This window comes from Bradyrhizobium sp. T-1 (assembly GCF_053592855.1).
This window is the reverse complement of the sequence record NZ_CM132115.1, coordinates 226,768-338,413: the sequence shown is the minus strand read 5'-3', so window position 1 is coordinate 338,413 and position 111,646 is coordinate 226,768. Positions and strand designations below refer to the sequence as shown.

At 64.6% G+C, this 111,646-nt stretch carries 104 protein-coding genes, 3 tRNA genes, 1 pseudogene and 1 riboswitch (2 of these 109 running past the window's edge); of the genes and pseudogenes, 52 read left to right on the top strand and 56 right to left on the bottom strand.

What is annotated here, in order from left to right; genetic code table 11:
- On the top strand, positions 1-489 hold the end of the coding sequence (locus ACWAT4_RS01620; RefSeq protein WP_449729657.1) for an OmpA family protein. 1,656 nt of this gene lie to the left of the window's left edge; the window shows 489 of its 2,145 coding nt (coding positions 1,657-2,145); its start codon lies beyond the left edge, outside the window; it ends in the stop codon at positions 487-489.
- A gap of 78 nt (positions 490-567) precedes the next feature.
- Here the strand turns inward: ACWAT4_RS01620 and argG are convergent, their stop codons facing one another.
- The 6 genes from argG to ACWAT4_RS01590 all read right to left on the bottom strand — a co-directional run bounded on the left by argG (position 568) and on the right by ACWAT4_RS01590 (position 6,409).
- Positions 568-1,905 carry an argininosuccinate synthase gene (gene argG, locus ACWAT4_RS01615; protein ID WP_449729656.1) on the bottom strand — a complete coding sequence of 446 codons (1,338 nt, stop codon included), beginning with the start codon at positions 1,903-1,905 and terminating at the stop codon, positions 568-570.
- 95 nt (positions 1,906-2,000) lie between these two features.
- Positions 2,001-2,777, bottom strand: a complete 777-nt coding sequence (locus ACWAT4_RS01610; RefSeq protein ID WP_449729655.1) for a phosphatase PAP2 family protein — start codon at positions 2,775-2,777, stop codon at positions 2,001-2,003.
- A gap of 135 nt (positions 2,778-2,912) precedes the next feature.
- Complete coding sequence (locus tag ACWAT4_RS01605; RefSeq protein WP_212303273.1) at positions 2,913-3,407, bottom strand: hypothetical protein; 495 nt, start codon at positions 3,405-3,407, stop codon at positions 2,913-2,915.
- 48 nt (positions 3,408-3,455) lie between these two features.
- A complete protein-coding gene (rlmN, locus tag ACWAT4_RS01600) occupies positions 3,456-4,658 on the bottom strand; it encodes a dual-specificity RNA methyltransferase RlmN (RefSeq protein WP_212303227.1) in 1,203 nt (400 codons plus the stop codon).
- Between the two features lie 169 nt (positions 4,659-4,827).
- A complete protein-coding gene (locus tag ACWAT4_RS01595; protein WP_212303228.1) occupies positions 4,828-5,457 on the bottom strand; it encodes an invasion associated locus B family protein in 630 nt (209 codons plus the stop codon).
- Positions 5,458-5,572: 115 nt separating this feature from the next.
- Positions 5,573-6,409, bottom strand: coding sequence for an SDR family oxidoreductase (locus ACWAT4_RS01590; RefSeq protein ID WP_449729654.1), 837 nt, complete (start codon positions 6,407-6,409; stop codon positions 5,573-5,575).
- A 311-nt stretch (positions 6,410-6,720) separates the two neighbouring features.
- On the opposite strand from ACWAT4_RS01590, the gene ACWAT4_RS01585 reads away from it, so the two are divergent.
- Positions 6,721-7,695, top strand: a complete 975-nt coding sequence (locus ACWAT4_RS01585) for an NADPH:quinone oxidoreductase family protein (protein WP_212303230.1) — start codon at positions 6,721-6,723, stop codon at positions 7,693-7,695.
- Between the two features lie 70 nt (positions 7,696-7,765).
- Here the strand turns inward: ACWAT4_RS01585 and ACWAT4_RS01580 are convergent, their stop codons facing one another.
- Positions 7,766-8,146, bottom strand: a complete 381-nt coding sequence (locus ACWAT4_RS01580; RefSeq protein ID WP_212303231.1) for a YkvA family protein — start codon at positions 8,144-8,146, stop codon at positions 7,766-7,768.
- A gap of 91 nt (positions 8,147-8,237) precedes the next feature.
- Positions 8,238-8,540, bottom strand: coding sequence for a 4a-hydroxytetrahydrobiopterin dehydratase (locus ACWAT4_RS01575; RefSeq protein ID WP_212303232.1), 303 nt, complete (start codon positions 8,538-8,540; stop codon positions 8,238-8,240).
- 153 nt (positions 8,541-8,693) lie between these two features.
- Here ACWAT4_RS01575 and ACWAT4_RS01570 point away from each other — a divergent pair, with 153 nt between their 5' ends.
- Together ACWAT4_RS01570 and ACWAT4_RS01565 are read left to right on the top strand one after the other, a co-directional pair.
- Positions 8,694-10,139: a TAXI family TRAP transporter solute-binding subunit gene (locus ACWAT4_RS01570; protein ID WP_212303233.1), complete on the top strand. Its 1,446-nt coding sequence runs from the start codon at positions 8,694-8,696 to the stop codon at positions 10,137-10,139.
- 187 nt (positions 10,140-10,326) lie between these two features.
- Positions 10,327-11,874 (top strand): alkaline phosphatase D family protein, encoded by a 1,548-nt coding sequence (locus ACWAT4_RS01565; RefSeq protein WP_449729653.1) that lies wholly within the window; start codon positions 10,327-10,329, stop codon positions 11,872-11,874.
- A 13-nt stretch (positions 11,875-11,887) separates the two neighbouring features.
- Here ACWAT4_RS01565 and ACWAT4_RS01560 read toward each other — a convergent pair whose 3' ends face one another.
- Entirely contained in the window at positions 11,888-12,271 is a 384-nt protein-coding gene (locus ACWAT4_RS01560; RefSeq protein WP_212303235.1) for a response regulator, read from the bottom strand.
- A 185-nt stretch (positions 12,272-12,456) separates the two neighbouring features.
- Between ACWAT4_RS01560 and ACWAT4_RS01555 the strand changes: the two genes are divergently transcribed.
- The 3 genes from ACWAT4_RS01555 (at position 12,457) to ACWAT4_RS01545 (ending at position 16,831) form a co-directional block, all read left to right on the top strand.
- The gene (locus ACWAT4_RS01555) at positions 12,457-13,236 is read left to right on the top strand and encodes a Crp/Fnr family transcriptional regulator (protein WP_449729652.1); all 780 of its coding nucleotides are present in this window, start codon (positions 12,457-12,459) and stop codon (positions 13,234-13,236) included.
- A gap of 288 nt (positions 13,237-13,524) precedes the next feature.
- The gene (gene typA / locus ACWAT4_RS01550) at positions 13,525-15,351 is read left to right on the top strand and encodes a translational GTPase TypA (RefSeq protein ID WP_212303237.1); all 1,827 of its coding nucleotides are present in this window, start codon (positions 13,525-13,527) and stop codon (positions 15,349-15,351) included.
- 235 nt (positions 15,352-15,586) lie between these two features.
- On the top strand, positions 15,587-16,831 hold the full coding sequence (locus tag ACWAT4_RS01545; RefSeq protein ID WP_449729651.1) for a flavin monoamine oxidase family protein: 1,245 nt from the start codon (positions 15,587-15,589) through the stop codon (positions 16,829-16,831).
- Between the two features lie 191 nt (positions 16,832-17,022).
- Here the strand turns inward: ACWAT4_RS01545 and ACWAT4_RS01540 are convergent, their stop codons facing one another.
- Genes ACWAT4_RS01540 through ACWAT4_RS01525 form a run of 4 tightly spaced genes read right to left on the bottom strand, consistent with a single transcriptional unit; the run spans position 17,023 to position 20,124 of the window.
- Positions 17,023-17,430, bottom strand: coding sequence for a thiol-disulfide oxidoreductase DCC family protein (locus ACWAT4_RS01540; RefSeq protein WP_449729650.1), 408 nt, complete (start codon positions 17,428-17,430; stop codon positions 17,023-17,025).
- On the bottom strand, positions 17,430-18,749 hold the full coding sequence (locus ACWAT4_RS01535; protein ID WP_449729649.1) for an SDR family oxidoreductase: 1,320 nt from the start codon (positions 18,747-18,749) through the stop codon (positions 17,430-17,432). The genes ACWAT4_RS01540 and ACWAT4_RS01535 overlap by 1 nt, the downstream gene beginning before the upstream one ends.
- A gap of 8 nt (positions 18,750-18,757) precedes the next feature.
- Positions 18,758-19,225, bottom strand: a complete 468-nt coding sequence (locus ACWAT4_RS01530) for a DUF2269 family protein (protein WP_212446886.1) — start codon at positions 19,223-19,225, stop codon at positions 18,758-18,760.
- Positions 19,222-20,124, bottom strand: a complete 903-nt coding sequence (locus tag ACWAT4_RS01525) for a dienelactone hydrolase family protein (protein ID WP_449729648.1) — start codon at positions 20,122-20,124, stop codon at positions 19,222-19,224. Before ACWAT4_RS01525 ends, ACWAT4_RS01530 begins: the two co-directional genes overlap by 4 nt.
- A 266-nt stretch (positions 20,125-20,390) precedes the next feature.
- Here ACWAT4_RS01525 and ACWAT4_RS01520 point away from each other — a divergent pair, with 266 nt between their 5' ends.
- Entirely contained in the window at positions 20,391-20,900 is a 510-nt protein-coding gene (locus tag ACWAT4_RS01520; RefSeq protein WP_027533231.1) for a GNAT family N-acetyltransferase, read from the top strand.
- A gap of 199 nt (positions 20,901-21,099) precedes the next feature.
- The gene (gene ppa, locus ACWAT4_RS01515) at positions 21,100-21,636 is read left to right on the top strand and encodes an inorganic diphosphatase (RefSeq protein ID WP_212303243.1); all 537 of its coding nucleotides are present in this window, start codon (positions 21,100-21,102) and stop codon (positions 21,634-21,636) included.
- A gap of 198 nt (positions 21,637-21,834) precedes the next feature.
- On the opposite strand, the gene folD is transcribed toward ppa, so the two are convergent.
- Genes folD through ACWAT4_RS01500 form a run of 3 tightly spaced genes read right to left on the bottom strand, consistent with a single transcriptional unit; the run spans position 21,835 to position 23,382 of the window.
- The gene (gene folD, locus ACWAT4_RS01510; protein ID WP_449729647.1) at positions 21,835-22,719 is read right to left on the bottom strand and encodes a bifunctional methylenetetrahydrofolate dehydrogenase/methenyltetrahydrofolate cyclohydrolase FolD; all 885 of its coding nucleotides are present in this window, start codon (positions 22,717-22,719) and stop codon (positions 21,835-21,837) included.
- Position 22,720: 1 nt separating this feature from the next.
- Positions 22,721-23,056: a DUF167 domain-containing protein gene (locus ACWAT4_RS01505; RefSeq protein ID WP_449729646.1), complete on the bottom strand. Its 336-nt coding sequence runs from the start codon at positions 23,054-23,056 to the stop codon at positions 22,721-22,723.
- 35 nt (positions 23,057-23,091) lie between these two features.
- Positions 23,092-23,382, bottom strand: a complete 291-nt coding sequence (locus ACWAT4_RS01500; RefSeq protein ID WP_188107316.1) for a YggT family protein — start codon at positions 23,380-23,382, stop codon at positions 23,092-23,094.
- 209 nt (positions 23,383-23,591) lie between these two features.
- On the opposite strand from ACWAT4_RS01500, the gene ACWAT4_RS01495 reads away from it, so the two are divergent.
- A tRNA-Ala gene (locus ACWAT4_RS01495) sits at positions 23,592-23,667 on the top strand.
- A 115-nt stretch (positions 23,668-23,782) separates the two neighbouring features.
- On the opposite strand, the gene ACWAT4_RS01490 is transcribed toward ACWAT4_RS01495, so the two are convergent.
- The 7 genes from ACWAT4_RS01490 to ACWAT4_RS01460 form a co-directional block, all read right to left on the bottom strand.
- Positions 23,783-24,595 carry an enoyl-CoA hydratase gene (locus ACWAT4_RS01490; RefSeq protein WP_449729645.1) on the bottom strand — a complete coding sequence of 271 codons (813 nt, stop codon included), beginning with the start codon at positions 24,593-24,595 and terminating at the stop codon, positions 23,783-23,785.
- A 125-nt stretch (positions 24,596-24,720) separates the two neighbouring features.
- Positions 24,721-25,515: a glutamine amidotransferase gene (locus ACWAT4_RS01485; protein WP_449729644.1), complete on the bottom strand. Its 795-nt coding sequence runs from the start codon at positions 25,513-25,515 to the stop codon at positions 24,721-24,723.
- Between the two features lie 136 nt (positions 25,516-25,651).
- Positions 25,652-26,431 carry an SDR family NAD(P)-dependent oxidoreductase gene (locus ACWAT4_RS01480; RefSeq protein ID WP_212303248.1) on the bottom strand — a complete coding sequence of 260 codons (780 nt, stop codon included), beginning with the start codon at positions 26,429-26,431 and terminating at the stop codon, positions 25,652-25,654.
- Positions 26,432-26,666: 235 nt separating this feature from the next.
- Positions 26,667-27,155: a tellurite resistance TerB family protein gene (locus tag ACWAT4_RS01475; protein ID WP_449729643.1), complete on the bottom strand. Its 489-nt coding sequence runs from the start codon at positions 27,153-27,155 to the stop codon at positions 26,667-26,669.
- A gap of 141 nt (positions 27,156-27,296) precedes the next feature.
- Entirely contained in the window at positions 27,297-28,706 is a 1,410-nt protein-coding gene (locus ACWAT4_RS01470; protein WP_212303250.1) for an adenylate/guanylate cyclase domain-containing protein, read from the bottom strand.
- Positions 28,707-28,757: 51 nt separating this feature from the next.
- A complete protein-coding gene (locus tag ACWAT4_RS01465; protein WP_449729642.1) occupies positions 28,758-30,125 on the bottom strand; it encodes a cytochrome P450 in 1,368 nt (455 codons plus the stop codon).
- A 50-nt stretch (positions 30,126-30,175) separates the two neighbouring features.
- Positions 30,176-31,546 carry a hydrolase gene (locus ACWAT4_RS01460; protein ID WP_449729641.1) on the bottom strand — a complete coding sequence of 457 codons (1,371 nt, stop codon included), beginning with the start codon at positions 31,544-31,546 and terminating at the stop codon, positions 30,176-30,178.
- A 138-nt stretch (positions 31,547-31,684) separates the two neighbouring features.
- On the opposite strand from ACWAT4_RS01460, the gene ACWAT4_RS01455 reads away from it, so the two are divergent.
- The gene (locus tag ACWAT4_RS01455) at positions 31,685-33,373 is read left to right on the top strand and encodes an MFS transporter (protein ID WP_212424133.1); all 1,689 of its coding nucleotides are present in this window, start codon (positions 31,685-31,687) and stop codon (positions 33,371-33,373) included.
- Between the two features lie 31 nt (positions 33,374-33,404).
- Here the strand turns inward: ACWAT4_RS01455 and ACWAT4_RS01450 are convergent, their stop codons facing one another.
- A complete protein-coding gene (locus ACWAT4_RS01450) occupies positions 33,405-33,620 on the bottom strand; it encodes a hypothetical protein (protein WP_212303254.1) in 216 nt (71 codons plus the stop codon).
- 150 nt (positions 33,621-33,770) lie between these two features.
- The gene (locus ACWAT4_RS01445) at positions 33,771-34,079 is read right to left on the bottom strand and encodes a hypothetical protein (protein ID WP_212303255.1); all 309 of its coding nucleotides are present in this window, start codon (positions 34,077-34,079) and stop codon (positions 33,771-33,773) included.
- Between the two features lie 253 nt (positions 34,080-34,332).
- Between ACWAT4_RS01445 and ACWAT4_RS01440 the strand changes: the two genes are divergently transcribed.
- Positions 34,333-35,403, top strand: coding sequence for a polysaccharide deacetylase family protein (locus tag ACWAT4_RS01440; protein WP_212303256.1), 1,071 nt, complete (start codon positions 34,333-34,335; stop codon positions 35,401-35,403).
- Between the two features lie 75 nt (positions 35,404-35,478).
- Here ACWAT4_RS01440 and ACWAT4_RS01435 read toward each other — a convergent pair whose 3' ends face one another.
- The 5 genes from ACWAT4_RS01435 to ACWAT4_RS01415 form a co-directional block, all read right to left on the bottom strand.
- On the bottom strand, positions 35,479-35,838 hold the full coding sequence (locus ACWAT4_RS01435) for a hypothetical protein (protein ID WP_212303257.1): 360 nt from the start codon (positions 35,836-35,838) through the stop codon (positions 35,479-35,481).
- 191 nt (positions 35,839-36,029) lie between these two features.
- Positions 36,030-36,105: transfer RNA gene (locus ACWAT4_RS01430), tRNA-Thr, on the bottom strand.
- 99 nt (positions 36,106-36,204) lie between these two features.
- A complete protein-coding gene (locus ACWAT4_RS01425) occupies positions 36,205-37,962 on the bottom strand; it encodes a heme biosynthesis protein HemY (protein ID WP_212424134.1) in 1,758 nt (585 codons plus the stop codon).
- Positions 37,963-38,010: 48 nt separating this feature from the next.
- Positions 38,011-39,231 carry a COG4223 family protein gene (locus tag ACWAT4_RS01420; protein WP_449729640.1) on the bottom strand — a complete coding sequence of 407 codons (1,221 nt, stop codon included), beginning with the start codon at positions 39,229-39,231 and terminating at the stop codon, positions 38,011-38,013.
- 65 nt (positions 39,232-39,296) lie between these two features.
- A complete protein-coding gene (locus tag ACWAT4_RS01415; protein ID WP_212303260.1) occupies positions 39,297-40,043 on the bottom strand; it encodes a uroporphyrinogen-III synthase in 747 nt (248 codons plus the stop codon).
- A gap of 150 nt (positions 40,044-40,193) precedes the next feature.
- Here ACWAT4_RS01415 and tsaD point away from each other — a divergent pair, with 150 nt between their 5' ends.
- From tsaD to ACWAT4_RS01400, 3 genes are read left to right on the top strand one after another with little or no spacing between them, the layout of a single operon-like run.
- Positions 40,194-41,267 (top strand): tRNA (adenosine(37)-N6)-threonylcarbamoyltransferase complex transferase subunit TsaD, encoded by a 1,074-nt coding sequence (tsaD, locus tag ACWAT4_RS01410; RefSeq protein WP_449729639.1) that lies wholly within the window; start codon positions 40,194-40,196, stop codon positions 41,265-41,267.
- A 2-nt stretch (positions 41,268-41,269) separates the two neighbouring features.
- Complete coding sequence (locus tag ACWAT4_RS01405) at positions 41,270-42,250, top strand: NAD(P)H-dependent glycerol-3-phosphate dehydrogenase (RefSeq protein ID WP_212303262.1); 981 nt, start codon at positions 41,270-41,272, stop codon at positions 42,248-42,250.
- Positions 42,251-42,253: 3 nt separating this feature from the next.
- The gene (locus ACWAT4_RS01400) at positions 42,254-42,667 is read left to right on the top strand and encodes an EVE domain-containing protein (protein ID WP_449729638.1); all 414 of its coding nucleotides are present in this window, start codon (positions 42,254-42,256) and stop codon (positions 42,665-42,667) included.
- Between the two features lie 3 nt (positions 42,668-42,670).
- Here the strand turns inward: ACWAT4_RS01400 and ACWAT4_RS01395 are convergent, their stop codons facing one another.
- The gene (locus tag ACWAT4_RS01395; RefSeq protein WP_449731324.1) at positions 42,671-43,765 is read right to left on the bottom strand and encodes an adenylate/guanylate cyclase domain-containing protein; all 1,095 of its coding nucleotides are present in this window, start codon (positions 43,763-43,765) and stop codon (positions 42,671-42,673) included.
- A gap of 101 nt (positions 43,766-43,866) precedes the next feature.
- On the opposite strand from ACWAT4_RS01395, the gene ACWAT4_RS01390 reads away from it, so the two are divergent.
- Entirely contained in the window at positions 43,867-44,322 is a 456-nt protein-coding gene (locus ACWAT4_RS01390) for an SRPBCC family protein (protein WP_449729637.1), read from the top strand.
- 33 nt (positions 44,323-44,355) lie between these two features.
- Here ACWAT4_RS01390 and ACWAT4_RS01385 read toward each other — a convergent pair whose 3' ends face one another.
- Positions 44,356-45,525, bottom strand: coding sequence for a DNA topoisomerase IB (locus ACWAT4_RS01385; protein WP_212424138.1), 1,170 nt, complete (start codon positions 45,523-45,525; stop codon positions 44,356-44,358).
- 423 nt (positions 45,526-45,948) lie between these two features.
- On the opposite strand from ACWAT4_RS01385, the gene acs reads away from it, so the two are divergent.
- Positions 45,949-47,895 (top strand): acetate--CoA ligase, encoded by a 1,947-nt coding sequence (gene acs, locus ACWAT4_RS01380; protein WP_212424139.1) that lies wholly within the window; start codon positions 45,949-45,951, stop codon positions 47,893-47,895.
- A 354-nt stretch (positions 47,896-48,249) separates the two neighbouring features.
- Positions 48,250-48,765 (top strand): L,D-transpeptidase, encoded by a 516-nt coding sequence (locus tag ACWAT4_RS01375; RefSeq protein ID WP_449729636.1) that lies wholly within the window; start codon positions 48,250-48,252, stop codon positions 48,763-48,765.
- 54 nt (positions 48,766-48,819) lie between these two features.
- Here the strand turns inward: ACWAT4_RS01375 and ACWAT4_RS01370 are convergent, their stop codons facing one another.
- Positions 48,820-49,410 carry a thermonuclease family protein gene (locus ACWAT4_RS01370; RefSeq protein ID WP_449729635.1) on the bottom strand — a complete coding sequence of 197 codons (591 nt, stop codon included), beginning with the start codon at positions 49,408-49,410 and terminating at the stop codon, positions 48,820-48,822.
- Between the two features lie 242 nt (positions 49,411-49,652).
- On the opposite strand from ACWAT4_RS01370, the gene ACWAT4_RS01365 reads away from it, so the two are divergent.
- Positions 49,653-51,680 carry a methyl-accepting chemotaxis protein gene (locus ACWAT4_RS01365; RefSeq protein ID WP_449729634.1) on the top strand — a complete coding sequence of 676 codons (2,028 nt, stop codon included), beginning with the start codon at positions 49,653-49,655 and terminating at the stop codon, positions 51,678-51,680.
- 143 nt (positions 51,681-51,823) lie between these two features.
- Positions 51,824-54,295, top strand: coding sequence for an FAD/NAD(P)-binding protein (locus tag ACWAT4_RS01360; RefSeq protein WP_449729633.1), 2,472 nt, complete (start codon positions 51,824-51,826; stop codon positions 54,293-54,295).
- An 85-nt stretch (positions 54,296-54,380) separates the two neighbouring features.
- Here ACWAT4_RS01360 and ACWAT4_RS01355 read toward each other — a convergent pair whose 3' ends face one another.
- Positions 54,381-54,590 (bottom strand): DUF1674 domain-containing protein, encoded by a 210-nt coding sequence (locus tag ACWAT4_RS01355; RefSeq protein WP_212301843.1) that lies wholly within the window; start codon positions 54,588-54,590, stop codon positions 54,381-54,383.
- Positions 54,591-54,778: 188 nt separating this feature from the next.
- On the opposite strand from ACWAT4_RS01355, the gene ACWAT4_RS01350 reads away from it, so the two are divergent.
- The 3 genes from ACWAT4_RS01350 (at position 54,779) to purH (ending at position 59,760) form a co-directional block, all read left to right on the top strand.
- A complete protein-coding gene (locus tag ACWAT4_RS01350; RefSeq protein ID WP_449729632.1) occupies positions 54,779-56,125 on the top strand; it encodes an RsmB/NOP family class I SAM-dependent RNA methyltransferase in 1,347 nt (448 codons plus the stop codon).
- Between the two features lie 158 nt (positions 56,126-56,283).
- Positions 56,284-58,002, top strand: coding sequence for a heparinase II/III family protein (locus tag ACWAT4_RS01345; protein WP_449731323.1), 1,719 nt, complete (start codon positions 56,284-56,286; stop codon positions 58,000-58,002).
- A 59-nt stretch (positions 58,003-58,061) separates the two neighbouring features.
- Positions 58,062-58,143: riboswitch (ZMP/ZTP riboswitch) on the top strand.
- Between the two features lie 24 nt (positions 58,144-58,167).
- A complete protein-coding gene (purH, locus tag ACWAT4_RS01340) occupies positions 58,168-59,760 on the top strand; it encodes a bifunctional phosphoribosylaminoimidazolecarboxamide formyltransferase/IMP cyclohydrolase (protein ID WP_449729631.1) in 1,593 nt (530 codons plus the stop codon).
- A gap of 153 nt (positions 59,761-59,913) precedes the next feature.
- Here the strand turns inward: purH and ACWAT4_RS01335 are convergent, their stop codons facing one another.
- Positions 59,914-61,299, bottom strand: coding sequence for an MFS transporter (locus tag ACWAT4_RS01335; protein ID WP_212424145.1), 1,386 nt, complete (start codon positions 61,297-61,299; stop codon positions 59,914-59,916).
- A 100-nt stretch (positions 61,300-61,399) separates the two neighbouring features.
- Here ACWAT4_RS01335 and ggt point away from each other — a divergent pair, with 100 nt between their 5' ends.
- Both ggt and ACWAT4_RS01325 read left to right on the top strand, forming a co-directional pair.
- Positions 61,400-63,151 carry a gamma-glutamyltransferase gene (gene ggt, locus ACWAT4_RS01330; RefSeq protein WP_449729630.1) on the top strand — a complete coding sequence of 584 codons (1,752 nt, stop codon included), beginning with the start codon at positions 61,400-61,402 and terminating at the stop codon, positions 63,149-63,151.
- Between the two features lie 5 nt (positions 63,152-63,156).
- Positions 63,157-63,294, top strand: a pseudogene (locus ACWAT4_RS01325) (MFS transporter); the annotation flags it as partial.
- 103 nt (positions 63,295-63,397) lie between these two features.
- Here the strand turns inward: ACWAT4_RS01325 and ACWAT4_RS01320 are convergent.
- A complete protein-coding gene (locus ACWAT4_RS01320) occupies positions 63,398-64,063 on the bottom strand; it encodes a glutathione S-transferase family protein (RefSeq protein ID WP_449729629.1) in 666 nt (221 codons plus the stop codon).
- Positions 64,064-64,225: 162 nt separating this feature from the next.
- Here ACWAT4_RS01320 and ACWAT4_RS01315 point away from each other — a divergent pair, with 162 nt between their 5' ends.
- The 4 genes from ACWAT4_RS01315 (at position 64,226) to panE (ending at position 67,961) form a co-directional block, all read left to right on the top strand.
- Positions 64,226-64,807 carry a DUF2239 family protein gene (locus ACWAT4_RS01315; RefSeq protein WP_212424147.1) on the top strand — a complete coding sequence of 194 codons (582 nt, stop codon included), beginning with the start codon at positions 64,226-64,228 and terminating at the stop codon, positions 64,805-64,807.
- A gap of 92 nt (positions 64,808-64,899) precedes the next feature.
- The gene (locus ACWAT4_RS01310) at positions 64,900-66,234 is read left to right on the top strand and encodes an MATE family efflux transporter (protein WP_449729628.1); all 1,335 of its coding nucleotides are present in this window, start codon (positions 64,900-64,902) and stop codon (positions 66,232-66,234) included.
- Between the two features lie 103 nt (positions 66,235-66,337).
- Positions 66,338-66,946 (top strand): 2-hydroxychromene-2-carboxylate isomerase, encoded by a 609-nt coding sequence (locus tag ACWAT4_RS01305; protein ID WP_212301851.1) that lies wholly within the window; start codon positions 66,338-66,340, stop codon positions 66,944-66,946.
- Between the two features lie 91 nt (positions 66,947-67,037).
- Positions 67,038-67,961 carry a 2-dehydropantoate 2-reductase gene (gene panE / locus ACWAT4_RS01300; RefSeq protein WP_212446909.1) on the top strand — a complete coding sequence of 308 codons (924 nt, stop codon included), beginning with the start codon at positions 67,038-67,040 and terminating at the stop codon, positions 67,959-67,961.
- Positions 67,962-68,025: 64 nt separating this feature from the next.
- On the opposite strand, the gene ACWAT4_RS01295 is transcribed toward panE, so the two are convergent.
- From ACWAT4_RS01295 to ACWAT4_RS01280, 4 genes are all read right to left on the bottom strand, one after another.
- A complete protein-coding gene (locus ACWAT4_RS01295) occupies positions 68,026-68,619 on the bottom strand; it encodes a c-type cytochrome (protein WP_212301853.1) in 594 nt (197 codons plus the stop codon).
- Positions 68,620-68,831: 212 nt separating this feature from the next.
- On the bottom strand, positions 68,832-70,100 hold the full coding sequence (locus ACWAT4_RS01290; protein WP_212424150.1) for a PQQ-dependent sugar dehydrogenase: 1,269 nt from the start codon (positions 70,098-70,100) through the stop codon (positions 68,832-68,834).
- Positions 70,101-70,485: 385 nt separating this feature from the next.
- A complete protein-coding gene (locus tag ACWAT4_RS01285; RefSeq protein ID WP_449729627.1) occupies positions 70,486-71,469 on the bottom strand; it encodes an NAD-dependent epimerase/dehydratase family protein in 984 nt (327 codons plus the stop codon).
- Between the two features lie 76 nt (positions 71,470-71,545).
- Positions 71,546-71,620, bottom strand: a tRNA-Gly gene (locus tag ACWAT4_RS01280).
- Between the two features lie 276 nt (positions 71,621-71,896).
- Here ACWAT4_RS01280 and trxA point away from each other — a divergent pair.
- Positions 71,897-72,817 (top strand): thioredoxin, encoded by a 921-nt coding sequence (gene trxA / locus ACWAT4_RS01275; protein ID WP_212301856.1) that lies wholly within the window; start codon positions 71,897-71,899, stop codon positions 72,815-72,817.
- Positions 72,818-72,847: 30 nt separating this feature from the next.
- Entirely contained in the window at positions 72,848-73,525 is a 678-nt protein-coding gene (locus ACWAT4_RS01270; protein ID WP_212301857.1) for an LON peptidase substrate-binding domain-containing protein, read from the top strand.
- 11 nt (positions 73,526-73,536) lie between these two features.
- Here ACWAT4_RS01270 and ACWAT4_RS01265 read toward each other — a convergent pair whose 3' ends face one another.
- The 6 genes from ACWAT4_RS01265 to ACWAT4_RS01240 form a co-directional block, all read right to left on the bottom strand.
- Positions 73,537-76,050: an EAL domain-containing protein gene (locus tag ACWAT4_RS01265; protein WP_449729626.1), complete on the bottom strand. Its 2,514-nt coding sequence runs from the start codon at positions 76,048-76,050 to the stop codon at positions 73,537-73,539.
- A 208-nt stretch (positions 76,051-76,258) separates the two neighbouring features.
- Positions 76,259-76,837 carry a cytochrome b/b6 domain-containing protein gene (locus ACWAT4_RS01260; protein ID WP_212301859.1) on the bottom strand — a complete coding sequence of 193 codons (579 nt, stop codon included), beginning with the start codon at positions 76,835-76,837 and terminating at the stop codon, positions 76,259-76,261.
- A 20-nt stretch (positions 76,838-76,857) separates the two neighbouring features.
- On the bottom strand, positions 76,858-77,136 hold the full coding sequence (locus ACWAT4_RS01255) for a PepSY domain-containing protein (protein WP_187435015.1): 279 nt from the start codon (positions 77,134-77,136) through the stop codon (positions 76,858-76,860).
- Positions 77,137-77,339: 203 nt separating this feature from the next.
- The gene (locus ACWAT4_RS01250; protein WP_212301860.1) at positions 77,340-78,152 is read right to left on the bottom strand and encodes an SDR family oxidoreductase; all 813 of its coding nucleotides are present in this window, start codon (positions 78,150-78,152) and stop codon (positions 77,340-77,342) included.
- A complete protein-coding gene (locus ACWAT4_RS01245) occupies positions 78,143-78,952 on the bottom strand; it encodes a crotonase/enoyl-CoA hydratase family protein (RefSeq protein ID WP_212301861.1) in 810 nt (269 codons plus the stop codon). The genes ACWAT4_RS01250 and ACWAT4_RS01245 overlap by 10 nt, the downstream gene beginning before the upstream one ends.
- Positions 78,953-78,983: 31 nt before the next feature.
- Complete coding sequence (locus tag ACWAT4_RS01240) at positions 78,984-79,334, bottom strand: hypothetical protein (protein ID WP_212301862.1); 351 nt, start codon at positions 79,332-79,334, stop codon at positions 78,984-78,986.
- Positions 79,335-79,424: 90 nt separating this feature from the next.
- Here ACWAT4_RS01240 and ACWAT4_RS01235 point away from each other — a divergent pair, with 90 nt between their 5' ends.
- The gene (locus ACWAT4_RS01235) at positions 79,425-79,955 is read left to right on the top strand and encodes a TetR/AcrR family transcriptional regulator (protein ID WP_212301863.1); all 531 of its coding nucleotides are present in this window, start codon (positions 79,425-79,427) and stop codon (positions 79,953-79,955) included.
- Between the two features lie 70 nt (positions 79,956-80,025).
- The gene (locus ACWAT4_RS01230; protein ID WP_028174977.1) at positions 80,026-80,223 is read left to right on the top strand and encodes a Trm112 family protein; all 198 of its coding nucleotides are present in this window, start codon (positions 80,026-80,028) and stop codon (positions 80,221-80,223) included.
- Positions 80,224-80,428: 205 nt separating this feature from the next.
- Here ACWAT4_RS01230 and ACWAT4_RS01225 read toward each other — a convergent pair whose 3' ends face one another.
- Complete coding sequence (locus tag ACWAT4_RS01225) at positions 80,429-81,649, bottom strand: ubiquinone biosynthesis hydroxylase (RefSeq protein WP_212424157.1); 1,221 nt, start codon at positions 81,647-81,649, stop codon at positions 80,429-80,431.
- A 218-nt stretch (positions 81,650-81,867) separates the two neighbouring features.
- Here ACWAT4_RS01225 and tesB point away from each other — a divergent pair, with 218 nt between their 5' ends.
- On the top strand, positions 81,868-82,731 hold the full coding sequence (tesB, locus tag ACWAT4_RS01220; RefSeq protein ID WP_212301865.1) for an acyl-CoA thioesterase II: 864 nt from the start codon (positions 81,868-81,870) through the stop codon (positions 82,729-82,731).
- A 54-nt stretch (positions 82,732-82,785) separates the two neighbouring features.
- Here the strand turns inward: tesB and ACWAT4_RS01215 are convergent, their stop codons facing one another.
- From ACWAT4_RS01215 to ACWAT4_RS01200, 4 genes are read right to left on the bottom strand one after another with little or no spacing between them, the layout of a single operon-like run.
- Positions 82,786-83,748: a Bug family tripartite tricarboxylate transporter substrate binding protein gene (locus ACWAT4_RS01215; RefSeq protein WP_212424158.1), complete on the bottom strand. Its 963-nt coding sequence runs from the start codon at positions 83,746-83,748 to the stop codon at positions 82,786-82,788.
- A 50-nt stretch (positions 83,749-83,798) separates the two neighbouring features.
- Positions 83,799-85,022, bottom strand: coding sequence for a CaiB/BaiF CoA transferase family protein (locus ACWAT4_RS01210; protein ID WP_449729625.1), 1,224 nt, complete (start codon positions 85,020-85,022; stop codon positions 83,799-83,801).
- A 24-nt stretch (positions 85,023-85,046) separates the two neighbouring features.
- Positions 85,047-86,186 carry an FAS1-like dehydratase domain-containing protein gene (locus ACWAT4_RS01205; RefSeq protein ID WP_449729624.1) on the bottom strand — a complete coding sequence of 380 codons (1,140 nt, stop codon included), beginning with the start codon at positions 86,184-86,186 and terminating at the stop codon, positions 85,047-85,049.
- A gap of 17 nt (positions 86,187-86,203) precedes the next feature.
- A complete protein-coding gene (locus tag ACWAT4_RS01200) occupies positions 86,204-87,766 on the bottom strand; it encodes an acyl-CoA synthetase (protein WP_449729623.1) in 1,563 nt (520 codons plus the stop codon).
- A 185-nt stretch (positions 87,767-87,951) separates the two neighbouring features.
- On the opposite strand from ACWAT4_RS01200, the gene ACWAT4_RS01195 reads away from it, so the two are divergent.
- Positions 87,952-88,728, top strand: coding sequence for an IclR family transcriptional regulator (locus ACWAT4_RS01195; protein WP_212301870.1), 777 nt, complete (start codon positions 87,952-87,954; stop codon positions 88,726-88,728).
- Positions 88,729-88,756: 28 nt separating this feature from the next.
- Here the strand turns inward: ACWAT4_RS01195 and ACWAT4_RS01190 are convergent, their stop codons facing one another.
- Entirely contained in the window at positions 88,757-89,656 is a 900-nt protein-coding gene (locus tag ACWAT4_RS01190; protein WP_212301871.1) for a DUF4339 domain-containing protein, read from the bottom strand.
- 245 nt (positions 89,657-89,901) lie between these two features.
- On the opposite strand from ACWAT4_RS01190, the gene ACWAT4_RS01185 reads away from it, so the two are divergent.
- From ACWAT4_RS01185 to ACWAT4_RS01150, 8 genes are all read left to right on the top strand, one after another.
- On the top strand, positions 89,902-90,240 hold the full coding sequence (locus ACWAT4_RS01185; RefSeq protein WP_008142802.1) for a P-II family nitrogen regulator: 339 nt from the start codon (positions 89,902-89,904) through the stop codon (positions 90,238-90,240).
- Between the two features lie 71 nt (positions 90,241-90,311).
- Positions 90,312-91,613 (top strand): ammonium transporter, encoded by a 1,302-nt coding sequence (locus ACWAT4_RS01180; RefSeq protein ID WP_449729622.1) that lies wholly within the window; start codon positions 90,312-90,314, stop codon positions 91,611-91,613.
- 54 nt (positions 91,614-91,667) lie between these two features.
- Positions 91,668-91,982, top strand: coding sequence for an ArsR/SmtB family transcription factor (locus tag ACWAT4_RS01175; protein WP_018646000.1), 315 nt, complete (start codon positions 91,668-91,670; stop codon positions 91,980-91,982).
- A gap of 11 nt (positions 91,983-91,993) precedes the next feature.
- Complete coding sequence (locus tag ACWAT4_RS01170; protein WP_449729621.1) at positions 91,994-92,344, top strand: SRPBCC family protein; 351 nt, start codon at positions 91,994-91,996, stop codon at positions 92,342-92,344.
- Positions 92,345-92,385: 41 nt separating this feature from the next.
- A complete protein-coding gene (locus ACWAT4_RS01165; RefSeq protein ID WP_212301874.1) occupies positions 92,386-92,988 on the top strand; it encodes an ATP-dependent Clp protease proteolytic subunit in 603 nt (200 codons plus the stop codon).
- A gap of 413 nt (positions 92,989-93,401) precedes the next feature.
- On the top strand, positions 93,402-93,740 hold the full coding sequence (locus tag ACWAT4_RS01160; RefSeq protein WP_027535364.1) for a P-II family nitrogen regulator: 339 nt from the start codon (positions 93,402-93,404) through the stop codon (positions 93,738-93,740).
- Positions 93,741-93,778: 38 nt separating this feature from the next.
- Positions 93,779-95,227: an ammonium transporter gene (locus ACWAT4_RS01155; protein WP_212301875.1), complete on the top strand. Its 1,449-nt coding sequence runs from the start codon at positions 93,779-93,781 to the stop codon at positions 95,225-95,227.
- 235 nt (positions 95,228-95,462) lie between these two features.
- Positions 95,463-95,867: a GFA family protein gene (locus ACWAT4_RS01150; RefSeq protein WP_212301876.1), complete on the top strand. Its 405-nt coding sequence runs from the start codon at positions 95,463-95,465 to the stop codon at positions 95,865-95,867.
- A gap of 42 nt (positions 95,868-95,909) precedes the next feature.
- Here the strand turns inward: ACWAT4_RS01150 and ACWAT4_RS01145 are convergent, their stop codons facing one another.
- Entirely contained in the window at positions 95,910-97,013 is a 1,104-nt protein-coding gene (locus ACWAT4_RS01145; RefSeq protein WP_212428606.1) for an ISAs1 family transposase, read from the bottom strand.
- Positions 97,014-97,374: 361 nt separating this feature from the next.
- On the opposite strand from ACWAT4_RS01145, the gene ACWAT4_RS01140 reads away from it, so the two are divergent.
- From ACWAT4_RS01140 to xth, 4 genes are all read left to right on the top strand, one after another.
- Positions 97,375-98,589: an aminotransferase class I/II-fold pyridoxal phosphate-dependent enzyme gene (locus ACWAT4_RS01140; protein WP_212301877.1), complete on the top strand. Its 1,215-nt coding sequence runs from the start codon at positions 97,375-97,377 to the stop codon at positions 98,587-98,589.
- Between the two features lie 8 nt (positions 98,590-98,597).
- Positions 98,598-101,084, top strand: coding sequence for a DNA translocase FtsK (locus tag ACWAT4_RS01135; protein ID WP_449729620.1), 2,487 nt, complete (start codon positions 98,598-98,600; stop codon positions 101,082-101,084).
- Positions 101,085-101,278: 194 nt separating this feature from the next.
- Entirely contained in the window at positions 101,279-102,010 is a 732-nt protein-coding gene (locus ACWAT4_RS01130; protein ID WP_249149672.1) for an outer membrane lipoprotein carrier protein LolA, read from the top strand.
- Between the two features lie 114 nt (positions 102,011-102,124).
- Positions 102,125-102,940 (top strand): exodeoxyribonuclease III, encoded by an 816-nt coding sequence (xth, locus tag ACWAT4_RS01125; protein WP_449729619.1) that lies wholly within the window; start codon positions 102,125-102,127, stop codon positions 102,938-102,940.
- A 5-nt stretch (positions 102,941-102,945) separates the two neighbouring features.
- Here xth and ACWAT4_RS01120 read toward each other — a convergent pair whose 3' ends face one another.
- Positions 102,946-103,389 (bottom strand): cyclic nucleotide-binding domain-containing protein, encoded by a 444-nt coding sequence (locus tag ACWAT4_RS01120; RefSeq protein ID WP_212301881.1) that lies wholly within the window; start codon positions 103,387-103,389, stop codon positions 102,946-102,948.
- A 60-nt stretch (positions 103,390-103,449) separates the two neighbouring features.
- Positions 103,450-104,136, bottom strand: coding sequence for a response regulator transcription factor (locus tag ACWAT4_RS01115; protein WP_007598630.1), 687 nt, complete (start codon positions 104,134-104,136; stop codon positions 103,450-103,452).
- Between the two features lie 202 nt (positions 104,137-104,338).
- Here ACWAT4_RS01115 and ACWAT4_RS01110 point away from each other — a divergent pair, with 202 nt between their 5' ends.
- Together ACWAT4_RS01110 and ACWAT4_RS01105 are read left to right on the top strand one after the other, a co-directional pair.
- Positions 104,339-104,908, top strand: a complete 570-nt coding sequence (locus tag ACWAT4_RS01110) for a L,D-transpeptidase family protein (protein WP_212424428.1) — start codon at positions 104,339-104,341, stop codon at positions 104,906-104,908.
- 6 nt (positions 104,909-104,914) lie between these two features.
- Positions 104,915-105,700, top strand: coding sequence for a 2-keto-4-pentenoate hydratase (locus ACWAT4_RS01105; protein WP_212301882.1), 786 nt, complete (start codon positions 104,915-104,917; stop codon positions 105,698-105,700).
- A gap of 58 nt (positions 105,701-105,758) precedes the next feature.
- Here ACWAT4_RS01105 and ACWAT4_RS01100 read toward each other — a convergent pair whose 3' ends face one another.
- A complete protein-coding gene (locus tag ACWAT4_RS01100; protein WP_212301883.1) occupies positions 105,759-106,448 on the bottom strand; it encodes a YggS family pyridoxal phosphate-dependent enzyme in 690 nt (229 codons plus the stop codon).
- Positions 106,449-106,557: 109 nt separating this feature from the next.
- Here ACWAT4_RS01100 and ACWAT4_RS01095 point away from each other — a divergent pair, with 109 nt between their 5' ends.
- The 3 genes from ACWAT4_RS01095 to ACWAT4_RS01085 form a co-directional block, all read left to right on the top strand.
- Positions 106,558-108,255 (top strand): sensor domain-containing diguanylate cyclase, encoded by a 1,698-nt coding sequence (locus ACWAT4_RS01095; RefSeq protein ID WP_212301884.1) that lies wholly within the window; start codon positions 106,558-106,560, stop codon positions 108,253-108,255.
- 362 nt (positions 108,256-108,617) lie between these two features.
- Entirely contained in the window at positions 108,618-111,269 is a 2,652-nt protein-coding gene (leuS, locus tag ACWAT4_RS01090; protein ID WP_449729618.1) for a leucine--tRNA ligase, read from the top strand.
- Positions 111,256-111,646, top strand: the 5' portion of a protein-coding gene (locus ACWAT4_RS01085; protein WP_212301886.1) for an LPS assembly lipoprotein LptE. Its footprint extends 161 nt past the window's final position; 391 of the gene's 552 nt are visible here — the first part of the coding sequence; the start codon lies at positions 111,256-111,258; its stop codon lies beyond the right edge, outside the window. Before leuS ends, ACWAT4_RS01085 begins: the two co-directional genes overlap by 14 nt.

The window sequence follows — 111,646 nt, the reverse complement described above, 5'->3', positions numbered from 1 at the left end:
ACGATGCGGGCGCCGCCGGTGCAACGGATCGAACGACGCTACTCGCTCGACGAGATCCGCTACTCGCCGAACGTCCGCATGGCGATGCCGAGCATCGACGTCAACACGATCAACTTCGAGACGGGATCTTGGACCATTCCGCCGGACCAGGCGGCGCGGCTGCAGGTGATCGCCGACGGCATCAACCAGGCGATCCAGGCCAACCCGCAGGAGGTGTTCCTGATCGAGGGCCACACCGATGCTGTTGGTAACGACGTCGACAATCTGTCACTGTCGGATCGCCGGGCGCAGGCCGCGGCCGAATTGCTGACCCAGCAGTTTGGCGTGCCCGCGGAGAACCTGACGTCGCAAGGCTACGGCAAGCAGTATCTGAAGGAGCAGACGGACGGCCCGAGCCGGATCAACCGGCGCGTCACCGTTCGCCGCATCACGCCGCTGCTCAACGGCGGCCAGGCCAACGCGGCACCGCCTCCGCCGCCGCGGCAGTAAGCGTATTGCAAAGAGAAAATGGCCGGGAGCGATCCCGGCCATTTTTTGTTTTGGTTGTTACGCGCGAGACCTGTGACCTCAGCCCTTGTCGCTCTCGAGCTTGAAGATCTGCGAGCCTTCGCTGCCGGACAGCAGGCCGGTCTTCGAATAAAGACCGAGCTTGGTGCGGGTGTCGGCGATGTCGAGATTGCGCATGGTGAGCTGGCCGATGCGGTCGGCCGGCGTGAACGGAGCGTCCTCAACCTTCTCCATGCTCAGCCGCTCCGGCGCATAGGTGAGGTTGGGGCTCTCGGTGTTGAGAATCGAATAGTCGTTGCCGCGACGCAGTTCCAGCGTGACCTCGCCGGTGACGGCGCTTGCGACAAAGCGCTGCGCGGTATCGCGCAGCATCAGGGCCTGCGAGTCGAACCAGCGGCCCTGATAGAGCAGACGTCCGAGACGCATGCCGCTGATGCGGTACTGCTCGATGGTGTCCTCGTTGTGGATGCCGGTGACGAGACGCTCATAGGCGATGTGCAGCAACGCCATGCCCGGCGCTTCATAGATGCCGCGGCTCTTGGCCTCGATGATGCGGTTCTCGATCTGGTCGCTCATGCCGAGGCCGTGGCGGCCGCCGATGGCGTTGGCTTCAAGGAACAGCGCAACGGGATCAGAGAAAGTCTTGCCGTTCAGCGCGGTGGGCTGGCCTTCCTCGAAACGCACGACGACCTTCTCGGCCTTCACAACGCAATCGTCGCGCCAGAACGGCACGCCCATGATCGGGTTGACGATCTTGATGCCGCTGTCGAGGCTTTCGAGATCCTTCGCTTCATGCGTGGCGCCGAGCAGATTGCTGTCGGTCGAATACGCCTTCTCGGCGCTCATCTTGTAGGCAAAGCCCTGCGCGGTCATGAACGCCGACATTTCGGCCCGGCCGCCGAGCTCGTCGATGAACTGCTGGTCGAGCCAGGGCTTGTAGATGCGCAAGCTCGGATTGGTCAGCAGGCCGTAACGATAGAAGCGCTCGATGTCGTTGCCCTTGAAGGTCGAACCGTCGCCCCAGATGTTGACACCATCTTCCTTCATCGCCGCGACCAGCATCGTGCCGGTGACCGCGCGTCCGAGCGGCGTGGTGTTGAAATAGGTGATGCCGCCGGTCGAGATGTGGAAGGCGCCGGACTGGATCGCGGCGATGCCTTCGTGGACGAGTTGCGTGCGGCAATCGACCAGCACGGCCTTCTCGGCACCGAACGCTTCGGCCTTGCGCGGGATCTCGTTGTAATCGGCCTCATCGGGCTGGCCGAGATTGGCGGTATAGGCGTAGCAACGCGCGCCCTTCTGCTTCATCCAGAGCAGCGCCGCTGACGTGTCGAGGCCGCCCGAAAACGCGATGCCGACTTTCTCACCCTTGGGCAGGCTTTTCAGGATCGTGGTCATGGGGCTTCCAATCGAGGCTTAAGGGGCTGATGCGAGCGGCGTGGTTTGACCGCGCGAATATCAAATTTCGCAGCGCTCGGCACGCATTTAATGGCTTAAACCGACGGCTCAGGACCGGTCTTGCGGCCGAACAAGCGCTTGCGGAGCCGGTAGGCGGGCATGTTCAGCCGGGTCAGGGCGGCATCGACCGCCTCGTCCGAAAACCGGGTCCGCGGCCAGCGGTAGATCAGCGCGTAGCCGAACCAGATCACGACGAAGGTGACGAGGCCCGCTGTGGCGACATCAGTGAAGAAATGCCCGCCAAAGGCCATGCGGAGCCCGCTGGTGGCGGCACCGAACACCACCGCGCCGGCATAGGCGAGCGGCCGCCATGCCGGTGGCGCGAGCGCAGCCGGGGCCAGCGTCCAGAACGCGGTCGCACCTTCGCCCGAAAAGAACGAGCAGTTGCGCGCGCAATCGCCGCGCGGATCCCACCATGCCACGAACTGCTGGTCGCCGGCGAACTCGGTCACCACCACCGGCCGCGGCCGGCCCCAATAGGTCTTGAAGGTGAGATTGGTGAGAACGCCGGCCGACAGGATGATGGTGACCAGCAGGAATACGATCGCGCGGCCCGACACCATCAGGGGACGGTCGGGACGGATCATCTTGACCACGAGCGCGACCAGCGAAGGCAGCATGAAGGCCCAGGAGACCCACATCGCAGCGTCACGCCCAATCCCGGCCCAGCCGTTCAGCTTGAGCGGAAAGGACTTGGTCTCGGGATCGAAGAACAGCGCGGCGAGCTTGAGATCGAGCTCGGGATAGAGGCCGAAAACGACGCCGATCACGAGCCACAGCGCCAGGGCGATGAAGAGTCCGGTACGGTTCATGGCGCGCGGTTTAGCGGAGTGGGACGGGGATGAAAACCCTCGCAACCGTCATTCCGGGATGGTCCGAAGGACCAGACCCGGAATCTCGAGATTCCGGGTTCGGCTCTTCGAGCCGCCCCGGAATGACAGCGGAAATCACCGCGCATCCGGCCTTGAATTCGAGGGCAGCGGCGGAGGCGGCCTGTGTGGAGGCGGTGGGATGCGCCAGGCGCCGGCATTGCGGCCGGCGATCAGCCAGTAGACGACACCGGCGACAATGCCTGCACCAGTCATGATCTCGAGATGACGCCGCACGATGCCTTCGAATTGAAACGTATCAGGATGGAACGGGACGAGGCCGAGATAGCAGGCGAGCCCGACGAGGCCGCCGCCGACGGCATAGGCCAGCGCGCTGCGGATATAGAGCGCCTCGGTGATCGCGACGATCACCGCCGCTGGCACCAGCGCGAAACCTGAGACGAAGATGAAGCCGAATCCGAGCAGGATGTCGATCGTGCCCTGATCAACGGGGCCGGCGCCGAGATCGGAAAATTCCGGAAACAGCAGCGCGCCGACAACGATCATGCCGCCGACGAAACAGGCGGCGAGAAAGCCGAAGAAGATGACAATGAGGCGGCCGATCAGGGACATCACGGGAAAGCCACCGTTGCCGTCATTGCGAGCGCGCGGCGCGCATCCTCAATCCGTCATCGCCATTGCGCGCAGCGCCTGGCGCTCGCGCGCGCTGAGCTTCTCCGTCTCCGACTTGAGCTGGCCGCAGGCGGCGAGAATGTCGCGGCCACGCGGGGTACGCACCGGCGAGGAATAGCCAGCGTTGAAAATGTACTCGGAGAATTTCTCGATCTGGTCCCAGTCCGAGCATTCATAGGCCGTGCCGGGCCAGGGATTGAACGGAATGAGGTTGATCTTGGCGTGAATGCCCTTGAGCAGCTTCACCAGCAGTTTTGCATCGTCGAGCGAATCGTTGACGCCCTTGAGCATCACATATTCGAAGGTGATGCGGCGTGCATTCGAGGCGCCGGGATAGTCGCGGCAGGCCTGCAGCAGCTCCTTGATCGGATATTTGCGGTTGAGCGGCACGAGCTCGTTGCGCAGCTCGTCGCGCACCGCATGCAGCGAGATCGCGAGCATGACGCCGATCTCCTCGCCGGCGCGCACGATGTTCGGCACCACGCCCGAGGTCGAGAGCGTGATGCGGCGGCGGGAGATGCCGATGCCTTCATTGTCGCCGACGATCAAAAGCGCATCGCGCACCGCGTCGAAATTGTAGAGCGGCTCGCCCATGCCCATCATCACGATGTTGGTGACGCGGCGCGTGCCGTCCTCGCGATCGGCCCAATCATTGAGGCGATCGCGCGCGACCATGATCTGGCCGACGATCTCGCCGGCGGTGAGATTGCGCACCAGGCGCTGCGTGCCGGTGTGACAGAACGAGCAGTTCAGCGTGCAGCCGACCTGCGAGGAGACGCAGAGCGTGCCGCGATCGGTTTCGGGGATGTAGACGCACTCGACTTCATGCGCCTTCTCGACGTTGTCGCCGCTCGGCAGACGCAGCAGCCATTTGCGGGTGCCGTCGTTGGAGATCTGCTCGGCCACGACCTCGGGCCGGTCGACGGTGAAATGCTGCGCGAGCTCGGCGCGAATGCCCTTCGAGACCGAGGTCATATCGTCGAAGCTTTGGGCGCCGCGGAAATACATCCAGTGCCACAGCTGCTGCACGCGCATCTTGCGCTGCGAGGGCTGAACGCCGATGTCGCCGAGGCGATCGGCAAGCTCGGTGCGCGACAGGCCGATCAGCGAGGGCTTCGCCGGCGGCACATAGGTTTCGAGTGGAGTCTTCTCCACCAGGATTGCGTCGCGCGGCTCGGTCGTCGGTTGCATTGAATGGACCTGATTACGTGGTCGTTCCGGGGCGGCGCGAAGCGTCGGACCCGGAACCTCGAGATTCCGGGCCTGGTCCTTCGGACCATCCCGGAATGACGGAAAAACTTGGAACCGCACCTATATAGCAACCGGAACCGCCGATTGCGACCGCGGCGATGACTTAGCCTTACCGCCTGCAGTCCTGCGCGATCTTGTCGAGCGCCTGGGCAAGGCCCTTCAGCGAAAACGTGTCGGTCGTCTCCGTGCCCTTGGCCGAGACGCCCTTGACCACGAGATCCGCGGATTTGCGCATGGCTTCCACCATCCGCTCTTCCTCGGCGGCGTTCTTGATCCAGAGCCCGTCGCCCTGCGTGTACATCGCAAACGCCGCGCCGCCGACCTCGACGGTCGATTCCGAACCGGGCTTCAGCGCGTAGCCGATCATCACCGAGACTTCGTTGCTCACCTTCTCGGCCGGGCGGGTCGAGACAAAGGCATAGGCGGGATCGCGCGGCCGGTTCGGCGGGTTGGTCTTGGACGACGCAGGCTTAGCCAGCGCAAAGCAGACCTTCTTGCCGTTGGGCGTCGCCGAATAGGCACCCCAGGTGCCGAACTGGCCGATCAGCGTCGGCTCAGCGCCACCGGCAACCGCCGCGGCAGGGCCAACCGGCTTGCTCTCGGGCTTGGCTGCCGTCTTGGCGGCGGCCGCCGGCTTTGCGGCAGCCTTCGGCGCCGGTTGCGCCGTCTGCGCCCGCGCGGAATCGGAGATTCCACAGGCCATTACGCCAGTCATCAAAGCTAAAAGCACCCGCCACATGCTGGAGTGGTTCCCTCAATATTGTGACTGGAAGATGGCCCGGCCGCGCGTTGTCCCCGAGTCAGGGATAACCGGGAAAGTCCAATTTGGGAAGGCAGTTAGCGGGACGACATGGTTAGCTTTTGGACCGCGCAGCGCGCTGTTCGGCCCATTGCGTCTCGCTCCATCGCAGCAGGTCCTCGGCGCCGGAACTGCGCAAATGCGCGCCGCCGTCGATCACCACCATCTCGCCGTTGATGTAAGCAGCGCGGTCCGAGACCAGGAAGCTGGCGAGGTCGGCCAGTTCGCCGTGCTCGCCGACGCGTCCTAGCGGATTGCGGATCAGGCTGTCGTCACGGCCCTGGAGCCGCAACTGTCCGGACGCGCCCGGCGTCGGGAACGGCCCCGGCGCGATCGCGACGGTGCGGATGCCCTTCGGGCCCCACTCCACCGCGAGGCTCTTGGTCATCGCCAACACCGCCGATTTCGCCATCGCCGAGGGAACCGTGAAGGCGCGGCCGGTGATGGTCGAGGTTGAGAGGATCGACAGCACGACGCCATCGTGCTTGCCGTCGATCCAGCGCTTGCCGGCGGCAAGCGTGCAATACATCGCGCCATGCAGCGTCGGCGCCAGGATCGCATCGGCGGCGTGGAAGGAGAGGTGTTCGCTCTGCGCGATGAAGGTCGCGGCAGCGTTGTTGACGAGAATGTCGAGTGGCGCCTCGCGCCAGATCGCATCCATCATCACATCGACGGCGGCGCCGTCGCGAACATCACATGCGATCGTCGTGACCTTGCCGCCGGTCTGCGCGCGCATCTCAGCTGCTGTGGTCTCGAGACGGTCGAGCTTGCGGCCGCAGATCACGAGCTCGGCGCCGAGTGTGAGAAAACGCCGCCCCATCGCAGCGCCGAGGCCCGAGCCGCCGCCGGTGACGAGGATGCGCTTGCCCCTGAGCAGACCTGTTTCAAACATCGTTTGAATCCCTTTCTCCTCAACCCGCAATGACAACGAAGCCACCACTCTCACCTCTCGTCGTTCTGGCGAAAGCCAGGACCCATTACCACAACGGGCGGTTTGGCGAAGATTATCCGCTGCGCGGCAAATGCACGGGAAATTTGCGCGGACCCAATTTCAAGACGGGGTAATGGGTCCTGGCTTTCGCCAGGACGACATCGTGGAAACATCGGAGCACAGCCGACAAAGAATCCGGATTGTCGCCCGTGCTTAAATCCGGCAGAAACGGCCCAACCATAACTCCACTCGAAACGCCCCAAGGTGCCGCCATGAAAGCCATCCTCTGCTCGCAATATTGCCAGCCCGACGATCTCGTGCTCGCCGATGTGCCGGATCCGGTGGCGGGCCCCGGCGAAGCCGTGATCGCGATCAAGGCAGCGGCGCTGAACTTCTTCGACATCCTGATGATTCAGGGCAAGTACCAGATCAAGCCGCCGTTCCCGTTCTCGCCGGCCGCGGAAGTCGCCGGCGTGATCGAGAGCATCGGACCCGGCGTCACTGATCTCAAGGTCGGCGATCGCGTGGTTGCCTCCTGCGGCCACAACGGTGCGCGCGAAAAGATCGCACTGCCCGCGGCAGGAATCGTGAAGATTCCCGACAATCTCGATTACGATCGCGCGGCCGGCATCATCATCATCTACGGCACCGCGCTGCATGCGCTGGAGGATCGCGCAAGCCCGAAGCCGGGCGAGACGCTCGCGGTGTTAGGTGCGGCCGGCGGCACGGGCCTTGCGGCTTGCGAACTCGGCAAGCTGATGGGCCTGAAGGTCATCGCCTGCGCCTCGTCGGACGAGAAGCTTGCCTTCGCGAAGGCGCATGGCGCCGAGCTGACGCTGAATTACGGCAAGGAAGATCTGAAGGAAGGCCTGCGCAAGCTCACCGACGGCAAGGGCGTCGACATCATCTTCGATCCGGTGGGTGGTGCGTATGCCGAGCAGGCGCTGCGCTCGATTGCGTGGGAGGGCCGCTTCCTCGTGATCGGCTTCGCCGCCGGCGACATTCCGAAGATGCCGTTGAACCTCGCGCTGTTGAAGGGCTGCGACATCCGTGGCGTGTTCTGGGGCGCCTGGACCCGGCTCAACCCCGCCAAGAATCGCGCCAATCTCGAGAAGCTCGTGAAGTGGACCGCGGAAGGAAAAATCTCCTCGCATGTCGATCGCACCTTCCCGCTGGCGCAGACCGCCGACGCGCTCAAGGTGCTCGCGGGACGCCAGGCCATGGGCAAGGTGATCCTGCATCCGTGAGGATGTGCCAAACTATCTCCAGATGTCGTCCCGGCGAAGGCCGGAACGACGTCGGAGTGAGAGCGGCACGCTACGCCGCCTCACCCTCATCCACCCCGCGCTTCAACGCGGCGCGGGCGGCTTCGCGATGCTCCGATGTAATATGGCTGGCGACCATGCGAATGGCGGTGGCGAGAATGGCAGCATCGTCGGTGAAACCGAGCACCGGCATCACATCGGGGATGAAGTCGAACGGCAGGATGAAATAGGCGATCGCACCCAACAGCGACGCCTGGACATGGCGCGGGGTCTGCCGGTCGAAAGCGCAGTAATAGGCGGCAAGCAGATCCTCGGTGAACGGCAGATGCGCGGCGACGCGCTTCAGCTTGCGCCAGAAGCGGCGGCGCACGCTTTCACGATCCTCCGCGAGCCGATCGGCCGGCTCGAAGCCGACACTGTGTTCGGCAGCCATGTTCGAGAACTCCCCGTTCAGCCCAACGCGGCGGATGGCCACATCACCCTGCTGATCACAACATGGGGATGCGCACCCTGCCTGCAAGATGTCAGCCGGGCGTCAGCTTTGCGATAGCGTTCATCGCGGTGGCAAGCTCGATGTCGAGCTTGGTGACGCCACCGGCGTCATGGGTTGACAGCACCACCTCGACCGTCTTGTAGACATTGCGCCATTCGGGGTGGTGATCCATCTTCTCGGCGACCAGCGCCGCCCGGGTCATGAAACCGAATGCCTCGTTGAAATCCCTGAAGACAAAGGTTTTCCCGATGGCATCGCGGCCCTGGACCTCGGTCCAGCCCGGAATACCGCCCAGTGCCTGCTTGCGTGCGTCCGCCGATAGCCGCTCTGCCATGATGGCCCTCCGTTTTCAGGGGAACTTTACCCTAACACCGAGCTTACGATCCGGGTCCAAAGCGGGATCTCGCCGATCCGCTAACCATGACGGAGATGTAACCCCGCGGGACAAGAAATTTGCTACAATTGCGGGCGTAAATCGCCGGCCAAGATGAAACTGAGCCTGAAGCGCCTGTTTGGGAGATCGATGACCGGGGGATTGGACCTGGCCGAAACGCCCTCTCCGCCTTCGCCGCGATCCGCGGCGCGGAAGACGGCACTCGTGTCTCTGGCGCTGGTGCTCGCCGTCATCGGCGCGCTCGCCGGCGGCTATTATTTCGCGATGCGGCCGGTGACGCTGAAGATCGCGGTTGGCCCCGCCAACAGCGACGACCTCAAAGTGGTGCAGACACTGACGCAGGCCTTCGTGCAGAGCAAAGGCTTCGTGCGGCTGCGCCCGATCCAGACCGACGGCGCCACCGCCAGTGCCAATCTGCTCGCCGAGGGCAAGGCCGATCTCGCCATCGTGCGCGGCGATCTCGACGTCCCCAAGAACGCGCAGGCCGTCGCGACGCTGCGCAAGAACGTCGTGGTGCTGTGGTCCGTGCCCGGCAAGGGCAAGAAGAAGGGCGCGAAGATCACCAAGATCGCGCAGCTCGCCGGCCATCGTGTCGGCGTAGTCGGCCGCACCCAGGCCAACGTCAATCTGCTCAAGGTGATCCTGCAGCAATACGGCGTCGATCCCGCCAAGGTCGAGATCGTGCAATTCCCGGCGAGCGAAGTCGCCGAAGCAATCAAGTCACAGAAGGCCGACGTCTATCTCGCGGCCGGTCCCGTCAATAGCAAGATCACCGCGGACGCGATCGCGGCTTCCGCCAAGGATGGCGGTACGCCGACCTTCCTGGCGATCGATTCGGCCGACGCGATCGCGCAGAACCATCCGGTCTATGAATCCTCCGAGATTCCTGCCGGCACTTACGGCGGCTCGCCCGATCGTCCCGAGGACGAGGTCAAGACCATCAGCTTCTCGCATCACATCGTGGCGCGCAAAGGCCTGTCCGAGACCACGGTCGCAGTCTTCACCCGGCAGCTTTTCGCCGTGCGCCAGCAATTGCTGACCGAATTCCCGCAAGCCGCCAAGATCGAGACGCCCGACACCGACAAGGACGCGGTGATCCCCGTGCATCCAGGCGCCGCCGCCTTCGTCGACGGCGAGGAGAAGACCTTCCTCGACAAGTACAGCGATTACATCTGGTGGAGCCTGATGGCACTCTCGGCCATGGGCTCGATCGGCGCGTGGTTCGCAGGCTATCTGAAAAAGGACGAGCGCGACAACAACAGCCATCTGCGCGAACGCCTGCTCGACATGCTCGCGGCGGCCCGCAAGAGCGAGACGGCCGACGAGCTGGACCAGATGCAGGCCGAGGCCGACGAGATCTTGCGCGACACCTTGCGCTGCTATGATCACGGCGCCATCGAGGAGGGCGCGCTGACCGCCTTCAACATCGCACTCGACCAATTCCACGCCGCGGTCGCCGACCGCAAGGCCGTGCTGACCAGCCTGCCTCAGAACCTGCAGCGCGCCGGCGCGCAATTCCGGGCCGCCGGCAATGCATAATCGCCTGCGCGCGTAATTGCCGCGTCACATTGTCTCAATATAGCTCCCGCTGTCATTCCGGAGCGCGCGAAGCGTGCATCCGGAATCTCGAGATCCGGGTCTGGCGCTCACGCGCCATCCCGGAATGACGGCGCAAGATGCGCGCAAGACAGCTCGCCAGTGAGCCTGCTAGCCAGTGAGCCAGCCCATGAAGATCAAATTCTCCCGCCGCAAATTGCTCACCACCGGCGCTGGCGCACTCGGTGCGATCGCGATGCCGCATATGTCGCGCGCGGCCGACCGGCCTGCGGTCACCCATGGCGTGCAGTCCGGCGACGTCACCGTCGACGGCGGCGTGGTGTGGGCGCGGACCGACCGGCCGGCACAGATGCTGGTGGAGGTGGCGACGACGGAATCCTTCAAGGACGCCCGGGCGCTGCCGCCGATCGCGGCGCAGCCCGAGAGCGACTTCACCGCGAAGATGCTGGTGGACAATCTTCCAGGCGGACAGGACATCTTCTACCGCGTCCGTTTCCGCGATCTCTCACATACCGCGATCGAAGGCGAGCCGGTGGTCGGCCGCTTCCGCACCGCGCCGGCTGACCGCCGCGACGTCAGCTTCGTCTGGGGCGGCGACGTCGCCGGACAGGGCTGGGGCATCAATCCCGATGACGGCGGCATGCTCACATTCTCGGCCATGCGAAAACACCGGCCGGATTTCCTGCTGCATTCCGGCGACACCATCTATGCCGACGGCGTGATCCCCTCCGAGGTCAAGTTGGCCGACGGCAAGATCTGGAAGAACGTCACGATCCCCGAGAAGGCCAAGGTCGCGGAGACGCTGGACGAGTACCGCGCGGCGCACAAATACAATTTCACCGACGACAATATCCGTGCCTTCAATGCCGAAGTGCCGATCTTCGTGCAGTGGGACGATCACGAGGTGACCAACAATTGGTCGCTGTCGAAGGATCTGCCGTCAATCTACAAGGTGCGCGATATTTCGTTGCTCGCGGCTCGCGCCGGCCGCGCCTTCCACGAGATGTATCCGATGCGCGAGAGCATCGTTGAGCCGGGCCGGGTCTATCGCAAGATCGCCTACGGCCCGCATCTCGACGTGTTCGTGCTCGACGAGCGCAGCTATCGCGGCCCGAACGGCGCCAACCTCGAAACGGAATACGGCCCGGCCAGCTACTTCCTCGGGCCGGAGCAGATGGCTTGGCTCAAGCGCGGCCTGCTCAACTCGCGCGCGACGTGGAAGGTGATCGCCTCCGACATGCCGCTCAGCCTGATCGTCTATGATGACGCCACCAACAAGAAGGGCTCGGAAGCCTTCGCGCAGGGCGACGGCCCGGCGCGCGGCCGCGAGCTCGAGATCGCCGATATCCTGCGCTTCATCAAGATGGCACCGATCAGGAACACGGTATGGCTGACGGCGGACGTGCACTACGCCGCCGCGCATTACTACGACCCGAACAAGGCGCAATTCCAGGATTTCGAGCCGTTCTGGGAATTCGTCTCGGGTCCGCTGCACGCCGGCACGTTCGGGCCGAACGAACTCGACAACACGTTCGGCCCCGACGTGCGCTTCATCAAGGCGCCCGGCCCCGACAAGCAGAATCTGCCGCCGTCCGCCGGCATGCAGTTCTTCGGTCACGTCAAGATCGACGGTGCGTCGGGCCAGTTGACGGTGACGCTGCGCGACCGCGCCGACGTCGCGCTGTGGTCGACCACGCTCGACCCGAAATTCGCCTGACGCGGTCGCACCGTCACGCGCCGCGCGTCTGCAACGCCGCCTCCAGCGCATCGCTGGAGCACGGCTTTTGCAGCCGCGGCCGTGCGGCAAACTCCGGCGGGATGCTGGTCTCCGCACCGTAGCCGGTGACGAAGACGAAGGGAATTTTCAGCGCGGCGAGCCGCTCGGCGATCGCAAAACTCTTCTCGCGGATCAGCTCAACATCGAGCAGCGCGAAGTCAGGCGCACGTGCCGTGATCGCATTCAGCGCCTGCGCCACCGAGCCCGCCGTGCGCACACCGGTGACGCCAAAGCCGAGCAGACGATCCTCGAAATCGATGGCGATGATGGGATCGTCCTCGACGATCAGAACATCGGCAGGCATTGCGGCCGAGCCGTCCGGAGAAACAGGTATCATGATCCTGGCTGTCGAGGGCTGCATGTTGCACCGGTCAGGACAGCCTCATGCCGACACCTGCGCCCAGCGCATCGGAGGGTTCCCGGAACGAAACTCACCACAGAACAGTTTTGACGTCTGTCCAGATGTGCACACAGGCGATGAACGGAACTCGCTAGTGTGGAGAGGAGGATGGGGAGTTCGCGATGGATGCGCGTATCAGCAAGGCAAATGAGGTCGAGAGCCGGCCCGCCAACAATCTGCTGCGGCGCTTGAACTCCGCGGATTATGCGCTGCTCGCACCTTATGTCAGCGTTGACGACGTCGGTGCGAGCCACCTGCTCTACAGTCCCGGCGACGATGTTCAGGTCGTGCACTTTCCCTGCGGTCCGTCGCTCGCAACGTTTCTCGTCCCGAACGAAGACGGCCGCGACGTCGAGACCATTCTGGTCGGCCGCGAAGGCGCGGTGGGCGGCATCGTCAGCGAGGGATTTCTACCGGCCTACACCCGCATCTGCGTCAAATTCGGCGGACCGTTTGCGCGCATCCATGTCGGCAGACTGGAGGCGGCGAAGGCGCGCTCGCCGTCGCTGCGCAATATCTTCGCCCGCTACGCCGACTGCATGCTGGCACAGATTTTCCAGTCGACCGCCTGCAACGCGATTCATTCGATCGAGCAGCGCACGGCGAAATGGATCATCGCGGCGATGGAACGGACTGGCGACGAGAGCAGCGTACCGCTGACACACGAGCAGCTCGCCACCTTGCTCGGGGTGGGGCGCAGCTATGCCAGCCGCGTGCTGCAATCGTTCAAGGCCGAGGGCGTGCTCGACACGCGGCGCGGTTCGATCCTGGTCCGCAACCATGACGGCCTGCGCCTGCGCGCCTGCCTCTGCAACGACGCCGTGAAGATGCATTTCGAGGAGGTGCTGCGCGGGGTCTATCCGACCGAGGAGGTCAACCACAGCTCCGCTCAGGGCCAGTAACGGCGGCCGGATCGCGAATAAAGGGCCGGTTCGGCCGGGGAATCGCCTAAGCCCCGGGGATTCCCGGACAAAATTCAGTCAACCAACCTCGAAAGAACGCATTGTTTTTTGGCGTTTTTTCCCTATATTGCGCCGCAAACGCATAGGCTACCCGGTCGATATGGCCGGGTTTCCTTTTTGGGCGTAGCAAGCCCCGTTTTCCACGTTTCAGCGTTGTCCGTGAAGAGGTCCCGGCTTGACCGGCGAGATCGCGCTTAACCCATTGTCCGACCGCAAAGAAGCTCACTCATGAACCTTCGTAACGTCGCCATCATCGCCCACGTCGACCACGGCAAGACGACCCTGGTCGACAAGCTCCTCCAGCAATCCGGCACGTTCCGCGAGAACCAGAAGGTGACGGATCGCGCCATGGACTCCAACGATCTGGAGCGCGAGCGCGGCATCACCATTCTGGCCAAGGCGGCCTCGGTGCAGTGGAAGGACACCCGCATCAACATCGTCGATACCCCAGGCCACGCCGATTTCGGCGGTGAGGTCGAGCGCATCCTGAACATGGTGGACGGTGCGCTGGTGCTGGTGGACGCCGCCGAAGGTCCGCTGCCGCAGACCAAGTTCGTGGTCTCCAAGGCGCTCAAGGTCGGCCTCAAGCCGATCGTCGTCATCAACAAGGTCGACCGTCCCGACGCGCGTCCGACCGAAGTCATCAACGAAGTGTTCGACCTGTTCGCGGCGCTCGACGCCAGCGAGGAGCAGCTCGACTTCCCGATTCTCTATGGATCAGCCAAGCAGGGCTGGATGGCCGACAGCCCGGAGGGTCCGCAGGACAAGGGCATGGAGCCGCTGTTCGACCTGATTCTGCGTCACGTCGCGCCGCCGAAGGTCGAGGAAGGCCCGTTCCGGATGATCGGCACCATCCTGGAAGCCAACCCCTATCTCGGCCGCATCATCACCGGCCGCATCTCGTCCGGCGTGCTCAAGCCGAACCAGCAGGTCAAGGTGCTGCATGCCGACGGCAAGCTGGTCGAGTCCGGCCGTATCACCAAGATCCTGGCGTTCCGCGGTCTCGAGCGCACGCCGCTCGATGAAGCCGAAGCAGGCGACATCGTCGCCATTGCCGGCCTGACCAAGGGCACCGTCGCCGACACGTTCTGCGATCCCACCGTCGAGGTGCCGTTGCCGGCGCAGCCGATCGATCCGCCGACCGTGTCGATGTCGTTCATCGTCAACAACTCCCCACTCGCCGGCACCGAAGGCGACAAGGTGACGAGCCGCATGATCCGCGACCGTCTGCTGCGCGAAGCCGAAGGCAACGTCGCACTGCGCGTCGTCGAGGCCGCCGACAAGGACGCGATGGAAGTCTCGGGCCGCGGCGAATTGCAGCTCGCGATCCTGATCGAAACCATGCGCCGCGAGGGCTTTGAGCTCTCGGTGTCGCGCCCGCGCGTCGTGTACCAGAAGGACGAAGCGACCGGCGCCACCATGGAGCCGATCGAGGAAGTCGTGATCGACGTCGACGAGGAGCATTCCGGCGTCGTCGTGCAGAAGATGAGCGAGCGCAAGTCCGAGCTGATCGAGATGAAGCCCTCGGGTGGCAATCGTCAGCGCCTGGTGTTCTACGCGCCGACCCGTGGCCTGATCGGCTACCAGGGCGAATTGCTCACCGACACCCGCGGCACCGCGATCATGAACCGCCTATTCCACGGCTATGCCCCCTACAAGGGCGAGATCCAGGGCCGCCGCAATGGCGTGCTGATCTCGAACGACCAGGGCGAAGCGGTGGCTTACGCCATGTTCAAGCTGGAAGACCGCGGCCCGATGATGATCGAGCCGGGCTGGAAGGTCTACAAGGGCATGATCGTCGGCGAGCACACCCGCGACAACGATCTCGAGATCAACGTGCTCAAGGGCAAGCAGCTCACCAACATCCGCACGACCTCGAAGGACGAAGCCGTGCGCCTGACCCCGCCGATCCGCATGACCCTCGAAAAGGCGCTCGCCTATATCGAGGACGACGAGCTCGTCGAGGTCACCCCGAAGTCGATCCGCCTGCGCAAGAAGCACCTCGACCCGAACGAGCGCAAGCGCGCGGAAAAGGCCAAGGAAGCGGTGGCGTAAGCTACCGCTCTCGCTCGGTGTCATTCCCCGCGACCCGGCTACGCCAAGGCTTCGCCGGATTGAGGTCTTGGGGCGCCGAAGCTGTAGCGTAGGCGGCAAGCGGGGAATCCCGTACGCCGCGGCCTCTCCGTGCTTAACGACCGTCTCTGGAATACTGGATCACCCGCTTTCGCGGGTGATGACACCTGTTTTGTGGTGCCTTCAGCACGCCCAGCGAACGTGCTAGAGCCGACCCATGTCCTTCCCCGCCTCCGTCGACGTCGCGATCATTGGCGCGGGCGCAGCCGGCCTCGGCGCTGCGCATGCGCTGGCAGGCTTCGGCCTCGCCGCGATCGTGCTGGAGGCGCGGGGCCGGCTCGGCGGCCGCGCCTGGACCGTACAGGCCTCGCCCGAGGTCACGTTCGACGTCGGCTGCGGCTGGCTGCACTCCGCTAACAAGAACTCCTTCGTCCCAATCGCACGCCAACTCGACTTCGAGCTCAACAAGGACCTGCCGCCCTGGCGCGAGCGCGCCTTCGGAAATGCGTTTCCGCAAAGCGAGCGCGATGATTTCATGCGCGCGATGGACGCGTTCTATGAGCGTCTCTGGCAGGCCGCGCAAAAGGGCAAGGACGAGCCCGCGAGCCTGAGCCTCGAGCCCGGCAATCGCTGGAATCCGATGATCGACGCGATCTCGACCTACATCAACGGCTGCGAACTCAAGGACATGTCGACGCTGGACTGGGACGCCTATGAGGACAGCGAGCTCAACTGGCGCGTCCACCGCGGCTATGGCGCGCTCATCGCGGCGTACGGCGCACCCTGCCCGGTGGTGCTGAACTGCAACGTCACGCTGATCGACCATACGGCCAAACGCATCCGCATCGCGACGTCGCAGGGCACGCTGACCGCCGACAAGGTGATCGTCACCGTGCCGACCAATCTGATCGCGGACGAAGCGATTAGATTCTCCCCACCACTTCCCGCCAAGGTCGACGCGGCGGCCGGCCTGCCGCTCGGTGTCGACGACAAGGTGACGCTGGCGCTCGAGGGCGCCGAAGCCTTCCCCAGGGAGGGCAATCTCCGCGGCGTCACCATGCGCACCGAGATGGGCACCTATCACATCCGCCCATTCGGCCAGCCCTGCATCGAGGGCTTCTTCGGCGGCAGCTTTGCCCGCGCACTGGAAGATGCCGGCGAAGGTGCCATCGCCGCACACAGCGTCGACGAGATCGCCAGCTTTCTCGGCAACGACATCCGCCGCAAGCTGAAGCCGCTCTACGAGTCGCGCTGGGCACATGACCCGTTTGCGAGAGGTTCCTATTCGCACGCGCTGCCAGGGCATGCGGGCGATCGCGCGGCGTTGAGCGCGCCGGTCGATGAGCGATTGTTCTTCGCGGGCGAAGCGACGTCGCCGACGTTCTTCACGACGGCGCATGGGGCGAGGGACAGCGGGGAGCGGGCGGCAAAGGAAGTGCTGGCGGCGATTGGAGACCGTTAGTCTATCTCCAATGTCGTCCCGGCGAAGGCCGGGACCCACCGCGTGATCTGTCGGTGAACCGCAGTCGTGGTCCCGCGGGCCAACCTTTGACTGCCAGCTTTGCCAAACTTCGCTCTGTGGTTATGGATCCCCCGGCCTTCGCCGGGACGACACTGAGGTCGTTGGCGCACCGTCCAATCACAACAACGGCTCTACTCAATCACCCGCGCCCGCAGATCCGCATCAGGCACGAAGCACGCATCGTACCTGCCGAAGATGCGATAGCGGTTGCGCGCGATGAGGCTGTAGACGGCATTCCGCAGCGGTTTCGGCGCAGCGAACAGCACTCGCGTGCAGCGCCAGCCCGGAAGATGCGAAAGCACCGTCAGCGCGGCGTCCGACTTCATGAATACCTCACCGCCGTGCACCACCGCGTTCGTGTCGGGATCATCCGGGTCGATGCCGAAGGTACGCGCGAGCTTTGCCCCATAGTCCGACTGGATCGGCGTGAAGCGAAACCGCTTCGACGCGTCGCGCTTGGCGACGAACCGCACCCAGCGCGAGCAGAAGATGCAGACGCCATCGAAGAGAATCACGTCGTCATCGGGCCACTTGCTCATCAACGATTATCCAGCATCAGAAGTGCGACCAGCATCAGGACGATCGCGGGCCCTGTCTTCACCAGCGCGCCCAGCGGCTCGATCCAGAGATCGGGCGTGAGGATTGCGGCACCGAACATATAGCCGAGCGAGGCGACGATACCGGCGGCCAACCCGATTGCAGCCGTGCGGCGGAAGACGATCAGCACGCCGATGCTCATGTCCATCAGGCTGGTGCCGATGGTGATGGGATCGACCAGCGCCGACGGGAAGCCGTGCGCGATCAAGATGCCGGCGGCGGCGCGATAGGACACGAGCAGCGCGATGAAGCCAGAGACGAGCCAGAACACGACCAGGCTCGCGACAATCAGCGCCTTGATCAGGACCAGCCGTGCAAACCATTTGTCCTGGATGGTGGCGGAATGGCGCCCGATCACAGCCATCAGCGTCCTCGGCACGAGGCCGGTGGCGGCGATCCACGCCGAGGGATCGCCGGTGACGCCACGACGCAGCTCGGCAACCGCCGTGGAGCGCATCGGCGGCATCCAGCCGAGCGTGCTGGCGAGATCGCCAATCTTCGCACCCAGATCGAGCATGAAGGACGGCATCGCCATCCGTGGCCAGCCGGCCGTGCCAAACGCATGCCGGAACTGTTTGATGACTCCGGCCATCGTGATCGGCTCGGATTGCATCAGGTCCCAGGTCACCGCTTGCACGGATGGATCGTCGATATCGCGTACGGCGAGCCAGGCGATGGTCGCCGCGATATCCTCGACCGCGACGGGCTGGAACGGCGTTGCCATCTCCGCCGCGGGAAGATCCAGCGGGAAAGCCGCGAGCGCGCGCAGCAGGGCGCTGCCGCCATAGGCTGACGGCGCGACCACGAAGCCGGGCCGCAGGATGGCGTGGGGAATGTCGGAGGCCGCGATCAGCCGCTCCGCCTCGCGCTTGGTCGTGGCGAACGCGGTGCGATCCGCTTCAGCAGTCCCGGGAATTGAAATATGGACCAGCCGGATCACACGGCCGCTGTCGGCAATCGCCTGAAGCAGACGCGCGACGAAATCGCGATGCACCGCATGGGTATCGCTGCCGGGGCCGTCCTGGAGCACGCCGAGACAGTTCACGACGATATCCACCGCGTGCTCACTCAGCAGGCGTGTTAACGCAGCCGCATCGCGCGACAAGATCGGCAGCTCGATATCCAGCGCGCTCATTGTCTGCGCCGGCGACAGGCTGCGCGCGAGACCGATCACGCGAAAACCTCGCGCGCGCAGATCGTCGGTGACGAAGCGGCCGATCAGGCCGGAGGCGCCAAGCACCAAGATGGTTCGCTGGTTCATCGCGTCCTTCAAAATGGTTTTGCGATCATCAGCCAGAGGATCAGCATCGTGGCGCCGAAGCCAGGGAAGCCGAACGCAAACCAGCGGCGGAACAGGACGACGTAGCGCTCCGGCAATGCCGTGCGCTGCGCGGCGGCCTTGCGCGCGAGATCGCGCATCTCGATCTGCATGAAGACGACGGGAATCCAGAACACGCCCGCGACGGCATAAAGCGCGAGCGAGGCCAGGATCCAGCGCTCCGCGATCGATGTGGCCGAGAGCATCATCAGCAGGCCGCCGGTGACCGGTTGCAGGATCACCGCCGACAGCGTGAAGATCGCGTCCGCAATCACCACCACCGAAGCCGTGCGGGCGATGAACTCTGCGTCGTTGGTCCGATGTGCCATCAGCATGAAGAAGGCGATGCCGGTTCCGGTGCCGAGAATGACGATGGCGCCGAGCACGTGCAGATACTTGACCAGGAAATACAGCGTCATGGCTTCTTGGTCGCCATAGGCCGAGGTGCGTTCATTGTCGGGTTCAGCGCACGCGCAAGCGCGCTGCTTGCGGCCTGGACGCCGGTCTCGGTCTCGATCATCCAATGGCCCTCGCTGCCGACGGCAGGCAGCGTGCGAAAATCGTCCTTGCCGCCACCGCCGCGAAACGCATCCGCCAAGGCTTTCGAAAATGCCGGCGAAAAATAGCTGTCATTGGCCGCAACCAGCGATGTGACGGGAATGCGCGCGGCCTTGCCGAATTCGGCAGCAGCGGCGAGCAGCGTATGTGGCGCACAGACCTTGTTTGGTTCGTCATTGGCATGACCGCCGCGCCCGGGCGCAAATGCAATGATAGCCGAGATCGCCTTCGGATCGGCATTCGCCAGCGCCAGCGCGCCCCATCCACCGGCAGAATGGCCGACCACGACCGCGGCATCCCTGCGAATAAAATCCTGTCTTTGCAGATAATCCAGTGCGAGCGAAATCTCCTCCGCGGTGGCGCGGCCCGCACGTGCATAGTCCGCTTCGTCGCAGCCGCCCTGGTCCTCGACATAGCGGCCGCCGGTCGCGCCATGGCCGAGCCGCTCCGGCACCAACACGGCAAAACCATGCGCGACCAGAAACGCCGCCAGCGCGCGATATTCCGGCTGCGGCATTTGCGCACGACGGAGCACATTCTGCGTCGATGCATGTGCGATCACCGCAAGCCGGAACGGACCGGCGCCGGCGGGGCGAAACAACAGCGCGCGCGCGGCAATGTCGGTATCCGGTGACGGCACGCGCCATTCCTGGCGGCGAAGCGGCTCTCCTTCGGGACCCGATCGCCCAAGCGTGACCTGGGCGCACAGAGGCGGTGCGGTCAGCAGAGACAGAAGTGCAAAGGTGTTGAGGAGCCGCATGAATTGCCGAAAGCGAACACGGATGGCGGGGGCCAGACTAGTCGGAACGAATCACTCCGGGCGGACTTTCTGCGTTGCCATCGCCGTTCATTCGTTGCGACGCCGAAGTTTTGCACTGACACACGGCAGGCCATTGCCGTTCGGAATGGCGTCTTGTCTTTTTTCGGTACAACATGGTTAAAATACTGATGCAGAAAGTCCACACGTTAACCGATAATTAACGATAGGTCTTGCCGCCAGCGCGGCGACTTGGTTTGATCGCGTCCATGAGCACAACCCTGATCGAGGTCCGGCCGGCCAAAGCTGCAGATGCAACTGCGGTGGCGTCCACCCATGACGAAGCCTGGCGCTCCGCCTATCAGGGCATCATTCCCGGCGCTGAGCTGGAGAAGCTGATCAACCGCCGCGGTCCGCAGTGGTGGGACAGCGCGATCCGCAAGGGCAGCCGCGTCAGCGTGCTCGTGTTCGGCGACAAGATCGCGGGCTACGCGAACTATGGCCGCAACCGCGCCCGCAGCCTGCATTTTGACGGCGAGATCTACGAGCTTTACCTGCGCCCCGAGTTTCAGGGCCTCGGCTTCGGCCGCCGCCTGTTCACCGCCGCCCGCCGCGACCTCATGCAGAGCAATCTGAAGAGCATGGTGGTGTGGGCGCTCTCGGATAACGACCCGGCGACTGAGTTCTACCGGGCCTTGGGCGGCCGCATGGTGGCACGCTCCTCGGAGCGGTTCGGGCCGAAGTCGCTCGACAAGGTTGCCTTCGCCTGGACTAACTAAAATTCGGACCAACTGAGCTGCTGAAAGCCTTCATCGGCAGCGTTCCTCCATCCGTCGATACCGTTGCCATTTTGCGCCGGTGATCGCTGGATTCATTATTTCATAAAAACACGATGGATCGGCGGGCCAAGCCCGCGTATGACAGCGCCAAAATCGCTGCCGGGCGCGATTTAACCTCGGCAACCACGGAGCCTTCTGAATGCGTATCGATGCGGTCTCGATCGGAAAAAATGTCCCTGAGGACGTCAATGTCATCATCGAAGTCCCCGTGGGCGGCGAGCCGATCAAATACGAAATGGACAAGGAGGCCGGCACGCTGGTGGTCGACCGCTTCCTGTACACGCCGATGCGTTACCCCGGTAACTACGGCTTCATCCCGCACACGTTGTCCGATGACGGCGATCCCTGCGACGTCCTGATCGTCAACACCCGCGCCATCATCCCCGGCGCCGTCATGAGCGTGCGCCCGGTCGGCGTTCTGTTCATGGAGGACGAGGCCGGCGGCGACGAGAAGATTCTGGCGGTGCCATCGTCGAAGCTGACGCAGCGCTACGACAAGGTGAAGTCGTATTCCGACCTGCCTGACATCACGCTGCAGCAGATCCAGCACTTCTTCGAGCACTACAAGGATCTCGAGAAGGGCAAGTGGGTGAAGATCACGCGCTGGGGCGGCCCCGAGGAAGCCCAGAAGCTGATCCTCGAAGGCATCGAGCGCGAGAAGAAAAAGAAGGGCTGACACCTGCTCCCTCGCCCCGCTTGCGGGGAGAGGGTTGAGGTGAGGGGGAGTCTCCGCAAATTCGGTGACAAAGACTCTCGCGGAGAGTCCCCTCACCCGGCGATTCGCGCGTAGCCGAAGCTTCGCTTCGGCGCTCTTTGAGAACGGCCGCCAGGGCGGCCGATGCTCTCCCCGCAAGCGGGGCGAGGTGAAGAAATCCTACACCGCCGGCTTCGGCAGGCCGGCGATCGCACACGCTGCGCGGAGTGTGTTCACCAGCAGGCAGGCCACTGTCATCTGGCCGACGCCCCCCGGCACCGGCGTAACCGCACCGGCAACGCCAAGCGCTTCCTGATACGCGACATCGCCGACGAGGCGGGTCTTGCCATCGTCCTGCGGAATGCGATTGATGCCGACGTCGATCACGGTCGCACCCGGCTTCAGCCAGTCGCCGCGCACCATCTCGGGCCTGCCGACAGCGGCGTAGACGAGGTCGGCCTGCTTCACGAGCCCGGCAAGGTCGCGCGAGCGCGAATGGGCGATCGTCACCGTGGCGTTCTCGTTCAATAGCAATTGCACCAGCGGACGGCCGACCAGGTTGGAGCGACCGATCACGATGGCATTCATGCCTTGCAGCGAGGCGTGCACGCTCTTGGTCAGGATGATGCAGCCGAGCGGCGTGCAGGGCGACAGCGCCTCGAAACCACCGGCGAGCCGGCCGGCATTATTCGGATGCAGGCCGTCGACATCCTTGGCGGGATCGATGGCATTGATCACGGCCTCGGTGTCCAGGCCCTTGGGCAGCGGCAGTTGCACCAGGATGCCGTGCACGGCGGGATCGCGGTTGAGCTTTGCGACGACGGCGAGCAGATCCGCTTGCGAGACGTCCGCGGGCAGCTTGTGCTCGAACGATGCCATGCCGGCGGCCTGGGTCTGCTTATGCTTGGAGCGGACATAGACCTCGCTGGCGGGATCATGACCGACCAGGACCACGGCGAGGCCCGGCACCAGATTGTGGTCGCGCTTGACGCGGGTGACCTCCTCGGCGACACGGGCGCGAAGGTCCGCGGCAATGACTTTTCCATCGATGATCTTGGCCGTCATGTCAGTTCCTTGTCCCTGTCGATTTGACTGATGCAAGCTTGCGCAACGCGTCAGTAAGCCCAGCCGGATCGCCCTCGATGGCGACATGCTTCAGCCGCGACGTCGCCCCCGACAGGAGACTGACGCTGGCCTTGGGCACACCGAGCGATTTCGCCAGCAGCGCCAGAACCGCGCGATTGGCCTCGCCACCATCGGCGACGGCACGCACGCGGACCTTCAGCACGCTACGGCCATCGGAAAGCTGCTCGATCCCGTCGACACCGTCACGCCCGCCACGCGGCGTCACCCGCAACGCGATGCTGACGCCCGTGGTGGAAATGCGCCAAGGTTCGGTCAAGGGACCATCAAGGCTCCCATCGCGGTTCCGCCGGCCTAGGGCACGTTCGGATAGACGTACTCGGCGAGATAAAGCTGGATCAACCAGAGCACGAAGAAGGCAACGATCGGAGAGACATCGAGACCGCCCATGTTGGGCAGCCTGCGCCTGATCGGCCCGAGGACCGGCTCGGTAATCCGATAGAGAAACTCCCAGACCGCGCCGACGAACTGGTTGCGGGTGTTCACGACGTTGAACGCGATCAACCAGGACAGGATTGCCGATGCGATCAGCAGGTAGATGTAGAGATTGATGATCTGGATCAGAATGAAGACTATCGGGCGCATCAGCGAAACACTCTCTGGGCCTGTGTCGTTGGGCGGTGTTTGGGGTGGTGTCTGGGTTACCTTGGCTAGATATCGGTTCCCCCCGGCCCAAACAAGGGAAGTCGGTGTCCGGATGGCTAAAACCCCCTTACACCCGTCCTTGACTTGACCTTGCCGGGGACTTAAATGGCGCCCGGTTGTCGGCCGCGTTTACCAGAGCGGCCAGCAAAGGGGCCATAGCTCAGCTGGGAGAGCGCGTCGTTCGCAATGACGAGGTCGGCGGTTCGATCCCGCCTGGCTCCACCACGCTTCGCCCTTCGGGCTACGCGTGGCGCAGCCACGAGGAGCCTGAAGGGCGAAGCGTGGTGTCCGGCGAAGCCCGCAGGGCGTAGACGGACTGTCTCCCGAGCTTCAGTTCCCCCTACTTCCCCGTAAACCTCGGCGGCCGCTTCTCCATGAAGCTCGCGACGCCCTCCCGGAAATCGCTGCCGTTCAGCGCCACCATCATCTCCCGATTCGCTTCGATCGTGGCCTCGGCCAGCGTCTGGAACGGCACCTCGTAGAGCTGCCGCTTGATCACGGCCATCGCGCTCGGCGAGACGAAATCGGCGAGATCGCGGGCATAGGCATAAGTTTCCTCACGCAGCTTCTCGGGCGGGCAGAGCCGATTCACCAGCCCGATCCGCAACGCCTCGTCGCTCGAAACGCGCCGTGCCGAGAGCAGCAGGTCCATCGCATTGGCGTGGCCGACGATGCGCGGCAGCATCCATGAGATCCCGTGCTCGGCGATCAGGCCGCGGCGCGCGAAGGCCGTCGTGAAGACGGTGTTGTCGGCGGCGAAGCGCAGATCGCAATAGAGCGCGTGAACAAGACCGATGCCGGCAGTGGCGCCGTTGAGCATCGCAATGACGGGCTTTCCGATCGACGGATAAAAGCCATAGCGCGTCTGCCAGTCCGGGCGGCGGTTCATGTCGAAGGGCGGCAGGTTAGAGGCGCGCCTGACGTCGTTGGGATCGAGCCCCTTCAGCGCATCCATGTCGGCGCCGGCGCAAAAGGCGCGACCCGCGCCTGTCAGCACGATGACGCGGACATTGTCGTCAGCGGCGGACGCTTCCATCGCGTGGCGCACATCGCGCTCCATGATCGGCGTCCATGCATTCATGCGATCGGGACGATTGAGCGTGATGGTCGCGATCTTGTCGCTCACCTCGTAGAGAATATGCTCATAGGCCATCGCGCTCTCCCTGTGTTGGCCGGCACGCGTTCGCGCGCGCTCGTTGGCAGCGAGCCTAGCATATCCAGAGATGAGGCAGGGACTTGCGCCAAGGACCTGCGTTAAGGATCTGCGTTAGGCCACGATCACTCGGCGGCCTGCGCCAACACCACGCGGCGCGCCAGCCAGCCGTCGATGAAATGATCGAGCCAGGCGCGTTCCGCGGCATCGTAGACGGCGCGGTCCGCAAAATGATGATGCCGCTCCCGCGCGCCGGGCGCGCTGAGGCCGTCATAGCCGCGCGTGGTCCAGCAATGCATCATCGCGTAGGTCACATCCGGATGAAACTGCACGCCGAACGCATTGCCGGCACGGAATGCCTGGTTCGGAAAATCATCGCCTTCCGCCAGCAATTCGGCACCGTGCGGCAACTGAAATCCTTCGCGATGCCAGTGATAGACCTGCGCCGGCCAGTCCGGGCAGAGCGCGTGGCCCGCCGCGGTGGGGCGGATCGGATAGTAGCCAATCTGGGTCAGCGCCTGCGCATGCGGCGCGACGCGCGCGCCGAGCTGCATCGCCAGCATCTGCGCTCCCAGGCAGATGCCGAGGAACGGCCGCTGCTCGCGCAGTGGGATTTCGATCCAGTCGATCTCGCGGCGGATGTACTCATCCGAATCGTTGGCGCTCATCGGGCCGCCGAAGATCACCGCGCCGGCATGCCGGTCGAGCGTGTCGGGCAGCGAATCGCCGAAGCGCGGCCTGCGGATGTCGAGACGATGGCCGAGCGCGCGCAGCGCATTGCCGACACGACCGGGTGTCGAGGATTCCTGGTGCAGGATGATCAGAACCGGCAGAAGGGGTTCGGAGGCGACCGCGCTCGGCGTCCTTCCGGGGAAGGGCACCAATTCTGCGCCACCAAACCTGTCCGTCCGAAACGACATGGCCTCTGCGAGTGCTATCGGTTCAAGCCGCCAGCATAGCTAAGCGAAGGTTAACATCGTGTGAGTTCGCGCACACACGCGTCACTTCTGAAGCAAGCTCCGGGCCACTACGGAGGCTTCGAGCGCTTTTTCAGTTTCAGTGCCGTTGCCGCTGGAACCGGCTGGTGGCGGACAGGATGAAGCCGCGCGGGAAGAAGCGGAGCGCGAACGGCACAATCTTGATGCCGAGACCGGGCAGCACTGCCCGCTTGTTCGCCATCAGGCCACGATAGGCCTGCCGCGCAACGTCGGCCGCAGGAACGTTGAGAATCGCCGTATCGTGCCCGGAACCGACACCGGCGCGGCCCTGGAATTCGGTTTGCACCGGCCCCGGGCACAGCACGGTGACGCGCACGCCGCGTGGCGCGAGCTCGGCTCGCAAAGCCTCGGTCAGCGAAATGACATAGGCCTTCGACGCGTAATAGACGGCCATGCCGGGGCCGGGCAGGAAGCCCGCGACGGAGCCGACATTGAGCAGGCCGCCCTTGTTCCTGATCAGCTGATCGGCAAAGCGCAGCGACAGGTCGGTCAGCGCCCGGACGTTGACATCGACGATACCGACCTGCTCGTCGCGGTCGCGCTCGATGGCGTCGCCGAAGACGCCGAAACCGGCATTGTTGACGAGATTGTCGAGCTCGACGCCTTCGGCAGCGAGCGCGGCGGCAATCCTTTCACCGGCATCCGCTTGCTGGAGATCGCAGGCGATCACGATCGGCTTCTTGCCGCATTTGGTGGCGAGCTCGTCCGCAAGCACCTCGAGCCGGTCGGCACGCCGCGCCGTCAGCGCGAGCCGATGTCCGTTCGCGGCAAACACACGCGCCAGCTCTGTACCGATGCCCGCCGAGGCACCAGTGATCAACGTTACCCGCTCAGTCACGATTGCAGTCTCTTGAATTGAATTCTTTTGGTCCCGGAATGGCGGAACTGGAGCACAGGCCGCGCGCGACAGGCAAGCGGCGCTGGCAGCATGGCGGCCTGAGCGGGTCACAGGGAGAGCAGGAAGATCGCGGATTTTACAGGGGAATCCGGAACCGAGGCGTTTTGCGATGCTACATTAAAGTTTCGTCATGTAGCCCGCACAACCGACGATTAAGCCAGTTTCGACGATAACCTCAGCCGCCGACGGCGCTATCCTTGACCTGACCGCCGGCCCGGTCCGCGACCGCGTGCTTGAGATCGATCCGGTCGCGCTGCGAAACCCCGAGCAGGTCGGAGGCACGCCACACGACGTTGTCCTCGAATTCGGTGACCTGACCGTCGGCATAGACCAGCTCCCACATCATCTGGACGATGCGCTTGCGGCCCTCTTCGTCGAGCGAGCGCATGATGACGCTGGTGAAGTGATAGAGGTCGACCGCTTCGCCCTCGACCTGGGTCGCATCCGCGATCAGCCGGTCGGCCGTGCCCCGATCGAGCTTGAAATGGCTTTCGATCAGATTGTGCAGCTTGCTCTGCTCAGCCTGCGTCGGCTGGCCGTCCAGCGAGACCACATGGACCAGCAAAGCGGTGGCCGCCAGCCGATAATCGCTGTCACCGAAGGCCCGGTCCTGAGCCTGGGGAGCAACAATGTCGGCGATGAATTGGCGCAAGCCGTCGAGCATAAGGTCCTACCGAAATCGATGACGCCGCTGGGAGCGCGGCGGCTACCAGCCTTATATGAGCGGGAAACTCAACCGGCGCAACGTGCGTCAGTTCCGCGCGCTGCATTACGTTTCGGCAATCTGATTGCTGTCATTTGAGGGTCACGGTATCTCGTACACCACGATCTTGTCGGCGATGCCGCGCAGGGCCGCCTGCTTCTGGATCGGCTTGATCTCACGCCGCTGAAGGATCTCGCCAACCGCGGGCGCATCCAAGACCGGGCCTGTGATGTGGATCTCCTGCGCAGTCGACAGGCTCTGCACGCGCGCGGCAATGTTGACGGTCTGGCCGAAATAATCCTGCCGCTCGTTGAGCATCACCGCGAGGCACGGACCTTCGTGGATGCCGATCTTGAGAACGAGATCGTTGGCACCGCGCTGCTGGTTCAATTCATCCATGGCCGCGCGCATGCGCAGCCCCGCAGCAATCGCGTGCTCGGGCCTGACGAAGGTCGCCATGACGGCATCGCCGATCGTCTTCACCACGGCGCCCTTCTCGGCGGCGATGATCTCCAGCAGCGCCCGAAAATGCGCGCGCACCAGATCAAAGGCGCTGAGGTCGCCGACGCGCTCGTACAAAGCCGTCGAGCCCTTCAGGTCGGTGAACAGGAACGTCAGCGACGTGATCTTCAATCGCTGATCGACATTGAGGTTGTCGGCCTTGAAGACGTCGCGGAACGTCTGGTTCGACAGCATCCGCTTGGCGGTCAGGATCGGCTTGCGCTTGCCGATCATCTCGTGCAGCGCGTCGGCGGCAATCCAGACCGAGGGCAACACGCGATTGCCCGATTGATTCTCGAGAGTGAGTCGGAGCGGCCCCGGGCGCACCACCGTGGTCCCCGTCGGCGCCTCCAGCTTGTTGAACATGATCGAAAGCTGCTGGCGCTCGCTGGTCGGGTCACCCCGAACATCCAGGAAATGAGCAGAATGGGTGACCGGCTCGAAGACGATGATAAACTGGCTGGGCAGGTTCAGCGACAGGATCGCCTTTTCGCCGGCAGGCAATTCCAGCGCCTCGAGCGTCACCTCGTTGATCAGGCGCGAAAAGGCCTCTTCGTTGATGTCGACGCCGGAGCTCCAGAACATCTGCCGCACATATTCCCAGATCGGTAACGTGTCGGGATCGTGAGCACCGATGCGACGGACTCGCGGACTGACGGTGAAAGCCACCTCGACCATCTCATCGACGGAGGCCTCATATCCGGCGGCGCAGAGCGCGCAATTATAGTCGTCGTGCTTGAGCGATTTCAGCGTCGCGTGCGCGCCCAAAACCCCGCCGCAGCCCGGGCAAAGCACGTTCCAGCTCATGTCGAACAGGCCAAGCCGCGAAGCGTGCAGGAATCCGGAAATGACCTTCTCCTGGTCGAGCCCAGTGCGATCGGCAAAATCCAGCGCATTGATGCGGTTAAGGTCGCGATCGTGCCCCTTGGCGATCAGATCGGCGATGGCCTCGACGACGTCGTGATCGGCCGTTTGCTTCAGAACGGAAAACTGGGCCTGGATGTCGCTCATGGCGGCTACTCCAATCTGGGGCGGATCACACCATCGGCCGGGCGGTGCCCGTCACCGCGGCGTGATGCGGAACATCGGTGAGTGGTCCGGCTGGGTCGTGACGACGCCGTACGGAATCACAGGATCGGCTTCGACGAGCTCGACGCGGAACGCGCCGATGAGCCGAGCCAGCGCCAGCACCGACTCGGCCTGCGCGAACGGCGCGCCGATGCAGACGCGCGGTCCTGCGCCGAACGGCAGATAAGCGAAGCGGTCAGGCTGCTCTTTCGACATGAAGCGTTTGGGGATGAACGCATTCGGCTGATCCCACAGCTTCTCGTGCCGGTGCAGAAGCCAGGGGGCGATCATGATGATGTCGCCCTTGCTGACCGCAGCGCCGGCCACATTGTCCTTGTCGCGCGCGGCCCGGGCAATCAGGAAAGCCGGCGGATAAAGCCGCATGCTCTCGTCGATCACCGCGCGGGTGAATTTTTGCCGGTCGATATCGGCGATGCTGTCGAGATGCTGGTCACGGGTTTCGGAGGCAACCTCCTCCTGCGTCTCCGGATCGAGCGCAAGCAGATAGAGCGCCCAGAACAGCGCAGTTGCGGTCGTCTCATGACCCGCCAGGATCATGGTCGCGACCTCGTCGACGAGCTGCTCGTCCGAAAAACCCTTGCCCGTTTCAGGGTCGCGCGCCTCGTCCATGAGATCGAACAGATCGCGCGGCGGCGCGTCGTCCTTCTTGCCCGCCGCCCGCCGCTCGGCGATCAGCATCGCGACGAATTCGGTCCAGCGCGTGCGGAAGCGCGCGCGAGCCCGATCCATCGGCGTCGGCCAGGACACCGGCAGCACCATGTCGAGGAAATAGGCCCGTCCGAGCCGCTCGCCATATTCCATGATGAAGTTGCGCAGGGTCGGGCCGTGCCGGTCCATTCCGAACGAGAACATCGTGCGCCCGGCGATCTCCAGCGTCATCCGCTGCATGACCTCGCGCAGATCGATCGGCGCGCTCGTGCGCGCATCCAGCTTCACGATGGTCTCGTCGAGCACCGCCGTCATGTGCGGGACGAGGTTGGCGGTGGCGCGCGGCGTGAAGGCGGGCGCCAGCGTGCGCCGTTGGAATGTCCAGGCGTGGCCCTCGGCGAGCAGCAGGCCTTCGCCGAGCACGGGACGCAGCATGCGGATGCCGGCCGGCGTCCGCGTGTAGTTCTCGTAATTGCTGAGCAGGACGTGCCGGATCGCGTCCGGCTGGTTCAGGATGAAGCTCTTGTGCAGGAAGAAGCGGCCCTGGATGATCTCTTCCTCATAGGCACGCTGCCCCCAGGTGGCGATCATGTTCTGCCTGATCACCGCGAGCCGGCCGAAGAACGACAGATTGTCCGGCGCGCGCGGCGGGGTCGGGGGGATGATGGGCCGACGCACACTGGCGATGTTCATGGCTCTCTCCCGCAGACGTGGTCGCAGTCAAGGCTTGCGCAGCCAAATAGCTAGTAAGTCAGTTCGGCAACCGCAATCCTGTTCTCGGAGGCCGGCCAGGCGCGGGCCACGATACGTTCTTCGTTGAACTGGGCCACGACGTTACGCCCGACCTCGCTGGTCGGAAGACGCAAGGTTGCTGTCGCATCCGTGGGCACGCCCGGATGGACATCGGCGGGCTCCCGGCCGTCGAGCAGCACGGTGTCGCGCGGCAGGCCGAAATAGCCGCGCGGACGCGACATGATCACCACCGCGCCGGCATCCTTGTCCGCGGGAATGAACGGGCGTGCGGCCCGCAAATGCACGACGTCGGACGAGCGCGGGAAGGGCGAGCGGTAGAAATGCGTCGTCGGAGCATCCGGCGAGGTCAGGACGATCTCGAGCGGCGAGGCCGGATCGACCGCGGCCGCCCCCCAGCGGCCGTCGGCGCCGGTCGTCGCGCGGTACACCACATCGCCCTTGCGCTCCCCGCTCTCGCGGTCGACATGGTGGACCTCCACCATTGCCCCGGTCACCGGGCGGTTGGTCGGCACGCCGTCCACAACGCCCGTGACCAATCCGCTGAGGCGGACGGTGGGCTCCGGCGTGATCGCGATGCGCGCGGGCTCGCGGCCGGCGATGAACTTGTAGATCTCGCGGAACGCGCGCGGATGATACGCCGTCTCGCGATGGTCGATGGTGCCGAGCACGAGATTGGTCGCGCCTTTCAACTCCGGTCCCTCGGCGGTGACATTGGTCGGCACGCCGGGCTTGCCCATGAAGCGGCCGTCGGGTTGCGCATATTTGTCCATGCCGTCGCTGCGCAGGGTGAGGAACGCCGTGCCCGGCGTCACCTCGCTGTCGCCCTCGTTCAACCCGCGCAGAAACGCGCCGCGCCCGTTGAACTCGCTGCCAAGCAGATCATCGAGCGCAAACACGCCGTGATTGGGCGTGCCGCACAGCACCGCGTGGCTGACATCGCCGGAACCGCCGTTCTTGACGACGTTGCGGATCGAGTTGCCGCCGCGCGAATTGCCGACCAGCGCGACGCGTGCCGCACCGGTGCGGCGCTTCAATTCAGTGATGGCGGCGGCAAGCTCGCGCCGCTGATCCTCGGTCGAGGAGCGGTTGGCCTGCTCAACCGCGTCGTCGGTGCGCGCCGAGGGATTGGTGAAATTGATCGCCATCATGCGGTCGCGCGCGATGCCGTTGGATTCCATCCGCCACAGCGTCGTCATCCAGAGCGCGTCGTAGTCGCCATTGCCGTGGACGAACAGGATCGGCGGCACCTCGGCGGCTGCGGCTGTGGGCTGCGCTTGCGCCAGCGCTTCCATCCGGAAGTTCGCAACCGCGAAAGCCAGGCCACCCGCGCCTTGCAGGATCATCCGTCGTGACAGCTTCATCTGTTCCTCCCCCGGTAAAACCATGTCTTTGCACTGCTTATAGCGGCCTATCCACTGGACAGCGAAGGACTTTCGCAGGCATCACTGAAGATGCCGGAATCATTGAACCCATTTCTGCCAGACGACTTGGAAGAGGATATGACCGAGCAGACGAACCGTCAGAGACGCTCCGCCGACGGCATCGCGGCCCCCCTGCGGTACACCGTATTCCGGCGCATCTGGCTCGCCAGCCTGCTCTCCAATCTCGGCCTCCTGATCCAGGGCGTGGGCGCGGCCTGGGCAATGACGCAGATGGCCGCCTCGGCCGACAAGGTGGCGCTGGTGCAGACCGCCCTGATGCTGCCGATCATGCTGATCTCGATGCCGGCTGGCGCCATCGCCGACATGTACGACCGTCGCATCGTGACGCTCGTCGCGCTGATGATCGCGCTGACCGGCGCGTCCGCGCTCACGATCCTGGCCGGGCTCAAGCTCATCGCCCCGGAATCGTTGCTGGCCTTCTGCTTCGTCGTCGGCAGCGGCAATGCGCTGTTCGGACCCGCCTGGCAGTCCTCGGTCAGCGAGCAGGTGCCGCCGGATGCGCTGCCATCGGCGGTGGCGCTGAACGGCATCAGCTACAACATCGCGCGCAGCTTCGGCCCCGCGGTCGGCGGCGTCATCGTCGCCGCAGCCGGCGCGGTCGCGGCGTTCGCCTGCAATGCGATCCTCTATCTGCCGCTGCTGGTGGTGCTGCTGCTCTGGCGGCGGACCACCGAGCCGTCGCGCCTGCCGCGGGAAAAGCTCAACCGCGCCATGGTCTCCGGCTTTCGCTACATCACCAATTCGCCGCCGATCAAGATCGTGCTGCTGCGCACGCTGGTGATGGGCCTGATCGGCGGCGCGATCATGGCGCTGATGCCGCTGGTCGCGCGCGACCTGCTGCACGGCGGCGCCCAGACCTACGGCATCATGCTCGGCGCCTTCGGCATGGGCGCCGTGGTCGGCGCGCTCAACATCCACGAGCTGCGCAAGCGCATGAGTGGCGAGGCGGCGATCCGCGCCTGCACGCTCTCGATGGCGTTCGCGATGGCGGCGATTGCGCTCTCGACCGAGCCGGTGCTCACCGCGGCCGCGCTGGTGCTGGCTGGCGCGGTCTGGATGGCCGCGGTGGCGCTGTTCAACATCGGCGTGCAGCTCTCCGCGCCGCGCTGGGTCGCCGGACGATCGCTCGCTGCGTTCCAGGCCTCGATCTCCGGCGGCATCGCGATCGGTGCCTGGGGCTGGGGCCATCTCACCGACTATGCCGGCGTCGAGGTCGCGCTGCTGACGGCCGCGGTGCTGATGCTGCTCTCGCCGCTGCTGGGATTCTGGCTCGCGATGCCGCGCGTCGGCGCCCGCAACGAGGATGCCGAGGTGCTGGCCGATCCCGAGGTCAGGCTGTCGCTGACCGGGCGCAGCGGACCGCTGGTGGTCGAGATCGAATATCGCGTCGCCCAGGAGAATGCGCGCGCCTTTCACAATGTGATGCAGGACGTGCAGCTCTCCCGGCAGCGCAACGGCGCCTATGGCTGGTCGATCGCGCGCGACATTGCCGATCCCGAATTGTGGACCGAGCGCTATCATTGCCCGACCTGGTTCGATTACTTACGCCAGCGCAACCGTTCGACCCAGTCCGAACGCGCGCTGCATCAGCAGGCGATCGATTTCCATATCGGTCCCGAGCCGGTGCGGATTCGCCGCATGCTGGAGCGGCCGTTCGGCTCGGTGCGCTGGAAAGAAGAAACGCCGGATCGCGCCAGCGCCGAGGTGCTGCCCGTTGTCGCGACCGCGGCAGGCAGCAGCACCTAACTCCGCCGTCGTCACGGCGAAGGCCGGGCAACTACTGTCCGTGGTCCGTCAGCACCTTGTCGCAGGCCTTGCTGAGGCGCGCACGATGCTCTTTCAGGCAGGCGAGCACGGCGCTGTCGCCATTGTTCATCACAGCCCGGCAGAAGCGCGTGACGTCGCGCGCGCAGGCGTCGTGGCCGGGCTGCTGCTGAGCCGACGCACCCGATGCGCACAGAACAAAAGAAACAATGAAAAGAAATCTGGTCATCGCGTAATGCCTCGTACCCTTGAGATGTGCGGGCGAAGCTAGTGCGACGATCCCAGGGCCGCAACGGCTTTATTGGCAGGCGGACCGGTGCCGGCCGATGGCCCCGGCATGACGCCGGGGCACACCGCGCGGGAGCTGCGAAGCGGTTTCTTACTGGCTGTCCTGGGCGTCAGCGACCTTGCGTGAGGCGCCCTTGGCCAGGTCCTTGTCCATCACCGCGCGGCAGCCGGCGCTCAGATCCGAGCGATGCTTCATCATGCAGGCGGTGATCTTCGGGATATTGGGGATCTCCGAGGAGCACAGGCGGAAGGCATCGCCGGTGCACATCTGCTGCGCTTCGGCCGAGAAGGCGAAGCTCGAGGTCGTTGAGACGATCGAGACGATGGCGGCAAAACCCAGAGCCAGGCCGGTGTCGCGGATCTTTGCAGTGAAGGACTTGGTGGAAAACGACTTCGTCATTTGAAGCTCCCATTGGCACCGCGGAGGGCGGGCCCGTTGTCGATGGGAGCTACGATGCTCCAGGAAAGTCGTTTCCACTGTGATGATGGTCACGGGCGGACCAACCTCTGTGACATCGGTCACTTTGGCGCACCTGACTGAAATTCCTCCGCATCCGCTGTCGCGTTGGTGTCACGTTAACTGTTCCTTCGCATTAATGGCTCGTCGCGCGGGAAATTCCGCTGATTTGGTTGCGTATTTGGAAAGAGTAGCGATGCGTAATGCGTTAGGCCTGATGCTGGCCAGTGTCCTCGCGGCGGTCGTGATCGCCGGAGGTTGGTACTTTTATTCCTCGCGCGCCGACCAGGGCGCCCCCAAGACAACGGCCGCCCGTGCCGCCGATCCGCTGCCGGCGTCGGCCAAGCTCGCCGCCAAGGACGACGTCGAGACCACCGCGGCGATCGCCGCCAAGCCGACCGCTGTTGCCGCCGCGCCCGCTCCTGCGCCCGCACCGGCAGTGGTGGCTCCGGTTCAGCAGACGACAACTTGCACCAATCCGAATGCCTTGGGCGTCTCGCGCGTGGTCGAGATCGACACGACCGGCGGTCCGGGCTTCGGCTTCGAGCAGTTCAAGCAGTTTGATTTTCTTGCCGACAAGGAGGTCGTGCTGACCTTCGACGACAGTCCCTGGCCGCACAACACGCCGGCCGTGCTGAAGGCCTTGGCCGATGAATGCACCAAGGGCCTGTTCTTCTCGGTCGGCAAGCACGCCACCTGGCATCCGGAAATCCTGCGCCAGGTTCTGGCTCAGGGCCACACGGTGGGCACGCACACATGGTCGCACCTCAATCTCAACGGCAAGAAGATGACGGAGCAGCAGGCCAAGGACGAGATCGAGAAGGGTTTCAGCGCGGTGAAATGGGCGCTCGGCACCAATCCGTCACCGTTCTTCCGCTTCCCGCAGCTTCAGCAAAATCCGGCGCTCGTGAGCTATCTCGGCAGCCGCAACCTCGGAATTTTCTCGACCGACATCGACTCCTTCGACTTCCGCAAGGAGAACACGCCGGACAAGATCGTCAGCAACGTGATGACCAAGCTCGACAAGCTCGGCAAGGGCATCGTCCTGATGCACGACTTCCAGAAGCGCACCGGCGAAGCGCTGCCGACGCTGCTGGCGCGCCTCAAGGCCGGCGGCTACAAGATCGTGCAGATCAAGGCCAAGACGACGTTCGACTCGCTGCCCGAGTATGACGAAGCCGTGCTCAAGGAGTTGAAGGTGCCGGCACCCAGCGCAACGAATGCGCGCCCGGTCTCGAGCGTGGTGCAGACGGTCTCGCAGCGCTAAGCGCTTTGGTTCTGACAAAACACAATGGCCGGGCTCAGCCCGGCCATTTTCATTTTGCGAACGACGTGCGGTCGCTTACCAATAGACGCCGTGGCGGTGCAGCTCGGCGATGATGCGGCCTTCGGTCCAGCGCTTGTGCCTGGGCTTGTCGGCCTTCGCCGTCGTCTTCGGTGCAGGCCTGGTCGTGGCAGGCGCTGACGTCGTCGTCGCAGCAACTGGCGCGGCAGCCGAAACCGCCGGCGGACGATCGACATATTTCGGCGCGCTGGCCGCCGGTGCGATTTCACTCACCTGGGTCGCTGCGGTGGTCGGCGCAGCCGCTTGCACCGCGGGAGCCTGCTCATTGGCTGTCGCCAGCGAAAGACTGCGTGAGCCGCCTGCCTGCGCAGAGGCCGAGACCAGAACCATGGCGGCAACCAGAATGATCTTGCGCATGTGAGAACTCCCCGTGTTTGCGTGACCGGGACACTACGGGAAAGCCGCGCGAGGTTATGTGAGAGAAATCACGCGGGGACCGCCGTCTCCGACTTCAGCTCCGCACGGCAAGCGTCGCGCGCGACGCAGGCGCGTCGCAGGTTCAGCGGGCAGAATCTGGGCTGCGGCGATCGGATGAATTCAGGAGGCGCTGGTGCCGCAAGAGGGACTCGAACCCCCGACCCCGTCATTACGAATGACGTGCTCTACCAACTGAGCTATTGCGGCCAACCCTGCCGGGACCCGGCAATGCCGGTCCCGATACGCGCGCTCCTGATATCGGGCATGGCCCGAATTGGCAAGAACAAGCCGGAGGCGAAATAGGCCTCACGCACCCCAGCGGGACCAGAATCCGCGCCAACCGCCGGCCTGGGCCTTTGCCTGGTCCCTGGGCGTGCCGATTTGTTCCGTAAATTCATCGCTTGGACCATCGTCATCGATGCCGGGATCGTCCGGCGCGCGGATGATCGGGATGACGGCCTGAATCGGCGCCTGTGCCGGCTTGCCGAGGTCGGCGCGGGTCCGGAACACCGGGGTTTCCGCCACCGGCGATGATTCGGCGGCGTCTAGGGTCGCCTTGACCGGCTCGGCGGGCGCCGTCACCGGCTCTTCCTTGGCCACCGGGGGCGCGTTGTCCTGCGCGGCCGGAGCGGGGGCAGGGGTCGGAGCGGGCGCAGCCACGGCTGGTTCCGCCGGCACCTCGCTCGCCACCGTCACCCGCTTCGGCGGCGGGGCCGCGAGCATGGCTTCCTCGAACGCCGAGGACTCGATCGTCGTGCCCTTGTCCGAGGGCAGGCTCGCCACCGGCGTCTGCCACTGGAAGGCGTCGAGCCGGCCGGTGACCGGGGAGACCGGACGCCAGCGGTCGCTGACATAGCCGTCCGCGGTCCAGGCCGGATCGTGACGGGCGCGCACCGCGCGCAAGGTCCAGGCGCGGGCACGGCCGCCATCGCCGTGCTCGGTGCGCTCGAGCTCGGCCATCAGCAGCGCGACACGCTGGGTGGGATCGTTGACGTAAGGCCCGAGCACCTCGCGCGCACGGGCAAACTCGGAGGCATCGATCGCGGCGCGCGCAATCGCGAGCTGGCCCTCGACATGACCAGCCTTGTCCGCAGGCGTTTTCGCCGCGAGCGTCTCGACCCGCTGCAGGCGCTGCCGGGCGGCATCGCCGAGCTTGACGTGGGCGTAGGCATCCGCCAGATCGGGATGCGGATTGGCGAGCCAGGCAGCTTCGACCAGCTTCATCGCGCGGCGCACCTGATGCGCCTCGCTCTCGAATTTCGCGGCGAGCACGGCAGCCGGCACCAAGGTCGGCGCGAGCTTGACGGCTTCCATCACGCTCTCGCGCGCGACGTCACGGTCCATCGTCTCCAATTCCAGCGCGCGCGCAGTCAGCAGCACGCCGCGCTGCCGCCGGTAGGCCGGCTTGTCGATCAGCCCGGCGGACAGGTTCGAATCCAGGATCGCGAGCGCGCCGCTCCAGTCGCCGCGCGCGCAGCGGAAGCCGAGCACCGCATGCGAGGCCCAGGTCGAGGACGGCGACAGCTTGATCGCTTCCTCCGCGATCATGACGGCACCGACCGCATCATCAGCGCGCTGCGCCTCGATGAACAGGCCGCGCAGGCCGAGCAGTCGCGTATCCTCGCGCTCGGCCATGGCGCGGAAGACGCGCTGCGCCTCATCGCGATTGCCGTCGAGCTGCGCCGATTGGGCATGCAACAGCAGCGCGAGCGGATCATTGGGCGCGTGCCGCCGCGCCGCTTCGGCGTGACGGCGGGCGAGCGCGGTGTCGCCATGGCCGATCGCGAGCAGGCCGTGGGTGATGGCGTGACGGCCGCGCGCGTGGCGCTTCTCATGACGGCGGCGGCGCATCCGCCCCGGTGCGCGCCAGATCATCGTCAGGATGCTCCAGAGCAACACGATCAGGACTGCAAAGATGCCGAGGCAGAGCACGAACACCGGAATGCTCGGCGAGGCCCGGAAACCGCCCCAGGTCAGCACGACATCGCCGGGCTGATCGGCAACCCAGGCCGCGCCGGCGCCTGCAAGCGCAATCAGAACGAGGAAGAGGACGATGCGAAGCATAGCGATCCCTATACGCGCGGAATGTTGCGCGAATCTTATTGAGCAGGCTTACTGACCAGGCTTGGCGAGAGCAGCCAGAGCGTCATCGGCAAATTTGCGGGAGGCCGCGAGCGCGGCGTCGCGGGCATCGGCCTTGTCCAGCCATGCCTGCGCCGGCGCACGCTCGGTCTCGGGCAGCGTCTTCAGCTCGCGCCGCGCCTCGGCGAAATCGTTGCGCAGCGCCGCAGCCGTGATCCGCGCAACGATGGCGCCGCGGTCGTTGCCGACCCCGTCGGTGCGCTCGATGCGGACAAGCTTTGATGCGCCCGCCTGCAGGCGCTCGACGATGCCGGCACCCGCAGCCGGCGCTTCCGGCGGCGGCGACAGCTTCGGCACGATATTGAGGAGCTCGCGGGTCAACGCGACCGGCGTCGGAATGCCCGACGCCGCAAACCCATCGAGCGGCTTCAACAGTTCGGGCTTGGCTGCGAACGACCGCGCAGCAGTAAGCTGCGCCTCATAGGGATCGTTATGGCGAAGGGCGACGTCGAGCAGGGTGGCGGCGACCACAAAGCGCAACGGCTTGTCGTCCATCGCCTTCGCATCGGCGATCTTTTCACCCTGCTGCGCGAGCTCGGCGCGCGCGGTCGTGCTGGCACGCTCGAGTTGGGAGATGCGGTCGGCGAGCGCGGCGAGGTCGGGTGAGGCCGCCGCGTCGCGCGGCGCGGATTTGGCATCGTTCAATGCGCTCGCGGTCTTGTCGGACTGCGCTCGCAAATTGGCGATGTCGCTACGCATTGTGCCGAGGGATTTTTCCAGCGCATCGAGCCGCGTGATGATCGCCGGATCGGCGGCGGGCTTGCCCGCCTTGGCTTCGACCGCGGCGACACGACCGGTCAGCGCATCGACCGTCGCACTCGTCACTTGCGGCGCGGCCGGCGGAGCCTGCACTGCGGGCCAGCCCAGCACCCAACCGACCGCGATCACGACCGCGGCAGCGGCAGCACCGGAAAATGGCGCAATGACCCAGGGAGAAATGGCCGAGGACGCAGCGGCGGTCTGCGTCTCGCTGCGCTCCTGCTCCGCCTGGACGGTCTCGACCTCGGCGTCGTCGGCACCGGCCTGCTCGGATGCCGCCTGCTCGGCCGACGGCGGCGCCTCCGGCTCACCCGCCACGTCGTGCGGCTGGGTGGAGACTTCGGTCGCCTCGAGGTCGATGGTGGGCGGCGTGCGCTTGGCACGGCTGGACTCGGGGGCCAATCCTGCGTCTTCAGGCTTGTCGTCGGCCATCGTGACGGTTCCTCACACTTGCATACCAGAAACGAGCCCGATTGCCTCGGATTCGGCCCGTCCTCTTACGCCAAACGGGTGCGCAAAGCACGCTCCAAGGCGTCAAATAAGGCATTTTCGTCCGGGCTCGCGGCCACCAGAACCTGCGACGCGCCGGCGTCGCGCAGTACGCCGGCGACCGTCTCGGACAGGCAGCATTGCGGAATCGCCAGTGCCGAGATTTCGACGCCTTCGTCCCGCGCCGCATCCAGGAAGGCGCGCGCGCTGCGCCGGGAGTAGTGCAGCACCGCCGCGATGCCGTGCGCGGCAAAACCTTCGCAGACCTCGCGCGGCAGAAGCTTGACCGGGGCCATGCGATAGGTCGTCTGCGTAACCACGCTGAACCCTTCCGCGCCGAGCTCGCCGCCGAGATCGCGCGACAGATCCGCGCCCGCAAGATAGAGCAGCGTCGTTTTCTTCTTCAACACCTTGTCGCGCGCGCTCTGCATCACCTTGTCGCGCAGGGAAGCGGCATCGCCGCCTGCAACGATCACCTTCGTGAAGCCGATCTCACGCGCCACGGCCGCCGTGTGCTCGCCGACCGCGAATAGTGGCAGCTCCGAGAGGCCAAGGTCCCGCAATTGCGGCGCGACAGCACGGATCGCATTGGCCGATGTGACGATGACGGCACTGTAGCCCGCCTCACTCTCGTCATGGAAAGCGACCGGTTCGAACTTGAGCACAGGTGCGAGCAGCACCACGTGACCCCGCGCGCGCAGATTTTCCGCCGTCGCCTCATTGTCGGGATGCGGCCGTGTGACAAGAATGGACATCGCTTGTGTTCCCGGACCACGTGGCGGCGGCTCATTCGAGGGACGGCGTCGCCTGACGATTGCGCAAGCCGACCTCGGAATGCTACCGGACGTACCTGAACTCTGCTTTACGGATGAGCGCAAGGGCGCAAATTGGATAACAATTCGCCAATGCTGGTACTGGGCATCGAGACCACCTGCGACGAGACCGCGGCGGCCGTGATCGAGCGCGCGCCTGACGGGAGCGGCCGGATCCTGTCCAATGTCGTGCGGTCGCAAGTGGAGGAGCATGCCCGCTTCGGCGGCGTCGTTCCGGAGATCGCCGCACGGGCCCATGTCGACCTGCTCGACGGCATCATCGACCAAGCGATGCGTGATGCCGGCATCGGCTTCGCCCAGCTCGACGGCGTCGCGGCCGCCGCGGGGCCGGGGCTGATCGGCGGCGTCATCGTCGGGCTCACCACCGCGAAGGCGATCGCGATGGTGCATGATACGCCGCTGGTCGCGGTCAACCATCTCGAGGCGCATGCGCTGACGCCGCGCCTGACCGACGGGATCGAATTTCCTTATTGCCTGTTCCTCGCCTCCGGCGGCCACACCCAGATCGTCGCGGTCACCGGCGTCGGTCAATATGTGCGGCTCGGCACCACCGTCGACGACGCAATCGGCGAGGCCTTTGACAAGGTCGCGAAGATGCTCGGCCTGCCCTATCCCGGCGGCCCGCAGGTCGAGCGCGCGGCAGCGAGCGGCGATGCCACGCGCTTTGCCTTCCCGCGGCCGATGCAAGGACGCCCCGATGCCAATTTCTCGCTGTCGGGATTGAAGACGGCGGTGCGCACCGAGGCGAGCCGCCTGGCTGAGATCACGCCGCAGGACGTCAACGATCTCTGCGCGAGCTTTCAGGCCGCGGTGCTGGATTCGACGGCCGATCGGCTGAGCGTCGGCCTCAAACTTTTCCGCGAACAATTCGGCACTCCGCGTGCCCTTGTCGCGGCCGGCGGTGTTGCCGCCAATCAGGCGATCCGCGGCGCGCTGTTCGACGTTGCGCGGCAAGCCGGGACGCAGCTGATCATGCCGCCGCCCGCGCTCTGCACCGACAATGGTGCGATGATCGCCTGGGCCGGCGCCGAACGCCTCGCACTCGGCATCACCGACACGATGGAAGCACAGCCGCGCGCGCGCTGGCTGCTCGACGCCAACGCGACCGCGCCGGCGGGTTACGGCAAGACGCGGGCGGGATACTAGCAATGGCAGCGTTCCATTCCGTCGCAGTGATCGGGGCCGGCGCCTGGGGTACGGCGCTGGCGACGGTCGCCGCGCGCGCCGGGCGGAAGGTGACGTTATGGGCGCGCAACGCGGAACATGCGACGCGGATCGCATCGACCCGCAACAATCCGCGGCTGCCGGGCGTGCCGCTTACGCCGGAGATCGTGGTCACGAGCGAGCTGACGCTCGCCTCACGTGCCGACATGCTGTTGATCGCGACGCCGGCGCAGCACCTGCGCGGCGCGGTCAACATGCTGGCCCCGCACATCGCGAAGTCTGTGCCGATCATCGCCTGCGCCAAGGGCATCGAGCACGGCACCCACAAATTCATGACCGACGTGATCGCCGAAGCCGCACCCCATGCGCAGCCCGCGATCCTGTCGGGCCCGAGCTTTGCCGACGACGTCGCGCGCGGCCTGCCGACAGCGGTGACGCTGGCGGCAAAGGACGAGGCCTTGGCGAGCGCGTTGGTACAGGCCCTGGGCTCGGCAACCTTCCGCCCCTATCACACCAGTGATGTCCGCGGCGTCGAGATCGGCGGCGCGGCCAAGAACGTGCTCGCGATCGCCGTCGGAATCGCGGTCGGACGCCAGCTCGGCGCTTCCGCCCAGGCTGCACTCACCACCCGCGGCTTTGCCGAGCTGACGCGCCTTGGTCGTGCGCTCGGCGCGCGCAGCGAAACGCTCACCGGCCTATCCGGGCTCGGCGATCTGATCCTGACCTGTTCGAGCCCGCAATCGCGCAACTTCGCGCTTGGCCTGGCGCTCGGCCGCGGCGAGCAGCCGCCCGCCGGCAAGCTCGCCGAGGGCGAATTCACAGCGCCAGTGCTGATCGAACTCGCGACTTCGCAAAACATCGAGATGCCGGTATCAGAAGCGGTCGCGGCGATCCTGTGCGGAAACAGCACGATCGACGCCGCGATCTCAGGGCTGTTGACGCGCCCCTTCAAGGCAGAGAAATGAAAAATGGCATACTGGCTGGTGAAATCTGAACCATCGGTGTGGTCCTGGGACCAGCAGGTCGCGAAAGGCGCCAGGGGCGAGGCCTGGACCGGCGTGCGCAATTACACCGCGCGCATCAATCTCGTGAACATGAAGAAGGGCGACAAGGCGTTCTTCTATCATTCCAACGAGGGCAAGGAGATCGTCGGCATCGCGGAAGTCATCAAGGAGGCCTATCCGGACCCGACCGACAAGACCGAAAAATTCGTCTGCGTCGACATCAAGGCCGACAAGCCCCTGAAGACGCCGGTGACGATGGCGGCGATCAAGGCCGAGAAGAAGCTCGCCGACATGGCGCTGGTGAAATATTCGCGCCTGTCCGTGCAGCCGGTGACGGCAGAGGAATGGAAGCTTGTTTGCAAGATGGGCGGGATTTGAGGCCTACGTTATCCGGGCCTGCGGCGCGGGCAGCGTAAACACCTCACAAGGCGCGGCGATACCTCGCAACGCATGCGATCCGAGTGCGACGAGGGGCATGTCCGTCTCGGCGGCCAGCGCACCCGAGACCAGCACGGTCCGTCCGAGCGGCTTGCACAGGCCCTCGAGCCGGCTCGCGAGATTGACGGCGGGACCGATCGCCGTGAAGTCCAGCCGGTTGGCAGCGCCGATATTTCCCCAGAGCATCTCGCCGAGATGAAGCGCAGCACCGAATGCGAGCGGCGGCAGTCCTTGCGCGCCGCGCTCCGCATTGAGATACGCCATCCCGGCTTCGGCGGCGCCTGCGGCACGCAGAGCGGCATCACAGGCGCGACGCGGCGAGATCTCGACCACCGGAAAGATCGCGAGCACGCCGTCGCCGATGAATTTGAGCACCTCGCCGCCGAAGGCGTGAACGGCGCCGGCGATGCGATCGAACCAGGCATCGAGCGCGGCAATGACATCCGCCGGCGGGCTTGATTCCGACAAGCTGGTGAAGCCGCGCAAATCCGCATAGAGCAGCGCGGCCTGGATGGTCTCGCCGAGATCGCGCCGTAACGGCGCCGCCAGCACCCGCTCGGCGCTGCGCTTGCCGAGATAGGCCTCCAGCGTCGCCCGCAGCGTGGCGCGTGCAGCGAGCGCGGCGAGCCGTGTCGCGGCAAAGCGCGCGGCCCGACTCAGCTGGTCGATTTCGCCTGATGTGAATGGCCGCGGTCCGATCCAGCCAAGCAGTGGCCCATCGCGGCGCCCGACAACATCTTCGTGCACCTCGCCGCCTGCGATGTCACATAGCCAGCGGCGGCCGGCATCGTTGGGCAAATCGGGCGCCAAACCACCAGGTGCAAAGCCGAGCGCCTCGATCACCCGACCGTTCTCCGCGCGCCACAACCAGGTCCGCTTCGCGATCAGCGGATGCGGCACCTCCAATGTCAGGGCGCCTGCCGCAAGCGGCACGCCGTCGGCAAGCAGATGCGCGCCGAGTTCCGCGAGCAGGCGATCGGCGCCGGGACACTCTGAGGCGGCATCGACAAGCCAGGCGAGGGTCGGAGAAAGTTGCATGAAACGATGATGGCGAAGATCAGCCGTCTTTGTCACGAGCAATCCTTGACGGGCCGCCTCGGCGCCGCCATGTCCGGATGTCAGCCTAGGGATGATCGCCCATGACCGAGCCGTTCGTATTGCGACGCGAGACCCAGATCGCAGCCCCGCGCGCCACCGTCTTCGCCTATCTGACCGATCCTGAGAAGATCCTGAGCTGGATGGGGTCGGATGCGACCACCGAGCCGCATCCCGGCGGGCTCTATATGCTCAAAGGCATCGGCCCGCGGGCCAGTGTCGCCCGCGGCGCCTTCCGCGAGGTCGTGCCTGTGCATCGCCTCGCCTACACCTTCGGCTGGGAAGGCGGACAGGAAGTGCCGCCCGGATCGAGCCTGATCGAAATCGACCTGATCGAACGCGACGGCGGCACGTTGCTGCGCATGACGCATAGCGGGCTGCCGACCGAGGAACAGATGGCCGCGCACGCGAGAGGGTGGGCGCATTATCTGGAACGGCTCACGAGCGCGGCCGCGGGTCGCGATCCCGGCCCGGACAAAGGCGTGTCAGACAAGATGTAGCTCACGCAGCAACAATTAGGGAGCCGCCCGACGTTAGACCGCCGCGGTCGCCACGACCTGCTGCAAAAGCTGCTCGCGCCGCGCCTGCGAACGCTGGCCCTTCATGGTCGCAGCGAAACGTTCGAGGATGCCGTCCTCGAATGCTGTGACGATGGTGTCGTGGACATAGCTCTTGCGGCAGATCGCCGGCGTGTTGGAGAGCTTGTCGGCCGCGGCGCGGATCGCGTCCAGCACCTGCTTCTTGCGGCCGCGCTGGCTGGTCGCTGGCGTGATCCGCGACAGCGATTCCACGACGACGGCGGAGGCCATCAGCGTACGGAAATCCTTCAGCGAGATCTTGATGCCGGCGATCTCGCGCAGGAACGCGTTCACCTGCGTGGTGCTGACTGCGCGCACGATGCCGTAGACATCGCGATACTGGAACATGCGCTTGCCGGGGACGCCGTTGAGGATACCGATGGCGCGCACCAGCTTCGCGGCGTCGCATTCCTTGCGCACCGCCTTGCCGCCCTTCGCCTTGAAGGTCAGCACGAAGCAATCGTCTTCCAGCGTGACATTGGACTTCAGCAGCGTGGTCGCGCCGCGGGTGCCATTGAGGCGGGCGTAGGACTCATTACCGGGGCGGATCGCGGTGCGCGCGATCAGCTCGATCACGGCCGAGAGCGCGAATTCACGCGTCGGCTCGTCGCCCGACAGGAACGCCGAGACCTTGCGCCGGATCTTTGGCAACGCACCGACGAGCTTCTCCAGGCGATGCGCCTTGCGGTGCTCGCGGACCTTCTCCCAGTCGGCGTGATAGCGATATTGCAACCGGCCCGCAGCATCGCGACCCACCGCCTGGAGATGCGAGCTCGGATCGGCCGAGTAGCGCACCTCGCGATAGGCCGGCGGCACCGCCATGGCGTGCAACCGGCGGATGGTACGGGCGTCGCGAATATGAGCGCCATTGGGACGGACGAAGGAGTAGCCCTTGCCGCGCCGGATGCGGCGGATGGTCAGCTCGTTCTGGTCGCCAAGCCGCAGGCCCAGCTCCCTGGCGAGTGCCTCGACCGTCGCCGCGGGCGCCGTATCGAACCGTTTTTTCGGGCTGGAACGGGCGGAACCGGCCGGTTTCGGCCACTGCCCGAGGGCTTTAGCCAGCCCAATGGCGGCAGGATCGGCCGAAGCGGGCGACATAGTCCCGAAATTCCGCTGATCCATCATAGCCTTACGCCTTGGTCCTGTCCGTTACCGTTTAATGCCGCTGTTCTGATGTTTGTTCCAAGGTCGCTTGGAAGGTCCCTCGGAGGGTCTCTTGGGACCCGGGTTAGCCACTTAGGGTGTTCCGAACCGCATTGCGAGTCCCGAATCAGTGAAAAGCGGTTTCTAAATACCTCCCGCGACGCATGGGCGCCCTGCGCCGGTCTAATGCGGGAATTTGGGTAAAGAGCCGAAAGCCTTCTCCTGGCCTGTTTCAGATTTGCGACAGCCTGAGCGTGCACCTTGATCCTTCGCATGGCCGGCCGCTCACCGAAGGTCCAGCTTGTGGTCCTTGTCGGGGCCGGTTAGCCCGACGCATAATCGGTTCAACGATCAAGTCGGCTTGCGCGTCGCCAGCGTTTGGCTTGCCGTATGTGGAGGGAAAGAATGTCCGAGAAGATCTACGACGTCCCCGCGGAATGGGCCAAGCGGGCCTGGGTCGACCAGGCGAAGTACAAGGAAATGTACGCCCGCTCGATCGCGGACCCGAACGGGTTCTGGGCCGAGCAGGCCAAGCGCATCGACTGGATGCACGCGCCGACTAGAATCGAGAACGTCTCGTTCGCGCCCGGCAACATCTCGATCAAATGGTTCGAGGACGGAATCCTCAACGTCGCCCATAACTGCATCGACCGCCATCTCGCCAAGCGCGGCAACCAGACCGCGATCATCTGGGAAGGCGACGATCCCTCGCAGTCGAAGCACATCACCTACAAGGAGCTGCACGACGAGGTCTGCCGGATGGCCAACATCCTGCGGACCCGCAACGTGAAGAAGGGCGACCGCGTCACCATCTATCTGCCGATGATTCCGGAAGCGGCCTATGCGATGCTGGCCTGCGCCCGGATCGGCGCGATCCACTCCGTGGTGTTCGCGGGCTTCTCGCCCGACAGCCTTGCCCAGCGCATCAACGACTGCCAGTCCAAGGTGATCATCACCGCGGACGAAGGTCTGCGCGGCGGCAAGAAGGTGCCGCTGAAGGCCAATGTCGACGCGGCGCTGGCCAAGGCCGACGGTGTCGACTGGGTCATCGTGGTCAAGCGCACGGGCGGCAAGATCGACATGAAGCCGACGCGCGACCTCTGGTACCACGAGGCCGCTGCCATGGTGACGACCGAATGCCCGGTCGAGCACATGCACGCCGAGGATCCGCTGTTCATTCTCTACACGTCGGGCTCGACCGGCCAGCCCAAGGGCGTTCTGCACACCTCGGGTGGCTATCTCGTGTTCGCGTCGATGACGCATCAATACGTGTTCGACTATCACGACGGCGACATCTACTGGTGCACCGCCGACGTCGGCTGGGTCACCGGCCACAGCTACATTCTCTACGGGCCGCTCGCCAACGGCGCGACCACGCTGATGTTCGAGGGCGTGCCGAATTACCCCGACAATTCCAGGTTCTGGAACGTCATCGACAAGCACAAGGTCAACATCTTCTACACCGCGCCGACTGCGATCCGCGCCCTGATGCAGGGCGGCGATGAGCCCGTGAAGAAAACCTCGCGCGCTTCGCTGCGTCTGCTCGGCTCGGTCGGCGAGCCCATCAATCCGGAGGCCTGGGAGTGGTATCACCGCGTCGTCGGCGAGGACCGCTGCCCGATCGTCGACACCTGGTGGCAGACCGAGACCGGCGGCATCCTGATCACGCCGCTGCCGGGCGCGACCAACCTGAAGCCCGGCTCGGCAACGCAGCCGTTCTTCGGCGTGGCGCCTGAAATCGTCGACGCCGACGGCAAGGTGCTGGAGGGTGAGACCACCGGCAATCTGTGCCTGACACGCTCCTGGCCGGGTCAGATGCGCACCGTCTATGGCGATCACGCGCGGTTCGAGCAGACCTACTTCTCGACCTACAAGGGCAAATACTTCACCGGCGACGGCTGCCGCCGCGACGCCGATGGCTATTACTGGATCACCGGCCGCGTCGACGACGTCATCAACGTCTCCGGCCATCGCATGGGCACGGCGGAAGTCGAGAGCGCGCTGGTGGCGCATGAGAAAGTGTCGGAGGCCGCCGTCGTCGGCTTCCCGCACGACATCAAGGGTCAGGGCATCTATGCCTATGTCACCCTGATGGCCGGCATCGAGCCGACCGAGGACTTGCGGAAAGAGCTCGTCACCTGGGTGCGCAAGGAGATCGGCCCGATCGCCTCGCCGGACCAGATCCAGTTCGCGCCCGGCCTGCCCAAGACCCGCTCCGGCAAGATCATGCGCCGCATCCTGCGCAAGATCGCCGAGGACGAGCCCGGCAGCCTCGGCGATACCTCGACACTCGCCGATCCCGCCGTCGTCGACGATCTCGTCAAGAACCGGCAGAACAAGAAGTCGGCCTGAGCCCAATCTCCGTCATTCCGGGCGCGCGACAGCGCGACCCGGAATCTCGAGATTCTCAGGTACGCAATTGCGCACCTGAGGTCGATGCTTCGCATCGCTCTGGAATGACGGCCGTTCACGCCCTCACGCATTTGTCAGGGCGCGCGCTGACGCGGCTTGCGTCTTTCCCGCCGAGTGTTGTTTTCAGGTCATTTACTTTATTTCGAACATTTCCTTTGTTCCCCCTGCTGGCTCGCCCGCGGCAGCCGCGCGTAGAAACCATCCGGTCAACAGGCGCGGTTAATGTCTGGGCAGACAGGCAATTGCCGGTTTTGCGTGAATTTGAACGATCCGTTTCGGGCTGAGGGGAAATCGATGTCGATGAAGATTGCACTGGCGCTGGCCGCAACCATCGGGGCAGGGGTCTTGATGTCGTCGGCAGCCGAGGCGCGGCCGGAAATGGTCGGGACGCACATCGCCAACTATTCGCCGGGCACCATCGTGGTCAAAACCAACGAGCGCCGGCTCTATCTCATCCTCGATGACGGCCACGCCGTGCGCTATCCCGTCGGCGTCGGCAAGTCCGGCAAGCAATGGTCCGGCACCACCCGTATCGACGGCAAATATCGCAACCCGGCTTGGTCGCCGCCCGCCGAGGTGAAGCGCGACAAGCCGCAGCTTCCCGACGTCATTCCCGGCGGTTCGCCGCGCAACCCGATGGGCGTTGCCGCGATGACGCTGGCCGGTGGCGAATACGCCATCCACGGCACCAACGTGCCGGGCTCGGTCGGCGGCTTCGTCTCCTATGGCTGCATCCGCATGCTCAACGACGATATCACCGACCTCTACAGCCGCGTCTCGGTCGGCACGACGGTGGTCGTGACGCGCTGATCTCCGCGATCAAAGAGAAATGCAAAAGCCGCGTCCAACGACACGGCTTTTTTGTTACCAGAAGCGCCAGCCGCGCGCGCACCAGCCGTCGCGATGGCCGCCATTGTAGCTGCGCGCGTAACCACCCGCGAGCATTGCCGCCGAAACGTTGGTGGTCCGCTTCGTTGCGACATCAGCGAGAACGCGCCCGTATTTTTCCGAGCCGAGATTGTAGATCGTGACGCCGCCCTGGCCGAGCAGATTGCGCAGGGCGTCGGTGGCAGCTTCGGCCTTGTCCAGCTCGACCTGACAGGATGCCTTCATCTCCGGCGCATCGATGCCGCGCAGACGAATCCGCGCGATGAGGTCGCGCCCGCCTTGCTGATGAACACGTGCGAGAAAGGTGTCGCCGTCGATGGTGCGAATGACATCGACCGCCTGGCGCGCATCGGGGTCGCTGGCCTGGCGGAGAACGATCGCTGCATCCTGCGCCCGTTCGTCGGCGCCATGCGGAGCGAGCCAGCTCGCCCCTTGCCGGAAGGTGAGCACGACCATCGCCACGACACCGACCACGAACAGCCAGGGCAGCAGACCGGAGAAGTGCCGGCCGAACGGTGAACCGCCGAACTGCGGACGATAGGCATTGGGTCGATCTCGAAACGGCATCACCTCACGCTAAGACTGAGTCGGGGAAACCGGCAAGGCGCGATCGAGCCGCGGATGTGTCGGACATCGCCCGATCGCTGCGGCCCGCTTGATCGGTCTCCGACGGAAAACCGCAGCCATGCGCTAAACGCTGTTCCAAGCGCTCTCTATCCGATACCTCCTGTAGTTGTACGGAGTTTAATGTTCAGCCCTTGTTTAGTATTAAGACGGAGTACTCGGTATGCGTGTGGGGGGCGGTAAGCATGGCTTCGTTCAAGTTTCGCATCGGTACAAAGCTGGGATTGACGGCGAGTGCAGGGGTTCTTCTCGTCGCCGGAATGCTCGGCAACCAGCTCATCAGGAACGGGCAGATCGCGGGGCTAAGCGATTTGGTGGTCATCAACACCGCCAACAAGGCCAACGCCCAGGGCGCAGAGCTTGCAGTGACCCGCGCCCGCCTTGCAGTCGCGGAGATCGGATCCGCGTCCTCTGCCGAGGCACTCGCCAAACACCTCGAAGTGCTGCGCAGCTCCATCGCCAATGCCACCACCGAAATAGACGCCGCATTGATCCGGTCCAAGCGCGCTGAAGCCAAAGAGCTCTGTCGCGAGGTGAAGATCCAGCTCGAAGCCTCGCTCAAGGCCGGCAACGATCTGGGCGAAGCCCGTGGCATCGCCATCGCGGAGTTCGCCGCGGCAAACCAGATCGAAGACGCCTGGAACAAGTCGCTCGAAAAGTTGCTGGCTTCGCCTGCCCTCGCCGCCTCATCGAGCCATCTCAACATCGAGGTTCAGCTGCGCGAAGCCGATGCGGCCTTCAAGGCAGTCAGCGCCGCCGATTGGCATTTCACGGCAACCGGCGACGCCGACCAGAAGGATCGTATCGCCGGACGAGCCGACAACATGGTCCGCGTCCTGAAGCAGGTGCGCCAGTCCGCCGACAAGGATACGGCGGAAGGGATCGACGCGCTTGCGGCGCTCGCGGGACGCTACAAGACGGCGACCGGCGCAGCCATGAAGGCAGAGGAGACCAAGAGGCGGGTGCTCGAGGAGCGGGTGCTCCCGGCCGCAAAGGAAATCACCACGCGGGTCGACAAGCTGGTCTCCGCCAACAATGAATACATGGCGCTGCGGCAGAGCCAGCTGATGACCGCGCTGGAGCAGGCGACCCAGGTCAGCCTGGCGGTCGGCGTCCTCGTGATCCTGGTCCTGGCCGGCTCGGCGCTGTTTTCGGTGCTGAGCATCGCCCGGCCGATCCGCCGCATCGGGGACGTGCTGCTGCAACTGGCCGGCGGCAACAAGGCTGTCGAGATTCCTTATACCGCCCGCGGCGACGAAGTCGGCGACAACGCCCGCGCCGCACGCACGTTCAGGGACAATCTGATCCGCATCGAGCAGATGGAGGCCGAGCAGAAGGATCAGGAGGCCGCAACCGCCACGCGACGCAAGCAGGAGATGATCCGACTGGCCGGTGCGTTCGAGGATGCGGTCGGCGGCATCATCAACTCGGTTTCGGCCGCCTCGCAGCAGCTCGAATCCGCCGCCGGTACGCTGTCGGGGACGGCGGAAGAGACCGAGCAACTCTCCGGAATGGTGGCCGCGGCTTCCGAGGAAGCTTCGACCAATGTCGGAGCCGTAGCCTCCGCCGCCGAGGAAATGAGCGCATCAGTCGTCGAGATCGGACGCCAGGTCCACGATTCCAGCCGCATCGCCGGCGATGCCGTGAAACAGGCCGAGCGCACCGACGTCCGGATCAACGAATTGCTCAAGGCCGCCGGCCGGATCGGCGACGTCGTCAAATTGATCACCGCGATCGCAGAGCAGACCAATCTGCTGGCGTTGAACGCCACGATCGAAGCGGCACGCGCCGGTGAATCCGGCCGCGGCTTCGCGGTGGTGGCAAGCGAGGTCAAGGCGCTCGCGGCGCAAACCGCGCGGGCGACGGATGAAATCAGCACGCAGATCGCCGGCATGCAGTCGGCCACGGAGGACTCGGTCGGCGCCATCAAGGAGATCAGCGCGACCATCTCAAAAATTTCCGACATCTCGACGACGATCGCGGCGACCATCGAAGAGCAGGGCGCGGCGACAGCCGAGATCGCACGCAACGTCAGCGAAGCCGCCAAGGGAACAGTCGAAGTTGCTGACAAGATCGCCCAGGTCAGTCACGGCGCCAGCGCCACCGGCTCGGCGTCAACCCAGGTTCTGGCATCCGCGCGCTCACTCTCGACGGAGAGTGGCCGCCTTAAGAACGAGGTTGCGAAATTCCTCGATACGGTGCGGGCCGCCTAACGCCCGCACGTTCTGCGCGCCGGCATAAGGCCGGCCGCAAATTACCTTTCTGACGCGTCGAACAACCAACGGCTTTGGGAGGCCCCCACGCCGAGCCCCCGCTCGCGCCTGGGTCAAACACGAAAACTGGGGAGAGCAGAGCGATGATCATCAGCATTGTCGGCGGCGGCGCAACCGGCATCACGATCTTGCGTTATCTTGCGGAGCTCGCCGCATCGGAGCGAGACAACGGCGCGATCAGCGGAATTCAGCTCTTCGACAAGTCCGGCTTTGATGGCGGGGTCGCCTATCGCACCCGGAGCGATCGTCACCTGCTCAACATGAAGGCCTCGACGATGTCGATCCGCCCGGGCGACGCGGAAGAATTTCTGCGCTGGCTCCGGGCCCGCGGTCTCTCCTGCCACGGCGACAAGCATCTGCCGCGGATGGTCTATCGGGACTATCTCGACACGGTGCGCCTGGCCGCGATCGCACAATGCCGGAGCATCGGCCTGCCGGTTCATGTCGAACATGCCGAAGTGCTCCGGATGCGGTTTTCACCCGATCGCGACGTCCTGCTGACGACCGATCGCAACATCACGCACATCTCGTCCGCGCTGATCCTCTGCACCGGTCACAACCCACCGGAAGATCCCTACGGTCTGGCCGCAAGCCCGAACTACATTCGCGATCCCTACGCCCAATTCACCTTCCCCGATCGCGACGGCACGGAGGTCGGCATCCTCGGAAGCGGACTCAGCGCGGTCGACACCGCGGCGGGGCTGGCCAAGACGCACAAGGCCGTCAGGATGACCTGCTTCTCCCGAAGCGGCCTGTTTCCCACCGTACAGCCGGTGATGATTCCGGTCATCGCGAACGGCTTCCGCGACGCCCTGCATCATTATGTGACCAGCCGCGCACGGATCGAAGCCGACGCCTTTGCCGCCCGCCTTTCCGAGCTGCTGCTGGAGACGACCGGGATCCGCTGCGATCTGTCCTGTCGGAATATCGATGGCGATGCGCTGACCGATCTCGAGCACAACATCGCGCGCGCCGAGACCGGCGAGCCCAGCGTCCACTCCTACCTCGTCAGCGTCATCGACGTGATGTGCGAGGCCTGGAACCGAATGGGCGATGCCGAGAAGACGCGCTTCATGGACGTCTACAATTCCGGCTGGCTTCGCAACCGCTCCGCGATGCCGCTGGAGAATGCGATCCGCATCCGCGACCTGATGCGTTCGGGCAGGCTGTCGGCCCGCGGCCGGCTGCGCAACGTGACGGCGATCGGCGACCGGTTTCGCGCGACCCTGGGTGACGGTGACCTTCGCGAGGTCGACTACCTCATCGATGCGACAGGTCCGTCCTACCGGATGGACTCCAGCCCGCTCTATCAGGACATGCGGCGACAGGGACTCATCGCGTACGACGCGCTCGGCGGGATTCGCTGCGGCTACGACGACAGCCGGGTTCGCGACCGCCACGGTAATCCCTATCCGAACGTCTACGCAGTCGGCGCCCCCACCAAGGGGACACATTTCTACGCCGCCGCAATCGACATCAACCTGCGCCGCGCCCAGAGCGTGGTCGATTCGATCCTCAACCCGAAAGGTCCTGAGATGAGCACCATCATGACGTCAGTCGAAGAAACCGACCGCCTGGCCGATCTCGTGCGCCGCGACCATCCCTCGCTCGCGACGATGGCCCTCGCACCTGATGGCAAGTACCAGACCAGGTCGGCCGCGCTGGACGAATTGATGCGGGAGGTGAGGGACTGCCTTGGCGAGACGTTCCGGCACTGGGCTCCCGAAGACTTCCCGACACTCTACTGCGCGTGGGGGCGGTGCCGTGTGGGTTCGACCGCGCTCACCAACCTGTTCGGGGTCGCTGGAATGCCCTCTTATTTCCAGCCGGTGAAGGTCGTCCTGCGCCATCGGCTCCTTGGCAATGCGGGCGAGTCCTGGGCCGCACCGACGGCGACGGAGCATCCGCACATCTTCAGCAAGGAAATGGCCGGGCCCTATGTGCTGGCCGAAAGCCTGTTCCTGCCGCTGCAGCCGCTGATCGAGGCCGGCTGGCCGGCCGATAAACTCCACATGATCATGCTCGATCGCGATCCCGCGAGCTCGCTCGCCTCATGGCTCGAGAAATGGTCGGACCGCGTTCCCGAGGATCGCCTGATCCAGAACTACGTGATCTCCTCGCTGAACGCGCTCCGCGTCGAAAGTCATGCAAGACGTCACGGCGTGCCGGTGACGCACTACGTCTATGAAGCCAGCAAGGATGCGACCGGCTCGGTGCGGAAGCTGTTCGACCGGCTCGGCCTTGGCGAGCGCTTCACCGAAGGCGCCGTCACCGACTGGAAGGAGCGCGGACAGATCGAAACGAAGGGATCCGGCGTCACCTTCCTGAGCGAGCCGAAGATCTACACCGTCGTCGGCCTGCACGGATCGGATACGGCCTATCGTTACCGGAGCCGTAAGACCGCCTCGCTGAGTGAGGCCCAGCTCCAGGTCATCGGACGCTACGGCATCGACGACATGTACCGCACCTCGGTCGCGGCCTGCATCCGCGATCTCGCGCTGGATACCGACACCGCCGCCCGCCTGTTCGGCGATTGCCTGGGTACCGCCGCATGACGCAGCCTGCGAGCGCATCGTCCGCTGCCTGCAGGAGCACCGTTATCCCTGGGGGCTGCGGAGCCCCCGGGAACGGTCGCCGGTCTCAGAAGTCCGAGGCGATGCCCTTGCGCTCCCAATCGCCATAGCGGGTGGGCTCAGGTCCCTTCGGCCCCTGCAATTCCTTCGGCGCCGCCTTGTCGTCATCCTTGGCCTTGGCTGCGGCGGCTTGCCGGCGCGCCTCGGCTTCGGCCAGCGCGCGCTGGGCGGCCGGCGGCAAGGGCTTGCGATCGGGAACGGGAGGCTGGTCACTCATCGTCGGCTGTCCTAGCGCAGGATCTTAGATGGCGCGACGTCCAAATGCGCATTGCTGAAATGGCCGCGACGGGCTGAAATCGCCAGAGGCCATTCTTACATTTGGCATATTCGCATGCCACAAAAGCTGCTCTTAAGGCATGCGCCCATATCGGCGGAACTGCCGCTCGCTCAGAACCTTACTTCCGCATGCCATCTCAACGTTTTGCCCCTCCATCCGAAGTGCCCGGTCTCGCGGCGCGGCGGATCGCTGCCGACATCGTCGACGGCGTCCTGCACAAGCACCGCACGCTCGACGACCAGCTCGACGGCTCGGGCGCCCATCCCGGACTGAAGACGCTCGCCGACCGTGACCGCGCGCTGATGCGGCGCCTGGTCGCAACCATTTTGCGCCGGCTCGGTACGCTCGGCCACGTGCTGTCGCGCCTGCTCGACAAGGGCATCCCATCCGACGCGCCGCGCGCGCAGAGCGCGCTGCTGATCGGTGCCGCCCAGATCCTCTGGATGGACGTGCCCGATCATGCGGCGGTCGATCTCTCCGTTCGCCTGGTGCAATCCGACCGGCGCGCCGCGCGCTATGCCGGCCTCGTCAACGCCGTGCTGCGCCGTTGTGCGCGCGAGGGTCAGGCGCTGGTCGAGGAGGTCGCCACACAATCGCTCGACCTGCCGCCCTGGCTACTGGCGCGCTGGAGCGCGCATTACGGCGAGGCCACCGCGCGGGACATGGCGCTCGCGCTCGGTCACGAACCTTCGCTCGATCTGACCGTGAAGTCCGATGCCGCGCAATGGGCGAGCCGGCTTCATGGCGAAGTGCTGCCGACCGGATCGGTGCGCACGCTGCTGCATGGCTCGGTGACCATGCTGCCCGGTTTCGCCGAAGGACAATGGTGGGTGCAGGACGCCGCCGCCGCGCTGCCTGTCCGGCTGTTCGGCGATATCGCCGGTAAATCCATCGCCGATCTCTGTGCTGCGCCCGGTGGCAAGACCGCTCAGCTGGCGCAAGCCGGCGCGCGTGTCACGGCGCTCGACCGCTCTCCCGCCCGGGTGGCGCGCCTGCGCGAAAACCTGAGCCGGTTGTCGCTCCAGGCCGAGACGATCGTCGCTGACGCCGTGGAATGGGCGGGACCGGCGGAGGGCTTCGATGGCATCCTGATCGACGCGCCCTGCACCTCGACCGGGACGATCCGCCGGCATCCTGACGTCGCATGGCTGCGGCAGGAGTCCGACGTCGCCGCGATGACCGTTCTCCAGCAACGGCTGCTGAAGAAATCGGTCTCGCTGCTCAAGCCCGGCGGGACGCTGGTCTACTGCACCTGTTCGCTGGAACCCGAGGAAGGCGAGCAGGCGATCGCCACGCTGCTGGCCGCGGAGCCTGCGCTTCGCCGCGTGCCGATCGAGGCCCGCGAGGTCTCCGGTCTCAGCGAGATCATCACGGCTGAGGGTGATCTTCGAACCTTGCCGAGCCACCTGCCGCACGCCGACCCGAAGCTCGGCGGGCTCGACGGATTTTTCGCGGCCCGGCTCGTTAAATCCTGATTTTGCACCGGATTTTGCTACCGCTGGACTGATTCGGCGCCTTTCAAGGTGGTGTCAGCCGGCCGATTTTGGGATTAATAAGGATTCGTCGGAATCCTCTTCCCCCTTCAAGGCAAGGCGTGTCGGTCGCTCAACGCAGACGTATCTCGACGCTGGTGATGAACCGCTTCGCGCGGAACATGCTCGCGCGCGCGAGTGGCGGTTCCGTTGCGCTGTCGCGAGTCTGGCCCGGCCGGACCGACCGGCTGATCATCGCGCCGCATGATCTGCGCACCGCCGATGCGACGCGCGCCGCCGAAATCTATGCCGGGCGCTTCGTCTTCGCCGGCAAGATCGTCAACTGCCACGGCCGCTCGATCTTCGATCTCGATCCGCCCTCGGAGGATTGGGAGATCGCGCTGCTCGGCTTCGGCTGGCTGCGGCACTTGCGCGCCGCCGACACCGCGCTGACCCGGGCGAATGCGCGCGCGCTGGTCGAGGACTGGATCAGCAATCCCGCCAACAAGCGCCGGCCCGTCGCCCGCCGCGCCGATGTGCTGGCGCGGCGCGTGATCTCGCTGCTGTCGCAGGCGCCGCTGGTGCTCAACGACACCGACAACAAATTCTACCGCCGCTACCTGCGCGCACTCGCACGCGAGATCCGCTTCCTGCGTTACACCATGGTGAACATCCCCGACGGGGTGCCGAAGCTCCAGGTGCAGATCGCGCTGTGCTACACCACGCTCTGCCTCGCCAACCAGGCGCGTCATATCCGCAGCGCGTCGAAAAAGCTCTCCGACGAATTGCAGCGGCAGATTCTTCCCGACGGCGGCCACATCTCGCGCAACCCGGGTGCGCTGATCGAGCTGCTGATCGACCTGTTGCCGCTGCGACAGACCTTCGCCGCGCGCAACATCGCGCCGCCGCCGGCGCTCCTCAACGCGATCGATCGTATGATGCCGATGCTGCGCTTCTTCCGGCACGGCGACGGCAATTTCGCGCTGTTCAACGGCATGAGCGCGACGCCTTCGGACCTGCTCGCGACGCTGCTCGCCTATGACGACGCCCACGGCGCGCCGATGGCGAACATGCCGCACACCGGATTCCAGCGCCTCGATGCCGGCCCGACCACGCTGATCATCGACACCGGTCCGCCGCCGCCGCCCGGCGTCAGCCACGACGCGCATGCCGGGTGCCTGTCGTTCGAGCTGTCCTCCGGCATCAGCCGCATCGTCACAAATTGCGGCATGCCGACCACGGGTCGGGACAATTGGCGGCCGTTCGCGCGCGGCACCGCGGCGCATTCGACGTTGACCTATCACGACACCTCCTCCTGCCAGTTCGTCGAGATGTCGGCGATGAAGCGGCTGCTGCACGGCGCGCCGATCATCAGCGGTCCCCATGAGGTCGAGAGCTATCGCGAAGTCGTGCAGGACGGCACGCTGCTGACGACCTCGCATGACGGCTATCTCGCCAAGTTCGGCGTGATCCATCGCCGCGTGTTGATGGTTGCCAATGACGGCGCGCGGATCGACGGCGAGGATACGCTGTCGCCGCCGCAAGGCGCGCGGCTCAAGGGCGCGGGAGCCGATTTCGCGCTTCGCTTCCATCTGCATCCCGCGGTGAAGGCGAGCCGGCTGTCGGATGCGCGCGGCGTCATGCTGGTGCTGCCGAACCGCGACGTCTGGACCTTCGAAGCCCTGGACGACAAGGTCGATCTCGAGGACAGCGTGTTCCTGGCCGGCAATGACGGCCCCCGCCGCACCGCCCAGATCGTGATCCGCCAGGACGCCCGCCAGGCGCCCTCGATCCGCTGGAGTTTTGTACGCTCGACCGCATCACCTGCGGTCACCAATGCCCGCCGCAACGCCCGGCGCGAGCCGGAACTTCCGCTGTAAAGAGCCACGATTCGGCCCTATCTGATCGTTGTGAAGGGCCTCGAAAACTGCTATCGAGCGCTCGTTCGCGCGACTGGCGACCTTGGATGGAGCACCATCGGGAAGCGCGACACATATCCGCCGCGCGCCTGGGCATAGACACTCCCTTAGCAGAGGATCTTGCTCATGACTGACCATCCCCGCCGCGTCACCCGCGCCCTTCTCTCCGTCTCCGACAAGACCGGCCTGATCGAGTTCGCCAAGGCGCTTGCCGCGCATGATGTCGAGCTGGTCTCGACCGGCGGCACCGCGAAGGCGATCGCCGCTGCCGGCCTCAAGGTGAAGGACGTCTCCGACCTCACCGGCTTCCCCGAGATGATGGACGGCCGCGTCAAGACGTTGCACCCGAAGGTGCATGGCGGCCTGCTCGCGATCCGCGACAACAAGGAACACGCCGAGGCGATGAAGGCGCACGGCATCGCGCCGATCGACTTGCTCGTCGTCAATCTCTATCCGTTCGAGGCGACCGTCGACAAAGGCGCGGGCTTCGAGGATTGCATCGAGAATATCGATATCGGCGGCCCCGCGATGATCCGAGCCGCCGCGAAGAATCATGACGACGTCGCCGTCGTCGTCGAGGCGCAGGATTACCAGGCCGTGCTCGACGAGCTCGCCGCCAACAAGGGCGCGACCACGCTGAAATTGCGTCGGCGGCTGGCCGCGAAGGCCTATGCACGCACCGCGGCCTATGACGCCGCGATCTCGAACTGGTTTAACCGTCAGCTCGAGATCGATGCGCCCGATTTCCGCGCCTTCGGCGGCAAGCTGATCCAGTCGCTGCGCTACGGCGAGAATCCGCACCAGACCGCGGCGTTCTACGCAACGCCCGACAAGCGCCCGGGCGTCTCGACCGCGCGGCAGTTGCAGGGCAAGGAGCTCTCCTACAACAACATCAACGACACCGATGCCGCCTATGAATGCATCGGCGAGTTCGACACCAAGCGCACCGCAGCCTGCGTCATCGTCAAGCACGCCAATCCCTGCGGCGTCGCGGAAGGCGCGAACCTCGTCGAGGCCTATCGCAAGGCGCTGGCCTGCGACTCCACCTCGGCCTTCGGTGGCATCATCGCGATGAACCGCGCGCTCGACGCCGACACCGCGCGCGAAATTACGAAGATCTTCACCGAGGTGATCATCGCGCCAGACGCGAGCGAGGAAGCGATCGCCATCATCGGTGCGCGCAAGAATCTGCGCCTGCTGCTCGCCGGCAGCCTGCCCGACCCGCGCGCGCCGGGCCTGACCGCGAAGACGGTTGCCGGCGGTCTTCTGGTGCAGAGCCGCGACAATGCGGTGGTCGACGACATGACATTCAAGGTCGTGACCAAGCGTGCACCGACGGACGCGGAGATGCGCGACCTGAAGTTCGCCTTCCGTGTGGCAAAGCACGTCAAATCGAACACCATCATCTACGCCAAGGACCTCGCCACCGTCGGCATCGGCGCGGGCCAGATGAGCCGTGTCGATTCAGCCCGGATCGCGGCACGCAAGGCGCAGGATGCCGCCAATGAGCTGAAACTCGCGGAGCCGCTGACCAAGGGCTCGGTCGTGGCGTCGGATGCGTTCTTCCCCTTCGCCGACGGCATGCTCGCCTGCATCGAAGCCGGCGCCACCGCCGTGGTGCAGCCCGGCGGCTCGATGCGTGATGACGAGGTGATCAAGGCCGCCGACGAGCATGGCATCGCCATGGTGTTCACGGGAACGCGGCACTTCCGGCACTGATCTATCAACTCGTCATTGTGAGCCACCGGGTCCGCGCGAAGCGCGGCCCATGACAAGCTCCGCGAAGCAATCCAAAGTCTTTCCGCGAGGAAGTCTGGATTGCTTCGTCGCTTTGTTCCTCGCAATGACGATGGTGAGAGTAGAGGAACGCGGCTAATCCCGCACCCGCATCAGCAGCCCGAACCCTGTGACGAAAAACACCACCAGCACGGCCATGCCGGCTTTCTGACTCGCGGTTGCTGCGGTGATCACACCGATCAGCAGCGGACCGATGAAGGACGTCACCTTTCCGGTCAGCGCGAACAAGCCAAAATACTGTGCGATACGATCCTTCGGCGCAAGGCGGATCAGCAGCGTGCGCGACGCCGCTTGAAGCGGGCCACCCGCCGCGCCGATCAGGCAGCCCAGCACGACATAGGCCCGCTCAGCGGCAGCTGCGAACAGCGGTCCGCCCGGCACCGGCGGCGCGACCTTGACGAACAGCACGCTATCCTTGTCAACGAGAAGGATCGCGGCAACCGCGAGCAGCAGGATCAGCATGCTGCCGGCGATGACACGTTTCGGACCAAGGAAGTCATCGAGCTTGCCGCCAAGCCATGCGCCGAAGGTGCCGGCGATGGCAAGGATGATTCCAAACGTGCCGATCTGGATCGTGTGCCAGCCAAAGGTGCCCGCGGCATAGATGCCGCCGAACGCGAACAGCGACACCAAACCGTCGGTGTAGATCATGTTGGCGAGCAGAAATGCCGCGAGTGATTTCTGCTGCGGCAAATCCTTCAGCGACCGCTTCAGATCGGCCAGGCCTTCGTGCAGCGCCTCACGCACCGGGCGCTTCGCCGGATAATCCGGCGTGAACAAGAACATCGGCGTGACGAAGACGATGAACCATAATCCGGTCAACGGCCCCGCCGCGCGATCGCCTTCATGCGTGGCTGGATCGAGCCCGAACAGCGGCGTGAAGCCGAGCAGCGTTCGGCCGGTCTCCGGATTGGCGGCAAGGAAGCCGAGCACGATGATCAGGCTGACGATGCCGCCGACGTAACCCGTGGCCCAGCCGGTGCCGGAGAGCCGGCCGATGCGCTCCGGCGGCACCAGGGTCGGCATCATCGCATTGTTGAAGACGGTGGCGAATTCCGCGCCGACGCTGGCAAGCGCAACCGCGATCAGCAGCGGCGGAATGATGGCGTGATCGCCCGGCTTGCCGATCCACAATGTACAGGAGGCCAGCACGAGGACCGCGCCGAACGCGGCGATCCACGGCTTGCGGCGACCCGCGGCATCGGCGATGGCGCCAAGAACGGGCGACAACAGCGCAATTGCCATGCCAGCTGCTGCCATCGCGAAACCCCAGAGCGATTGCCCCGTGGCGGGATCCGGCGCGACGCTGGTGGCGAAATAAGGCGCGAACACGAAGGTCGTGATCAGCGTGAAATAGGGCTGCGCGGCCCAGTCGAAGAAGATCCAGCTGACGACGGCGGCGCGCGGCGGATAGGTCCGCGGGACGCCGTCCATGCGCGCATCCGGGGCGATCGTCGTCATCACGCAGTCCTCATCACAAACAGTTTTGCCTCTCTTAGCGCAATCCGTATAGCATTATCGCGACGTGTTTGAATTGGCCCGAAGATCCGACGGAAATTTGATGATGGCATCATTTTCGACACGGCGGAGTTTTTTAGCACTCATCGCCACTCTGGCGTTTGGTCTTGCATCGGCAACCGCGCAGGATGCGCGGCGGCCTTATGTCCCGCCGGCGCTCGACGCGGTGCACGCTATCTCCGCCGAGCACGGCATGGTGGTAGCGCAAGAGAAAATATCTGCGCAGGTTGGCGCCGATATCTTGCGACGTGGCGGAAACGCCGTCGACGCCGCCGTCGCGACCGGCTTTGCGATGGCAGTAACCTATCCACGTGCCGGCAATATCGGCGGCGGCGGCTTCATGGTGATCCATTCCACTGAGCGCAATGAAGACATCGCGATCGATTATCGCGAGGCCGCGCCGGCGGCGACCACGGCGCAAGTTTTCCTTGGCCCCGACGGCAAGCCCGATCCCGCCAGGTCGCGCGATTCCGGACTTGGCATCGGCGTGCCCGGCACGGTCGCGGGCCTTGCGCTCGCGCTCGAGAAATATGGCTCGGGCAAGTTCACGCTGGCACAATTGCTCGAGCCGGCGATCGCACTCGCCCGCGACGGATTTGTCGTCACCGACGATATCGCCGATACATTGCCGGGCTGGTATCCGCGGCTGGCACGCTGGCCGTCCTCGGCCAAGATCTTCGCGAAGCCCGACGGCGCGCCGTTTGGCGAAGGCGACAGGCTGGTGCAGAGCGATCTTGCAGACACGCTGGCGAGCGTCGCAGCGCAGGGACCACGCGGCTTCTACGAGGGCCCGGTGGCGGAGAAGCTCGCCAGGGCCGTGTCCGATGCCGGCGGCATCATGACGCCGGCCGATCTGAAGACCTATCAGGCGGTGATCCGCACGCCGGTGCGCGGCACCTACCGCGGCTACGATATCGTCTCGATGCCGCTGCCATCGTCCGGCGGCGTGGTGCTGTTGGAATCCCTCAACATCCTCGAAGGCTTCCAGCTCGCCGATCTGAAGCAAGGCTCGCCGGCTTCGCTGCATCTGCTGATCGAGGCCATGAAGCGTGCCTATGCCGACCGTGCGCGCTATCTCGGCGATCCCGCCTTCGTCAACGCGCCGATCGAGACCCTTATTGCGAAAGACTATGCCGCCAAGCTACGCGCAAGCATCTCCACCGATCGCGCAACACCGTCGAAAGACATCGTTTCCGCCCAGCCCGCGCCGCGCGAAGGCAGCAACACGACGCACTTCTCCGTCGTCGATAGCGACGGCAACGCCGTCAGCAACACCTATACGCTGAATTTCAGCTACGGCGTCGGCCTCGTCGCCGACGGCACCGGCGTGCTGCTCAACAACGAGCTCGACGATTTCACCGCCGCCGTCGGCGCCTCCAACGCCTATGGCCTCGTCGGCTACGAGGCCAATTTGCCCGGTCCCGGCAAGCGGCCGTTGTCCTCGATGTCGCCGACGATCGTGCTGAGGGGCGGCAAGCCGGTGCTGGTGACCGGCTCCCCCGGCGGCAGCCGCATTATCTCGACCGTGCTCCAGGTGATCGTGAACGTGCTCGACTACAGGATGGATGTGGCAGCCGCCGTGGCCGCGCCGCGGCTGCATCATCAATGGCTGCCGGACGAAGTGCGCGTCGAGCGCGGGTTTGCCGACAACGTGCTGTTCGAGCTGAAGGCAATGGATCATCTCATCGTCGAGCCGATGGGACAGACGTCAGCCAATTCGATTCTCGTGACACCGAACGGGCCTCTCGGCGCGCCAGATCCGCGCACGCGCGGTGCGGAAGCAGCGGGACAATAACCCTGCCCCTGCATGGCGGTGCGCTGTCGGCGCCAACATTGCTTGCCGATGCGATCGCGATCTTCGCGATCGTGGCTTACGCACTGTTCTTCATCGCGGCCTTCGCCCTGCCGGAGACGCGTGGCCGCGTACTGCACGCGAACCAATTGAGAGCGTTGTCATCCCGGGGCGTGCCCAGCACCGAACCTGGGATCTCGAGATTCCGGGTTCGCCCTCCGGTCGCCCCCGAATGAGGGCGAGAGTAAGTTACCGCCCCACCTGATACGGCCCGCCCTTCTCGAGGGCACGCGCGTAGGCCGGCCGCGCGTGAATGCGTTCCAGGAACGCCATCGCCTTGGGGTGGCCCTGCTCAAGCCCACCGCGCGCTTGGGCGGCCTCCAGCGGAAAGCTCATCTGGATGTCCGCCGCGCTAAACTCGCTGCCGGCGAACCATTCGCTCTTGCCGAGCTCGCCTTCCCAATAATCCATATGCTGCTTGAGCTGCGGATTGACCAGCGCAGTGAGCGCCTGGTTTGAGACCTTGCGCACCAGCGGACGCAGCAATGCCGGCGCGCGCTTCGGCATCAGCGTGAACAGCAGCTTCAGCAGCAGCGGCGACATCGCCGAGCCTTCGGCATAGTGCAGCCAGTAGGTGAAGCGCAGCCGCTCCGGCGTGTTCGGCGGCGGGATCAGGCGGCCATTGCCGTAGGTCGCGATGAGATATTCGATGATGGCACCCGACTCGGCGATGGTGTTGCCGTTGTCGGTGATGACAGGCGACTTGCCGAGCGGATGGATCGCGCGCAGCTCCTTCGGTGCGCGCATGTCAGGCTGACGCTGATAGCGCACGATCTCGTAAGGCACGCCCAATTCCTCGAGCAGCCACAGCACCCGCTGCGAACGCGAATTGTTGAGGTGGTGGACGGTCAGCATTGCGAAATCCTCAGGTTAGGCGTGGTCGATCGGCCGCGTACCTGCCAGCCCAGAACCGCAATGTCGAGCCGTCCGGAAGGATATTTTCACCCGGGTATATTGACCTCGACTATTTACCCGGGTATTAAAGAGGCCAACGTCGCCAATTTGGTAATGATTCCAATGCAGAAGATTTTCACCGCCTTCCAGGGGCAGCAACGCCTGGTGTCTGGGCCAGCTGGGGAGGTCGCGCTGGTCGTCAAGCGGGTGGCGCCACGGCCGGACGAGCCCATCGTCATCTTCGAGGACGCCACGGGCCGGTCGATCGACTTCGATCTGCGCGGCGGTGATCGCGAGGTGCTGGCGCGCCTGGCGAAGCTGATCCCGCCGCCGGTCGAGGAGACCGCAGCACCGACCGAGCCGCGCGGGCGCGGCCGGCCCAAACTCGGGGTGGTCGCGCGCGAGGTGACGCTGCTGCCGCGGCACTGGGAATGGCTCAACGCCCAGCCCGGTGGTGCTTCGGTCGCGCTGCGCAAGCTGGTCGACGAGGCGCGGCGCGTCAGCGGCGACAAGGACCGCGAGCGGCAGGCGCGCGATGCGGCCTACCACTTCATGTCGACCATGGCCGGCAATCTGGCGCAGTTCGAGGAGGCCTCGCGTGCGCTGTTCGCAGATGACCGGCGGCGCTTCACCGGACTGATTGCTGACTGGCCGGCCGACATCCGCGACCACATCGTCAAGCTCGCCTACAGCGACCGCGCGTAAGCCGCGCGCCGCCTCCGATAACTCAATCGACGGCCAAGCCGCGCGTGCATCGCGCGGCAACGGCTTCGCATGTCCTGATGAAAGGCCCATCCATGTCCGCTCCACGACCGCTCTGGAAGAACTTCCTGCGTTTCCTCGCACCGTTGATGCTGAGCAACGCGCTGCAATCGTTGTTCGGCACTGTCAGCAATGTCTATCTCGGTCACATGATCGGCGTGGATGCACTTGCGGCGGTCTCGACCTTCTTCCCGGTGTTCTTCTTCCTGTTTGCCTTCGTCATGGGCCTGAGCACCGGCGCCACCGTGCTGATCGGCCAAGCCTTTGGCGCGGGCAAGCACGACAGGATCAAGATCGTCGTGGGTACGACGCTCGCGGTCGGCCTGCTGCTCTCGATGTCTGTCGGATTGATCGGCGGCCTGTTCAGCCGGCAATTGATGATGACGCTGGCGACGCCCGCGGACATTCTCGACCAGGCCAGCGCCTATGCGCGGATCATGCTGCTGACGATGCCGCTCGGCTTCACCTTCCTGCTCATGACGGCGATGATCCGCGGCGTCGGCGACGCCGTGACACCACTGCTGGCGCTGGCGTTGTCGACAGCGATCGGCCTGGTCCTCACGCCGATCCTGATCCGCGGCGCGATCGGCATCACCAGCCCGGCATGGGCCGCTGCAATCGCCAATTCGCTCACGCTGCTTGCGCTGGCGGCCTATCTGCGGCGGAAGAAGCATGCGCTCGCACCCGACGCGGCATTGCTGCGCCATGTGCGGCTCAATCGCGCCGTGATCGGACAAATCCTCGGCATCGGACTGCCGAGCGCGGTCGGCATGGTCGTGATGGCGGTTGCCGAGCTGGTGCTGCTCGGTCTCGTCAACGGCTTCGGCTCGGACGCCACCGCGGCTTACGGCGCGGTCAACCAAGTGATGGGCTACACGCAGTTCACGGCGATGTCGATTTCGATCGCGGTCTCGATCCTCGGCGCGCAAGCGATCGGCGGCGGCGACCGTGCGCGGCTCGACGGCATCGTGCGCACTGGCCTCGCGTTCAACCTCGTGCTGACCGGCGGGCTGGTGGCGTTGATTTATCTCGCGCCGCGCGCCGTGCTGGGTATCTTCATCACCGACGGTGCCGTGCTCGATCTGGCGAAAGGACTGCTCCTCGTCGCCTTATGGAGCTCGGTGCCGTTCGGCCTTGCGACGACATTTTCCGGCGCCATGCGTGCCGCCGGCGTGGCGCTGACGCCGATGCTGCTATCGATCTTCGCGATCGTCGCGATCGAGCTGCCGGCCGCGGTGATGCTGAGCCGCAGCATCGGCCTTGCGGGCGTTTGGGCCGCTTATCCGATCGTGTTCTGCGCCATGTTCGTCTTGCAGATGGGCTATTACCTGCTGGTGTGGCGCAGGCGGGAGATCCGGCGCCTGGTCTGATCATCAAGATATTATGACCATCATTAAACGGTGGACCTGTGGCGCGCGCTGCGCCACAATGGATGAAAATCCAGATCAGAAAGTTCGCTCAGGGAGAACGAATTTGACCCGTACAGCCCCGCAATTCCTGTTCGATTTCGGCAGCCCGAACGCCTATCTCAGTCATCTGGCGATCCCGGCGATCGAGCAGCGCATCGGAGTCAAGTTTGAGTATGTGCCGATCCTGCTCGGCGGCATCTTCAAGTCGACCAACAACAAGTCGCCGGCCGAGACGCTCGCCGGCATCAAGAACAAGCGCGAATTTCAGCAGGTCGAGACCGAGCGCTTCCTCAGGCGCTTCAAGGTCCAGCCTTACGTGTTCAATCCCAACTTCCCCGTCAACACGCTGAACCTGATGCGCGCAGCGATCGCGGCGCAGCTCGAAGGCGTGTTCGAGAACTATGTCGACGCGGCCTTCCATCACATGTGGCGCGAGCCGAAGAAGATGGACGATCCTGAAATCGCGGCGAAGGCGCTGGCGTCCTCGGGGCTCGACGCCCAAAAGCTGTTCGCCCGCGCCCAGGAGCCCGAGGTGAAGGGCCGGCTGATCAAGAATACCGAGGAAGCGGTTGCCCGCGGCGCGTTCGGCTCGCCGACCTTCTTTGTCGGCAACGAGATGTTCTTCGGCAAGGAGCAGCTGCGCGAGGTCGAGGAGATGGTCCTGGAGAAGTGATTTTCGTATCCGGCGTAAACGCGCTAACTCTCCGGTGTCGTCCTGGCGAAAGCCAGGACGACGACATAGAAGCGACAATAAGGACAACCCCATGCGTATCCTCGTGGTCGGCGCCGGCGCCATCGGCGGCTATTTTGGTGGCAGGCTTTTGCAGGCCGGCCGCGACGTCACCTTCCTGGTCCGCCCCAAGCGTGCCGGCGAGCTCGCGAGCGACGGCCTCGTCATCAAGAGTCCGAATGGCGATGTGACCTTGAAGAATCCGCCGACCGTGCAGGCCGATGCGATCAAGGACAAATTCGACGTCGTTCTGCTCAGCTGCAAGGCGTTCGACCTCGACGACGCGATCAAGTCATTCGCGGCCGCAGTCGGCCCGAACACCGCGATCATCCCGATGCTGAACGGCATGAAGCATCTCGACACGCTCGATGCGAAATTCGGCAAGGAGCGTGTGCTCGGCGGCCTCTGTGCCATCGCCGCGACCTTGAACGAGAAGCGCGAGGTGGTGCAGCTGCAGCCTATGCAGTCGATCAATTACGGCGAGCGCGACGGCAAGCTGTCCGATCGCGTCAAGGCGATCGACGAGGCCTTCAAGAGCGGCATCAACGGCGCCACCGCCAGCCAGAACATCATGCAGGACATGTGGGAGAAGTGGGTGTTCCTCTCTTCGCTCGCCGCGAGCACCAGCCTGATGCGCACCTCGGTCGGCAACATTCTCGCAGCGCCGGGCGGGCGGGATTTTTTGCTCGGCATGCTGGACGAGACCAGCGCGATCGCCACCGCCTCGGGCTATCCGCCGGGCGGCCCGTTCTTCGAGCGCGTGAAGGGCAACCTCACCACCGAGGGCTCCCCGATGACGGCCTCGATGTTCCGCGACATCAAGGCGGGCCTGCCGGTCGAAGCCGATCACGTGATCGGCGACCTCATCACGCGCGCCGATGACGCCAAAGTGCCGGTGCCGAAGCTGCGCATCGCCTACACGCATCTGAAGGCGTATGAGAAGCAGCGAGCGGGGTAGTTTACTAACCGCATACTCCCGGCCCGCGCCGGGACGACAGCTGAAGTTGCCGCAAAGCTCCGCGCTATTTGAAATACGCCAGATAATGCGCGACCGCGGTGATTTCCTCATCGCTCATGTGATAGGCGACGTCGGCCATCGCGGCGACGCCGCCGCCGACGCGCTGGCCCGCCTTGTAGTCGTGCAGCGCCTTGATCAAATATTCCTCGCGCTGACCCGCGAGCCGCGCCACCGCCTTAGTGCCGGCAAAGCTATCCGTATGGCATGAGGCGCAGCGGCGGCCGACGGCAACTTGGGCGCCTTTTTTCGACAGGTCCGGATCCTTGTCTTCCGCCGGCTTCGGCGGCGACATCGCCGCGAAATAGGCGCCAAGATTGCGAACGTCCTCGTTGGTGATCTCCTCGGCAATCGGCTGCATCTGCTCGCTCTTGCGCGAGCCGGCGCGGAAGAACACGAGCTGCCACTGGATGAATTGATCGGGTTGACCAGCCAGCGAGGGAATGTTCTCGGTCTGCGAAATGCCGTTCTCGCCGTGACAGCCGGAGCAAACGGCCGCCTTCTCCTGAACAGCGGCATTGTCCGCGGCGCTTGCGGAGAGCGCGCCAAGCGCGAGAAGCGCAGCCGCGCTGATTGCGTTCAAGAAGAACTGCCGGCGCATGATGGGGATTCCAATCTGACAGACTCGTCATTCCGGGGCGCCTGAAAGGCGAGCTACGATGCGCGATTGCGCATCTGAGAATCCATAACCACGAGTCGGGGTCATCGGTTCCGGACTTGCCTTGGCGCGCAATCCGGAACGACATCGAGAGTAAAACGCAAAAGAGGCTGCGGCGCGCTTTGCGAGCCACCGCAGCCTCGTGTCGTGGTGCGCTACTTCTTGCTGTAGCTGATGCGATAGATCGCGCCGGCCCAGTCGTCGGCGACGAGGATCGAGCCATCCTTGGCGAGGATGATGTCATCGGGGCGGCCGAGATAGCCCTGGTCACCCTCGATCCAGCCGGAGGCGAACACCTCCTGCTTGGGATTCTTGCCGTCGGGCCCAACGATCACGCGCATGATGCGAGCGCCCTGGTACTTGTGACGATTCCAGGAGCCGTGCTCGGCGATCAGAATGTTGTTCTTGTACTCGGCGGGGAACTGGTCGCCGGTGTAGAACTTCATGCCGAGCGGAGCGACGTGGGCGCCGAGGTTCAGCACGGGCGGCGTGAACTCGGAGCATTTGTGGCCCATGGCGAACTTCGGATCGGGAAGGTCGCCCTGATGGCAGTAGGGATAGCCGAAATGCTCGCCCATCTTGCCGATCATGTTCAGCTTGTCTGAGGGCAGATCATCGCTGACCCAGTCGCGGGCGTTTTCGGTGAACCAATACTTGCCGGTGCGCGGATCGACGTCGCCGCCGACCGAGTTGCGAACGCCGAGCGCGTAGATTTCGGCGTTGCCGGTCTTGGGATCGACGCGCCGGATCTGCGAGACGCTGGTCGGGGGAATGCCGACGTTGAAGGGCGGTCCGAACGGAATGTAGAACCAGCCGTCCTTGTCGACGGCGATGTACTTCCAGCCATGCGCGGCATAAGACGGCATGTCGTCGTAGACGACCTTGCCCTCGCCGGGATTATCGAGCTTGTTTTCGATGTCGTCATAGCGGATCAGCTTGTCGACCGCGATGACGTAGAGCGCGCCATCCTTGACGGCCAGACCCGTGGGCATGTTCAGCCCCTTGAGGATGGTCTTGACCTCTTTCTTCCCGCCATTGTCCTTGATGGCATAGACGTTGCCGAGGCCGAACGAGCCGACGAACAACGTACCCTTGTCACCCCAGGCCATCTGCCGCGCGGCCAGCACGCCGGAGGCATAGACCTCCATCTTGAAGCCCGCAGGCAGCTTCACCTTCTTGACGATGTTGGCGAGCTCGGAGTCGGAGGCGCCGGTCGGCGGACCCGAGGGCGGCGCGAGGCCCTTCTGCGCCTCGGTCTCGTCGCCGAGGAACCAGTCGTCCGGCGGATGGGTCCAGAATTCCTTGGTGCCGGATTCGTATTTCTTCAGCGGTTTGCTTTTGTCCTGCGCATTGACAACGCTGGTCCCGGCAAGAAGGGCCACCGCTGCAAGCGCCAACACGGACCGATGGATCATCGATTTCATCGCGTCACTCCCCTAAGGCAGCCGTGAGGGCTGCGCATTCTTTGTTTTGCTGTTTGAGTAGGCGAAGTTCGGAGTCTGTCGAAAGGCAGACGCGAAAAGGTTAGCACATCTGCGAGCGGTGAAAAGCGCGCCGCATGCGCGGCAGTTGCGCTCAGTAAAAATTGAGACTGACCTTCTCACATCGTCGCAAGCGGCGGCGACAACGTCCTCGCTGCAACGCGGAATCGAAAGGACGCGCGCCTCATTTGCGAGCAGCGGAAGGGATTGACCAACACAAAACCGCGAAAACGACCCCATGCACAGTAGAACGGCAAAGGCCTGACGATGCGCGACGACACCGGCCACACGTCTGATTCATCGTGCGAATTGACAAAAGCGGCGACTATTAGGCGACGGGGTAAGGCCCCTCGTCAAATCGCGTGTCGTGATAACCCTTCGCTCCCACCTCGCGCGCCAGGTGGCTGCGAAAATCGGCGCCCTCGCGGAGACTGCTCAGCACATGGGCGAAATTGAATTCGGGGCGCCAACCCAGCTCGCGCCGCGCACGGTCATTGACGTAGACGCGGTCGATCTCGGGGAAGAGCCGCCAGCCGCGCGACGCATAGAGCTGCGCACAATCCGGATAGAGCTCGCGCACGACACCGGCCGCGTCGCGCGCGAGCGCCGCTAGGTGGTGTTGCCCGAACGGGCTCGTCGCCGAGACGATGTAGCGGCCGAAGCCGATCTCCGGTGCATGCGCGACGCCAAGCAGATGCGCGCTGACCGCGTCCGCGACATCCAGCCGTCGATAGAGCAGCTCGTTGGCTTGCGCGTTGTCCAGCGGATACGCCGACCGCGTTGCGGGATCGTCGTCCTCCTCCGGAAAGAACCGCGAGGTCCGCAAAATCACGACAGGCAAGCCCCTCTCGCGAAAAAACAGCTCGCACAGATTCTCCGCCATCAGTTTCGTGGTGCCATAGATGTTCTTCGGGATCGGCGGCAGATCCTCGGTGACCCACACCGCCGCCTGTCCGGCCTCAGGGCGGAGCTGCGAGCCGAACGCGCTGGTGGTGCTGGTGAACACAAAACTCTTCACCTCGGCCGCGTCAGCCGCCTCGAGCAGGTTGAGCGTGCCCGTGACGTTGGTGTCGATGAAGGCCTGCTTGCTATGGGTCGCCACATGCGGCTTGTGCAGCGTCGCGGTGTGGAGCACGGCGATCACGCCGTCCATCTGGCGCCGCACGAAATCGGGATCGACAATCGAGCCGACGGCGTCAGTGAAGGGCGAGGCCTTCAGATCGATCCCGCGCACCGGCGACCTGCGGCGCCGGAGCGTCCTGACGATGGCCTCCCCAAGGTGGCCGGCGCTGCCCGTGACCAGAATTGTCATGTAAGACCCAAACCAGCCGTCAGCGGCGTGGAAAACCACGGCCCGACCTGATTTGGCTGGATGCTCTGGGAAAAATTGGAGCGGGCGAAGGGGCTCGAACCCTCGACCCCGACCTTGGCAAGGTCGTGCTCTACCACTGAGCTACACCCGCATCCTGTGTCGGTCGCGTGACGCGCCGGCAACGGCTGTCGTATGCCAAAAGCGGGAAGGGAATGCAACAGCTACCGGCAGCATAGATTCGGTTCTTGAGACCCCATATGGACCCCGAATGCGGCCAAATCGACCAAAAACGGCTCCCGGCTGCCGAATCGGCCCCGATGGATTGAAATTCGGCCGTCCCGGCCCAATTTTAGCGCCGACAACGAGGCATATGTGATGGCGACGTGCTAAAGACCCGCCATTCCAGGACATGAGACGAGGGTATCCCGTGACGATCATCGACCAGGGTAACGGAGCGGGCCCGGCTGCGGCCGATCTGATCAAGGACACCACCACCCAGACCTTCGTGAAGGACGTCATCGAGGAATCGAAGCGCCAGCCGGTGCTGATCGACTTCTGGGCGGAGTGGTGCGGGCCCTGCAAGCAGCTTACGCCCATCCTTGAAAAGGCGGTCAAGGCGGCCAAGGGTAAGGTCAAGCTGGTCAAGATGAACATCGACCAGCATCCGGCGATCCCGGGCCAGATGGGGATCCAGTCGATCCCGGCCGTGATCGCCTTCGTCAACGGCCAGCCGGCCGATGGCTTCATGGGCGCGGTGCCGGAGAGCCAGCTCAACGCCTTCATCGAGAAGCTCACCAAGGGCGTGACGGCACCGGGCGAGCCCAACATCGCCGAGATCCTGCAAGAGGCCGAGGCCGTGCTCGCCGAGGGCGACGCCGCCGCGGCCGCGCAGATCTATGCCGAGGTGCTGCAGCACGACGCGACCAACATCGCAGCGCTTGCCGGCCTTGCAAAATGCTACGCCATCTCGGGTGCGATGGAGCAGGCCAAGCAGACGCTGGCCATGGTGCCGGAATCCAAGCGCAACGACCCGGCCGTGAAGGCCGTGCAGACCGCGATCGATCTCGCCGAGCAGGCGGAGCAGCTCGGGCCCGTCGCCGAGCTCGAACAGAAAGTCGCCGCAAACCCGCTCGATCATCAGGCGCGTTTCGACCTCGCCACCGCGCTGAACGCGAAGGGCGACCGGGCGGCCGCGACCGAGCAGCTGCTCGCGATCGTCAAGCGCGACCGCAAATGGAACGACGACGGCGCCCGCAAGCAGCTGGTGCAGTTCTTCGAAGCCTGGGGCGGCGCGGACGATGCCACCGTCGAGGGTCGAAAGCGCTTGTCGACGATCCTGTTTTCGTAAGGATAGGCCGGAAATCGCCGCGGGGACCAGATGCCGATCAACATCGAATATCGCGGGCCCGCCGACCTCCCGGAGATCATTCCGGTGTTTCCGCTGCCGGGCGCGCTGCTGTTGCCGCGCGGCCAGATGCCGCTCAACATCTTCGAGCCGCGCTATCTGGCGATGGTCGACGATTGCTTCCGCGACGGTCATCGCCTGATCGGCATGATCCAGCCTGACGTGGCGCACTCGCCGAAGAATTCCGACAAGCCGGTGCTGTTCCGCGTCGGCTGCGTCGGCCGCATCACCCAGCTCGCCGAGTCCGGCGACGGCCGCTACATCCTCGAGCTCACCGGAGTTGCGCGCTTCAGGGTGGTCGAGGAGCTCGAGGTGCTGACGGCCTACCGGCAGTGCAAGGTCGATTTCTTCGCCTTCATGGATGATTTCACCGCGCGCATGGGCGAAGACCAGGTCAACCGCGAGGCGCTGCTGGTGGCGCTGGCGGATTTCCTGAAGGCCAACAATCTCAAGGTCGACTGGGAGGGCGTCGAGAGCGCGCCCAACGAGGCGCTCGTCAACGCGTTGGCGATGATGTCGCCCTATGGCCCGGCCGAGAAGCAGGCGATGCTGGAAGCGCCTGATCTGAAGACCCGCGCCGAGATCCTGATCGCGGTGACCGAGATGGACCTCGCCAAGAAACGCACCTCGGGCGATCCGCCGTTGCAGTAGGAGTGCGAGGTTCAGGCCGCGCGGACGGCTACCTTGTCACCTCGCTTGGCACTTCGCCTCAGCAATTTCGCGATGCCGGATGCAGGCATCGGCCGGGCGAAATAGTAGCCCTGCGTTTCGGCACAACCCTCCTCACGGAGGATATCGAGCTGCTCCTTCGTTTCGACGCCTTCGGCGGTCGTCGCCTTGCCGAGGCTGACCGCGAAACGAACGACCGCTCGCGCGAGATGATGCGCGTCCGAGCTTGCGCTGGACAGTTCGTTGACGAAGCTGCGGTCGATCTTGATTTTGTCGAATGGGAATCTCTGCAGAATGCTCAGCGATGAATAGCCGGTCCCGAAATCGTCGAGCGCGATCCGCACTCCGAGCTCGCGCAGTTGACCCAGTGCGGCGAATACGGCTTCGCTGTCGTGCATGATCACCGTCTCGGTGACCTCGAGCTCGAGCCTATGCGGTGCGACGCCCGAACTCGCCAGTGCGCTGACGATGACAGCGACAAGCTCCTTGCTCCTGAATTGGGCGGGAGACAGGTTGATCGCAATCCCGAGATGGGCAGGCCATTTGGCGGCTTCGCTACATGCGGTCCTCAAGACCCATTCTCCGAGAGGCACGATCAACCCGGTCTCTTCAGCAAGCGGAATGAATTCGCCGGGCATGACCAGGCCTCGCTCCGGATGATGCCAACGTAGCAGGGATTCGAAGCCGCGGATCTCGCCGGTCGCGGTGTTGACCAATGGTTGGTAATGGAGCTCGAAGTCACAGCTGGAAATTGCATCCCGCATGTCGCGCTCCATGTTGCGCCGCGCATGCATGAGTTCGTCGAGCTCCGGCTCGAAGAAACGGAAGGCGCCGCGTCCACCACTCTTGGCAGAGTAGAGCGCGAGATCCGCGCTCTTCATGAGCACGTCGGAATCCTCGCCATCGCGCGGCGCGATGGCGATGCCGATGCTGGTGCCCACCGTGACCCGGTGATCGCCGAGATCGAAGGGTTCGCAAAGCGCCTTTCTGATGTTCTCGGCGAGGGTGGCAGCCTCCACGGCCGGGTTGGTGACGTAGTCGATCACGGCGAACTCGTCGCCGCCAAGCCGGGCGATCAACGCGGTCTCCGTAGTGCAATCGCGCAAACGCGCGGCGACGGCGCGCAACAGGGCATCGCCCGCCGGGTGTCCCAGCGTGTCGTTGACTTCCTTGAAGCGATCGAGATCGAGCATAAGCACCGCCAGATTGAGGCCGCCATTGCGTGTGATCGCAATGGCATGCTCGATCCGCTCTTTGAGCAGCACGCGGTTCGGCAAATCGGTCAGCGCATCGTGTTGCGCCATATGGGCAATCTTGGCCTCCGACCTGCGCTGCTCGGTAACATCGAGATGCGTGGCCACCCACCCGCCGCCGGCCATTGGCTGTCGCGTCACGCAGATCAACCGCCCATCCGCGAACTCGTCGATTCTGCTCGAGACTGCATCGAACGGCAGCGCGGCCAATTTCGAGAGGAATTGCGCGGCGGCGCCCTCGCTGGTGTCGCTCTTGAGGACGCCGGTCACGACGCGATGCCTGATGATGTCGGCGTGCGAGGTCCCCGTTTTCAGCAGCTCCGGCGGCAATCGATAGAGGCGGGCATAACGCTCATTGCAGACGACAAGCCGCTTCTCCGCATCGAACATGCACAACGCCTCGACCATATTGTTGATGGCCGTATCCAGCCTGAGCTTCTGATCCTGGATTTCCTGTTGCGAATCTTCCACCTGTTGCCTGGCGCGCGAAAGTTCGCTGATGATTTCCTCGAATCTCCTGGTTTTGGTCGCAAGGCGACGATCCGCCAGGACGCCGACGAAGCTCATCCCGAGAACCGACAGGGCCACACCCGCAATTGCAGCGGCAAGGAAGCCCGGCGAAAGCGACAATGTATCGTTTTCCAGCGTCGGATCTGGAACGATCTGCACGGCTCCCATGGCCGTGAAATGATGCGACACGATGGCGAGCGTCAGCAGCAGCGCCGCGGCGAAGGTCCCCCGCTTGTCCGTGCGCGCCATGGCGACCGCGAGCGCCGCATAGCCGAGGACCATGCCGAGGCCGATCGAGACGAGCACCAGCCCCGGCGACCAGGTGACATGACCCGGCACTTCGAGGGCCCACATGCCGATATAGTGCATGCTTGCGATGCCGACGCCGATGATGCCGCCACCGGCAGCCGCACGCCAGCGGCCGGAATTGTTGACGGCAACGCCGAAGCCGCCTGACGTCAGGATCATCGCCGCGGCGAGCGACAGCGCTGTCAGAACGAGGCCGTAACCGATCGAGACGCCGGGCTCGTAGGCGAGCATTGCGACAAAATGCGTTGCCCAGATTCCGTAGCCGATGGCGGCACCGGCGATCGCGATCCAGATCAGCCGCGTCCGGGCGCGCGACACGACCGCGCGATGGAAGATGCTGACGGCAACGATGCTTGCAGCGAAGCAAACCAAGCCAGCGAGCACAACGAGCCGCCAATCGTGCTCGGCCGTCAGGCAGGAAAAAACGCGGAACATGCAATATCGCTCCCTCGTCAATCCTATGGAGAATTGATCCGACCGCACTTGCTCCGCGTTAATTTTCTGCAACGCCCAGTTGCATGCCTACCGCGCGGTAAACGTTGCTCGGCAAATGACGCCAATTGGCAGTAGTTGTACGGGTAAGAAGGGCGCGAATCCCGTGACACTGCGCGGATCAGCGAGCCCGCGGCTTCGATCCTCCAACTCAATGGCGGCGAATGCGCTTACGTCCGGTGATCATGGCGCGGATCAGGTTTTCGCGCTGAAGCATGCCCATCCCCACCACGCCCGCGACATGCAGCACGACCAGGACGATGACGGCGTCCGATGCGTAAGCGTGGGTGTCCTCGATCCACCAGACGCCGAAGAAGGTGACGGTCACCGACAGCGCGCCCGTGATTGCCGAGACGGCGAGCGACAACAGCAGCGCCACCAGCATCAAGGTGCCGGCGGGATTGAGCCCGATATAGCGGCCGGTGATGCCGCGGCGCAGATTCCAGAGATAGAGCGGCGCGGCGCGAAGCCTGACGCCGATCATGCGAAAGCGCGAATAGCGGCTGCCCCAAATTCCCCAGACCAGGCGAAAGATCAAAAGCCCGATGACCGCATAGCCGACGATGCGGTGAAGCCTGTCGTAGACGGTAGGCGTGAACCACGCGGCCAGGACGCATGCCGCGAGCGCCCAGTGCCAGATTCGCAGCGGAAGGTCCCAGACCGCGACCGTCCGATCTGCGGGGGTCCGATCGGACACCCCGCGCGCGTCTTGCACCGCTTTGTCGATCAAGCCGGAGCTGTCCTCAAAAACTACTTGGCGATCGTGTGCTTCAGGCTGAGATCTTCCGGGCTGTAGAACAGCTCGTAGAGCTTGCCTTCCTTGACGCCATAGACCTCATAGCACGAGCCTTCGATCTTGGAACGCCGCACTTCATAGCCCGCTGCCTTGGCCTTGGCTTCAGCATCGCCCGCCGGCTTCCACGACGCCTTGTCGAGCTTGGTGCAATTCTTGAAACCGTCGGCCATTGCCGCCGACCCCATGCCAATCCCGACCGTCAGTGCGATGGCAAGAACACGAATGACTCTCACGAATGTCTCCTCCTCTGTCGTGTGCGCGAAGCGCGCCCGAAGGAAGCAAAGGAGGAGGTGAAGTCAACCGGGTTGGGGTCAGTGCAGCGTTAGATATATTCTAATCGTCGCCAAAACATCAGCGCGCTCCGCATGCAACGCGGGCTTGGCAGCTTGCTGCGGCCTTAAGCCTCACGGGAGGATTCGGGACCTGACGAAAGGCGTCAGGCCGCATGGCGCGTGCCGGGATAACGGCGTTGCAGCCAATCTGCCCAGGCAACCCGCCCCCGCACACCCCGACTGACGACAAAGCCCATTCCACGCGCTTTCGTCTCGGACATGGATATCGGCAGGATTTTTCGATGCAATCCTCGCGCATCCCGATACCGGCCGGCAAGCGTAGCGACACTGACGTCTTCGGGACCGCCAATCTCCGCGCGGACGCCGCGTGTCCCATCGAAGGCGCAGGCGACGACGTGATCGGCGACGTCCGTCGTGTCGACGGGATTGAATGGCGTGGTCGGCATCGGCCACACCGGAAGCCAGGCTATTCCTGCGAGCATCTTGTCGAGCAGATAGTAGAACGGCATCGCGCGAACGACAGACCAGGACAGCGCGGAGCTGCGAACCAAGCGCTCACCGGCGAGCTTGACTCTGGCATAAGGCAGCGTGGCATCGTCGAGCCCGACGATCGACACGTGCAGGAAGTGCTGGACCGACTGCTCCCGGCACAAGGACAACAATCGCTCCGTTCCCTCGACATCCACGGCGGAAGGAGACTTGAAGAAATCGACGGGCCGAACACCTCCTCGCCGCGCGATTGGCGAATAGGTCGCCGCGTTGATGACGGTGTCGACATCGCGCAACGCGTCCCGCAACCCAGCGCCCGTGGCGAGATCGCCAACGGCCCAATCGACGTCGGGCCGTACGCCTTTCGAGCGGGCAAACAGGCGGACGCGATGCCCGTTGCGGACGAGGCGATCGACGATATCCCGGCCGAGATGGCCGGTACCGCCGGTAACGAGTGTCAACGCCATGCCTGGCTCCATCGCGGTGCGCGATTCTCGAGATTGCTCCTGACCGCTTCGATGTGATTGGCGGCGCCGAGCAGCGCGGCTTGCTCGGCCGTCTCGGCGGCGAGACCGGTGGCGACATCCGAGGTCGCGGCGAGATTGAGAAGACGCTTGGCGGCGCGGACGGCATCCGGGCTGCGGCTTGCGATCTCGTGCGCGACTTTCGACGCCGCAGCCAGCGGATCGTCGGCGAGGCTTGTCGCGAAACCATAGGCCAGTGCGTCGTCGGCCGAAAACACGCGGCCGGTATAGGTGAGCTCGCGCACGACATCCTCGCGCGCAAGGTGGCGCATCAATTGCGTGCCCGCCATATCGGGCACCAGTCCCCATTTGGCTTCGATGACGGCGAGCCGTGTCGCCGGCGCCAGATAACGAAGGTCCGCGCCGAGCGCCAGCTGGAGACCACCGCCGAAGGCGACGCCGTGGACCGCGGCAATGACGGGGACGGGAAGCTCGCGCCAAAGCCAGACCAGATGCTGCGCATAGTTTGCCATGCCGTGGCTTCGGCGCGTCAGGTCGACTGACGGAATCAGCGGATCGCCCCGCGTCGTCGCCATAAGCCGGTCCAGATCGAGGCCCGCGCAGAATGCCCGGCCTTCGCCGGAGAGAATGACGGCGCGGACATCCTTGCGCGCGCCAAGCTGCGTGCCGGCTCCGATAAGTGCCTCGAACATCGCGGGGTCGAGTGCGTTCATCCTGTCCGGACGATTGAGCCGGACATGGGCCACGCCGTCGGCAACGGTCAGTCGAACACGATCTTCCATGACACCGCTCCGCTTGATTGCGCGGTCGTCCTCAGTAGCCGGCCGCCGCCATCACCACGACCACGCTGAGCGCCATCCAGCCAAAATGCCGGCCACGCGTCGCCCATGCGTTGGCGCAGGCGGAGAAGCCGAACACGCAGACCATGGTGATGACGATCCAGTGGCGCGCCGACACCGAGCCCATCCAGGGCGTCGCGACCAGCAGCACGCCGCAGCCGATCCAGGCCACGGTCGAGGCCTGCCAGACCACGCGGATCAGGGTGCGGAGCCGTTCCGGCTCGATGGTGGCGCGGGCAAAGACCTTGGTCTCGCCGAGAATGCCATGGATCAGCGCCACGATGATGGCCCCGACGCCGGCGCACTGGAGCAAGAGATCACGCATCAAGGCCTCCATACATCTGTGTATGGTGAGATAGGCGCTGGCCAGCCGCCTGTCAATACACTAGTGTATGGTCGGATTTCGGAACCCGACATGACCGAACAGCTCTCCGCCGACGACTGGATCAAACAGGGCCTCAAGGCGCTCACCAGAAGCGGCTTCACCGCGCTGAAGGCCGATCCATTGGCAAAGGCGATGGGCGTCTCCCGCGGCAGCTTTTACTGGCATTTCGCCGATCTCGGTGCGTTCCACGCGGCCGTGCTGAAACGCTGGCGCGAGATCGCGGCCGAAGAGATCATCGCCGGTGTCGAGGCCGAGGGCGGCGAACCGCTGAAGGCGCTGCTACGCAGGACCTTTGGAGCCCGGCTCGATCTGGAGCGCGCGGTGCGCAACTGGGCGGCGTTCGATCCGGCCGCGCAGGCGGCCGTCCGCGCCATCGATCGCCGCAGGCTCGATTATATCGAAACGCTGCTGGAACGACGCGGATTCTCCGCGACAAGCGCGCAGGCGCGCGCCCAGATCCTGTACTGGACGTTCCTCGGCTTCGCACTCTCAGGCGCGCCGGTGCCGGCGGCGCGCCTTAAGGGCCTGCTCGACGAGATCCAGCGAATGATTTCCGCCTAAATCACCCTGGCCGCCGCAATGGGCGAGCTTGATTTTCTGTGCTACAGGCAGCCGATCGCCGGAGACCATGATGAACGCGCCCACCGAACGCCCCGAAACCAGCGTCGATCCAAAATTGCTGGAGATCCTGGTCTGCCCGCTGACCAAGGGCCCGCTGGAATTCGATTCCACCAAGCAGGAGCTGATCTCGCGCAGCGCCAAGCTCGCCTATCCGATCCGCGACGGCATTCCGATCATGCTGCCGGAAGAGGCGCGGAAGATCGATTGAGGGTCGGTGTGGCGTAACGGCGGCGCCACATTCTCGGTGTCATCCCCGCGAAGGCGGGATCCATAACCACAGGGAGTGGTTTTGGGGCACGCTGAAAACTCCGAGTCTTCGTAACACTGTCGCTGCGGCGTATGGGTCCCGGATCGGCGCGCGCTAAGGCGCGCTTGTCCGGGACGACGAGCGGAGTTTGCAGCGGCGCCTTTTCCTACAGCGCCTCGCCCTTCAGCAGCCGCGGGATCTCGCCAGTCAAACCCGCCGCCTGGCGGATGAAGAGGTTCTTCAACGGCGGGGTGCGGTCGACGATGCCGAGGCCGATATCGCGCACCGTGCGCAGCAGCGTCGACTGGTTCGAGAACAGGAAATTCAGCGAGTTGGTGGCAACGCCCATCGCCATGGTGTCGAAGCGGCGCCAGCGCTGGTAGCGCTCGAGCACGTCGGCCCCGCCGAGATCCATGCCGAGCCGCGCGGCATCGACCACGACTTCCGCCAATGCGGCAACATCCTTCAGACCCATGTTGAGGCCTTGCCCCGCGATTGGGTGAATGACATGGGCGGAATCGCCGACCAGCGCGAGGCGCTCGGCGACGAAGGAGCGCGCCACGAAATACGACAGCGGAAACGCGCGCGGCTTGTCGAGCGCCTTCACCTCGCCGAGATGCAGGCCGAAGCGCTGTTCCAGCTCGCCGTGAAACTCCTCGTCGCTGAGCGCAATGATGCGCGCGGCCTCCGCGCGGCGCTCGGTCCACACCAGCGAGGAGCGCTTTCCCGAGAGCGGCAGGATCGCGAACGGCCCCGCGGGCAAGAAGTGCTCTTCGGCACGGCCCTCGTGATCGCGCTCGTGGCCGACGGTGACGACGATGCCGGACTGATCATATTCCCAGCCGTGAGTGGCGATGCCGGCGCGCTCGCGCAGCTTTGACTTCGCACCGTCAGCTGCGACCAACAGGCTCGCAGCGATGACGCTGCCATCGCCGAGCGTCACGTCGATCCCCTCGGCGCGCGCGTCGTAAGACGACACGGTGGTGGCGCGCAGATCGATGCCTTCAGCTTCAGCGCGGACGACCAGCGCATCGATCAGGCGGCGGTTCTCGACCATATGCGCAAAGGGCTCACCGGGTGCGACGTCACCGGCGAAATTCAAAAACGTCGGACGGGTGGCGTCCTCGAGCTTGGAATCGGTGACGACCATGTCGAGGATCGGCTGCGCCTCGGCGCGGACATCGTCCCAGGCACCGAGCGCCTCGAACAGGCGGCGGCAGGCCGCAACGATCGCGGTTGCGCGGGGATCGCGGCTCGGCCGTGTGGCCAGCGCGGGGTCGGCGACGATGACGGGAATCTCGGGACCGAGCCCCTGACGCAGCGCCAGCGCGAGCGCCAGGCCCGCAAACGCGCCGCCGCCAATGACAATGTGACCCTGTACGGACATACCCAGACTTTCCTGCCAAAATTCCCGGCCAATTCACGGGTCTTGCTAGCAGACTTGAGGTGGGCGAAACAGTGCGGTGAAACAAGGGCGGAACGGCCCAACTGTGTCATTCCGGGGCGCGACCAAGTCGCAAGCCCGGAATCCAGAGGTTATCAGCTCGAGATTCCGGGCTCGCACTGCGTGCGCCCCGGAATGACAAGGCACCAGAAAGCACCATCATGTCCAAAAGCCTGTTCGACCTCATTTCGATCCTCGACCTCGAACAGCTCGAGGTGAACCTGTTCCGGGGCAACAGCCCGAAGACGGACTGGCAGCGGGTGTTCGGGGGCCAGGTGATCGGGCAGGCGATGGTCGCGGCCTGCCGGACCGTCGAGGGCCGGCTGCCGCATTCGCTGCATTGCTATTTCATCCTGCCGGGCGACCCGCAGGTTCCGATCATCTACCAGGTCGAGCGCCTGCGCGACGGCAAGAGCTATTCGACCCGCCGCGTCACCGCGATCCAGCACGGCAATGCGATCTTCTCGATCATGGTCTCGTTCCACACCGGGGAGGAAAGCGCCTTCGATCACCAGGACAAGATGCCTGACGTGCCTCCGCCGGAGAAGCTGACCGCGGAGGAGGTGGCGAAGCAGCCGATCTTCAAGGAAATGCCGGAGTTCATCCGCCGCTACTATGAGATGGATCGTCCGATCGAATTGCGTCCCGTCGAGATCGGCCGCTATTTCGGTCAGAAGGTCGACGATGGCCGCATCCATATCTGGATTCGCACGGCCGCAAAGCTGCCCGATGATCCCGCGCTGCATCTCTGCGCGCTCGCTTATGCGTCGGACTTCTCGCTGCTCGACGCGATCATGGCGCGCTACGGCCGCACGCTGTTCGACAAGCGCATGATGCCCGCAAGCCTCGATCATGCGATGTGGTTTCACCGCCCGTTCCGTGCCGACGAATGGCTGCTCTACGCCCAGGATTCGCCAAACGCGCGCGACGGCCGCGGCCTGTCGCGCGGCCTGATCTTCAAGCCCGACGGCACGCTGGTGGCGTCCGTTGCGCAGGAAGGCTCGGTGCGCGAGCGCAAGGCCTGATCCCGGGACGCCGGTTCTCGGACGATCATGCTCAAGCAGAGAGCCTCAGCGGCGTCAGCCGCCCTGCAGGCCCGTCGCCTTGATCACCGGCCCCCATTTGAGCCGCTCGCGCGTCTCGAATTTGGCGAGGTCCGCCGGCGTTCCGCCGGCCGGATCGAGTCCCAGCTCGTGCAACCGCTTCTTGGTCTCGGGCAGTGCCAGCGCCTTGGCGAACTCGCCGTTCAGAAGCTCGATAATGGCCTGTGGCGTGCCGCGCGGGGCGTAGAAGGCATTCCATCCGGCCATTTCGAAATCAGGCACGCCCTGCTCGGCGACAGGCTTCACGCCGGGCAGAAGCTCGCTCGGCTTCAGCACGGTGATGCCGAGCGCTTTCAGCTTGCCGTCGTCGATCTGGGTGCGCACCGCAGTGACCGTATCGATGATCAGCGGCACCTGCCCGCCGAGCACGTCTGTCATCGCCGTCGCCGATCCCTTATAGGGAACGCCGAACATCGGCGCGCCCGTCACCTCCTTGAGAAACTCGAAGATGACACGCGCCGTCGTGCTCGGCAGCGCGATGTCGATCCTGTCAGGCTTCGCCCTGGCGGCGGCGATCAGATCGACCACATTGTTTCCGGCGAAAGACGGACTGGCCGTGATCACCAGCGGCAGCTTGCCGACCAGGATGATCGGGGCAAAATCCTTGTCCGGCGCGAAACCCATCGCGGGATACATGAACTCGTTCATGGTCTGGGTGGCGTTGGTGCCCATCAACAGGGTGTAGCCGTCGGGCTCCGAATGCGCGGCCTGCTCGGCACCGATATTGCCGCCCGCCCCGGGCTTGTTCTCGACATAGAAGCGTTGGCCCAGCGTGCGCGACAGCTGGTCGGCCAGGTATCTGGCGACGACGTCCGTGCCCTGGCCCGCCTGATAGGGAACGATGATCTTGACGGGTCTCGTCGGATAGGTTTGCGCAAGGCTCGCGCAACTCCATAGCAGGGCCAGCAATCCCACGGCCCATCTCGCGGATTTCAGCATGCTTGTTTCCTCTCGTTCTCGTTATTTTGATTGTTGTCGTGGTCGTCTTCTTATCGTTGCGTGGGGTCCTTCCGTTGCAGCGTGACGATGCCTGCATCGATCAGACGGTCGATCGTCGTGTCGTCGAGGCCGGCCTCGGCCAGAATTTCGCGGGCATGCTCGCCGAAGCGCGGCGGGCGGCGGCCGGTGTTGCCGGGCGTCTCTGCGAGCTTCACGGGAATGCCGGGCGCGCGATGACCTTCGCTTTCGACCAGCATGTCGCGGTGGGCGGCATGGGCCTGTGCGAATGCCTGCGGCACGGTGTTGACGGCGCCTGCGGGAACGCCGGCCTGCATCAGGTCGCGGCAAAGCGCGTCCGACTTGAAGCCCGCCAATGTCCGCTCCAGTTCGGTACGAAGCGCGGCGACGTGGCGAAGCCGATCGGCGTTGGTCCGGAAGCGCGGATCATCCAGCAGGTCGCCGCGTCCCACCTTCTGGCAGAAGCGGCGGAACTGGCCGTCATTGAGGATGCCGAGAAAAATCTCGCCGTCGGCTGCCGTGAACTTGTCGTAAGGCGCGATGTTCGGATGGGCGCTGCCGAGCCGGCCGGGCACGTTGCCCGAGCAGATCCAGTTCGCGGCGTGCGGCACCAAGAGGCCGAGCGCGGTGTCGAACAGCGTCGCCTCGACGCGCTGCCCTCGCCCGCTCCGTTCGCGCGCCGCAAGCGCCAGCAAGACGCCGGAGAGCGCATTGTAGCCGGTGACATAGTCGACGATGGGGACGCCGACGCGCGTGGCGCCTGAATCGTGCGATCCGTTGATGCTCATCAGGCCGCACATGGCCTGCAGCACCGCGTCATAGCCGGGCAGTCCGCCGAGCGGTCCGTCGGCGCCAAAGCCGGAGATGGCGCAGTAGATCAGGCGCGGGAAGCGCGCAGACAGATGGGTCTCGTAGCCGAGCCCCCAGCGCTCCATCGTGCCGGGCAGGAAATTCTCCACCAGCACGTCGGCGCCCTCCAGCAGGGCTTCGAGCACCGCGCGCCCTTCGGCGCGCGACAGGTCGAGCGCCATGCCGCGCTTGCCGCGATTGACGGCGCCGAAATACGCCGCCTGTCCCGCCGCATCGAAGGGCGGCCCGAGGCCGCGCGTCTCATCCCCCGATGGCGGCTCGATCTTGACGACGTCGGCGCCATGATCGGCCAGCATCTGCGTGCATAGCGGCCCCGCCAGCACGCGCGAGAGATCGACGACCTTGAGGCCGGTGACCGCGCCGCGCGTGAGATCAGGTGCGGGCATGCTCGTTCGCCCTGTTGGTTGCTGTCAGCTGCGGCTCGGCAGCTCCACGATGCCGGTGCCGAGAACGGAGACTTCGTTGTCCTGGTTGTGGGCTTCCTGCTCGATCTCGACGAGATGACGCCCGCCCTCGACGAATTTGCGTTTCACCTTGCCCTTGATGAACAGGATGTCGCCCTCGGGATTATGCCGGCGGATCTTGCAGCTGGCGCGCCGCAGGAAACCGTCATCACCCATCCAGTTGGTGAGGTGATGCGTGAGCCAGGAGCAGCGCTCCGGACCGTAATCATAGGCGCCGGGCGCACCGACCTCGAGCGCGAATTCCTCTTCCCAATGTACGCGTTCGGGACAGTCGGGGATGCCAAAACGATTCGGGATGCCGAGGCCGCGATGAGCGTCCTGCAGCTTCCAGGCGAGCTTGTTGGCGCGAATGTAGAGACCGCCCCATCCTTGCGCATAGGCGATGAAGCCGGTGACCGTCATCGGTCCCTTCAGCATCACCGGCAGCGCCTCGCCCTCGGTGACGTCCTGCCAGTAGCGCTTGCGCGAACCCTGAATGCGCTCCTCGGCATAGTGCTTGTAGGCCGCCGCCAGCTCTTCCTCGCTGTAGCGGCGCGGCGCGCGGGCCTTGACCTCCCGGTACTTGGTGCCCTGGTCGCGCGCATGGTCGCGCTCGGTGCGGAAGCACCAGCTATCGGCTTCGGCGACGAGGTCGCCCTGCTGGTTGAAGAAGTCGACGTGGTAGGTCTGCTGGATGGCGCGGCCGGCGAAGCGGGTCTGGTGCTCGACGAGGTCCTTCAGCTTGGCTTCGGTCGAGATGACGTCGTTGCGCCTCACGGCCTTGTGCCAGGTCCAGTCCGCGCCCGACCACATGGCGTGGACTCCCGGCATCCCGCCGACATAGCCGGACACGATACGGCTGGTCGAGAACAGGAAGCTCGGCAGGGCGACGATGCCGCCATAATTGGTCTTGGCCGCGTATTCGGGATCGCACCACAAGGGATTGTCGTCGCCGATGCCGTGCGCGTAGTGACGAATATTGTCGCGCGTCGCCTCGTAGCACCAGGGCTCCGCGGTCACGCCGATGGCGACGCCGATGCGCTTGCGCAGATCGTCGAGACCCTCTTCGGTGATCTTCGGAAACCGGGTTTCGGCCTTGTCCAGCATGTGACGTTTCCTCTCTTCTAATTCGTCGCTTCGGATTGTCTTGCGGCCTGCTCGCGGTCTCGCAGGATCTTGCGATTGACCTTGCCGGCCGGCGTCTTCGGCAGCTCCGTGACGAAGCTGACGAGACGCGGATATTCGTGATGGCTGAGACGCTGGCGCACGACGTCCTGGATCTCGTGCTCGAAGGACTCATCGCCCGGCCGGTCGGTGACCACAAAGGCCTTCACGACCTGGCCGCGGAGCGGATCGGGGACGCCGATGGCCGCTGCCTCGCGCACCTCCGGATGCTTCAGGATCGCATCCTCGATCTCGACCGCGCTCATGGTCCAGCCGGCGGAGATGATGACGTCGTCGGCCCGGCCGCCGTGATAGAAGTAGCCGTCCTCGTCGATGCGCCCGAGATCCTTGGTCGCGATCCATGCGCCGCGGCGCCAGACTTTCAGCTCGCCGGTCACACCCGTCGCACAGGGCCGGCCCTCGGCATCCTGCACCTCGACGCGTCCGCCGGGGATCGGCTTGCCCAGCGAGCCCGGCTTGACGGCGAAATCGCGCGCGCCGGGATAGCTCACCAGGATCACACCGATCTCGGTGGTGCCGTACATGCTGCAGACCTGATGACCGAAAGTGTCGCTGATGAAGGCTGCGGTCTCGCTGTCGATCGGCTCGCCGGTGAACGACATTTTCTCCAGCACGTAGCGGTAGCGTGGCGCGGCGCCGGAATTCCGCATCATGCGGTAATGCGTGGCAGCTGCCGAGATATTGGTGAACCGATGCTGCTCGAGCGCAGCCAGCAGCCGCTCCGGATTGAACTTGCCGGCATAGGCGCCGATGGTGATGCCGAGGGCCAGCGGCGCCAGCGTGCCGTGCCAGAGCCCGTGCCCCCAGGCCGGCGACGACGGGCAGATGAAGCGATCGCCCGGGCGCAGGCCGGTGCCGTACAGCGCCGCCACCATCAGCGTGACGATGGCGCGATGCGTGTGCTTGACGGCTTCGGGCAATTCGCGCGTGGTGCCGGACGTATATTGAAACAGCGCCATCGCATCGGCCGCCGTATCCGGCGTGAAGTGCGGCGCGAAGCGTTGCAGGTCGTTGAGGAAGGCATCGTCGGCAACCACGACCTCGGTGCCGATCCCCGCGAGAAGCCGCGCCTTCTCCGCGTTCGTCACGATCAGCCGCGGCTTGCAATCGTCGACGCGCAGCTTGACGCCGTCGGGTCCGAACAGCGTGAACAGCGGCACCGCGATGGCGCCGGCCTTCATGGTGCCGAACAGCGCCACGTAGAAGGCGCGCGAGGGTTCGAGCATGATCGCGACGCGATCACCGGCCTTGATCCCGCGGCTCACCAGATCATGCGCGAAGCGCGAGGACGCGTCCGCAAGCTCGGCGAAGCTCAGCACCTCGTCCGGCCCATCCGCACGGACGACGATCACGGCCGGGTTGGAGCGACCGGCGTGCCGGTCGATGCACTCATGCGCGATGTTCAGCTGCGCGCGATTGCCGTCGAACAACTCCCAGAGCTTCTCCGGGGAGAAGATCGTCTGTGCGGCGGCGTAGCTCGTGTAGTCGGTCAGCTTGGTCATGACCGGCAAGATACCGACGACGCGCTAATTGTCAAATAGCACATATAATTGTATATATACAATCAGCGGTGAAGCATCGCCGGCCTCTTCCGCATGCGCCGCGGCGGAGGAGATGAAGGCGGCATTCGCTCCATCGCGACGAGATGCTGTTGTTGCACCCGGGCCGCTGTTGTACCGATACGATCATGCCGAATGCCAAATCACCCCGTGTCCGCGCCGTACCTGCGGTCACGCGCGCCGTCGCTATCCTCCGCCTGCTCAGCCGCAGCCCTACGCCGCAGAGTCTCAAGACGATCGCGGAGACACTCGAGCTGGTGCCGAGCACCGCATTGCACATCGTGCGCGCGCTGCTGGCGGAGGATCTTGTGCAGGTCGATCCGCAGACCAAACGCTACAGTCTCGGCGTCGGCATGCTGCCGCTGGCGCGCGCCGTGCTCGAGAATGCGGATTTTCCCAGCCTGATGCGGCCGAAGCTCGAGGAGATTTCAGCTCGCTACGGTGTCACGGCGATCGGCGTCGAGGTGCCGGACCTCGACAGCATGATCGTCGTCGCGCTGGCGCGCAGCCAGGCGCCGGTGCGGCTTCATGTCGACATCGGAAGCCGCTTTCCAGCGTTGATCAGTGCGACGGGCCGTTGCGTCGCCGCCTTCAGCGGCCAGCCGGAAAAGGAGATCGAGAAACGTTTTCGTCTTCTGCGCTGGCACAACGCGCCGAGCTTCGAGTCCTGGCGCAAGGAAGTCGATCAGGTGCGCAAGCAGGGTTTCAGCATCGATCGCGGCAATTACATTGCCGGCGTGACGATCGTCGCCGTTCCGGTCCTGAACGCGAAGGGAACGATCTCACACACGGTCGCAGCCGTCGGCCTCGGCAGCCAGCTGGACCGCGCAACCTCGCTGTCACTTGCGCGCGACATGCGCGCGATCGCCGAGACGATCGCGCCGCAACTGACAATGCACGCGTAGCGCCGTTCTGACGCGACGCCGGCGGAGGTTACATGCCCGCCGTCGAACCGCGCGGCGTGAGCTCGGTCTGCGATGCGAACCAGTTCATGATCCAGCGATACACCCACGGAATCGGGATGATGAAGCTGCTCAGGATCGCCGCCACGATGCCGCGCCAGAGAATCCCGAGCCCGGTCCCCCTGAAGACGATCTCCCGACGCGTGCCCTGGATGTTGCGATAGGTCCAGCGCAGTTGGGCCGCGGCGACCCAGGCCCATCCGATGATGGTGATCATGGAGATCGCGAACAACAGGTTCCAACCGATATAGCCCAAGACCGAGCCGGTGAAGCTGAGGCCGACCGGCTGCCCATTCGAGGCGATGTTCGCGATCATCCATTTGAGCAGCATCCAGTAGAAGACGATCTGGACGATGTAGAATGCGGTGCTCAAGATCTGGCTGCCGATGTAGCCGATCACAATTGCCAGAACGATGAAGCCGAAGAACCAGGGCACGATCGTCATGGCATTGCCGGTGAAGGACAGGTTCGGTCTTCCCGGAACCTTCACGCAGGACACGATCCATTGCGTGTACCAGACGAACAGCCACGGAATCGGGATGATGAAACACGAGCCGATCACCAACGCGAGCGTGCGCCACGCGAAGTCGACGATGCCGAAATCAACCGACAGCGATCCGCCGGCAGTGCTGCCGCCACCCGTGTAGCTACCGCCACCCATCATCGGCGGACCACCAGCCGGAATGATCGGGGGCGCCCCGCTGCCGCCGATCAGCCCGGGAATCTCGGCGGCCTTCTGCCAACCGGCCATGCCCTCGGTCCACACCAGCGTATCGGGGCGAACCACGCCCTGGGCGACGAGATCGCGGAATTGTCCTTCCGGAAAGGGCCCCTGCTGCTTGCCCTCGGATGCGTAGAACCAACTCGCCATGAAGCGTCCCCCAAAATACTTATGTACCGCTCGGCAGCCGCGGGTTCACCGCATCCATGCCGAAAATGCATTGTGAAGGATGAACGGTTGCCCTGTACAGAGGCGGCCGTTCACACGACCGTCCTTGGCCAAACGTTTTTCCGCTTCAATGTGCAAGTTTTTTGTGCCATTTGCCCGGAAAGATGCCAGATTGACGCAGCGCCGGGGACATGCGGCGCGGCGCATCCCGGGGAATAGGCCTGACCATGAAACTCGTCGTCGCGATCATCAAACCCTTCAAGCTCGATGAGGTCCGTCAGGCCCTGACGGCGATCGGCGTCCACGGCATGACGGTGACCGAGGTGAAGGGCTATGGCCGCCAGAAGGGTCACACCGAGATCTATCGCGGCGCGGAATATGTCGTGAATTTCCTGCCGAAGCTGCGAATCGAGATCGCGGTCGCCTCCGACGTCGCCGACAAGGCGGTCGCCGTGATCACCGCGACCGCCCGCACCGGGCAAATCGGCGACGGCAAGATCTTCGTCACGCCGATCGACCATGCGCTGCGCATTCGCACCGGCGAAACCGACAGCGACGCGCTCTAAGCACACCTATTCGATCGCACCGGCAACGACGCCATGCGTGCGACGCCATTACTATGCCGGGGGGAAATGACATGGCGGGATTGTTGCGCCGCGTGGCCGCTATGGCTGCGCCGATGGGATTTGTGTCGCTCATGGCCGCACCGGCGCATGCCGCGACCTCCGAGATCAACACCGCCGACACCGCCTGGATGATCGTCGCCACTGCGCTGGTGCTGATGATGACGATCCCCGGGCTCGCGCTGTTCTATTCCGGCATGGTGCGCAAGAAGAACGTGCTCGCGACCATGGCGCAGAGCCTTGCCGCGGTGACGTTGATCTCGATCCTCTGGGTCGCATTCGGCTATTCGCTGTGCTTCGTCGGTGACGGCCCATGGATCGGTTCGCTCGACCGCTGGTTCCTCGCCGGCATGACCATGGACAGCGTCAATCCGGCGGCGAAGACGATCCCGGAAGCGTTGTTCATGCTGTACCAGATGACGTTCGCCATCATCACGGTGGCGCTGGTCGCGGGCTCCGTCGCTGACCGCATGCGGTTCTCCGCTTATCTGCTGTTCTCGGTCGCCTGGTTCATCTTCGTCTACATTCCGCTGGCGCATTGGGTGTGGGGTGGCGGCTTCCTCAACAGCATGGGCCTGCTGGATTTCGCCGGCGGCCTCGTCGTGCATCTGTCGGCCGGCACCGGCGGCCTCGTCGCTGCGAAGGTGATGGGACGCCGTCATGGCTACGGCACCGAAAATCTGTCGCCGTTCGATCTGTCGCTTGCGGTGATGGGCACCGGCCTGTTGTGGGTCGGCTGGTTCGGCTTCAACGGCGGCTCGGCCGGTGCCGCCAATTCGCGCGCGGTGTTGGCAATCATCGCGACGCACCTTGCGGCCTGCTCGGGCGCACTGACCTGGGGCGCGATCGAATGGTCGACGCGGCGCAAGCCCTCCGTGCTCGGCATGATCTCGGGCGCCGTGGCCGGCCTCGGCACCATCACGCCGGCCTCGGGCTTCGTCGCGCCGTGGCACGGCATCGTCATCGGCATCGCTGCAGGCGTCATTTGCTACTGGGCCTGCACCTGGCTGAAGCACCGCTTCAACTATGACGACTCGCTCGACGTGTTCGGCGTCCACGGCATCGGCGGGCTGACCGGCACGCTGCTCGCCGGCGTGTTCGCGACCAGCGCGATCGGCGGCACCGCGGGCCTGATCGAAGGCCATCCGCAGCAGCTCCTGATCCAGCTCTACGGCGTCGCCGTCACCTTCGTCTGGTCCGCGGGCGTAAGCTTTGTCCTGCTCAAGCTGGTCGGCCTGTTCGTGCCCTTGCGGGTCTCGCGTGAGCACGAGCTCGAAGGGCTCGACATCTCGCAGCATGGCGAGGCGCTTCAGTAATCGGGGCCTGAATTCGGGCTTGCGCAACACATAAGCACATGCTTATGTGTTGCCATGATCGAAGCCGACATCTTCAAGGCGCTGGCCGACCCGACCCGGCGCAAGGTCTTTGAGAAGCTCGCGGGCGGAAGCCTGAATGCCAGCGCCTTGCGTGACGGATTGGAGATCAGCCAACCCGCGATGTCGCAGCATCTTTCGGTGCTGCGCGCGGCCGGGCTCGTGCGCGAGCAGCGGCAGGGCCGCTTTGTGAACTACGAAGTCGACCCGGACGGAATTGTCGCCATCGGGGCATGGCTTGCGCGCTACCGCGCCTATTGGCCGAAGCGCATGGAAGCACTCGCCGATCTCTTGAAGGACATGGATCAATAAGAACCGGATCAATGAGCGACGCCATGAAGCCTGATCGCCCTGACGCAAACCTGGTGCTTGAATTTGAATTCGATGCGCCGCCGGCAAAAGTCTGGCGCGCCGTGACCATTCCTGAATTGCGCGAGCGCTGGCTGCCGGATTGCGACCTTGCCGGCGCCGAGCCGGAATCGTCGATCCCAGGCGAAGAGGTACGCTACCGGCTTCGCGATTCCGAACCGCCGTTTCGCGAGAGCCACGTCATCTTCCGGATCGAGCCGAACGAGGACGGGGGCACCCGCTTTCGCATCATCCAGCAGGACATCGGCGCCAAGCTGCCACAGCCGGCCAACAGCAATCGCTGCCTGATGCGCGCGGCGGCCTAGCAACCACAAGACTTCATCACCCGCAGACATGGAGGTCGCCGATGCGCGACATGCTTCAGCTCGTCCCTATGGTCGTCGAACAATCCGCCCGCGGCGAACGATCCTTCGACATCTATTCGCGGCTGCTGCGCGAGCGCATCATCTTCCTCAACGGCGAGGTCAATGACGCGATGTCCGGGCTGGTCTGTGCGCAGCTGCTGTTCCTGGAGGCGGAGAATCCGGGCCGGCCGATCAATCTCTACATCAACTCCTATGGCGGCGTGGTCACCTCCGGGCTCGCGATGTACGACACCATGCAGTTCATCAAGGCCCCGGTTCATACGCTGTGCATGGGCACCGCGCGCTCCATGGGCTCGTTCCTGCTGATGGCCGGCGAGCCCGGTCACCGCGCCGCCTTGCCCAATGCCAGCCTTCACGTGCACCAGCCGCTCGGCGGCTTCCAGGGCCAGGCGTCCGACATCCTGATCCATGCCAACGAGATGCAGGAAACCAAGCGGCGCATCATCCGCCTCTATGCGCAACATTGCGGACGCACCGAAGAGGAGGTGGAACGGACCCTGGACCGCGACCACTTCATGACCGCGCAGCAGGGAGTCGAATGGGGACTGGTCGACCGGGTTTTCGCAGAGCGCGACGCAGCATGACGGTCCGGCAGCCGGCCCTGATCACGTTGATTGGCTGCGCGTAACCCGTGAGCACGCTGCGCGCCGGCTCGATATTTTCGCGGCCGGCGAGCCCCTTTGGCAAGCCTGACTGTAACAAAATACCTTCTGCCTGCACGACGCATGAGCAACAATTGTGTCGGCAGCCTGTCATGCCTGCTTTTTGATCAGGCCTGACCATGGATTGGGCGCGACGTAATAGCGCACTGCAGCGCAACACCCGCCAAACGCGAAAAGCCCCGTCTTCATAGTCCGTTAGGCAACGCGCCCGATCTGGCACGGCATTTGATTCTAAAGGCCTCGGCTGTGCCCGCGTAGTGAACTTCTCCCTCGTGGCGAACCAGTCGAGAAACGCCCGGCCATGTCCGGACCGGGCCCAAGCGGGGATAGGACCCATGAAAATTGTTATGGCAATTATCAAGCCATTCAAGCTGGAAGAAGTCCGTGACGCCCTGACCGCCATTGGCGTTCACGGTCTCACGGTGACGGAAGTCAAGGGATATGGCCGTCAGAAAGGCCACACGGAAATCTACCGCGGCGCCGAGTATGCCGTGAGCTTCCTGCCCAAGATCAAGATCGAAGTCGCTGTCGCCTCCGAGCAGGTCGACAAGACCATCGACGCCATCACGTCGGCTGCGAAAACCGGACAGATCGGCGACGGCAAGATCTTCGTCATCAACCTCGACCATGCGGTCCGCATCCGCACCGGCGAGGCCGACGCTGCGGCCCTTTGATTTCGCGCTCAACCAAAATCCAATCAGGAGTAAATGAAATGACGTTTAAGCGTCCCTATGGCGCGGGATTGGCGGCTCTCGCAGTCGGCCTGTTCGCTGCGACCGCAGCCTACGCCGAGCCAACGGTCAACAAGGGGGATAACGCCTGGATGCTGACATCGACAGTCCTCGTGCTGTTGATGACGATCCCGGGTCTCGCGCTGTTCTACGGCGGCCTCGTCCGTTCCAAGAACATGCTCTCGGTTCTGATGCAGGTGTTCTACACCGTCTGCGTCGTCACCGTGATCTGGGCCGTGTACGGCTACAGCCTCGCCTTCACCGGCGGTTCCGACTTCATCGGCGGCTTCTCCAAGGCCTTCATGATGGGCGTCACCACCGACTCGAAGGCGGCGACCTTCTCGGTCGACGCCAACATCTCGGAGCTCGTCTATATGTGCTTCCAGATGACCTTCGCGGCGATCACGCCCGCCCTCATCGTCGGCGCCTTTGCCGAGCGCATGAAGTTCTCGGCGATCGCCCTGTTCATCCCGCTCTGGGTCACGCTGATCTACTTCCCGATCGCGCACATGGTCTGGTACTGGCCCGGCCCGGACGCGATCCAGGACGCGGCCAAGGCTCTGGCTGCGGCGGGTGATGCGGCGGCGAAGACCGCGGCTCAGGCCAAGCTCGACGAGATCAACGCCGACGCCGGCTGGATCTTCAAGAAGGGCGCGATCGACTTCGCCGGCGGCACCGTGGTGCACATCAACGCCGGTATCGCAGGTCTCGTCGGCGCTCTCCTGATCGGCAAGCGCGTCGGCTACGGCAAGGAGCTGATGGCTCCGCACTCGCTGACCATGTCGATGATCGGCGCCTCGCTGCTCTGGGTCGGCTGGTTCGGCTTCAACGCCGGCTCCAACCTCGAAGCCAATGGCGGCGCAGCCCTCGCCATGACCAACTCCTTCGTCGCCACCGCAGCCGCCGCGCTGTCGTGGATGTTCGCGGAGTGGATCGTGAAGGGTCATCCGTCGGTGCTCGGCGTCATCTCCGGCGCCGTCGCGGGCCTCGTGGCCGTCACGCCTGCCGCCGGCTTCTCCGGCGTCATGGGTGCGATCGTCCTCGGTCTCGTGGTCGGCGTGGTCTGCCTGTTCTTCTGCACCGTCGTGAAGAACGCGCTCGGCTATGACGACTCGCTCGACGTGTTCGGCGTGCACTGCATCGGCGGCATCGTCGGCGCTCTCGGCACCGGCATCCTGGTCAATCCGGCTCTCGGTGGTGCGGGCATCATCGACTACACCGCGATCCCGCCCAAGGTTGCCGATTACGACTTCGCGGCGCAGATGCTCTCCCAGATCGAAGCCGTCTGCACCACGCTGGTGTGGTCGGGCGTCGGTTCGGCGATCCTCTACAAGGTCGTCGATGTGATCGTTGGCCTGCGCGCCAATGTCGAGAGCGAGCGTGAAGGCTTGGACATCACCGACCACACCGAGCGCGCCTACAACATGTAAGCACTCTCCCGGGATGCGATCTTCTCCCGGAGGTCGCATCCAGACCTACGGTTTGGGCACATACCCGGCAATGCCCCGACCGTTGAGGGGCTCCAGCGCAAGCTGGAGCCCCTTTCTTTTTGCCAATTCTTTTTGCCAGGATTCTTTTCGACGCCGCTCCGAAGAAAAGCATTGCCATTCCGGATTGCCGGCGCAGAAATAACGACCACAACGAACAACAACACGGGAGGTCGTCATGCGTTTGGAAGGCGGGTGCTATTGCGGCGAAGTGCGCTACGTGGCCGAGGGCGATCCGATGATGCAGGCGCAGTGCCACTGCCGCGAGTGCCAGTACATCTCGGGCGGCGCGCCCAACACCTTCATCGCGATGCCGGCGGCCGGCTTCACCTACATCACCGGACAACCCAAGCAGTTCACCCGCAAGGACCTCACCCGCGCCGTGACACGGGAATTCTGCGCCGAGTGCGGCACCCATCTGGTGACCAAGGTGCCGGGACTGCCGGCAGCGGTCGTGAAAGTCGGCACATTGGACGAGCCGAGCCAGTTCCATCCGCAGATGGCGATCTACACCTGCGACAAGCAGGAGTTCCACGCCATCCCCGCCGGCATGGCGACATTCGAGAAGCTGCCGGGCCATTAGGCCGGGGAGACGGTGCGCTCCCTCTCCCGCTTGCGGGCAGGGCTATCGCATATGACCGAACAGGGCGAGGAGGAAGCTGTTGTCCCACCCCGCGCGCTTGATTTTGCGACGTATGGAGGTGGGGCCGGGGCAAGATTGAAGGATGTTGAGTGCGAGCCTGCGCAGGCGGGCGAGATTCTCCGGAGCATGGTCCAATCTCGCCCGGTTGCCATCCTCGTCGAAGTGGACGTCGAGCACCCAGTGCAATTGGTTCTCGATGGTCCAATGACTGCGCGTGACCTGCAGCAGCCGCTTGGCGGACATGAACTTGGAGAGCAGATAATAGCGCACGACCGGCGGATCGGCACGATTGCCCTGCAATTGCCTGCGCGAGGTGACGCGGCCGATCGCGACGACGCCCGGGAAGTCGTGGACGGCAGCCAAGCTGGTGTTGCGCATGATGGTTGCCCGGCGTGCTTCGCGCCGATCGTGGGTGGACGGCTCGACCTTCTTGGTTGTGCTGCGCTCGCCGGAGCGGGCAAACTGCGCGACCACGGTCTTGTACAGAGGTCCACGGTTGGCCTTGATCGCCAACACGTAGTCGCCACCGCGCTCGAGCACCGTCTTGGCCATCGCACGATGGCAATGCAGCGCATCGGCCGTGACGATGCTGCCTTTGAGCGACAGCAGTGCCAAGACCTCCAATGCTCCCTTGGTCTCGTTGCGGCCAGGAGCCTTCTGCTGGGCAAGGGACATGCGCGCTTCCACCGCCCAGACGTTGACCAGATGCAAAGGCTCGTAGCGCGAACCACGCTCGAAGGCGCCACGCAGCGCCTTGCCGTCGACCGCAACCACCCCGGTGAGATCGAGCCGGTTGGTCTTGGCAAACGCCGCCATGAAGCGGCGGAATGCCGCCTCGAAGGCCTCCGGGTCGAGCAAACGGAACACGCGGCTGAACGTATCGTGACTGGGAATCCCGTGCTCCAGGCGCAGAAACAGCCGCAGCAGCTCTTCCTTGGCCTGCCCAAACTCCGCCATGTCCGAACAGGTCTCTGCTCCGCAAAGCACCGCAGCCAAGGCGATGACCAATACCTCCAGCAGATCGTGTCGTGCGTTCGCTGCACGCGGGTCCGACAATCGCCGAAATGCCTTCTTGAACTTTCCCATCCGACTCCCTCCGCCTTGTGGGAGTCGTTCTCAGAATCCATCTTACAAAACAACGCAATAGGGGTCGCAAATCCATATGCGATTCCCCTGCGCTTGCGGGGGAGGGCTGGGGTGGGGGTGTCTCCGCAGGCGAGAACCCCCAAGAGGAGAGAACCCTCACCCGACGCTTCGCGTCGACCTCTCCCGCAAGCGGGAGAGGTGACGAAGCCGCCATGTTTTCCGGCCTCATTATTCCCGCTCTGGACGGGCCGGGCGGCCGATGGTTAATCGCGTCTTAACCTCGCCCTATCTATGGTGAACTGAACCGCTTACCCGCCGGCGTCTCCATGCGCCGGCCGTTCCAAGAGTGCTGGCGCCCAGAATGGTCATGACCGCTTCATCCCGTGCGCCGCTAGCCGGTGGAAGCTCCGACAACGAACGCTCGCCCTTCGTCCGGCTGAACGAGCTGTTGGCGCCGCATCAGCCCGGCAAGCCGTTGATTTCGCTTGCGGTTGGTGAGCCGCAGCACCCCGTGCCCGACTTCGTCGGGCCGGTGCTGGCCAAGCACATCGCCGATTTCGGCCGTTACCCGATGAACCAGGGCACCGAGCCGTTCCGCCAGGCCGCGAGCGCCTGGTTATCGTCGCGCTTCAGGCTGCCGCGACCGCTCGATCCCAAGAGCGAGATTCTCGTCCTCAATGGCAGCCGGGAAGGGCTGTTCCTCGCCGCGATCGCAGCAGCCCGCTATGTCGGCCCACGTCCCGGCAAGCCCGCCATCCTGATGCCGAACCCGTTCTATCCGGTCTATGGCGCAGGCGCCGGCGCCGCGGCCTGCGAGCCGGTCTATCTGCCGACGACCGTCGAAAACGGCTTCCTGCCTGATCTCGACGCGATCGACGAAGCGACGCTGGCACGCACGGTCGCGTTCTATCTGGCCTCGCCGGCCAATCCGCAGGGCTCGGTCGCCTCGCGCGATTATTTCACGCGGCTGAAGCAACTCGCCGATCGCCACAACTTCATGATCCTCAGCGACGAGTGCTACTCCGAAATCTACACCCGTCAGGCACCTGGCAGCGCACTCGAATGTGCGGGTCCGGATTTCGCCCGCGTGGCCGCGTTCCAGTCGCTGTCGAAGCGCTCGAACCTGCCGGGCCTACGCGTCGGCTTCGCCGCCGGCGACAGGAAGTTCATCGGCATGTTCCTGGAGCTGCGCAACATCGCAGCGCCCCAGGTGCCGGTGCCGCTCCAGCATGTCGCGACCGTGGCTTACGGCGATGAAGCGCACGTCGAGGAGAACCGCAGGCTCTACCGGATCAAGTTCGATCTTGCCGACCAGATCATCGGCAATCGTTACGGCTATCGCCGGCCCGACGCCGGCTTCTGCGTCTGGCTCAATACGTCCGGGGTCGGCGACGACGTCTCCGTGACCCTGAAGCTTTTTAGGGAAGCCGGCGTGCGCGTGGTGCCCGGTTCCTTTCTGGCGCGGCGTCAGCCCGACGGCTTCAATCCCGGCGCCGGCTACATTCGCCTGGCGCTGGTGCAGGATAGTGAGACCACGGCGCAGGCGCTGCACCGGCTGGTCGAAACTCTGGGTTAGGCGGGCCCATGAGCATGTCGACAATCGAACGTGTCATTCCCCTGGTCGGCCATCTGCCGCCCTCGATCCGCGAGGCGCTGAGCCGGCGTGTGCGCGAGCTCAGCGGATTCGGCCTGGTCACGCTGTCGGGCGTCGCGTCCGCCGCGCTGATGACCTGGTCGGTGCAGGACCCGAGCCTGAGCCACGCGACGTCGCGACCGATTCACAACGTTCTCGGCTATGCCGGCGCCATCGGCGCGGACCTTGCGATGCAGATCCTCGGGCTCGGCGCGATCATGCTGATCCTGACGGTCGCGGTGTGGGGCTGGCGCATGATGACCCATCGCCCGTTCGATCGCGAGGCGCTGCGGCTCGGCTCCTGGATTCTCTGCACGGTGATCGCGGCGGGCTTCGTCAGCTGCTGGCCGCATGGCGGCGCCTGGCCGCTGCCGACCGGACTCGGCGGAGTGGTCGGCGATGCGCTGGTGCGCGCACCGGCAGTGATCTTCGGACCGCCCGGCGTGATCTATCGCATGGTGCTCGGCGCCATCCTCTTCGTCGCGCTGGCCGCGACCTTCCTGATCGCATGCGGGCTCGGCGCGCGCGAGCATGACCACGAGCTCGCGGAGATCGAGGACGACGACAAGCCGCTCGACGAAGACGAGGAGAGCGATCGTGGCTCGGTGTCGCTGGGCTGGCTGTTCCATGCACTGATGAGCACCAAGGCGCGGCTGATCTGGCTGTTCGGCGCGGCCTATCGCTCGCTGGTCTCGAGCGGACCGAAGGCCAAGGCGGTCGCGTTCTCCCGTCAGGAGCCCAATCTCGGCGGCGGTCGCGCCGCGCCTTCGATCTCGCCGCAGTCCGAAGATGAGGACTACGAGGACGAGCACGAGGAACCGGTGGAAGAGGAGGACGACGAAGAGGAGGAGGAGCCGGCCGCGCGCGCTCCACGCAAAAAGGCTGCACCGAAAGCCGCTTCCAAGAAATCCACCGATAAGTTCGATCTTCCGTCCGTCTCCATGCTGGCCGCCCCGAAGGCCGGCGATCGCCAGCCGCTCAGCAAGGCCGAGTTGGAAACCAATTCGCGCGCGCTCGAAGGCGTGCTGCAGGACTTCGGCGTCCGCGGCGAGATCGTGAAGGCCAATCCGGGTCCCGTCGTCACGCTGTACGAGCTGGAGCCGGCGCCCGGCATCAAGTCCTCGCGCGTGATCGGACTTGCCGACGACATCGCCCGCTCGATGAGCGCGCTGTCGGCGCGCGTCGCGGTCGTGCCCGGCCGCAACGCCATCGGCATCGAGCTGCCGAACGCGCATCGCGAAAAAGTCTACTTGCGCGAATTGCTGGTGGCGAAGGAAGCCACCGACACCGTCGCAAAACTGCCGCTCTGCCTCGGCAAGACCATCGGCGGCGACCCCGTCATCATCGATCTCGCGCGCACGCCGCACATGCTGATCGCCGGTACCACCGGCTCCGGTAAGTCGGTTGCGATCAACACCATGATCCTCAGCCTGGTCTACCGGCTGCGCCCGGACCAGTGCCGGCTGATCATGGTCGATCCGAAGATGCTCGAACTCTCCGTCTATGACGGCATTCCCCATCTGCTCACGCCCGTCGTGACCGATCCGAAGAAGGCGGTGGTCGCGTTGAAATGGGCCGTGCGCGAGATGGAAGAGCGCTACAAGAACATGGCCAAGCTCGGTGTGCGCAACATCGACGGCTACAACACGCGCCTGCTCGAATTGAAGGCCAAGGGCGAAGAGCCGACGCGCACGGTGCACACCGGCTTCGACAAGGAAACCGGCAAGGCGATCTACGAGGAAGAGAAGCTTTCGCTCGATCCGCTGCCCTACATCGTCATCATCGTCGACGAAATGGCCGACCTGATGATGGTCGCCGGCAAGGACATCGAAGGCGCGGTGCAGCGCCTCGCGCAGATGGCGCGCGCCGCCGGTCTGCATGTGATCCTGGCGACGCAGCGTCCGTCGGTGGACGTCATCACCGGCACCATCAAGGCCAACTTCCCGACCCGCATCGCCTTCCAGGTGACGTCGAAGATCGACAGCCGCACCATTTTGGGCGAGATGGGCGCCGAGCAGCTGCTCGGCCAGGGCGACATGCTCTACATGGCCGGCGGCGGCCGCATCAGCCGCGTCCATGGACCTTTTGCATCGGACGAGGAAGTCGAGAAGGTGGTGCGTCATCTCAAGACGCAGGGTCAGCCCGAATATCTCGAAGCTGTGACCGCCGAAGAGCCCACCGAGGACGAAGATGGCGGCGCGGTGTTCGACGCCAGTGGAATGGGCGCGGATGGCGGCGGCGACCTCTTCCAGCAGGCCGTTGCGATCGTCAAACGCGACCGCAAGGCCTCGACCAGCTACATCCAGCGCCGGCTGCAAATCGGCTATAACCGCGCCGCATCGCTGATGGAGCGCATGGAACTGGAAGGCATCGTCGGACCCGCCAATCACGCCGGCAAGCGCGAGATTCTGGTCGAGGAAGAAGACAGCCATATGTGAGGCAAAGGGCTTCCGGCCTGCCTCGGAATGATATCCTCACGCAAATTCGATCTCTGCTTTTGCCCGAAATCACGCTAAAACGACGCCCAGCCACACAGGACGACGCGTTGACCAGACATCCGGACATTGGATTCGCAGCCTCTCTCGCTGCGCGCAGCGCGCGCGTCGTGGGCGTGCTTCTCGTCACTGCCGCGATGGCGACTGCAGCGTCGTTTGCGCAGAACGTGCCCGTGCCGAAGCCGGCGCCGAAGGGGCGCGATGGTGCGCAAGCCGGAGGCGGAGGACCCGCAGTGACAGGCGCAACGCAGGCGCCGCCGAATCCGATCATTCCCGATCCGCGCCGCAACGTGCCGAGCAGCATCTTCCAGAGCTTCGATGCGAACCAGAAGGCGCAGGCGGCCAAGGTCAGCGCCTATCTGTCCTCGCTGTCGACGCTGGTCGGAAATTTCGTCCAGGTCGGCCCCGACGGCAGCAAGACGCAGGGGGACTTCTACATCCAGAAGCCCGGCAAGATGCGCGTCGAATATGATCCGCCGAGCCCGATCGACATCGTTGCCGATGGATCTTCCGTCGTGGTGCGCGATCGCAAGCTCGCGACACAGGACGTCTATCCGCTGTCACAGACGCCGCTGCGCTTCCTGTTGTCCGACCGCATCGACCTCATGAAGGACACCAACGTCGTCAGCGTCACCGCCGACGACCTCTTCATCAGCGTCACCATCGAGGAGAAGCAGGCACTGGTCGGCACCAGTCGCCTCCTGCTGATGCTCGGCGCCAAGGACGGCCAGTTGAAGCAATGGACCGTGACCGATCCGCAAGGCTACGACACCACATTCGCGGTCTATAATCTGGACACCAGCAAGAAGCTCGATCCCAATATGTTCAAGATCGACTTCACCAATTACAGCGTGCCGTCCCCGGGGTAGGCCCCGTAAGGTCGGCAAAGCGCTGCGCCCACCATTTCCAAGCTCGAAAAGACGGTGGGCACGGCGCTTTGCGCCTTTGCCCACCTTGTGAGAGCTTGCTAAGACGCAACTCCCATGCGTTTTTCCCTGACAACCTGGAACATCAATTCGGTGCGGCTGCGCATCGACCTGGTCGCGAAGTTTCTCAAGAGCGCGCGGCCGGACGTGCTGTGTCTTCAGGAGACCAAATGCATCGACGACGCGTTTCCGTTGAAGCGTTTCAAGCGGCTGGGTTACGAGCACGTCGCGCTGAACGGGCAGAAGGGCTATCACGGCGTCGCCATCGTCTCGAAGATTCCGTTCGAGACCACCGATATCCGCACCTTCTGCGACAAGGTGGATTCACGCCACATATCCGTATCCTTCGGCACCAAGGCCGACATCGCAAAACCGCTGGTGCTGCATAATTTCTACGTACCCGCCGGGGGCGACATTCCCGATCCCGCGCTGAACGAAAAGTTCGATCACAAGCTTCGCTTCCTCGACGAGATGAAGGCGTGCGAGCCGTTGCATCCGCGCGGAGAGGATCGCCACATCCTGGTCGGCGATCTCAACGTCGCGCCGCACGAGAACGATGTGTGGTCGCACAAGCAGCTGCTGAAAGTCGTCTCGCATACGCCGATCGAAACCGAAAAGCTGCAGGCCGCGCTCAGCGCCGGCGAATGGGTCGACGTCGCGCGGGACCGCATTCCGATGTCGGAAAAGGTCTACACGTGGTGGAGCTATCGCTCCGCCGACTGGACCGTCGGCGACCGCGGCCGGCGGCTCGATCACATCTGGGTCTCGCGCGCGCTGAAGGACGCGGTCCAGGATTTCAGGATTTTGCGCGATGCCCGCAGCTGGGAGCGGCCGTCGGACCATGTGCCGGTGACGGTGACGCTGGAGGTTTGAGCCGGCTACGTGCTGAGCTTCGCGCCGGCCATCAAGATATCGCTGGCGATCTGGCTGGAGCGGATTGCGAATTCGTCGCGCAGGCGAAGTGCGGCGGCGGGATCGCTCTCGAGCACGCGCTGAAACAGGCTGCGCGCGACGCGGATGACGGAGGAATGCTCCAGCGCAACCGCGCCCGATGGCCGCTTCATCGGCACGACCAGCGCAAGCTCACCGATCAGGGTGCCGGGACCTGCGATCATCTCGGCGCCGGCGCCATCGTCGACGCGAAAGGCGCCGCGCTGAACCACGAAGCCGGCGTCGGCATCGTCACCGAGATTGAACAGGATGTCGCCGCGGACAAAGTCACGCTGCTCGGAGCCGATCGCCAGCATGCGCAACGAGGCATCTCCCAACAGGCGCAGTGTCGGGACACGCTCAAGCAGCGCTACGTCATCGTCGATCGACATTCCGGTCCGAGGCTCGAGAAACGCGCCAATTTACGACGAATCGCGCGTTCCTGGAACGTATCACGGCACCAGCTTGTAGCCACCGGCTTCCGTTACCAGGATTTCCGGGTTGGCGGCGTCCTTCTCGATCTTCTGGCGAAGGCGGTAGATGTGGGTTTCCAGCGTATGTGTGGTGACGCCGGAATTATAGCCCCAGACCTCCTGGAGCAGGGTCTCGCGCGACACCGGCATCTGGCCGGCCCGATAGAGGAAGCGCAGGATTGCCGTTTCCTTCTCGGTGAGACGAACCTTGCGGGCGTTGGCCGCGGTCAGCATCTTCGAGCCGGGACGGAAGGAGTAGGGGCCGACCGAGAACACGGCGTCCTCACTGGCCTCGTGCTGGCGGAGCTGGGCTCGGATACGGGCCAGCAAGACGGCGAAACGGAAGGGCTTGGCGACATAGTCGTTGGCGCCGGATTCCAGGCCCAAAATCGTGTCGGAATCGGTGTCGTGACCCGTCAGCATGATGATCGGCGCCTTGAAGCCGCCCTTGCGCAGGGAGCGGACCACCTCGCGGCCATCGGTGTCGGGGAGGCCGACATCCATCAGGACCAGATCGGGAGCGTTGGCCTTTGCGGCGCTCGCGCCCTTGGCGCCAGTATCGACGGCGGAAGCTTCAAATTCTTCGTGTAGCGATAATTGCTCCACCAACGTATCGCGCAGATCGGTATCGTCATCCACGATCAGGATCTTGCGGGCATTGGCCATGGGGGATCATCCTTTTGGGGTCGGACGGACGCGCATTCATGCCGCACCCGACCGTGATGGGAAGTTTAGGGGTCGCTGTTCTTATTGTTGTTCGTGTTGAAGTAGTGGGCTGTTGCCGATTCACAAGCCGGAATTACTCTAACCCAGAATAGCAGGGCGTTTCGATGAATGTCCTGTAATGAATTCGACATCGCGTATTCACATGAAAAATAAAGCTGTGTCAGTCAGTTACACCGGAAATCGAGGCCACGGACCGTTATCCGCGATCCGCGTTAGGCCTGCCGCCGGGAGTCCGCGCCGGGGCTGGCTGACGGCAGGCAGCCTGACGATTCCCGTGGCGCTGGGGCGCGGCGGTATTCTGGCCAATAAGCGCGAGGGCGATGGCGGTACTCCCCGGGGCCATTTTCGTCCTAGGCAATTGTGGTGGCGGGGCGACCGGCACAGCCGTCCCAGGACGTTTCTGCCGGCGCGGATCATCACCGGGTCTGACGCCTGGTGCGAAGATCCCGGCGATCGTCACTACAACCAGTGGATCCGGCGCGCCGAGGGAGAGGGCGGCGACCGGCTGAAGCGCGCCGATCAACTCTATGACTTCATCATCGAGATCGACCACAACACCAGGCCGCGCATCGCGGGTCGTGGCAGCGCCGTATTTCTGCACCTGGCGCGCGACAATTTCGGTCCGACCGCGGGCTGTGTCTCCATGACCAAGGCGGCGATGCTGCAATTGCTGCGGCGGCTGGGTCCAAGAACAAAAATCATCATCGGGTGAGGACGCATGCTCGACAACGATCGGATCGCCGCCGCTTCGCAGGTTCTCGTTCAGCATTGGCGCGATGGCAGCAAGCTCGATGCGCTCGAGACATCGCTGCGCCCGCAGAGCCGTGCTGATGGCTACGCCGTGCAGGCCGTCCTCGCAAACCAATCGCTCGGCCAACTGTTTGGCTGGAAGATCGCGGCAACCAGCGAGGCCGGACAGAAGCACATCAATGTCGCGGGACCGCTGGCCGGGCGCATCATGAGCGACACGGTGATTGCCGACGGCGGCACCGCATCGATGAAGGGCAACGCGATGCGCGTCGGCGAGCCGGAGTTCTGCTTCCGCATGGGACGCGATCTTGCGCCGCGATCGACGTCCTTTGGCCTGGACGAAGTGCTCGCGGCCGTCGACACGTTGCATCCCGCGATCGAAATTCCGGATTCACGCTTCACCGATTTCGCCAGCGCCGGCGAGGCGCAGCTCATCGCCGACAACGCCTGTGCACATCTGTTCGTGCTGGGCGCGGCGACGCGCGCGAACTGGCGCGCGATGGATCTCGTCGAGGAGCGGCCGCAGATCACGCTGCGCGGCGAGGGCTACACCGGTCACGGCAAGAACGTGCTCGGCGATCCCCGCGTTGCGCTCGCCTGGCTCGCCAACGAGCTGCGCGGGCTCGGCATCACCTTGCGGGCAGGAGAGGTGGTGACGACAGGCACCTGCCATCCGCCGCTGCCGATCCAGGCTGGTGATCATTTTGCCGCAGACTTTGGCGTGCTGGGCAAGGTGTCGGTGAGGTTCGCGTAACTCGCCCCTCTTAGTCGTCCTGGCGAAAGCCCGGACGACTAAAACAAATCGCACGCGATCACCGATGCCCGAAGATCGCGCTTCCCACGCGCACGTGGGTGGCACCTAGCATGATGGCGGTCGCATAATCCGCGCTCATGCCCATCGACAGGTTCTGTAATCCGTTGCGCGCAGCGATCTTCGCGGTGAGAGCGAAATGCGCCGCCGGCGGCTCGTCCACCGGCGGAATGCACATGAGGCCGGAGATCGTCAGGCCATAGGTGTCGCGGCAGCTCGCGAGGAAGGCGTCGGCCTCGCCGGGGGCGACGCCGGCCTTCTGCGGCTCCTCGCCGGTGTTGATCTGGACGAAGAGTTGCGGGTGCTTGTTCTGGGATTCGATTTCTTTGGCTAACGCCTGGCAAATGCTCGGGCGGTCGACCGAATGGATGGCATCGAACAGTGCGACCGCCTCTTTCGCCTTGTTGGATTGCAGCGGCCCGATCAGATGCAGCGCGATGTCGGAGTAAACAGACGTTAACGCCGGCCACTTGCTCTTGGCCTCCTGCACGCGATTCTCGCCGAATACGCGCTGTCCGGCGCCGATAACCGGGATAATTGCATCCGCCGCGAACGTCTTGGACACTGCGATCAGCGTCACGGAGGCACGTTCGCGCTGCGCATCCTTGCAGGCACGCGCGATTTCCGCTTCGACCGCGGCGAGCGCATTTGGTGAATCGCCGGTTACCGGCGCTGCGTTTTCTTCTGTCATGATGTCGATTGGGCTGTGACCGTAACGGAGGTAGTTCCAATTTTACCGAGTTCAAGAAAGGGTTTTTGAACCCTTCGCTTTACCTTGGCGCGCGGGGTGGGTCGCGCAGATGGCAAACGTCAGTTTCAACCGCAAACGAGCAAAACTCAAGCAGGTCCTCGGCATCAGGGCCCGGCTTGCGTTGCTCGCGGTGATTCTGGTCGCGCCTCTGATGCTCGAGCGCATTCGCTCGCTTGAAGACGCCCGGACCAAGCAGATCGCGCAGGCTACGGTTGAATTCACCACGGTCGCAAGACACAGCGCCGATGCACAGCGCGAGGTGATCTCGTCGGTCGAGACCATCCTGAAATCGGAAGCCTTCATCCGCGCCTCCGCCGGCGGCGTCAGCAAGAGCTGCGATGTGCTGCGCGCAAGCCTGCCGACGAGCCTGCCCTGGATCCGCACGCTTCTGATCGCCGGTCAGGACGGCCGCATCCAGTGCGCGACCAACAACATGTATGTCGGCCTCGACCTCAGCGATCGGCCTTATTTCCAGCAGGCGCAGGAAACCGGCCGCTTCGTGCTGTCCGACTTCATTCTGTCGCGGCCCGTGCAGTCGCCGACCGTCATGGCGGTTTATCCGGTGTCTGCGTTCAGCGGCGTCGCTGACGCCGTCGTGCTCGCGACCGTCAACCTCGACTGGATGTCGAAGGTGATGAACAATCTGGGCGGCCGCGCCGGCATCACGGCGGTGCTGGTCGACAGCGCCGGCACCGTGCTGGCCGCGCCCGCCGACCAGCATGCTGCGGTCGGTCGTCCGCTCGACAACCTGCCGCTGATGTCGGCCATCGCCGACATGGCCCTGCGCTCGGACCAGGACGAAGGCTCGCTGTCGTTCCTCGCCGCCGACGGATCGCGTCGCGCGGTCAGCTTCATCCGCATCGCCGGCACCAATTCCCGCCTGATCGCCAGCATCGACGAGGACAAGGTGTCCGCGGCAGTGAGCCGCGACATCCGCACGGCCTATCTCCAGCTGGCTTTCGTCGTCATGTTCGTGCTGCTCGGCGCGCTGATCGCCGCCGAGAAGCTCGTGATCAAGCCGATCGAGATGCTCGCCGACATGGCCAAGCGGCTCGGCCAAGGCGACCTCTCGGCCCGCGCCGCGCGCAACCGGCTGCCAGCGGAATTCGTGCCGCTCGCCCGCGCCTTCAACGCAATGGCCGCCCAGCTCAGCCAGCGCGAGCGCGAGTTGATCGCGACCAACGACCGGCTGACGGTGATGGCGTCGATCGACATGCTCTCGGGACTTGCCAACCGCCGCGGCTTCCAGAGCCGTCTCGACTTCGAATGGATGCGCGCGCAGCAATATGGCAGCGAGCTCGCGCTTCTGATGATCGACGTCGACCATTTCAAGCTGTTCAACGACACCTATGGCCATCTCGAGGGCGATTCCTGCCTGACCCGGCTCGGCGAGTCGCTGTCCGGCATCGCCGCCGACACGATGGGTTTCGCAGCCCGCTATGGCGGCGAGGAGTTCTGCCTGCTGCTGCCGAACACCGACGTGATGCGCGCCGTCGAAATCGGCGAACAGGTGCGCGCGGCCGTGCTGAAGCTCTGCCTGCCGCACATCACCTCCGCCCACATGGTGGTCACGGTGTCGATCGGCGTTGCGGCGACGCGGCCGAACGAGGTCTTGCGTCCGGGCGATCTGATCGAAGCCGCCGACGCCGCGCTCTACGCCGCCAAACATCGCGGCCGCAACAATGTCGTCGAGCACGGCATTTTGCGGATCGAGGGCACCACCGCCGAGATCGCGATGGCGGGCTAGCCATTTGAGCATGATCCTTCGGAGAACCGCTACACGCATTGCGCTAACGCGGTCCTTCGGGTTCGGATCAAGCTAGCCTGCAGCTTCGGCTGCGATCGAGCTCGCAGGCCTTTTTCGCAAACCCCGCCTCGGGCCCGTGGTCATCGGGATCGTCGAGATCTGAGGCCATCGCCTGACGCGGTGTCCTTTTGGCGGCCAACCTCGCACCGCCCCCTTAATCCGATCCGAATACCCTCATCCGTACTTTTGCGGAGCAGCATTGCGAGGCCCCGCCGGCTGCGGCAACCCATTGACCCCCCGAGGACTTCTATGGCCTAGTCCGGCCTCTTCAGCCGCCAAAACCACGAAAACGCAACGATTCCATGACCTCCGAACGCTATAACGCCCGCGACGCCGAGCCGCGCTGGCAACGCCAATGGGACGAACAGGCGATCTTCGTCTCCAAGAACGACGATTCGCGGCCGAAATACTATGTGCTGGAGATGTTCCCCTACCCGTCCGGGCGCATCCATATCGGCCATGTCCGCAATTACACGCTCGGCGACGTGCTGGCCCGCTTCATGCGCGCCAAGGGGTTCAACGTGCTGCACCCGATGGGCTGGGACGCCTTCGGCCTGCCGGCCGAGAACGCCGCCATCGAGCGCAAGGTCGCGCCCAAGGCCTGGACCTACGACAACATCGCCGCGATGAAGAAGCAGCTCCGCTCGATCGGGCTGTCGCTGGACTGGAGCCGCGAATTCGCGACTTGCGACCCAAGCTATTACAAGCATCAGCAGAAGATGTTCCTGGACATGCTCGCCGCCGGCCTCGCCGAGCGCGAGAAGCGCAAGCTCAACTGGGATCCGGTCGACATGACCGTGCTCGCCAACGAACAGGTGATCGACGGCCGCGGCTGGCGCTCTGGTGCCGTTGTCGAACAACGGGAAATGAGCCAGTGGGTCTTCAAGATCACGAAGTACTCGCAGGAACTGCTGTCGGCGCTGGATGGGCTCGACCGCTGGCCCGACAAGGTGCGGCTGATGCAGCGCAACTGGATCGGCCGCTCGGAGGGCCTCTTGATCCGCTTCGCGCTGGATCAGGCGACCACGCCCGCCGGCGAAAGCGAGCTGAAGATTTTCACGACGCGCCCGGACACGCTGTTCGGCGCGAAGTTCATGGCGATCTCGGCCGATCATCCGCTGGCGCAGGCAGCTGCCGCGAAGAACCCGAAGCTCGCTGAGTTCATCGCCGACATCAAGAAGATCGGCACCGCGCAGTCGATCATCGACACCGCGGAGAAGCAGGGTTTCGACACCGGCATCCGCGCGGTGCATCCGTTCGATCCCTCCTGGAAGCTGCCGGTCTATGTCGCCAACTTCGTGCTGATGGAATACGGCACCGGCGCCATCTTCGGCTGTCCCGCGCATGACCAGCGCGACCTCGACTTCGTCAACAAGTACAATCTCGGCAACACGCCGGTCGTGTGCCCCGAGGGCCAGGATCCGAAGTCCTTTGTCATCACCGACACCGCCTATGACGGTGACGGCCGCATGATCAATTCGCGCTTCCTCGACGGCATGACCATCGATCAAGCTAAGGAGGAGGTCGCAAAACGCCTGGAAACCGAGCTGCGTGGCAACGCGCCGGTCGGCGAACGACAGGTGAACTTCCGCCTGCGCGACTGGGGCATTTCGCGCCAGCGCTATTGGGGCTGCCCGATCCCGGTCATCCACTGTCCGAAGTGCGACGTCGTGCCGGTGCCGGATGCCGACCTGCCGGTTGTGCTGCCGGAAGATGTGAGCTTCGCCAAGCCGGGCAACGCGCTCGACCATCACCCCACCTGGAAGCACGTCAACTGCCCCAAGTGCGGCGGCAAGGCCCAGCGCGAAACCGACACCATGGACACCTTCGTGGATTCGTCCTGGTATTTTGCGCGTTTCACCGATCCCTGGAACGAGAGCGCGCCGACGACGCCCGCGGTCGCCAACCGGATGCTGCCGGTCGATCAGTATATCGGCGGCGTCGAGCACGCGATCCTGCATCTGCTCTACAGCCGCTTCTTCACCCGCGCCATGAAGGCGACCGGGCACATCGCACTGGACGAGCCATTCGCCGGCATGTTCACGCAGGGCATGGTGGTGCACGAGACCTACCAGAAGGCTGACGGCAGCTGGGTGCAGCCGGCCGAGGTGAAGATCGAGGTCGGCGGCAACGGCCGCCGCGCAACGCTGATTGCGACCGGCGAAGACGTCCAGATCGGCGCGATCGAGAAGATGTCGAAGTCGAAGAAGAACACGGTCGACCCCGACGACATCATCGCGACCTATGGCGCCGACGTCGCCCGCTGGTTCATGCTGTCGGACTCCCCGCCCGACCGCGACGTGATCTGGAGCGATGAGCGCGTCCAGGGCGCCTCGCGCTTCGTGCAGCGGCTGTGGCGGCTGGTGAACGATGCCATGGAACTCGCCAAGGCTGCGCCTGCGGTCCGACCGGCTTCGTTCGGCGACGATGCGCTCCTCTTGCGCAAGGCCGCCCATGGCGCGCTCGACAAGGTCACGACCGGCGTCGAGCGACTGCATTTCAACGTCTGCCTCGCCCATATCCGCGAATTCACCAATACGTTCTCGGAGGTGCTCCAGCGGTCCAGCCAGCCGGCGGCTGACCTCGCTCCAGATTTGGCCTGGGCGATCCGGGAGGCCAGCCAGATCCTGGTCCAGCTGTTCTCCCCCATGATGCCGCATCTGGCCGAGGAGTGCTGGCAAGTCCTGTTTCAAAATGGTCTGGGTCAGCCCGGGCTGGTTTCCGAGGCCGACTGGCCGCAAATCGAACGCGATTTGCTGGTTGAAGACAGCGTGACCCTGGTGGTTCAGGTCAACGGCAAGAAGCGGGGTGAGGTCACAGTTGCAACAGCGGCGCAGAATCCGGAAATCGAGGCTGCCGCTTTGGCCCTCGATGCTGTAAAGCTGGCCCTGGACGGCAAGCCCGTCCGCAAGGTGATCATCGTCCCCAAGAGGATCGTGAATGTTGTCGGCTAGGATCCGTATTGCAGCCCGCCTGCTCGCGGTTGCCGCCTTGGCAGCGCTGACGGCTGGCTGCTTCCGGCCAATGTATGCCGAGCACACCGACGGTACTCCCGGCTTGCGTGAGAAGCTGATGGGCGTCGAACTGCCGCCGATCGACAAGGCGAACGCCTCGCGTGAAGCCCGGGTCGGCGTCGAAGTCCGTAACGCCCTGGCGTTCAAGCTCTACGGCTCGGCCACAGGCATGCCGCCGACCCACCGCCTGGTGATCCGCTTCAATTCCAGCAAGACGTCCCTGATCGTCGATCCCACCACCGGCCTGCCGAACAGCGAGAACTACGGCATCGACTGCCAGTACAATCTGATCGAGGTCGCGACCGGCCAATCGGTGA

Excerpts from the sequence above, each read along its gene's own strand:
- ACWAT4_RS01360 (WP_449729633.1), top strand. The coding sequence starts at position 51,824 with ATGATCATCAGCATTGTCGGCGGCGGCGCAACCGGCATCACGATCTTG.
- ACWAT4_RS01460 (WP_449729641.1), bottom strand. The coding sequence starts at position 31,546 with ATGAAGCTGTCACGACGGATGATCCTGCAAGGCGCGGGTGGCCTGGCT.
- ACWAT4_RS01490 (WP_449729645.1), bottom strand. The coding sequence starts at position 24,595 with ATGGCCTATGAGCATATTCTCTACGAGGTGAGCGACAAGATCGCGACC.
- acs (WP_212424139.1), top strand. The coding sequence starts at position 45,949 with ATGTCCGAGAAGATCTACGACGTCCCCGCGGAATGGGCCAAGCGGGCC.
- ACWAT4_RS01390 (WP_449729637.1), top strand. The coding sequence starts at position 43,867 with ATGACCGAGCCGTTCGTATTGCGACGCGAGACCCAGATCGCAGCCCCG.
- ACWAT4_RS01175 (WP_018646000.1), top strand. The coding sequence starts at position 91,668 with ATGATCGAAGCCGACATCTTCAAGGCGCTGGCCGACCCGACCCGGCGC.
- ACWAT4_RS01115 (WP_007598630.1), bottom strand. The coding sequence starts at position 104,136 with ATGGCCAATGCCCGCAAGATCCTGATCGTGGATGACGATACCGATCTG.
- ACWAT4_RS01570 (WP_212303233.1), top strand. The coding sequence starts at position 8,694 with ATGAAACTGAGCCTGAAGCGCCTGTTTGGGAGATCGATGACCGGGGGA.
- ggt (WP_449729630.1), top strand. The coding sequence starts at position 61,400 with ATGATGGCATCATTTTCGACACGGCGGAGTTTTTTAGCACTCATCGCC.
- ACWAT4_RS01310 (WP_449729628.1), top strand. The coding sequence starts at position 64,900 with ATGTCCGCTCCACGACCGCTCTGGAAGAACTTCCTGCGTTTCCTCGCA.
- ACWAT4_RS01225 (WP_212424157.1), bottom strand. The coding sequence starts at position 81,649 with ATGTCCGTACAGGGTCACATTGTCATTGGCGGCGGCGCGTTTGCGGGC.
- argG (WP_449729656.1), bottom strand. The coding sequence starts at position 1,905 with ATGACCACGATCCTGAAAAGCCTGCCCAAGGGTGAGAAAGTCGGCATC.
- ACWAT4_RS01295 (WP_212301853.1), bottom strand. The coding sequence starts at position 68,619 with ATGCGCCGGCAGTTCTTCTTGAACGCAATCAGCGCGGCTGCGCTTCTC.
- ACWAT4_RS01425 (WP_212424134.1), bottom strand. The coding sequence starts at position 37,962 with ATGCTTCGCATCGTCCTCTTCCTCGTTCTGATTGCGCTTGCAGGCGCC.
- ACWAT4_RS01110 (WP_212424428.1), top strand. The coding sequence starts at position 104,339 with ATGAAAAATAAAGCTGTGTCAGTCAGTTACACCGGAAATCGAGGCCAC.
- ACWAT4_RS01170 (WP_449729621.1), top strand. The coding sequence starts at position 91,994 with ATGAGCGACGCCATGAAGCCTGATCGCCCTGACGCAAACCTGGTGCTT.
- ACWAT4_RS01235 (WP_212301863.1), top strand. The coding sequence starts at position 79,425 with ATGACCGAACAGCTCTCCGCCGACGACTGGATCAAACAGGGCCTCAAG.
- ACWAT4_RS01470 (WP_212303250.1), bottom strand. The coding sequence starts at position 28,706 with ATGAGCGACATCCAGGCCCAGTTTTCCGTTCTGAAGCAAACGGCCGAT.
- ACWAT4_RS01525 (WP_449729648.1), bottom strand. The coding sequence starts at position 20,124 with ATGCGGCTCCTCAACACCTTTGCACTTCTGTCTCTGCTGACCGCACCG.
- ACWAT4_RS01540 (WP_449729650.1), bottom strand. The coding sequence starts at position 17,430 with ATGAGCAAGTGGCCCGATGACGACGTGATTCTCTTCGATGGCGTCTGC.
- ACWAT4_RS01530 (WP_212446886.1), bottom strand. The coding sequence starts at position 19,225 with ATGACGCTGTATTTCCTGGTCAAGTATCTGCACGTGCTCGGCGCCATC.
- ACWAT4_RS01210 (WP_449729625.1), bottom strand. The coding sequence starts at position 85,022 with ATGCCCGCACCTGATCTCACGCGCGGCGCGGTCACCGGCCTCAAGGTC.
- ACWAT4_RS01595 (WP_212303228.1), bottom strand. The coding sequence starts at position 5,457 with ATGTGGCGGGTGCTTTTAGCTTTGATGACTGGCGTAATGGCCTGTGGA.
- ACWAT4_RS01355 (WP_212301843.1), bottom strand. The coding sequence starts at position 54,590 with ATGAGTGACCAGCCTCCCGTTCCCGATCGCAAGCCCTTGCCGCCGGCC.
- ACWAT4_RS01435 (WP_212303257.1), bottom strand. The coding sequence starts at position 35,838 with ATGCGCAAGATCATTCTGGTTGCCGCCATGGTTCTGGTCTCGGCCTCT.
- ACWAT4_RS01420 (WP_449729640.1), bottom strand. The coding sequence starts at position 39,231 with ATGGCCGACGACAAGCCTGAAGACGCAGGATTGGCCCCCGAGTCCAGC.
- ACWAT4_RS01405 (WP_212303262.1), top strand. The coding sequence starts at position 41,270 with ATGGCAGCGTTCCATTCCGTCGCAGTGATCGGGGCCGGCGCCTGGGGT.
- ACWAT4_RS01335 (WP_212424145.1), bottom strand. The coding sequence starts at position 61,299 with ATGACGACGATCGCCCCGGATGCGCGCATGGACGGCGTCCCGCGGACC.
- ACWAT4_RS01145 (WP_212428606.1), bottom strand. The coding sequence starts at position 97,013 with ATGGGAAAGTTCAAGAAGGCATTTCGGCGATTGTCGGACCCGCGTGCA.
- ACWAT4_RS01560 (WP_212303235.1), bottom strand. The coding sequence starts at position 12,271 with ATGATACCTGTTTCTCCGGACGGCTCGGCCGCAATGCCTGCCGATGTT.
- ACWAT4_RS01105 (WP_212301882.1), top strand. The coding sequence starts at position 104,915 with ATGCTCGACAACGATCGGATCGCCGCCGCTTCGCAGGTTCTCGTTCAG.
- ACWAT4_RS01450 (WP_212303254.1), bottom strand. The coding sequence starts at position 33,620 with ATGACCAGATTTCTTTTCATTGTTTCTTTTGTTCTGTGCGCATCGGGT.
- ACWAT4_RS01095 (WP_212301884.1), top strand. The coding sequence starts at position 106,558 with ATGGCAAACGTCAGTTTCAACCGCAAACGAGCAAAACTCAAGCAGGTC.
- ACWAT4_RS01370 (WP_449729635.1), bottom strand. The coding sequence starts at position 49,410 with ATGCCGTTTCGAGATCGACCCAATGCCTATCGTCCGCAGTTCGGCGGT.
- ACWAT4_RS01610 (WP_449729655.1), bottom strand. The coding sequence starts at position 2,777 with ATGAACCGTACCGGACTCTTCATCGCCCTGGCGCTGTGGCTCGTGATC.
- ACWAT4_RS01590 (WP_449729654.1), bottom strand. The coding sequence starts at position 6,409 with ATGTTTGAAACAGGTCTGCTCAGGGGCAAGCGCATCCTCGTCACCGGC.
- ACWAT4_RS01215 (WP_212424158.1), bottom strand. The coding sequence starts at position 83,748 with ATGCTGAAATCCGCGAGATGGGCCGTGGGATTGCTGGCCCTGCTATGG.
- ppa (WP_212303243.1), top strand. The coding sequence starts at position 21,100 with ATGCGTATCGATGCGGTCTCGATCGGAAAAAATGTCCCTGAGGACGTC.
- ACWAT4_RS01270 (WP_212301857.1), top strand. The coding sequence starts at position 72,848 with ATGCCGATCAACATCGAATATCGCGGGCCCGCCGACCTCCCGGAGATC.
- ACWAT4_RS01520 (WP_027533231.1), top strand. The coding sequence starts at position 20,391 with ATGAGCACAACCCTGATCGAGGTCCGGCCGGCCAAAGCTGCAGATGCA.
- ACWAT4_RS01245 (WP_212301861.1), bottom strand. The coding sequence starts at position 78,952 with ATGGAAGATCGTGTTCGACTGACCGTTGCCGACGGCGTGGCCCATGTC.
- ACWAT4_RS01265 (WP_449729626.1), bottom strand. The coding sequence starts at position 76,050 with ATGTTCCGCGTTTTTTCCTGCCTGACGGCCGAGCACGATTGGCGGCTC.
- ACWAT4_RS01180 (WP_449729622.1), top strand. The coding sequence starts at position 90,312 with ATGGCGGGATTGTTGCGCCGCGTGGCCGCTATGGCTGCGCCGATGGGA.
- ACWAT4_RS01605 (WP_212303273.1), bottom strand. The coding sequence starts at position 3,407 with ATGTCCCTGATCGGCCGCCTCATTGTCATCTTCTTCGGCTTTCTCGCC.
- ACWAT4_RS01500 (WP_188107316.1), bottom strand. The coding sequence starts at position 23,382 with ATGCGCCCGATAGTCTTCATTCTGATCCAGATCATCAATCTCTACATC.
- ACWAT4_RS01535 (WP_449729649.1), bottom strand. The coding sequence starts at position 18,749 with ATGAACCAGCGAACCATCTTGGTGCTTGGCGCCTCCGGCCTGATCGGC.
- ACWAT4_RS01565 (WP_449729653.1), top strand. The coding sequence starts at position 10,327 with ATGAAGATCAAATTCTCCCGCCGCAAATTGCTCACCACCGGCGCTGGC.
- ACWAT4_RS01575 (WP_212303232.1), bottom strand. The coding sequence starts at position 8,540 with ATGGCAGAGCGGCTATCGGCGGACGCACGCAAGCAGGCACTGGGCGGT.
- ACWAT4_RS01205 (WP_449729624.1), bottom strand. The coding sequence starts at position 86,186 with ATGCTGGACAAGGCCGAAACCCGGTTTCCGAAGATCACCGAAGAGGGT.
- ACWAT4_RS01445 (WP_212303255.1), bottom strand. The coding sequence starts at position 34,079 with ATGACGAAGTCGTTTTCCACCAAGTCCTTCACTGCAAAGATCCGCGAC.
- ACWAT4_RS01400 (WP_449729638.1), top strand. The coding sequence starts at position 42,254 with ATGGCATACTGGCTGGTGAAATCTGAACCATCGGTGTGGTCCTGGGAC.
- ACWAT4_RS01285 (WP_449729627.1), bottom strand. The coding sequence starts at position 71,469 with ATGACAATTCTGGTCACGGGCAGCGCCGGCCACCTTGGGGAGGCCATC.
- xth (WP_449729619.1), top strand. The coding sequence starts at position 102,125 with ATGCGTTTTTCCCTGACAACCTGGAACATCAATTCGGTGCGGCTGCGC.
- panE (WP_212446909.1), top strand. The coding sequence starts at position 67,038 with ATGCGTATCCTCGTGGTCGGCGCCGGCGCCATCGGCGGCTATTTTGGT.
- ACWAT4_RS01185 (WP_008142802.1), top strand. The coding sequence starts at position 89,902 with ATGAAACTCGTCGTCGCGATCATCAAACCCTTCAAGCTCGATGAGGTC.
- ACWAT4_RS01250 (WP_212301860.1), bottom strand. The coding sequence starts at position 78,152 with ATGGCGTTGACACTCGTTACCGGCGGTACCGGCCATCTCGGCCGGGAT.
- ACWAT4_RS01290 (WP_212424150.1), bottom strand. The coding sequence starts at position 70,100 with ATGAAATCGATGATCCATCGGTCCGTGTTGGCGCTTGCAGCGGTGGCC.
- ACWAT4_RS01455 (WP_212424133.1), top strand. The coding sequence starts at position 31,685 with ATGACCGAGCAGACGAACCGTCAGAGACGCTCCGCCGACGGCATCGCG.
- ACWAT4_RS01230 (WP_028174977.1), top strand. The coding sequence starts at position 80,026 with ATGAACGCGCCCACCGAACGCCCCGAAACCAGCGTCGATCCAAAATTG.
- tsaD (WP_449729639.1), top strand. The coding sequence starts at position 40,194 with ATGCTGGTACTGGGCATCGAGACCACCTGCGACGAGACCGCGGCGGCC.
- ACWAT4_RS01120 (WP_212301881.1), bottom strand. The coding sequence starts at position 103,389 with ATGTCGATCGACGATGACGTAGCGCTGCTTGAGCGTGTCCCGACACTG.
- ACWAT4_RS01195 (WP_212301870.1), top strand. The coding sequence starts at position 87,952 with ATGCCGAATGCCAAATCACCCCGTGTCCGCGCCGTACCTGCGGTCACG.
- ACWAT4_RS01580 (WP_212303231.1), bottom strand. The coding sequence starts at position 8,146 with ATGGCTGCCGAACACAGTGTCGGCTTCGAGCCGGCCGATCGGCTCGCG.
- ACWAT4_RS01350 (WP_449729632.1), top strand. The coding sequence starts at position 54,779 with ATGCCATCTCAACGTTTTGCCCCTCCATCCGAAGTGCCCGGTCTCGCG.
- ACWAT4_RS01190 (WP_212301871.1), bottom strand. The coding sequence starts at position 89,656 with ATGGCGAGTTGGTTCTACGCATCCGAGGGCAAGCAGCAGGGGCCCTTT.
- ACWAT4_RS01465 (WP_449729642.1), bottom strand. The coding sequence starts at position 30,125 with ATGAACATCGCCAGTGTGCGTCGGCCCATCATCCCCCCGACCCCGCCG.
- ACWAT4_RS01585 (WP_212303230.1), top strand. The coding sequence starts at position 6,721 with ATGAAAGCCATCCTCTGCTCGCAATATTGCCAGCCCGACGATCTCGTG.
- ACWAT4_RS01200 (WP_449729623.1), bottom strand. The coding sequence starts at position 87,766 with ATGACCAAGCTGACCGACTACACGAGCTACGCCGCCGCACAGACGATC.
- ACWAT4_RS01150 (WP_212301876.1), top strand. The coding sequence starts at position 95,463 with ATGCGTTTGGAAGGCGGGTGCTATTGCGGCGAAGTGCGCTACGTGGCC.
- ACWAT4_RS01415 (WP_212303260.1), bottom strand. The coding sequence starts at position 40,043 with ATGTCCATTCTTGTCACACGGCCGCATCCCGACAATGAGGCGACGGCG.
- leuS (WP_449729618.1), top strand. The coding sequence starts at position 108,618 with ATGACCTCCGAACGCTATAACGCCCGCGACGCCGAGCCGCGCTGGCAA.
- ACWAT4_RS01160 (WP_027535364.1), top strand. The coding sequence starts at position 93,402 with ATGAAAATTGTTATGGCAATTATCAAGCCATTCAAGCTGGAAGAAGTC.
- tesB (WP_212301865.1), top strand. The coding sequence starts at position 81,868 with ATGTCCAAAAGCCTGTTCGACCTCATTTCGATCCTCGACCTCGAACAG.
- ACWAT4_RS01155 (WP_212301875.1), top strand. The coding sequence starts at position 93,779 with ATGACGTTTAAGCGTCCCTATGGCGCGGGATTGGCGGCTCTCGCAGTC.
- ACWAT4_RS01545 (WP_449729651.1), top strand. The coding sequence starts at position 15,587 with ATGTCCTTCCCCGCCTCCGTCGACGTCGCGATCATTGGCGCGGGCGCA.
- ACWAT4_RS01555 (WP_449729652.1), top strand. The coding sequence starts at position 12,457 with ATGGATGCGCGTATCAGCAAGGCAAATGAGGTCGAGAGCCGGCCCGCC.
- ACWAT4_RS01320 (WP_449729629.1), bottom strand. The coding sequence starts at position 64,063 with ATGCTGACCGTCCACCACCTCAACAATTCGCGTTCGCAGCGGGTGCTG.
- ACWAT4_RS01375 (WP_449729636.1), top strand. The coding sequence starts at position 48,250 with ATGTCGATGAAGATTGCACTGGCGCTGGCCGCAACCATCGGGGCAGGG.
- ACWAT4_RS01135 (WP_449729620.1), top strand. The coding sequence starts at position 98,598 with ATGAGCATGTCGACAATCGAACGTGTCATTCCCCTGGTCGGCCATCTG.
- ACWAT4_RS01395 (WP_449731324.1), bottom strand. The coding sequence starts at position 43,765 with ATGCAACTTTCTCCGACCCTCGCCTGGCTTGTCGATGCCGCCTCAGAG.
- ACWAT4_RS01345 (WP_449731323.1), top strand. The coding sequence starts at position 56,284 with ATGAACCGCTTCGCGCGGAACATGCTCGCGCGCGCGAGTGGCGGTTCC.
- typA (WP_212303237.1), top strand. The coding sequence starts at position 13,525 with ATGAACCTTCGTAACGTCGCCATCATCGCCCACGTCGACCACGGCAAG.
- folD (WP_449729647.1), bottom strand. The coding sequence starts at position 22,719 with ATGACGGCCAAGATCATCGATGGAAAAGTCATTGCCGCGGACCTTCGC.
- purH (WP_449729631.1), top strand. The coding sequence starts at position 58,168 with ATGACTGACCATCCCCGCCGCGTCACCCGCGCCCTTCTCTCCGTCTCC.
- ACWAT4_RS01165 (WP_212301874.1), top strand. The coding sequence starts at position 92,386 with ATGCGCGACATGCTTCAGCTCGTCCCTATGGTCGTCGAACAATCCGCC.
- ACWAT4_RS01365 (WP_449729634.1), top strand. The coding sequence starts at position 49,653 with ATGGCTTCGTTCAAGTTTCGCATCGGTACAAAGCTGGGATTGACGGCG.
- ACWAT4_RS01385 (WP_212424138.1), bottom strand. The coding sequence starts at position 45,525 with ATGATGGATCAGCGGAATTTCGGGACTATGTCGCCCGCTTCGGCCGAT.
- rlmN (WP_212303227.1), bottom strand. The coding sequence starts at position 4,658 with ATGCAACCGACGACCGAGCCGCGCGACGCAATCCTGGTGGAGAAGACT.
- ACWAT4_RS01130 (WP_249149672.1), top strand. The coding sequence starts at position 101,279 with ATGGCGACTGCAGCGTCGTTTGCGCAGAACGTGCCCGTGCCGAAGCCG.
- ACWAT4_RS01240 (WP_212301862.1), bottom strand. The coding sequence starts at position 79,334 with ATGCGTGATCTCTTGCTCCAGTGCGCCGGCGTCGGGGCCATCATCGTG.
- ACWAT4_RS01315 (WP_212424147.1), top strand. The coding sequence starts at position 64,226 with ATGCAGAAGATTTTCACCGCCTTCCAGGGGCAGCAACGCCTGGTGTCT.
- ACWAT4_RS01485 (WP_449729644.1), bottom strand. The coding sequence starts at position 25,515 with ATGTCGTTTCGGACGGACAGGTTTGGTGGCGCAGAATTGGTGCCCTTC.
- ACWAT4_RS01440 (WP_212303256.1), top strand. The coding sequence starts at position 34,333 with ATGCGTAATGCGTTAGGCCTGATGCTGGCCAGTGTCCTCGCGGCGGTC.
- ACWAT4_RS01100 (WP_212301883.1), bottom strand. The coding sequence starts at position 106,448 with ATGACAGAAGAAAACGCAGCGCCGGTAACCGGCGATTCACCAAATGCG.
- ACWAT4_RS01140 (WP_212301877.1), top strand. The coding sequence starts at position 97,375 with ATGGTCATGACCGCTTCATCCCGTGCGCCGCTAGCCGGTGGAAGCTCC.
- ACWAT4_RS01475 (WP_449729643.1), bottom strand. The coding sequence starts at position 27,155 with ATGCTCGACGGCTTGCGCCAATTCATCGCCGACATTGTTGCTCCCCAG.